The 86,608-nt window shown below is 67.8% G+C and carries 77 protein-coding genes and 7 pseudogenes (1 of these 84 running past the window's edge); 50 read left to right on the forward strand and 34 right to left on the reverse strand.

Annotated elements, in window-relative coordinates:
- The 7 genes from mtlA to FHR32_RS41770 all read right to left on the reverse strand — a co-directional run.
- Positions 1–722, reverse strand: partial view of a mannitol-specific PTS transporter subunit IIC gene (gene mtlA, locus FHR32_RS41740; protein ID WP_184760114.1) — the 5' portion only. The gene continues 382 nt to the left of window position 1, outside the view; 722 of the gene's 1,104 nt are visible here — the first part of the coding sequence; its start codon is at positions 720–722; its stop codon lies beyond the left edge, outside the window.
- A 12-nt stretch (positions 723–734) separates the two neighbouring features.
- Positions 735–1,664, reverse strand: coding sequence for a 1-phosphofructokinase (gene pfkB / locus FHR32_RS41745; protein ID WP_184760115.1), 930 nt, complete (start codon positions 1,662–1,664; stop codon positions 735–737).
- A complete protein-coding gene (locus tag FHR32_RS41750) occupies positions 1,661–2,422 on the reverse strand; it encodes a DeoR/GlpR family DNA-binding transcription regulator (RefSeq protein ID WP_184760116.1) in 762 nt (253 codons plus the stop codon). The genes pfkB and FHR32_RS41750 overlap by 4 nt, the downstream gene beginning before the upstream one ends.
- 616 nt (positions 2,423–3,038) lie before the next feature.
- A complete protein-coding gene (locus FHR32_RS41755; protein ID WP_184760117.1) occupies positions 3,039–3,590 on the reverse strand; it encodes a recombinase family protein in 552 nt (183 codons plus the stop codon).
- Between the two features lie 282 nt (positions 3,591–3,872).
- Positions 3,873–4,775: a fimbrial biogenesis chaperone gene (locus tag FHR32_RS41760; protein ID WP_184760118.1), complete on the reverse strand. Its 903-nt coding sequence runs from the start codon at positions 4,773–4,775 to the stop codon at positions 3,873–3,875.
- A gap of 66 nt (positions 4,776–4,841) precedes the next feature.
- Positions 4,842–5,327, reverse strand: a complete 486-nt coding sequence (locus tag FHR32_RS41765) for a hypothetical protein (protein WP_221466941.1) — start codon at positions 5,325–5,327, stop codon at positions 4,842–4,844.
- A 388-nt stretch (positions 5,328–5,715) separates the two neighbouring features.
- Positions 5,716–8,382 carry a Tn3 family transposase gene (locus FHR32_RS41770; protein WP_184760119.1) on the reverse strand — a complete coding sequence of 889 codons (2,667 nt, stop codon included), beginning with the start codon at positions 8,380–8,382 and terminating at the stop codon, positions 5,716–5,718.
- Between the two features lie 252 nt (positions 8,383–8,634).
- Between FHR32_RS41770 and FHR32_RS41775 the strand changes: the two genes are divergently transcribed.
- Together FHR32_RS41775 and FHR32_RS41780 are read left to right on the forward strand one after the other, a co-directional pair.
- Positions 8,635–9,183 (forward strand): hypothetical protein, encoded by a 549-nt coding sequence (locus FHR32_RS41775; protein ID WP_184753076.1) that lies wholly within the window; start codon positions 8,635–8,637, stop codon positions 9,181–9,183.
- Between the two features lie 188 nt (positions 9,184–9,371).
- Positions 9,372–10,151, forward strand: coding sequence for a transposase family protein (locus FHR32_RS41780; protein ID WP_184753075.1), 780 nt, complete (start codon positions 9,372–9,374; stop codon positions 10,149–10,151).
- A gap of 84 nt (positions 10,152–10,235) precedes the next feature.
- Here the strand turns inward: FHR32_RS41780 and FHR32_RS41785 are convergent, their stop codons facing one another.
- The gene (locus tag FHR32_RS41785) at positions 10,236–10,658 is read right to left on the reverse strand and encodes a hypothetical protein (protein WP_184760120.1); all 423 of its coding nucleotides are present in this window, start codon (positions 10,656–10,658) and stop codon (positions 10,236–10,238) included.
- Positions 10,659–11,243: 585 nt separating this feature from the next.
- Here FHR32_RS41785 and FHR32_RS41790 point away from each other — a divergent pair.
- From FHR32_RS41790 to FHR32_RS41800, 3 genes and pseudogenes are all read left to right on the forward strand, one after another.
- Positions 11,244–12,980, forward strand: a complete 1,737-nt coding sequence (locus FHR32_RS41790; protein ID WP_184760121.1) for an IS1634 family transposase — start codon at positions 11,244–11,246, stop codon at positions 12,978–12,980.
- Positions 12,981–13,363: 383 nt separating this feature from the next.
- Positions 13,364–13,804, forward strand: a complete 441-nt coding sequence (locus tag FHR32_RS41795) for a DUF732 domain-containing protein (protein ID WP_184760122.1) — start codon at positions 13,364–13,366, stop codon at positions 13,802–13,804.
- Positions 13,805–14,431: 627 nt separating this feature from the next.
- Positions 14,432–15,472, forward strand: a pseudogene (locus tag FHR32_RS41800) (IS701 family transposase); the annotation flags it as partial.
- 51 nt (positions 15,473–15,523) lie between these two features.
- Here the strand turns inward: FHR32_RS41800 and FHR32_RS41805 are convergent.
- The gene (locus FHR32_RS41805; protein WP_184752199.1) at positions 15,524–16,780 is read right to left on the reverse strand and encodes an IS256 family transposase; all 1,257 of its coding nucleotides are present in this window, start codon (positions 16,778–16,780) and stop codon (positions 15,524–15,526) included.
- Between the two features lie 36 nt (positions 16,781–16,816).
- On the opposite strand from FHR32_RS41805, the pseudogene FHR32_RS41810 reads away from it, so the two are divergent.
- Together FHR32_RS41810 and FHR32_RS41815 are read left to right on the forward strand one after the other, a co-directional pair.
- Positions 16,817–17,110: pseudogene (locus FHR32_RS41810) on the forward strand (transposase); the annotation flags it as partial.
- Positions 17,111–17,233: 123 nt separating this feature from the next.
- The gene (locus FHR32_RS41815; protein WP_184760123.1) at positions 17,234–17,758 is read left to right on the forward strand and encodes a glycosyltransferase; all 525 of its coding nucleotides are present in this window, start codon (positions 17,234–17,236) and stop codon (positions 17,756–17,758) included.
- 226 nt (positions 17,759–17,984) lie between these two features.
- On the opposite strand, the gene FHR32_RS41820 is transcribed toward FHR32_RS41815, so the two are convergent.
- Positions 17,985–18,977: a sensor histidine kinase gene (locus FHR32_RS41820; protein WP_246468756.1), complete on the reverse strand. Its 993-nt coding sequence runs from the start codon at positions 18,975–18,977 to the stop codon at positions 17,985–17,987.
- A gap of 336 nt (positions 18,978–19,313) precedes the next feature.
- A complete protein-coding gene (locus FHR32_RS41825) occupies positions 19,314–20,336 on the reverse strand; it encodes a tyrosine-type recombinase/integrase (protein ID WP_184760125.1) in 1,023 nt (340 codons plus the stop codon).
- Positions 20,337–20,394: 58 nt separating this feature from the next.
- Here FHR32_RS41825 and FHR32_RS41830 point away from each other — a divergent pair, with 58 nt between their 5' ends.
- Complete coding sequence (locus FHR32_RS41830; protein ID WP_184760126.1) at positions 20,395–20,697, forward strand: hypothetical protein; 303 nt, start codon at positions 20,395–20,397, stop codon at positions 20,695–20,697.
- A gap of 157 nt (positions 20,698–20,854) precedes the next feature.
- Positions 20,855–21,139, forward strand: a complete 285-nt coding sequence (locus tag FHR32_RS41835) for a DUF4158 domain-containing protein (RefSeq protein WP_312882944.1) — start codon at positions 20,855–20,857, stop codon at positions 21,137–21,139.
- A 40-nt stretch (positions 21,140–21,179) separates the two neighbouring features.
- On the opposite strand, the gene FHR32_RS41840 is transcribed toward FHR32_RS41835, so the two are convergent.
- Positions 21,180–22,109: a recombinase family protein gene (locus tag FHR32_RS41840; RefSeq protein WP_184760127.1), complete on the reverse strand. Its 930-nt coding sequence runs from the start codon at positions 22,107–22,109 to the stop codon at positions 21,180–21,182.
- 340 nt (positions 22,110–22,449) lie between these two features.
- Between FHR32_RS41840 and FHR32_RS41845 the strand changes: the two genes are divergently transcribed.
- Complete coding sequence (locus tag FHR32_RS41845) at positions 22,450–23,136, forward strand: nitroreductase (RefSeq protein ID WP_221466943.1); 687 nt, start codon at positions 22,450–22,452, stop codon at positions 23,134–23,136.
- A 386-nt stretch (positions 23,137–23,522) separates the two neighbouring features.
- Here the strand turns inward: FHR32_RS41845 and FHR32_RS41850 are convergent, their stop codons facing one another.
- Positions 23,523–26,573: a Tn3 family transposase gene (locus FHR32_RS41850; protein ID WP_184760128.1), complete on the reverse strand. Its 3,051-nt coding sequence runs from the start codon at positions 26,571–26,573 to the stop codon at positions 23,523–23,525.
- Between the two features lie 92 nt (positions 26,574–26,665).
- On the opposite strand from FHR32_RS41850, the gene FHR32_RS41855 reads away from it, so the two are divergent.
- The 3 genes from FHR32_RS41855 to FHR32_RS41865 all read left to right on the forward strand — a co-directional run bounded on the left by FHR32_RS41855 (position 26,666) and on the right by FHR32_RS41865 (position 29,847).
- Positions 26,666–27,187, forward strand: a complete 522-nt coding sequence (locus FHR32_RS41855; RefSeq protein ID WP_184760129.1) for a hypothetical protein — start codon at positions 26,666–26,668, stop codon at positions 27,185–27,187.
- A 450-nt stretch (positions 27,188–27,637) separates the two neighbouring features.
- Positions 27,638–29,035 carry an IS1380 family transposase gene (locus tag FHR32_RS41860; protein ID WP_184751892.1) on the forward strand — a complete coding sequence of 466 codons (1,398 nt, stop codon included), beginning with the start codon at positions 27,638–27,640 and terminating at the stop codon, positions 29,033–29,035.
- A 539-nt stretch (positions 29,036–29,574) separates the two neighbouring features.
- A complete protein-coding gene (locus tag FHR32_RS41865; RefSeq protein ID WP_184760130.1) occupies positions 29,575–29,847 on the forward strand; it encodes a hypothetical protein in 273 nt (90 codons plus the stop codon).
- An 11-nt stretch (positions 29,848–29,858) separates the two neighbouring features.
- On the opposite strand, the gene FHR32_RS41870 is transcribed toward FHR32_RS41865, so the two are convergent.
- Together FHR32_RS41870 and FHR32_RS41875 are read right to left on the reverse strand one after the other, a co-directional pair.
- Complete coding sequence (locus tag FHR32_RS41870; RefSeq protein ID WP_184760131.1) at positions 29,859–32,939, reverse strand: Tn3 family transposase; 3,081 nt, start codon at positions 32,937–32,939, stop codon at positions 29,859–29,861.
- Positions 32,940–33,103: 164 nt separating this feature from the next.
- The gene (locus FHR32_RS41875) at positions 33,104–33,241 is read right to left on the reverse strand and encodes a hypothetical protein (RefSeq protein ID WP_184760132.1); all 138 of its coding nucleotides are present in this window, start codon (positions 33,239–33,241) and stop codon (positions 33,104–33,106) included.
- A gap of 477 nt (positions 33,242–33,718) precedes the next feature.
- Here FHR32_RS41875 and FHR32_RS41880 point away from each other — a divergent pair, with 477 nt between their 5' ends.
- The 8 genes and pseudogenes from FHR32_RS41880 (at position 33,719) to FHR32_RS41915 (ending at position 39,496) form a co-directional block, all read left to right on the forward strand.
- A complete protein-coding gene (locus FHR32_RS41880; protein WP_312882951.1) occupies positions 33,719–34,267 on the forward strand; it encodes a Tn3 family transposase in 549 nt (182 codons plus the stop codon).
- A gap of 202 nt (positions 34,268–34,469) precedes the next feature.
- Positions 34,470–34,700: a helix-turn-helix domain-containing protein gene (locus tag FHR32_RS41885; RefSeq protein ID WP_184760134.1), complete on the forward strand. Its 231-nt coding sequence runs from the start codon at positions 34,470–34,472 to the stop codon at positions 34,698–34,700.
- A 2-nt stretch (positions 34,701–34,702) separates the two neighbouring features.
- Complete coding sequence (locus FHR32_RS41890) at positions 34,703–35,185, forward strand: Clp protease N-terminal domain-containing protein (protein WP_184760135.1); 483 nt, start codon at positions 34,703–34,705, stop codon at positions 35,183–35,185.
- A 247-nt stretch (positions 35,186–35,432) separates the two neighbouring features.
- Positions 35,433–36,362, forward strand: a complete 930-nt coding sequence (locus FHR32_RS41895) for an ABC transporter ATP-binding protein (protein WP_184760136.1) — start codon at positions 35,433–35,435, stop codon at positions 36,360–36,362.
- Positions 36,359–37,207: an ABC transporter permease gene (locus FHR32_RS41900; protein WP_184760137.1), complete on the forward strand. Its 849-nt coding sequence runs from the start codon at positions 36,359–36,361 to the stop codon at positions 37,205–37,207. Before FHR32_RS41895 ends, FHR32_RS41900 begins: the two co-directional genes overlap by 4 nt.
- A gap of 94 nt (positions 37,208–37,301) precedes the next feature.
- Positions 37,302–37,721, forward strand: a pseudogene (locus tag FHR32_RS41905) (cytochrome P450); the annotation flags it as partial.
- 258 nt (positions 37,722–37,979) lie between these two features.
- On the forward strand, positions 37,980–38,183 hold the full coding sequence (locus FHR32_RS41910; protein ID WP_221466946.1) for a hypothetical protein: 204 nt from the start codon (positions 37,980–37,982) through the stop codon (positions 38,181–38,183).
- 371 nt (positions 38,184–38,554) lie between these two features.
- Positions 38,555–39,496 carry a recombinase family protein gene (locus FHR32_RS41915; RefSeq protein WP_184760138.1) on the forward strand — a complete coding sequence of 314 codons (942 nt, stop codon included), beginning with the start codon at positions 38,555–38,557 and terminating at the stop codon, positions 39,494–39,496.
- Between the two features lie 18 nt (positions 39,497–39,514).
- On the opposite strand, the gene mihF is transcribed toward FHR32_RS41915, so the two are convergent.
- The 7 genes from mihF to fxlM all read right to left on the reverse strand — a co-directional run bounded on the left by mihF (position 39,515) and on the right by fxlM (position 46,336).
- A complete protein-coding gene (mihF, locus tag FHR32_RS41920) occupies positions 39,515–39,913 on the reverse strand; it encodes an integration host factor, actinobacterial type (RefSeq protein ID WP_246468726.1) in 399 nt (132 codons plus the stop codon).
- Positions 39,914–39,917: 4 nt separating this feature from the next.
- A complete protein-coding gene (istA, locus tag FHR32_RS41925; RefSeq protein WP_184760139.1) occupies positions 39,918–40,931 on the reverse strand; it encodes an IS21 family transposase in 1,014 nt (337 codons plus the stop codon).
- A 212-nt stretch (positions 40,932–41,143) separates the two neighbouring features.
- Positions 41,144–41,773, reverse strand: coding sequence for a hypothetical protein (locus FHR32_RS41930; RefSeq protein ID WP_376773312.1), 630 nt, complete (start codon positions 41,771–41,773; stop codon positions 41,144–41,146).
- Positions 41,774–41,805: 32 nt separating this feature from the next.
- Entirely contained in the window at positions 41,806–43,359 is a 1,554-nt protein-coding gene (locus FHR32_RS41935) for an ISL3 family transposase (RefSeq protein ID WP_221465387.1), read from the reverse strand.
- A 126-nt stretch (positions 43,360–43,485) separates the two neighbouring features.
- Positions 43,486–45,111, reverse strand: coding sequence for a lantibiotic dehydratase family protein (locus FHR32_RS41940; RefSeq protein ID WP_184760140.1), 1,626 nt, complete (start codon positions 45,109–45,111; stop codon positions 43,486–43,488).
- A 75-nt stretch (positions 45,112–45,186) separates the two neighbouring features.
- Complete coding sequence (locus FHR32_RS41945) at positions 45,187–45,378, reverse strand: FxLD family lanthipeptide (protein WP_184760141.1); 192 nt, start codon at positions 45,376–45,378, stop codon at positions 45,187–45,189.
- A gap of 58 nt (positions 45,379–45,436) precedes the next feature.
- Positions 45,437–46,336 carry a methyltransferase, FxLD system gene (gene fxlM, locus FHR32_RS41950; RefSeq protein ID WP_184760173.1) on the reverse strand — a complete coding sequence of 300 codons (900 nt, stop codon included), beginning with the start codon at positions 46,334–46,336 and terminating at the stop codon, positions 45,437–45,439.
- Between the two features lie 29 nt (positions 46,337–46,365).
- Between fxlM and FHR32_RS41955 the strand changes: the two genes are divergently transcribed.
- The 5 genes from FHR32_RS41955 (at position 46,366) to FHR32_RS41975 (ending at position 53,648) form a co-directional block, all read left to right on the forward strand.
- The gene (locus tag FHR32_RS41955) at positions 46,366–47,880 is read left to right on the forward strand and encodes a tyrosine-type recombinase/integrase (protein WP_221466947.1); all 1,515 of its coding nucleotides are present in this window, start codon (positions 46,366–46,368) and stop codon (positions 47,878–47,880) included.
- A complete protein-coding gene (locus tag FHR32_RS41960; protein ID WP_184760142.1) occupies positions 47,877–49,604 on the forward strand; it encodes a serine/threonine-protein kinase in 1,728 nt (575 codons plus the stop codon). Before FHR32_RS41955 ends, FHR32_RS41960 begins: the two co-directional genes overlap by 4 nt.
- Positions 49,601–51,082, forward strand: coding sequence for a site-specific integrase (locus FHR32_RS41965; RefSeq protein WP_184760143.1), 1,482 nt, complete (start codon positions 49,601–49,603; stop codon positions 51,080–51,082). Before FHR32_RS41960 ends, FHR32_RS41965 begins: the two co-directional genes overlap by 4 nt.
- 89 nt (positions 51,083–51,171) lie before the next feature.
- Entirely contained in the window at positions 51,172–52,641 is a 1,470-nt protein-coding gene (locus FHR32_RS41970; RefSeq protein WP_184760144.1) for a tyrosine-type recombinase/integrase, read from the forward strand.
- Positions 52,641–53,648 carry a hypothetical protein gene (locus FHR32_RS41975; protein ID WP_184760145.1) on the forward strand — a complete coding sequence of 336 codons (1,008 nt, stop codon included), beginning with the start codon at positions 52,641–52,643 and terminating at the stop codon, positions 53,646–53,648. Before FHR32_RS41970 ends, FHR32_RS41975 begins: the two co-directional genes overlap by 1 nt.
- A gap of 84 nt (positions 53,649–53,732) precedes the next feature.
- On the opposite strand, the gene FHR32_RS41980 is transcribed toward FHR32_RS41975, so the two are convergent.
- Positions 53,733–54,512 (reverse strand): transposase family protein, encoded by a 780-nt coding sequence (locus FHR32_RS41980; protein WP_184753075.1) that lies wholly within the window; start codon positions 54,510–54,512, stop codon positions 53,733–53,735.
- Between the two features lie 188 nt (positions 54,513–54,700).
- Entirely contained in the window at positions 54,701–55,249 is a 549-nt protein-coding gene (locus FHR32_RS41985) for a hypothetical protein (RefSeq protein WP_184753076.1), read from the reverse strand.
- Positions 55,250–55,579: 330 nt separating this feature from the next.
- Between FHR32_RS41985 and FHR32_RS41990 the strand changes: the two genes are divergently transcribed.
- Genes FHR32_RS41990 through FHR32_RS42000 form a run of 3 tightly spaced genes read left to right on the forward strand, consistent with a single transcriptional unit; the run spans position 55,580 to position 58,859 of the window.
- Positions 55,580–56,203, forward strand: a complete 624-nt coding sequence (locus FHR32_RS41990) for a hypothetical protein (RefSeq protein WP_221466948.1) — start codon at positions 55,580–55,582, stop codon at positions 56,201–56,203.
- Positions 56,200–58,398: a site-specific integrase gene (locus FHR32_RS41995; RefSeq protein ID WP_184760146.1), complete on the forward strand. Its 2,199-nt coding sequence runs from the start codon at positions 56,200–56,202 to the stop codon at positions 58,396–58,398. Before FHR32_RS41990 ends, FHR32_RS41995 begins: the two co-directional genes overlap by 4 nt.
- A gap of 2 nt (positions 58,399–58,400) precedes the next feature.
- Entirely contained in the window at positions 58,401–58,859 is a 459-nt protein-coding gene (locus FHR32_RS42000; protein ID WP_184760147.1) for a hypothetical protein, read from the forward strand.
- Positions 58,860–58,917: 58 nt separating this feature from the next.
- Here FHR32_RS42000 and FHR32_RS42005 read toward each other — a convergent pair whose 3' ends face one another.
- Entirely contained in the window at positions 58,918–59,619 is a 702-nt protein-coding gene (locus FHR32_RS42005; RefSeq protein ID WP_184760148.1) for a 2-phosphosulfolactate phosphatase, read from the reverse strand.
- Between the two features lie 42 nt (positions 59,620–59,661).
- On the opposite strand from FHR32_RS42005, the gene FHR32_RS42010 reads away from it, so the two are divergent.
- On the forward strand, positions 59,662–60,417 hold the full coding sequence (locus tag FHR32_RS42010) for a hypothetical protein (RefSeq protein WP_184760149.1): 756 nt from the start codon (positions 59,662–59,664) through the stop codon (positions 60,415–60,417).
- Positions 60,414–60,824 carry a hypothetical protein gene (locus FHR32_RS42015; protein ID WP_184760150.1) on the forward strand — a complete coding sequence of 137 codons (411 nt, stop codon included), beginning with the start codon at positions 60,414–60,416 and terminating at the stop codon, positions 60,822–60,824. Before FHR32_RS42010 ends, FHR32_RS42015 begins: the two co-directional genes overlap by 4 nt.
- Positions 60,825–60,993: 169 nt before the next feature.
- Here FHR32_RS42015 and FHR32_RS42020 read toward each other — a convergent pair whose 3' ends face one another.
- From FHR32_RS42020 to FHR32_RS42040, 5 genes are all read right to left on the reverse strand, one after another.
- Complete coding sequence (locus tag FHR32_RS42020; RefSeq protein WP_184760151.1) at positions 60,994–61,794, reverse strand: phosphotransferase enzyme family protein; 801 nt, start codon at positions 61,792–61,794, stop codon at positions 60,994–60,996.
- A gap of 183 nt (positions 61,795–61,977) precedes the next feature.
- Positions 61,978–62,286, reverse strand: a complete 309-nt coding sequence (locus FHR32_RS42025; protein ID WP_221466949.1) for a class I SAM-dependent methyltransferase — start codon at positions 62,284–62,286, stop codon at positions 61,978–61,980.
- 153 nt (positions 62,287–62,439) lie between these two features.
- Complete coding sequence (locus tag FHR32_RS42030) at positions 62,440–62,769, reverse strand: hypothetical protein (RefSeq protein WP_184760152.1); 330 nt, start codon at positions 62,767–62,769, stop codon at positions 62,440–62,442.
- Positions 62,766–63,131, reverse strand: coding sequence for a hypothetical protein (locus tag FHR32_RS42035; protein WP_184760153.1), 366 nt, complete (start codon positions 63,129–63,131; stop codon positions 62,766–62,768). The genes FHR32_RS42030 and FHR32_RS42035 overlap by 4 nt, the downstream gene beginning before the upstream one ends.
- A 201-nt stretch (positions 63,132–63,332) precedes the next feature.
- The gene (locus tag FHR32_RS42040) at positions 63,333–63,866 is read right to left on the reverse strand and encodes a hypothetical protein (RefSeq protein WP_184760154.1); all 534 of its coding nucleotides are present in this window, start codon (positions 63,864–63,866) and stop codon (positions 63,333–63,335) included.
- Positions 63,867–63,991: 125 nt separating this feature from the next.
- Between FHR32_RS42040 and FHR32_RS42045 the strand changes: the two genes are divergently transcribed.
- From FHR32_RS42045 to FHR32_RS45635, 11 genes and pseudogenes are all read left to right on the forward strand, one after another.
- Positions 63,992–65,407, forward strand: coding sequence for an NsdA family TPR-like regulatory protein (locus tag FHR32_RS42045; protein WP_184760155.1), 1,416 nt, complete (start codon positions 63,992–63,994; stop codon positions 65,405–65,407).
- A 26-nt stretch (positions 65,408–65,433) separates the two neighbouring features.
- On the forward strand, positions 65,434–65,913 hold the full coding sequence (locus FHR32_RS42050) for a TIGR00725 family protein (protein ID WP_184760156.1): 480 nt from the start codon (positions 65,434–65,436) through the stop codon (positions 65,911–65,913).
- A gap of 192 nt (positions 65,914–66,105) precedes the next feature.
- Positions 66,106–66,267 (forward strand): hypothetical protein, encoded by a 162-nt coding sequence (locus FHR32_RS42055; RefSeq protein ID WP_184760157.1) that lies wholly within the window; start codon positions 66,106–66,108, stop codon positions 66,265–66,267.
- Positions 66,268–66,640: 373 nt separating this feature from the next.
- Complete coding sequence (locus FHR32_RS42060) at positions 66,641–67,048, forward strand: helix-turn-helix domain-containing protein (RefSeq protein WP_184760158.1); 408 nt, start codon at positions 66,641–66,643, stop codon at positions 67,046–67,048.
- A 146-nt stretch (positions 67,049–67,194) separates the two neighbouring features.
- On the forward strand, positions 67,195–67,662 hold the full coding sequence (locus FHR32_RS42065) for a DUF4158 domain-containing protein (RefSeq protein WP_425584257.1): 468 nt from the start codon (positions 67,195–67,197) through the stop codon (positions 67,660–67,662).
- Between the two features lie 165 nt (positions 67,663–67,827).
- On the forward strand, positions 67,828–68,376 hold the full coding sequence (locus FHR32_RS42070) for a hypothetical protein (RefSeq protein WP_184753076.1): 549 nt from the start codon (positions 67,828–67,830) through the stop codon (positions 68,374–68,376).
- 188 nt (positions 68,377–68,564) lie between these two features.
- A complete protein-coding gene (locus tag FHR32_RS42075; protein WP_184753075.1) occupies positions 68,565–69,344 on the forward strand; it encodes a transposase family protein in 780 nt (259 codons plus the stop codon).
- A gap of 99 nt (positions 69,345–69,443) precedes the next feature.
- Positions 69,444–72,059, forward strand: a pseudogene (locus FHR32_RS42080) (Tn3 family transposase); the annotation flags it as partial.
- A gap of 59 nt (positions 72,060–72,118) precedes the next feature.
- Positions 72,119–73,297, forward strand: a complete 1,179-nt coding sequence (locus tag FHR32_RS42085; RefSeq protein ID WP_184760159.1) for a tyrosine-type recombinase/integrase — start codon at positions 72,119–72,121, stop codon at positions 73,295–73,297.
- Between the two features lie 114 nt (positions 73,298–73,411).
- The gene (locus tag FHR32_RS42090; protein WP_184760160.1) at positions 73,412–75,496 is read left to right on the forward strand and encodes a prolyl oligopeptidase family serine peptidase; all 2,085 of its coding nucleotides are present in this window, start codon (positions 73,412–73,414) and stop codon (positions 75,494–75,496) included.
- Positions 75,497–75,685: 189 nt separating this feature from the next.
- Positions 75,686–75,946 carry a hypothetical protein gene (locus tag FHR32_RS45635; protein WP_246468766.1) on the forward strand — a complete coding sequence of 87 codons (261 nt, stop codon included), beginning with the start codon at positions 75,686–75,688 and terminating at the stop codon, positions 75,944–75,946.
- A gap of 112 nt (positions 75,947–76,058) precedes the next feature.
- Here the strand turns inward: FHR32_RS45635 and FHR32_RS42100 are convergent, their stop codons facing one another.
- On the reverse strand, positions 76,059–77,039 hold the full coding sequence (locus tag FHR32_RS42100) for a tyrosine-type recombinase/integrase (RefSeq protein WP_246468731.1): 981 nt from the start codon (positions 77,037–77,039) through the stop codon (positions 76,059–76,061).
- A 349-nt stretch (positions 77,040–77,388) separates the two neighbouring features.
- On the opposite strand from FHR32_RS42100, the gene FHR32_RS42105 reads away from it, so the two are divergent.
- The 4 genes and pseudogenes from FHR32_RS42105 to FHR32_RS45640 form a co-directional block, all read left to right on the forward strand.
- A complete protein-coding gene (locus FHR32_RS42105; RefSeq protein ID WP_184760161.1) occupies positions 77,389–78,204 on the forward strand; it encodes an alpha/beta fold hydrolase in 816 nt (271 codons plus the stop codon).
- A gap of 247 nt (positions 78,205–78,451) precedes the next feature.
- Complete coding sequence (locus FHR32_RS42110) at positions 78,452–78,964, forward strand: IS3 family transposase (RefSeq protein ID WP_184760162.1); 513 nt, start codon at positions 78,452–78,454, stop codon at positions 78,962–78,964.
- A gap of 139 nt (positions 78,965–79,103) precedes the next feature.
- The gene (locus tag FHR32_RS42115; RefSeq protein ID WP_184760163.1) at positions 79,104–80,333 is read left to right on the forward strand and encodes an IS110 family RNA-guided transposase; all 1,230 of its coding nucleotides are present in this window, start codon (positions 79,104–79,106) and stop codon (positions 80,331–80,333) included.
- A 22-nt stretch (positions 80,334–80,355) separates the two neighbouring features.
- Positions 80,356–80,529: pseudogene (locus tag FHR32_RS45640) on the forward strand (DDE-type integrase/transposase/recombinase); the annotation flags it as partial.
- A 47-nt stretch (positions 80,530–80,576) separates the two neighbouring features.
- On the opposite strand, the gene FHR32_RS42120 reads toward FHR32_RS45640, so the two are convergent.
- On the reverse strand, positions 80,577–81,545 hold the full coding sequence (locus tag FHR32_RS42120) for a GlxA family transcriptional regulator (protein ID WP_312882949.1): 969 nt from the start codon (positions 81,543–81,545) through the stop codon (positions 80,577–80,579).
- A gap of 96 nt (positions 81,546–81,641) precedes the next feature.
- Here FHR32_RS42120 and FHR32_RS42125 point away from each other — a divergent pair, with 96 nt between their 5' ends.
- From FHR32_RS42125 to FHR32_RS42135, 3 genes are all read left to right on the forward strand, one after another.
- The gene (locus tag FHR32_RS42125) at positions 81,642–82,487 is read left to right on the forward strand and encodes a dienelactone hydrolase family protein (protein ID WP_184760165.1); all 846 of its coding nucleotides are present in this window, start codon (positions 81,642–81,644) and stop codon (positions 82,485–82,487) included.
- A 656-nt stretch (positions 82,488–83,143) separates the two neighbouring features.
- Positions 83,144–83,551, forward strand: a complete 408-nt coding sequence (locus FHR32_RS42130) for a transposase (RefSeq protein ID WP_184754033.1) — start codon at positions 83,144–83,146, stop codon at positions 83,549–83,551.
- Positions 83,552–83,670: 119 nt separating this feature from the next.
- Positions 83,671–84,150, forward strand: a complete 480-nt coding sequence (locus FHR32_RS42135) for a DDE-type integrase/transposase/recombinase (protein ID WP_184760166.1) — start codon at positions 83,671–83,673, stop codon at positions 84,148–84,150.
- Here the strand turns inward: FHR32_RS42135 and FHR32_RS42140 are convergent.
- Positions 84,119–84,391: pseudogene (locus FHR32_RS42140) on the reverse strand (transposase family protein); the annotation flags it as partial. The gene FHR32_RS42135 and the pseudogene FHR32_RS42140 sit on opposite strands and share 32 nt — an antisense overlap.
- Positions 84,392–84,613: 222 nt before the next feature.
- On the opposite strand from FHR32_RS42140, the gene FHR32_RS42145 reads away from it, so the two are divergent.
- Positions 84,614–85,918, forward strand: coding sequence for an ISAs1 family transposase (locus FHR32_RS42145; protein WP_184752030.1), 1,305 nt, complete (start codon positions 84,614–84,616; stop codon positions 85,916–85,918).
- Between the two features lie 55 nt (positions 85,919–85,973).
- Here the strand turns inward: FHR32_RS42145 and FHR32_RS42150 are convergent.
- Positions 85,974–86,537: pseudogene (locus FHR32_RS42150) on the reverse strand (transposase family protein); the annotation flags it as partial.
- Positions 86,538–86,608 lie beyond the last annotated feature (71 nt).

Genomic DNA, 86,608 nt, shown 5'->3' on the forward strand with positions numbered 1-86,608 from the left:
AGGCCGAGGCCGGGGCCGGGGTTCGACTCGATCATGAACAGGATCGACTTGGTCTCGGCCGCGGCCTCGGCGACACCGAGCGGGCCGAGCACGCCGTGGTTGATGGCGTTGTTCAGGAACAGCACCTTGGCGGGCTCGACCAGGATCGAGGCCAGCGGCAGCAGGCCGGTCTCGACCAGCCAGGCCACTCCGTCACCGGCGACCCGGGTCAGCGCCGCGACCACCGGGCCGATGCCCAGCAGGCCGGCGACAGCCATGGCGCCCGCCACGATGCCGGCGGTGAAGTTGTCGACCAGCATCTCGAAGCCGGCCTTGGTACGGTCCTGGACGAGGCCGTCGACGAGCTTGATGACGTAGGCGGCGAGCGGGCCGATGATCATCGCGCCGAGGAACATCGGGGTGGTGCCCTCGGGTGTCGTGGCGCCGACCACGACACCCATCGTGGCGACCGCGCCGACGACCGCGCCGCGCTGGCCATGGACCATGCGGCCGCCGGTGTAGCCGATCAGGACGGGCAGCAGGATGCTGATCATCGGGCCGACGAGCTTGGCGAGCGTCTCGTTCGGCAGCCATCCGGTGGGGATGAACAGCGCGGTGACGAGGCCCCAGGCGATGAACGCGCCGATGTTCGGCATGATCATGCCCGCTAAGTAGCCGCCGATGCGCTGGATGGTGGCTTTCACCCCGGTTCCTATAACCGGGGGGGTGTAGGTGTCAACCATGGGTGTGCTCCTCTAGCAAAGGGGGTGGAGAGGATCGGGGGGTCGGATGGTGACGGTGTCGTGGTTGATGTGTTCCGGGCCGGGCATGCGGCTGCCGGGGAGTGCGACCGCTGCCGCGCCCCAGGCCAGGCCAGCGGCCAGGGCCTCGGGTCCGTGTGCGCCGGCCGACAGGAAGCCGGCGAGCAGCGCGTCCCCCGCGCCGACCGAGCTGCGGGGTTCCGCGCGGGCGTTGCCGTACCAAATGCCGTCATGCTGGAGCAGGAGCGCACCGTCGGCACCGAGGCTGGCCAGGACGGTGCGCGCCCCCGAGGCGCGCATCTTCTCGGCCGCTTCGATGACATCGCCCAGGCAGGCCAGGCGCATCCCGGTGACCTCGGCCAGCTCCTCCCGGTTGGGCTTGACCAGGTCGGGGCCGGCTTTCAGGGCGGTCTGCAGCGCCGGGCCGCTGGTGTCGACCGCGACGCGCAGCCCTGAGGCGGCGAACGCGCGGCACATCGACGGGTAGACCTTGGCGGGCATGTCGAGTGGCAGGCTGCCGGACAGGACCACCCAGTCGGCCACGTGCGCGGCGCCCAGGACAGCCTGCGCGACCAGGGCGAGTTCGGAGCCGTCCAGCGGGGTGCCTGGTTCGTTGATCTTGGTGGTGGTGCCGTCGGGCTCGGCGAGGGTGATGTTGGAGCGGGTGCGGCCCTGGATCGAGACCGTGGCCATGTCCAGGCCCTCGGCGGTCAACAGGGCGATGAGCTGCTCGCCTTCGCTTCCCCCGTACGGCACGACGGCGCACGAGGCGATGCCGTTGGCCAGGAGCGCACGGGAGACGTTGACGCCCTTGCCCCCGGGATCCAGCCTGGCGGCGGCGGCCCTGATGAGGGCGCCGCGCTCAAGCTTGCCGATCTCGACGGTCCTGTCGAGGCTCGGGTTGAGGGTGACGGTGAGGATCACGCGCGGATCACCTCGGGTCCGGCGGCGGCCAGCCGAGCGGCCAGCGCGGGGTCGATGCCGGTGTCGGTGACGATGACGTCGATCTGCGCGAGCGTCCCGAATCTGGCCAGGTAGGTGCCAGTGAACTTGGTGTGGTCGGCGAGTAGCACGCTGCGCTCCGACGCCTCGATCATGGCCCGCTTGATGGCCGCCTCCGCCGGGTCGGGCGTGGTCAGCCCGTGCTCGACCGAGCAGCCGTTGGTCGCGATGAACGCGACGTCGGCGTGCAGGTGCCGCAGTGGTTGCAGGGCCAGGTCGTCGACCGAGGCGAGCGTCCTGCCGCGTACCCTGCCGCCGAGCATGATGACCGTCAGGTTCGGCCGCATCGCCAGCGCGGTGGCCAGTGGCGGGGAGTTGACGATCACCGTGAGCTCGCGGTCAGCGGGGAGCACGTGGACCAGGCGGCCGGTGGTGGTGCCGGCATCGATGATCACCGAGCCGTCGTCGGGGAACTCGGCGAGCGCGGCCTTCGCGATGCGTTCCTTCTCGCCGGTCATGACCTCGTCGCGGGCAGCCAGGCCTGGCTCGAAGCCGAGACGTTCGACCGGGATCGCTCCGCCGTGGACGCGGCGCAGGACTCCGGCTCGCTCCAGCACCGTCAGGTCTCGCCTGATGGTCTCTGTGGTCACTTCCAGCTCTTCCGCCAGCCGTACGACGTCGACACGTCCGGCTTCGCGGGCTCGTCGGAGGATCTCCTGCTGCCGTTCCTCGGCGTACATGATGTTTGTTTACCGCCGTTTCGTTTGGTTTACCCTTTGTTTAGACCAGATTTTAGTGGTGGTCAAGGGTATGCGGAAGCCAGGAGCACGTTCTAGGGAAACTGCTAGACCGTCGCCGAGCAGGGGGCGAGGAAGCGGGTGCTGATCCACTGGATGGCCGACCAGGGGCAGCGACACTCGCCGAATCCGCCGTAGACCTGTACGCCTTTCACCGGAAGATTGCACGTGGGTCCTGTCGATAGAAGCTCATGACCTCGCCGTCCCTCGCGCTTCCCTCGTTTACTCCGCAGTCGAGCAGACTCTGAGAGCCTGCCGACAAAGGATTTGGCCGCTGAGGCCGGGGCCAGGGATGCCCTGGTCGAGGCCATCTTCGAGTGATACGCCCGCGAACAGGAGCGGGCTCCTGATAGCTGAGGTGTTGTCTACGCAACTCGGCGGCCAGGAGCCCGTGGTTGGCGGATCACCGGGTGCCTGCTTGCAGTTCGGCCGGGCGGCGGGCGGCGCGCAGCTCGCGCAGGTTGGGGATGTGGTTGTAGAGGGGGTCCAGCCAAGGTGAGCCCAAAAGCCGCAATACAAGATCAACAACGTTGTGGCTCAGGCACGGACCTGTGTGACGTCAGGCCTTGGCGAGGTGGCGGTAGATGGTGGGGCGGGTGACGCCGAACTCGTCGGCGATCCGCTGGACGGTGTAGTCGCCGGAGTCGTACATCTCCCGGGCGAGGCGGACCTGGCGGGGGCCGAGCTTGGGTTTTTGTCCGCCGGTACGGCCCCGGGCGCGGGCGGCCTCCAGCCCGTCCATCGTGCGCTCCGACATCAGGGCGTGCTCGAACTCGGCGATCGCTCCGAGGATCTGGAAGAACATCCGGCCGACGGCGGTGGAGGTGTCGATGCCCTGGTCGAGGACGACGAGGCCGACCCCGCGGGCCTGGAGCTCCTTCGACAGCTCGATGAGGTTTTCCAGGGAGCGGCCGAGCCGGTCGAGTTTGGCGACCACGAGCTGGTCGCCCTCGCGTGCGACGAGGAGGGCCTTGTCGAGCTCGGGCCGGCGGGCGAGCTTCCCGGATGCCTTGTCGGTGAAGACCTGCTCGCAGCCGGCCGCACGCAGGGCGTCCTGCTGAGCTTCCGGATGCTGATCCCGGGTCGATACGCGCGCCACCCCGATTCTCATGATCGAAGTGTAACGCGAAAGGGGTTACGCGTTACATAGGCGCGTACGCGGCATGCGTTACAGAGGCGACCTGCGGGAACGCCATGTTGATCTTTGTGTAAAGCGAACGATCGTTTCCGTACTTGACGGCCCGTGACACGAGTCCGAGGCATGGCCTCGAAGCAGGGACCGAGACCGACGTCGCGCGGCATGACCATCGGGCAAGCCCGGCAGACCGCCGTGACCCGGTATCACACCTACCCGGCGAGAAGAGCGCCGCTTGGAGCTCGATAGCGGTGATGGTCAGGTTGGCAGCTGCGGTTCCCGCCGTTGGAGGGTGAATCGGGAGGCCATGAAGCGCCACATGAAGAACAGGGCGGCGATCGCCGCGGTGAGCCCGCCGACTGGATAGAGGGGAAAGCGGACGACGGTGGCCTCCAGCACGTGGGGAGGGAGACCTTTCTGAGGGATCGCTACCTTGATGTGGCAGATGCACGCCAGCGGCGGGTCGGCCCACTGCGTTGTCACGGTGCGGGTGGAGCCGCGAAGGACGGTGAAGTCGGGAAAGGCGATTTTGCGGCCGTCTGCCTCGGCGACGAGATTGTGATCGGGGCCGAAGAAGTCATGGTGAACGGTGCCGGTGTCTTTCACGACCGCGGTAAGGGTGATCGGGCCGCCGGCGCTGAATCCTGAGGTGCCCAGCTCGGTCAGGGTGACCGAGTCGACCGCGGATCCGGGCACCGTGACAAGCAGGGGCACAGCGACCCCTCGGTTGATCTGCACATGTTCGTGTTGCTCTTGCGAGGGCACCAGGGACAACAGCGCGACGTAGTGCTCTCCGGGTTCGGGCTGGGCAGGCATCGTGAGGCGGACCCTCACCTGCCGAACGGCGCCCGGATCGAGGCGGAAGTGGCGGGGAGTCATGCTCACCCAGTGCGCGGCGGAATACGGCGCGGTGGGCGGGTAGGTCAGCGATCCGTCGGGATGCTGCTCCAACGACGTCGCGGTCACGTCGACATCTGCTGTGATCCGCCCGGTGTTGACGACCTGGAAATGCTGGGTGCTGATGCTCTGGTGGGGGGACATGACCAGCCGTGTGGGGCTGACCTTGAGGGAGAACTCCGGGGCGGCCGGCGTGGGCGGCGGTGGGACCGTCAGTGCCAGGGCGGCGGGATTGGAGGTGGTAAGCAGCCAGGCGGTGCTCACCACCAGGGCAGCGACACGGCAGCACCGAATAGTGACCATTCCTTGTGCACGCACGGGTCAGGTGGCCTACAGCGTCGCGGCGATGTAGTCGAGGGTGGTGCGGTAGGTGTCTGGTTGTACGGCCGGGATGTTGACCATGTAGTCGTTGCTGAGGTTGTCTCCGCCCGGCGCGGACGGCGTGTGCTGGGTGTGGACATTCACCGCGGTGGTGTCAGACATCTGGAAGAACAGTGGTCCGCTGCCGGTCTCCCGCACATAGAGGTTGCCGATGGGAATGGTGTCGGAGTTTCCGGCCGAGCCGGTCAGCGTCGGTGTGGTCGCTTGCACCGTGACCTGGTAGCCGGCGGGGTTGTTCGTCGTCACAGTCATCGTGACCGCGCCGTTCAGGGTCGCAGTGGTGCCGGGGTCGCCTGTCAGGGTGAATGAGCCGGTCAGGTCGGACAGCGTGATAGATCCCGTTACCGAGACATTCGCGGTCGTACTGCCGGTGGAGGTATCAGCACGCGCGGGAACGGGGCCGACCGTGGCAAGCCCGAGGCCGACGACTGCCACGAGAACCCCGAGCAGCGGAGTCCGCCGCGATGACAAGGCCATACGGCCTGAACTGCTGTCCACAGAGAGCCCCCGAAAACGATCTCAGTGTTTGGTGACGATGCCCCGGATGGTTGCGGGGCCTTTGACTGGGGGGTTCCCGGTCGGCCGGGCGACGTTTCCGTTGTAGCAGGCTGGGGCGATCTTGTAACTGCGACATGCCGATCACCGTCACGGTCCTGCGATCGGGGTTTGTGAACCCGTGGCCACGAAGACTCGACAGGGGCACCTCCTTCTGGCGCTCATCGTCTGCGCGTGGTGAAACCACTGCCGCCTGAGGCGCCCTTCAGATCACAGTTGCCATCCGGCCGCAGAGAGCCGGCGACCTGCCGATAGCACCCGGCCGGCATCACGCGGCTTGCTCGGTGTCGGCTTCGTCGAGCTTGGTGAAGTCGACGTCCAGGTGGGGTTCATACGCCTCGGGCTCGGCATCGAGTTCGTGTGTGGCGTACTGGCCGAATCGGTTGATCGACTCCGTCAGGTACGGGGAGACCTGGGCCAGGTCCTCGGGCTCGATGATCCAGCCCTCCGCCTGCAGCTGGCGCACCACCTCGGCGATGTCCAGGGTGTTATGGAAGATCACCGCGTTGGTGAGCAGGGAGTTGAACTTCAGCGTCTTCTCCTGCTCGACGGGGTCGTTGTCGGCGATCACCCCGCGGTTGCCGAAGCGCAGCCATTCGGAAAAGCCGTTGTAGGCCTCGACCTTGTTGGTGGCCGCGGTGACCCGGCGGCGCATCGCCGGATCCGACAGGTAACGCAGTAGCTGCACCGTGCGGATCACCCGGCCCACCTCGCGGAAGGCGGTGTAGTGGGCGTTGCGCTTGGAGCCGGAGCGAAGCCGTCGCAGCAGCAGCGTGGAGGAGATAGCGCCCTCGCGCACCGAGACCGCCACCCGCATCAGGTCCTCGAAGTGGTTTTCGATCAGGTCCCAGTCGATGACGTTGGCGCCCGGCTCGCCGAACAAAGCGTCGATGTGGACATAGCTGCTCTGCTTGCCGGGCCGGTAGAAGTTCAAGTCCTTCCAGTTGCGGATCCGGGGCATCAGCTCAAAGCCCAGCAGATGGGCCAAGCTGAAAACGGGCAGGCTCTGGCCTTGGGTGTCGGCGTGGATGGTGGTGGGCTGCACCTCGGAGGCGTTCTTCAACAACCCCTCGATGATGTAGACCGCCTCCCACACCCCGCACGGGATGAAGTGCGTGAACAGCGCGATGTAGGTGTCGGCGATGTGGTGGTAGGCGATGCCACCGGGCTTGCCGTACCGCACAGAGGTCTCAGCCAGCAGGTTGTTCAGATAGGTGTCCATGTGGGTGCCGTCGGCCGCCACGGTCGTCCCATCCCCCCACGCCCGCGACAGATCAAGTTTGGCGTGCGCGTTGACGATGTCGGTGATGGCCTCGTTCAGCTTGGCGAGGGAAAAGTGCCGGTTGGCCGTCATCGACAGCTCATGGCCACTCACCCCGGCGATGTGACGGGCCGCCTCGTAGGAACCCATATTGGTGCCGTTGACGAAGGTAGTGATGACGTAGCGGCCGAAGGGATCCTTCAGCTTCGGATCGTTGCCGGACGCCGGACCGAAGCGGCGCCACCACTCGATCCAGTACGCGGTCCGGGCCAAAATCCCCAGCAGGGACCGCTCCGGCATCCGGGACCTGATCTCTTGCTCCAGTCTCTTGGCTGAGGGCCGCTGGACATCGGCTTTGCGCCGATTCAAGGCCGGCACGCCCGTCTCGGGGTCGATCAACAGGTCCTCGTTATCGGGGTAGCCCGCGTCGGCCTCCGCGGTGGCGGCGGTGAGCTTGCCGTGCAGCTGCGCACGGAAGGCCGCCGCGTCGAACGGCCGCGCATCTCCTGCCTCGCGCAGGCCGACCTCCACCAAGTAGGCCGGCAGCTTGGCCTGCACCACCTCCCACGACAGCAGCTGGGCGCTCCAGTCGGCATATTCCTCCGAGCCGACCACCGCCACATCGCCCGTCCGCAGCTCATCGGCCAGGCCCGCGAACACCATCGCCTCGAAGTGGCGCCGCACGAACATCCCGGGCCGGGTGCGCTCCCGGATGACCTTCTGCCAGTTCTGGGTGGCGAAGGAGACATCCACCGGACGGCCGTCCTCATCGACGTCCGGGATGAAATCCCGGGCCGTCTTGTGCCGGCGGGCGTGCTCCAGGGCCTCCAGCACCCGGCGGTCGGTGCTGGTCGCGGTCAGCTCCAGCACCGAGGTGAGGTCGAACATCACCGCGCGGTCCTTGCGCAACTGCTCATACAACAACACCTCCCAGTTGTCGCCGTGGTGCGCGGCAACCTTCTCGATCTGCTCGTACTGCTGGGTGAACCCGCCAAAGCCACCCACCGCGTCCTGCACCGCGCCCAAAGCACCCGCCTGCACCCGCAGGCCCCCGGCCAGCGCGAGGAACGCCGGCGACAGACGGCCATCGAAGCGCCGCAGCACCTCATCGGTACCCGCGTGCTCGTCCAGGCCCTCCAACGCCGTAAGCGCCGCCCGCGTCATCCGCGCCGCCCTGAGCTGGGCCGCATGGGCCGGCCCCTGCTCATCGACCTGCCGCAGCAGGGTGGCGTAGTTGCCGATCAACGCCTCCACCAGGCTCTGCTGATGCCTGCGGATCTCCTCCAGCTCATCCCTGGCCCGTTTGACCTTGATGGCGACGCGCTTGCAAAACATCGTGGCCAGCTCGTCTCGGGCCCGCATCCGCGCCTTGTGCGCCAGGCACGCCAGCACCGCCACGCACTTGGGCGGCGCGTAGTCCTTCAGCACCCCGGCATCGGCCGCGGCCGCCTCCCCAGCGAAGTCCGCGACCTTCCCCGTGGCCACCCCCTCCAGCCACACCCCGGTGTCGCCGAGGCTGTCCACCCACTCCAGATGGGCCGTCTGTTTACGGAAATGCGACCAGGTGGCGCGCTTGGCGGACTGCTTGAGCCGGTTGAACAACGTCTTATTGCCAGGCCCCACATCCACCACCTCCAGCAGCCCCAGCAGGCCGGTCCGCTCCTCCTGACTCATCCGGGCGCCGATACCCGCGTAGATCGCATCATTGAGCTAGTTCCATCCTGTCCTCGCAGGTCGGAGGGGGTGGCCTGGCGGTGTTGAGTGTGCTCTCTCCTGGTAGACGGCTGGGATCATGGGTCTCGATCGTCCGCCGGGGGCAAATGTGGATCTTCCGGCTTTCGTCTGCGCTGCCCGGCCTGGGGTCGTTATCGTCCGTGTCCTGGTGATCTCGCCAGGTAATCGTTGTCTTGTCGGCCGGGGGAAGCCATGTCGTCACCGCTGCTGGAGCGCATCACCATGCGCCTGGTCGCGCTGGGCACGCACGCCGATCGGTTGCGCGAGCAACTGGCCGAGACCGAAGACGAGATGGACCGGCTGCGTGTGGCCGAGCAGGTGGTCAAGGAACTCCTCGCCGACGATCCCGCCGAGCAGCTCAACGCACCCGGCGAGCCCGGCGGTGAGCCGACGCCGTTCTACCAGGTGATGCTCACCCCAGCCCAGGCAGCAGAGCAGGCCTCCCAGGGGATAGAGCTGCGCCCCATACCCGTACCCGTACCCGCGTCCGTGCCCGTGCCCGGCGGTTTGCTGATCCCGCACCGTCACCACGCTGCCGGCACTGATGAGCTGCCCGCCGACTACCAGGCGCTACTGGCCGCGGTACGCGCCGCCGACGGCCCCCTCATCTGCAAGGCGATCTGCGCCCAGCTCAGCCTTTCCACCGAATCGGGGCAGGTCGAAGGCGTGCGGGCCAAGCTGAACCGGCTGGCCGAGCGGGGCTGGCTGCGCAAGACCCCCAGCGGCGCGTTCGCCCCCTGACCTCGGGCAGCCCACTGCGCCCACTGCCGCTTCCCGCAGCCCCTGGCCAGGCCCTGCCCGGGTGAAACATCCCGAGCGTGTCCCCGGCGGGGGCCTGGCGGCGTGTGACCACAACCAAAACCACGACATCGACAACGTCGAAGGCTTCGACGTCCGCCGAAGACACGCCCTCGCCTGTCTACTCCTGCATGCTGCCGCTGTCCACCCAAACCCTCACCTTCCTGGCCGACCTGCTGCGCGCTCATCTCAAGACCATCGGCTCGCGCTGGCGGAAACTGCCCGCCGGGAAGATCGCCACCATCGTGCTGGCCGTCTTACGCCATGACCAGCGCCTGGCCGACATGGCCGGCGCCAACAACGTCTCGGCCTCCACCGTGCGACGCTGGATGCTGGAGACCGTCGAACTGCTCGCCGCCCGCGCACCCCGCCTGGACCGCGCCCTGAAGAAGATCGCCAAAGCCGGTGGTGAGGTCGTCCTGCTGGATGGCACCCTGATCCGCACCCGCCGCCGCACCGGAGCCGACAACCGCAGGAACTACTCGGGCAAGCACAAGGCCCACGGGCTGCTCGTGGTGGCGCTCACCGACACCCGCGGCAACCTGCTGTGGGTCTCCGCCGTCCGGCCTGGTCGCGCATCGGAGATCACCACCGCCCGGCACAACCGCCTCACCGCCCGCCTGCGCGAGGCCGGGCTGGGCGCTATCGCCGACCTCGGCTTCGTCGGCCTGGACGACGATGACGACAATCCGGTCATCATCACCGGCCGCAAAGCCACCCGCGGCAGGCCCCTCACCCCCGCGCAAAAGCAGGTCAACCGGCTCATCAGCGCCGAACGCGCCCCCGTCGAGCACGGCTTCGCCACGTTGAAGGCCTGGCGCATCCTCACCAAGCTCCGCCTGGACGCCATCCACGTCACCAAGCTGCTCCGCGCGCTGATGGTCCTGGCCATCACCGAACACACCCGCTGACCGATGATCACCCACCATGATCAGTACCCACCACCAGCCAGAGCATGCCCTCAACGGATCACACCAGGCCCCTGACCAGCAACTTCAAGTTGGAACGATCTCAATCCGGGCTGCCACTCCGACGCCGCCCAGCTTGCGCACCGCCTCGGTCGGCAGCGTCTCCACCTTGACCGTGCCGACATCTGCGCCGGAGTCCACCGCGCCCACCCGGACCGGCAGCTCCCCGGCCTGCACCAGCGCGGATTTCACCTCGACCTCGGCACTGCCCGGCTTGGGCCACACCGGATCCTTTCGTTTCACCACGGGCGCGCTTTCCTCCGCGCCCTTGCCGAGCTTGGGTTTCGGTACGGCACGCCCATCTACCGACGGCTCGGGATCCGATGTGGGAACGGCCGCGGCCGCTGGTTGAACCAGGCGTTCGGGAACCCCCATTCCGGAGATCAAAACCGCCATCACCACCCCGATCACCAGGGCAATTAATCGAAACCGCACGCGCCGAACCCGCATCCCGAACCCTTCTGTAGGCACGCTGACGCAGACCCCTGGCGAGGGGCCGCTTTACGTCAGAGAGCAGATAAAGAGCGAATAAAAGGGCAATCACCGTGGATGTTGATCGAGATGACAAGATCGGCCAACCCGCGGGAAAGTGTCTTACCGGTTACGCGGCGCAAGGATTTGCCGTGATGTCGCACCTTGCGGACCTTGTTAAGCCTGGTCAAGATCGAAGTCGTGAATGCGCGCTAACCGGACGAAATCCCGCAGATCCATGGATGTGACTTACCTCACATCGGAGGCGGAGGGCCTGTTTCACGAAGGCACTGACCAGAAGCGGCGGGCGCTTTCGGGTGAGTTCATCTTTGAACGAGCTGGCGAAAAGGTGGGGCGGGCTTTCGATCCCGGACGGACCTAGGAGCTGTTCGGAGTTCGGATCTAGCCCGGGTTCGACAGATCATCGGGCTTTCGGGGACATTATGGATCTGTACGTGCAGGTCACAGGCCGCACGGCTAGCGGAAACAACGAAATCGCCTAGTGACACGCTTTCGCTCTAAGACGGCTATTTACGCGGGGATATAGCGGTATCGTCTAGTGGCATGTACGTGAAGACTGCGACCCGGCGGACCAAGGATGGCCAGGAGATCCGCTACCTCCAACTGGCCCACAACGAGTGGGACGCCGACGCGCAGCGGTCCCGGACCAAGGTGCTGCACTCCTTCGGCCGCGCCGACCAGTTGGACCGGGCCGCGATCGAGCGGCTGGTCGTGTCGCTAGGCCGACTGCTCGATCCGGACCGTGCCGCAGTGTTGAGCGCCCCGGCGGGACTGGAATTCCTGGAGGCACGCCCGCTGGGCGGCACCCACATGCTCGACGGGCTGTGGCGACGGCTGGGCATCGACGCCACGATGAAGCGGCTGCTGGCCGGGCGGCGGATGGACGCCCGAGCCGAGCGGACGCTGTTCGCGCTGGTCGCCAACCGGGCGCTCGCGCCGTCGTCCAAGCCGGCCGCGACCGAGTGGATCAACTCCGACGTGCACATCGACGGCCTGACCGTCATCGACGAGCAGGCCTGCCACCGGGCAATGGACTGGCTGGCCGAGATCGAACCCGTCCTGGCCAAGGACGTGTACTTCCAGGTCACCGACCTGCTGAACCTCGAAGTCGACTTGATCTTCTTCGATACGACCAGCACGTATTTCGAGACCGATCAGGCCGATGAGCCCGTCGCTCGCGACGAGCGAGGCCGCCTCCTCGACCAGCCCGCCGGCCCGTCCGCCACCGGCGACGACAACCCAGACGGCGCCGGGGAGAAGGTGAAGCTGCGCGGGTTCCGCTCCTACGGCAAGAGCAAGGACTCACGGCCTGATCTCCCGCAGGTCGTGGTCGGCATGGCGGTGACCCGCGACGGCATTCCGGTGCGGGTCTGGTCCTGGCCGGGCGCTACCGGCGATTCGGCCCTCATCCGCCAGGTCCGCGACGACCTGCGCGAATGGACGCTGTCCAAGGTCATCTACGTGGCCGATCGAGGCTTCTCCTCCGCCACGAACCGCAAGGCTCTGATGCAAGGGGGCACCGGCTACATCATCGGCGAGAAGCTCCGCTCGGGCACCGCCGAGGCCAAGACGGCCCTGTCCCGGCAGGGCCGCTATGCCACCGTCGCCGACAACCTGCAGGTCAAAGAGGTGAAGATCGGATCGGCTGACCGCTTCATCATCTGCTATAACCCCGATCAGGCCGTCCGCGATGCCGCCGTCCGTGAGCAACTCATCTCCCAGCTGACCGAGATGATCGACGGCACCGACACCCTTAGCCGCACCAAACGAGCCGAGCTCGCCGGAGTCATCTCCACCAAGCCAGGCCTGCACCGTTTCCTACGCCAGACGCCCGGTGGACTACTCCGCGTCGACCGCGCGAAGATCGAACGCGAGACGAACCTGGACGGCAAGTACCTGCTGCGCTGCAGCGACCCCAGCCTGAGCCCCGAGGATGTCGCGCTTGGATACAAGCAACTCCTGCAGGTGGAACGAGGCTGGCGCGACATGAAATCGATCATCGACCTGCGGCCCGTCTACCACCGCCGCGAAGACCGCATCCGCGCCCATGTCCTGCTCTGCTGGCTCGCCCTGCTGCTGATCCGCGTCGCCGAGAACGCCACCGGCCAGACCTGGACCACGCTGCGCGCCGAACTGCAGCGCCTGCACGTCATCGCCTACACCGGCCCCTCGGGCACCTTCCGCCAGTCCACCGAGCTCACCAAGCCCCAGCGCGACCTGTTCATCGCCCTCGACGTCCCCGCGCCCAAGAAAATCCTCGATCTGGCCGTCGCCGACTGACCGCCGGCCCGAGTCCCGCCTCGCGACCACCTGCACGCCTAGTGACACGCCCTTCCGGCGCGTCCTAGGCGTTTCCGCTGTTCAGGCAGGCATTGATGCCCCTAGTAGAACAATCATCTGTCGAACCCGGGTCTAGGTGAGGCCCGGTGGCGGGCCCTGACGTGGGAAGTGCGAGAACGGTGGTCGACCGGGTGGGGTTCGGGCCGCTCCGATGATCCTTTTCGGGTGTTCACATAGGGCATTCCATATGAATCACTAAATATGGGGCGTATGGTGCGCAAATGCATCCTCCGCAACAGCCCCCGCAGCAGCCTCCCCCCATGGGTCCGCCACCCGGACGGCGGCCAGGCTCACCTCCGCCGCCCAGGAGGAGTGGCAAGGGCGTGGCGATCATCGCGGTCATCGCGGTGGTAGGCGTACTCGGCCTACTGGGCGGCCTGGCCGCCTTGCCAGGCGACGGTGCCGAGAGGCCCGTGGCGAAGCCAGCGGCTTCGGCTTCGACGCCGATGCCCGCGGAGGCGCTTCCCACGGTCGATGACGCCGAACCAAGCATGGAGCCGACGCCGACACCCGACCCGTCGGCGTCGGCACGCGAAGCCGTGTTCACGGCTTCGGTGAAGCAGCGGAAAGCGCTGAAGGACGCCGATTCCTACAAACTGGGGCGGCTCGGCTGGAACATATGCAAGGCGCTGGAGGAAGGAAAGGGCTTCGCCGAGGCTGCGGCCCTCGGTACCAGCGGGTTTGACCTGGATACGTCTGAGTACATAGCGAGGGTCGCCATCGTCAACCTTTGCCCACACCAGCGGGACAAAATTCCCGTCTAGGAGCTGTTCAGAGTTCGGATCATGTGGTTGAGGTGAGGAGCTTCAGCCACATGATCGAGCCTCGGAGGCAGAGCCCGGCCTCGTAGCTTTCCGGGGTTTGTCGTAGCGGGTAGCCAGACCGCGCCAGGTCTTGATCTTCTGGAAACAGCGTTCAAGGAGCAAGCCGCAGTGCACACATAGCCGAGAAGAGGGCGGGGAATGTCCCTGTCATAGGGGTTGATGCCCTGTTGGCACTGGTCGGAGCGGTCCGCCGATTGCGGGACGGACAGGGCGGGACGGGCGAGGGAGGTGGGTCTCGGTGACCGGAGGAGACACGGCTGTGCCCCCCAGTCCGGGGTCCCGGTAGTAATCGCGGAAAATCCAACGAATATGCCCCTGACCTGCTCTGATGTGAGGGCACCGCAGGCTGGTGTGCCGGTTGGTGGGTGCGGTGGGCCGGGCCGAGGATGCCGCTGGCCTTGCCCGAGGGCTCCACGTCGACGCTGGTCAGCGATATCCGTTGGATTTTCCGCGATTACTACCGGGACCCCTGGTCGGCCTGAGCTCATCGTTCATGGACCAGCGCATAGTAGGGCTTGGTTACCTCGGGTAGGGGACGGTATGTCACCTGTTTGGGGGTGAGGGAAGATGACCCCTCAAGAACTCGAGGCCGTGCGGGCGCGGCTGGAGACGTTTGCCGCTGAGATGTTCTCCGGTTTCGCCCGTGCTGATCAGCGGCGGTGGGGCGAGCGGTATGTGCGCGGCCTGCTGACCGATGGAGCGCGGAAATCGATGGAGCCGATGGCGGCCCGGCTGGGCGTGGATCGCCAAGGGCTGCAGCAGTTCTGCACCGATGCCCCCTGGGCGCATCAGCTGGTTTTGGCCGAGCTGGCCTGGCGGATGGATGCGGCGATCGGCCCGGTGGCATGGGTGGTCGATGATGTGTCCTTTGTCAAGGACGGCCAGGAGTCGCCGGGGGTGGCCGCGCAGTATTGCGGGGCGCTGGGCAAGACCGCGAACTGCCAGGTCGCGCCGAGCGTGCATCTGGTCACCGACGCCGCGTCGTGTCCGGTGAACTGGCGGTTGTTCGTGCCCGAGCAGTGGGATGCGGCCTCGCCGCGCACGGAGGATCCGGCCGCGGTGGCGGCACGCCGGCAGCGCTGCCGGATCCCCGCCGACGTCGGTCATGTGCCCAAGTGGCAGCTGGCGCTGGACATGATCGACGAGCTGGAGAGTTGGGGGCTGGATCCGCCGTTGGTGGTCGCCGATGAGGGCTACGGTCAAGACGGGGCCTTTCGCCTGGGCCTGACCGAGCGCGATATTCCCTACGTGGTGGGGGTGCGTTCCGATACCGCGCTGCTGGAGGCCGAGGCCTGCCGCAGCGTCGCGCCGTATGCGGGGACCGGGCGGCGGCCGGTGCCCCGCTACCGGCAGCGGCGCATCAGCGCCCGGCAGTTGGTGCTGGAGGGCGGGCGGCGCGCGCTGCACACAGTGCGGTGGCGGATGGGGTCCAAGGGGCCGTTGCGCTCGCGCTTTGCCGCGCTGCGGGTACGGCCGGCGGGCGTGCGGATCCGCCGCGCTTACGCGGGCGGGGAGTTGCCGGTGTGCTGGCTGCTGGCCGAATGGCCGCCCGGTGAGCCGGAGCCGGTCAAGTACTGGTTGTCCACGCTGGAGGCCGATGTTCCATTGGCCGCGTCCAGGGAGGTGGTGTTTGAGAAGGCCACCCGTAATCGGTGACTATTAGGAAGCAATCGCCTCAATAGTCACTTTAGCATCGTTTGTCTTATTTTTAGAATCGGGTGAATCGGTGTTCTTGCGACACTCGGCGAGGACCTCCAGCCCCATATAGCGGCGCTGTTCGGTCCACTCGTCGTTCTGCTCGGCCAGTACCGCGCCGACGAGCCGGACGATCGAGTCGCGGTTGGGGAAGATACCGACGACGTCGGTCCGCCTCCTGATCTCCTTGTTCAGGCGCTCCTGAGGGTTGTTGCTCCACGTCTGACGCCAGACGGCTTTGGGGAAGGCGGCGAAGGCCAAGATGTCCTCGCGGGCCTCGTCCAGATGCTCGGCCGCCTTCGGGTACTTGGCCTCCAGTACCTGCACGACATGACGATGCTGGGCATAGACCGACTCGGCGTCAGGCTGCTCGAAGATGGTGCGCAGCATGGTGGCCACCCATGGCTGGGCCGACTTCGGAACGCGCGTGATCAAGTTTCGCGCGTAGTGGGTTCGACACCTCTGCCAGGATGCGCCCGGCAAAGTGGAGGCGATCGCGTCGCGCAGCCCGGCGTGGCAGTCGGAGGTCACCATCAGCACGCCGGACAGGCCGCGGGCGACCAGGCCGCGCAGGAACGCCGGCCAACCCGCGCCGTCCTCGCTGGAGACGACGTCCAGGCCGAGGATCTCGCGCAGGCCGTCGGCGTTGACACCGGTGGCGACCAGGGCGTGCACGGTCACCGTCCGGCCGCCTTCGCGGACCTTCTGCGTGAGGGCATCGATCCAGACGAAGGTGTACGGGCCGGCGTCCAGCGGCCGGGACCGGAACTGCTCCACCATGCCGTCGAGTTCGGCGGCCATCGCCGAGACCTGCGACTTCGACAACGAGGTGATGCCCATCGCCTCGGCCAGCTTCTCCACCCGCCGCGTCGACACCCCGAGCAGGTAGGAAGTCGCCACCACCGAGGTGAGCGCCCGCTCGGCCCGGCGTCGCTTGTCCAGCAGGAAGTCCGGGAAGTAGGAGCCCTGTCGTAGCCGGGGCACGGCCAGTTCGATGCTCCCGGCCCGGGTGTCCCACGGCCGCGTACGGTAGCCGTTGCGGGTGTTGACCCGCTCGCTGCTGATCTCGCCGTAGCCGGCGCCGCACAGCTGCTCGACCTCGGCATCCATCATCCGCTGCGCGAACTCCCGGATCATCGTGCGCAGCAGGTCCGGACTCGCCGCGGCCAGGGTGTCTTCCAAGTACTCCCCGGCAGCGGGCACAATGTCATTGACGGCCACTTCGTCCCCTTCGTGTTGATATGAGCGAATCGAAGGATTACGGAGTGGCCGTCTCTTGTCACATGGATCTCACCCGTGCCAACGCCAGGCCTAGATCACCCGCACACCATCTCCCTGGACGTGAACGTTCCATTGCGGCGTCTGGTGGGTCTGGCGAAGATCCGCTGGCGCATCGAGCACGACTACCGTGAGCTGAAGACCGGCCTGGGCCTGGACCACTTCGAGGGTCGCACGTGGAGCGGTTGGCATCATCACGTCACCCTGGTCTCGGTCGCTCACGCGTTCTGCACCCTTGAAAGGCTCAACCCAAAAGCGCCGGCTGCGGCTTGAGCACCTACCGGGTCATCGCCGAGTTGCAGCTGCTTCTGGCCTGCTGGGCCGGTATCTGCCCCACCTGCCGCCGCGCGTTACCCAGACATGCCCAGCCCGTCCCCACCTAACCAAGCCCTAATAGTGCTCGAGCGCATCGCCGAAGCCCTCGGCACGCTGCCGGTGCGCGGGCTGCTGACCACCGGCCCGGCCGTGGACCCGGCGACGGTCCGCGCGCCCGGCAACGTCCTGGTCACCGCGGCCGCTCCGCACAGCATCGCGCTGCTCCACGCCGCGGTGACGATCACGCACGCCGGCCACGGGACGGCCGTCAAGTCCCTGGCGGCCGGGGTCCCCCTGGTCTGCGTGCCGCTCGGGCGAGACCAGCGCGAGGTGGCACGGCATGTCGAAGTCGCCGGCGCCGGGATCACAGTGAGCAAGAGCAGCTCACCCCGCACAATCGCCCGCGCGGTCGACCGAGTCCTGAACGACCCGTCCTACCGCCGCAAAGCGCAGCGACTGGCGGCCGAGATCGCCGCCGAGACGGCCACCGACCGAGCAGTCACCGAACTCGAGGCCCTCGCCGAACGAGCGACCGACAGGGCCGAGGGCGCCCTCGGGTGCGATACGGCCAAACCGTCCGGGCCATCACGGACGTTGTCGAGCTGACCCCGCACGCCAGCGGCCGCATCCCGCCAGGCCCATTCAATGTGGCTACGGATCCACGCCTCTACGCGGCGGTCCCGAGGTCGGCCGGTGGGGATGATCAGGCCCTTGCGGATCTCCTCGACGGATTCGCCGGACGCGCGGTGGGAGCATCTCCAGGTCGACCGGGGCGGGCGGCGGCGGCCTCGTGCAGCATGCCTGCCGTCGCGCTGCGGGACATCTTCACCCGCTACCTGCTGCCCGCCGCTAACGCGGCCGGCCGGGGGAAGCGTGCGACGAACCGTGCCCCGGATGGGCTGTCTTCGATGGTGAGGGTGCCACCATGGTCTTCGGCGATCTGCCGGGCGATCGGCAGGCCCAGGCCACTGCCGCCGGCGTCCTTGGCACGCGCGTCTTGCAGGCGGGCGAAGCGCTCGAAGATGACCTCCCGCTGCTCGCGCGGCACCCCGCTCCCGTCGTCGTAGACCTCCAGCACCGGCGCGTCGCCCCGGTGCTCGACGGTGACCATGACCGTGGAGCGGGCGTGGCGTTCGGCATTGTCCATGAGGTTGTGCAGCAGCCGGGTGAGACCGATCCGCTCTCCGTTGACCATCACGCCGCTACTGAACCTCCTGACCACCCTGACCTTGCTTTGCCGATGGTCGAGCTCGCCGTCCACCAGGACGGCGAGGTTGAGGAGGTCGTGTTGGCCGATGACGCCCGCGTCAAGTCGGGAGATCTCCAGCAGGTTGGTTACCAAGTCCTGCAGCCGCTCAACAGACTCCAGCAGCCTGTCGGCGGTGTCCACCCAGTCGATCTCCTCCCGCCGCATGAGCGCTTCCTCGATCTCGGTACGCATCGCCGCGAGCGGGTTGCGCAGGTCATGGGAGGTGTCCGAGGCGAACCTCAACTGCTCCTGGATCGCAGCCTGGGCCCGCTCCAACGTCTGGTTGGTGGTCTGCGCGAGCTCCTTGAACTCGTCATCATGGCTCGGCAGCGGAACCCGCTCGCTCAGATTGGAAGGCCGGATCGTGGCGAGTTTCCCACTGATGGCGCGAACCGGCTGCAGGGTCCTGCTCATCATCCAGTACGTCCCGAGCGCGGTGGCCGCGATCAGCAGGAGTGAACCACCGATGAGTCCAGCCAGTACGGCCGCGCTGCCGTAGAGCGGAGGCTGGGGAGCGGCCATCAACAGCAGCAGGGTGGCGGAGACGCAGACCAGCGCCATGACGGCGCTCGCCATGGTGGTCACACGGGTTTTGATGGAGCAGTGATGCCATGCTCTCAAGCTGATCATCCCGGAAACGCCCTGGATGTAGCTGTGACAGGTCTAGCTATCCAAACAGTAGATGAAGTTCCCTCTATTCCCACATGCGACCACCTCGATGACTCACGATGACGCGTCCGTCCTAAAGTCATCCAGCAGGTAATCGGCCCTTCATAGGGGGACCCCAACTGCTCCTCGGAGAACATCTTCTCTGACAACGCCACCGCCCCACGTGGGGTCCCCGTAGTACTCGCCGAAAATCGGGCGGATATGGCGCTGACCAGCGATGATCCGACCGGGCAGGCGGCACGATCACCGGGTGGTCATGCGGTCTGCGAGTTCGTCGGCGCTGGGTGTCCAGGTACCGCGCTGGGCCTCGATGCCGTCGAGTCGGCGCTGGGTGCCTTCTTTGCTGGGCTTGAGGTAGCGCTGGAGGGTGCGGCGGTCTTCGTGGCCGGAGAGGTTCATCAGGTCGGCTTCGGTGGCGCCGTCCTCGCCGGCGTGGGTGAGTCGGGAGTGGCGCAGGTCGTGCAGATTCCAGCCGTCGGTGGCGGCGCCGAGGTGGCGTTCGGCGGTGCGGTAGGTCATGCGTCGGCGGCGGCTGGCCGGGTCGACGTCACGTACGGGCGCGGTGCCGTCGTCAGGGGCGATGCGCGCGGACAGGAAGATCGGCCCGCGGGTGCGGCGGCCGAGGAGCTGGCCGAGCATCCGGGCGGTGCGGATGTCGTAGAGCAGCTCGTCGGCTTTGCCGCCTTTGCGGATGGTGCGTGCGCGGCGGTTGGCGCGGTCGAGGTCTTCGACGTTCAGGCGCAGGACTTCCTCGGCGCGGGCGGCGGTGGAGTAGAGCATCGCCCACAGCGTCCGGTCTTCCAGCGGGCGGCGTTTGTCGGCGATGAGCCGGTCGATCCGCTCGCGACTGCGGACGCGGGTGTCGTCCGGCCTGGGCTGGTGCTCTCGGTCCAGGCCGTGCAGTACCGCGGCCGGGTCGCCGATCCAGCCTTGGTCGTGGAAGTAGGCCAGGGCGGAGGCGACGGCAGCCCGCTTGGCGTTGAACGTCGACGGCGCCGCGCCGCCCCACGCGCCGCGGATGTTGGTGTGCAGCTGGTCTCGGCCGACGCGGGCGAGCTCGCCGAGGTGCACGATCCCGGTGAACGCGGTCGGCAGGGCCGAGGTGTAGGCGCGCACGGTCTCCGGCGAGGTGATTCGGCCGGACCGGCCGCGTCGGCCAGCGAGGTGGCGCAGGAACGAGGCGAGCGCCTCGGCGGTCGGCACCCCTCCCGGCGTCTCCGCGTTGTCACGGTCGGGCACGGCGGTGAGGTGCCGGTCTGTCGCCATCTGACCCGCTTCCCTGGTTTGTCAGATAACACGCGGGAAAGGTGCACGGCCCGCACGGGTGTTCCCGCAGGAGCCGATCCTGCCGTTGTCAGATAATACGGCATTATCTGACAAGCTTGGCGGATCGGCGAAGACGAGGACGACCGGGGCACGGACCTGCGGCTCCGTCGCCATCGCGATCGGCATGCTCACCGGCGCAGTTGTCGTCGGCGTCAACGGACAGCTGTGGCTGGCAGCGCTCCTCACCGGCCCCAGCCTCATCGCGCTGGCGAAGATCTTTGTTCTCCGCCGGTCGGATGCCACCGACATGAAGCAACTCCAAGCTCAGCGCGACGCTGTGACCGCGCCACCGCTGGTCTGAACCGTCGGTTAGGCGTCCTGGGGTCCCGGTAGTCCTATCGAAGAATCCAACACATATAGCTCTGAGCTGCGGTGATGCAGGGGTCAGCGTAGGGGCCTGAGATCGTTTCCGCTACGTTCTGTTCCGGTTTGTCCGGTCTAGAGCGTGGGGTGGTTCGGTGTCGGAGAAGATGTTCTCCCGCGAGCAGTTGGAGCAGTTGCGGTCGTTCCCGGATATCGGCCGCGATGAGTTGATCACGCACTTCACGTTGACGCCCGCAGATGTGGCGTTCGTGGATCCGGGACGGGGCCGAGGCCCGGCCGATCGGCTGGGGATGGCCGTGATGGTCGCGACGCTGCCGTGGCTTGGGTTTGTGCCCGATGAGGTGGGGTCGGCTCGGGGCATGACGAGCATCCGAACGAAAAGTCCCGTTAGCAGAGCGGAGTTGAGCGGCTTGTCGTGACTTTCCGTTCGAATGTGTCTCGCCGAAGGGTTTTCACAGGTCACGGCCTATGCAGCCGGGTGGCCTCGACGGCTGCGACGCGGGCGGCGTACACCCGGTGCGCCTTGCGCTCAGCCGGGCCGGCGCTGTCGGCGGCGGCAGCACTTTGCTCCAGCATGGCGCGGTGAAGTGCAAGCGGGGCCACCATGCGGACTGAATAGCCGGGGCCGCGGCGGATGTTCCGTCCTGAGACGAGGGCCAGGCAGACGACCTCGTCCCCAGTGATGCGCAGGAGATCGGCGAGTCGTCCGGGCACGTCGAGGACCACGTCCACTTGTGGGGCGAGCGCGTCGTCCAGCTCGCCGGGGCGGATTGGGGGCATGTCGAGCGGGCCGGACAGGTCGCGGGCGCCGGCGGCGTCGAGAACGCGGCGGATGGTCTTGGGGGCGACGCGGTGCTGCCGGGCCAGGGCCTTGACGGCGGCACCCTGGCGGTAGGCCGCCACGATGGCGGTCGCCGTGCTCGGGTCGAGGGCGGCGGGGCGGCCCAGGGTCTTGCCAGCCGCCTCGGCGGCAGCGACACCCTCGCGGGTGTTCTCGCTGATCATGTCGCGCTGGAACTCCAGCACGGCGGCGAGGACGGAGACCATCATCTTGGTTCCGGGGTCGTCGCTGGCCAGGTCGATACCGGACAGCAGGCCGGACTCGACGCGCAGGTGCAGGCCGCGGCGGATGAGCACCGGGCGCAGGGCGAGGATGTCGGCGACGGAGCGGAAGACGCGGGCGGCGTCGGCGATGCGGATGGTGTCGCCGACGGTGGCTTCGTGAAGCAGCTTGGTGAAGCCGGCGCGGTCCAGGGAGAGCTGGCGGCTGGAGGTGGCGGGGTCCTCGTAGGTGGGAGTGCCGGCGGCCAGCAGAGCGGCCAGGACGTGGCGCTGACGGGCGTCGGTCTGCTTGTCGGTGGAGTGGCGCAGGTAGATCCGGTCAACCATGTCGGCGTGGTGGCCTTCCCGGGGTGGCCGGGCGGTGCCCGGCAGGTGTCTACAGCCGATCCTAGGGGGGCGAAAAGGGGAGGCGTAACTTTCGACCGGATCCGATTGGATCGGCGCGCCGGTTCCGCTGGTGGACGGCGCGTTCCGATTGGATCCGCCCGTGGGGGCATAATCGACCGATTGCGCCCCCACGGGCGGATTGGCTCATGCTGGGATCGCGCGATGGACACCAGCCGAGTCGGCGCGGGCCCTCCGCTCCTCAACTGATCGTCTAGACACTGTCCAACGCCCGCCGATGCTCGGAGCTGACCGCTGACTACGGTGGAGGAGTTGATCGTCGTTGAGTGAAGGGCGCGAAGACGTGGATGTGTATGAGGCCGTGGACAGTCGCCGGGCTGTGCGGGCGTTCAGCGATGAGCCGGTGCCCAAGGAGATACTCGAACGAGTGCTGGCGACAGCGACGCGGGCTCCGTCGAGTGGGAATCTCCAGCCGTGGCATGTGTACGTCGTGACCGGCGAGCCCTTGGCCGAACTCAAAAGGCGCGCTACGGCCAGGGCTCGGGCGGGAGACCCGGGTGATGAGCGGGAGTATCCGATGTACCCGGCCGAACTGACCTCGCCGTATCTGGACCGCTTTTCCGCCGCAGCCGCCCAGCGGTACGAAGCCCTGGGAATCGAGCGTGACGACTCCGACAGGCCCAAGAAGATCGCCGCCTTGAACTCGGAGGCGTTCGGGGCGCCAGTCGTACTGTTCTGCTACCTCGACCGGACGATGGGGCCCGGACAGTGGGGGGACGCAGGGATGTACTTGCAGACGGTCATGCTGTTGCTGAGAGCGGAAGGGTTGCACAGTTGCCCCCAGGTGATGTGGACGATGTATCGCAAGACTGTCAGCCAGATGGTCGGCGCCGATGACGGGCTCGTACTGTTCTGCGGTGTCTCGGCGGGGTTCGAGAAGGAAGGCGTGCCACGGCTGCGTACGGGGCGGGCGGACATGATGGAGACAGTGAGCTTCATCGGGGTGTGATCGCCAGGGGGTAAAGATCCACAGGACCGGACCCTTGTAACGCGGTGCGAGGGGCGGGATGGGCGGGTTAGTCCTCGGCGTCCTCTTCGCCATCCGCCTCCGCCGGGTCGCGCAGGGGCCGAAGCACCCTGCCGGAGGCGCGGAAGCTGTAGCGGCCAAGCACGTTGAGGTTGACGTGCTTGAGCGGGGACAGCCGGCCGGTCGTCCTCGTAGGTGGTCGGCGCAGCCGCTCCAGCTCCGCATCCGCTAATCCTCCGGCACTGCGAGCAGCGCCACCAGGTCCGTCGGCAGCACGCCGTCCGCTCGGCGGGCGGCGTTGGCCACCGTGGCGTACATCCGCTTCTCCGCGACCGCCCGCTCATTTACCCCGCACCCTGCCTCAAGGTCTAGAGAATGTCGTCTTCCCAATCTGGCTCATCGGGGTTGCGGAGTTGCCGGACACCGGCGGGGCCGAGGTCGGGCTGGGCGAAGGAGTAGGTGCCGATCACGTTGATGTGCTGGCGGACGAAGGGCGATAGCCGCGCGACGTCTTCCTCAGCCAGTGGATAGGCCTCAGCCTTGAGCTGATCGAGGGCCCGGTCCATGTAGAAGGTGTTCCACAGCGTGACGCAGTTGAGCACCAGGCCGAGCGCGCCGAGCTGGTCTTCCATGCCCTTGTAATAGCGCTGGTACATCTCGCCCTTCCTGCCGTGGAAGATCTTCCCCGCCAGCGCATGTCGGGATTCTTGCAGGTTGCGCACACCCTTGATGTCACGCCGATAGGGCTCCTCCACGGCGTAGGTGAGGATATGGAGGGTCTTGAAGATCCGCCCGTAGTGGGCGATCGCCTCCCCGAGCGGGGTCGGGTTGCCGTCCCGCTGGATCATGCGCATCACGTCGTAGGCGCGGATCTCACCGGTGTAGATCGACACCACGACGCGCAGGATGTCGCTCCAATGCCGCTTGATCTTTTCCAGGTCGATCTTCCCGCGCGCGAACCGGGACAGGCTCCCGTAGTCGGCGTCCTGGATGCGCCAGCCTTTCTGATCGGGGATGTCGGCCAGCGCGGGCCGGTACTGCATGCCCAGCAGGTGGACCAGGCCGAACACGACGTCACTGTAAGATCCGGTGTCGGTCACCAGAACCTCAGGGCGCGGTCCGCCATCCCGCCGGAACGCCACATCGATCATGTGGAGCGAGTCACGCAGGGTCCCGGTGACGACCTTCGCGCCGAGCCCCACCCCACGGTCGTTGATCATGTTGAGCCACGTGACTCCGCGCGAGCGGCCGAAAAATTTCTTGTTCGGTCGAGTGTAGATCGAGGGCACTGGGACCACGAACCGCATCCCATCGATCGCCGCGACCAGCCCACCGCCGAGTGCCTGGGCGAAACCGATCTTGCCCTGCTCATCAATGAGCGGACCGTTGGCCAGAGTGTAGGTCTCCGCCGACAGGTAGTTCTGCACCACGTGCGATAACCGGCCGCGCTCCAACGCCGGCGTGCCCGCCTTCACCACCGGCGCGTACCCGATGTTCAGCGCTTGAGCCGTCAGGCAGGCCGCGACCGAGACGTGGAAGTCGGCCAGCTTACTCACCCCGCCGGCCACCGAGGTGAACGCGGCCTCGAACTCCGGAACCCGGCCCATCACCTCCAGCAGCAGCTCGGGCAGGTCCACCCGCGGCAACATCGCGAGGACTCGCTTGCGCAGGTCGATCAGGGACGGTGGCTCCGGAAGGGCGGCCAGCTTGGCCACGTGCAGCCGTCCCTCCGCATCCACGCTCACATCCACGCCGTCCTGCCCGGCCCGGCCCGCGACATCGTTGAGCGCCAGATGCAGCACCAGCGCGTGCTCGGCGAGCAACCGTCCGGGATCCTCGGGAAGCTGGAGGTCGACCAGCGCAGGACCCTTGGCCGCCTCCCACTTCGCACCGTCCAGAAGTTGCCCGCGTGGATCCCGCCAGCGCGCCGAGGCCTCGGCGTAGACGTCGCGGCGCTTGAGGTGCCGGTGGAACTGGGTCAGCACGCACATGGTGTAGGCGTTCTTGTCCACGGTGCTGCCGTTCGGCAAGCTTTTGAACACCAGCCGCTTCCAGGACCCGGTCACCAGCTCAGGGTCGATGTCGGCCTCGGTGACCTTCTTCTTGCGTCCGTCCAGCAGTCGGGGCAACTGCTTCATCGCCGCGAGCGCCCGCGCGCCCTCGGCGTTGGCACCGAATTCGATCACTGTGGTCAGCGTCTTGAGGAACCCCGACACGGTGGCGATCCGCGTGGCCAGCAGCGCCCGCATCTCACCGTCGGCATCGGCGGCGGGCGGCGGCACCATCTCCGTCACCGCCGCGACCGCCTCCCGCAGCTCCCTCCGGGGCACGATCGCGTCGATCGCCTCCCACACCTGATCCAACCGGAGTTCCTCGCCGTACTCGGTGACCTCCAGCAGGGTGTCCACCGCCGCGGCGAGCGTGGCCGAGTGCTTGGCCAATTTCGGATGCTGGCGTGCCCGCTCCTTGTCGGTCGCGGTCTCGGCCTTGCCGACCAGCTCGGTGGTGACCAGCAGATCCAGCATCTCCAGACAGTCGTCGACCGCCTTGCCCTCCAGATAGATCACCGTGGCCAGCAGCGTGGCGAGCTGGCGGGAGGGGCCATGGCGGCGCGGAGTGGTCGCCGTGGCCTGCATGCCGTACCGCGCCAGGTCGACCATCCGCCGGTGCGGCACCTCCGGCGGGAGCGGCATGGCCCCCAGCCTGACCCCGAGGATTTCCGAGGCGAGCTCCAGCGCCTTCTCCAGATTCCTGCCCGAGGGCGCCGCCGGGCCTTTGCGCCAGCGTTCCAGGTCCGAGGAGCGCCGGCCTTCGGGCACCTCCAACAGCATCTCCAGGATCATCCGCTGCCGCGGCGACAGCACCTCGCGCAGCGTGTCATAGAGCCGGTCGGTGGCCTCATCCCGCACCCGGGCGACCAGCCGGGCCAGCGTGGTCACGCCCGGGAGCAGCACCTTGTTGGTGCGCAGCCACGTCACGCCGTCATAGAAGATCGTCTTCTTTCCGTCGCCGGTATTCCACGCCCGCGCACTCGCCCACACGATGAAATCCGCCTCCGCCTGGGAGAACTCCTTCAACTCGTATGCCTTGCGGATCACTTCCTGGTGCTCGAACGGCGTGCTGCGCCGCTCGGTGTACTGGTTGATCTGCGAGACATCCTCGATCCCGAGTTGCTCGCCGAGGTACACCAGCACCTCGTCGGGCACGTCCAGCGGGTCGGTCAGAAAGCGCCCGAGGTAGCGGGCTGTCGTTAGCTGGAGGGCGAAGCCGAGGCGGGCGTGTGTCCCACGCCGTTCGGCGATCAGCGCCCGATCCGTGTCGTCCAGGTAGAAGAACCGCTCCAGCTCCGCCTGCGACGGAGCACCAGAGAAGTGGCCGTACGCGGCCGCCTCACCATCACTCAAGAACTCAACCGGCATAGACGCCGAAGGTAGGGCAGGCCCGGCAAGCAGGACGAGCGGAAGATCAAATAGTTAGCTGGGGCCACCCGCTAACGGGACTTTTCGTTCGGATGCTCGTCACGCCCCGGAGCCGACAGGCCGACGTCGCCGGCCCCAAGGAAACGCCCGAGCGGGCCGTCTACGACAGCGCGGTGTGGCGCCAGGCCGTCGCCCGGGTTGAGGCCGTCACCGCCCAGCTCGGCCAGAGCGCGCCCCAGGACGCGGCACTGTGGTCGAGCGCCGCCCGCCACACCGCCGGACTGATGGCCGGGCTGTCGGCCCGCCTGGAGAGCCAGAGCCCCGGCCCGATCACCGCGACGGCCGACCTGCTGGCGCGGGCCGCGCAAGCTCCGGCCCACCCCGATCGTCGCTTGGTGCGGCGCGGCGGCCTGGCCGATCTGCGCGGGGTGGCGATAGTGATCCGGCACGCCCCCGCTTCCCCGGAGGTGAAGCTGCTGCTGCTCGCCGTCGTGGCGCTGGCGCACGCGATCCGCCTGTGGCAACAGGCTGAGCGGCCGCGTCTGGCCGCCCAACTGGACACGGGCCTGGCTCGGGTGCGCACCGGCCGGCTCGGCCGCTTATCGGTCACGTGACCATTTTGCCCCGTCATGGCGGTCTGATCAGCGAAGGTCATTGTCACTGTCTTGGTGGTCCCGTCTCGCCCTGCTTCACATCAAAAGGACTCATACGTCTATGTCTCACAGCAGTCTGACAGAGAGGGGGGTGGACCGTCACGGGGCCGGGGCCGATAGCCACCAGCGCAACCAGCAGAACACGAAGGAACGAAAACCCAGAGCCACCCAGCGGAGATCGAACAATCACAGCAGAACAGGCAACCAGAGCAAAGAGCACAGAACGCAACTGAGACCACGGGACACGACAGAGAGAGAAAGCAAGACACAAGATCATGAATCAGTGCTAAGCCTGAATCCACCGAGCGTTATCAGGTGAGGGCTGGACCGTAGACATGACGATGCCCTCTGACCTGGCAGGATGGGAGTTCTCTACGCTTCCAGCCGCCGAATCAAGAGGGCACGTCGTAAGTGCGATTGTCTCACGCTCCCGCCCACACCCATGCGATCTTCGATGACCAGCACACGGTCGCCTACGCAGGCCTGCTGCCGGTGATGCGCCTGGCCGAGCGCTGTGACCTGGCCGGTCTGGCTCAGGAGCACGTGACCATCGCCGACCGACTCGGGGTGAATGCCCCGCTGAAAATCGGCTCGATCGTGGCCGGGATGATCGCCGGGGCCGACAGCATCGATGATCTGGACGTGCTGCGCCACGGCGGGATGGATAAGTTGTTTGCCGGGATCCGCGCCCCCTCCACGCTCGGGTCGTTTCTGCGCTGTCTGACGTGGGGCAACGTGCGGCAGATCGGGAAGGTCGGCCGCCGCCTGCTGGCCCGTCTGGCCGCGCACACACCGCTGCTGCCCGGCGTGGACGTGCTGGCGTTCCTCGATCTGGACTCGATGCAAAAACGGATTTACGGGCCGACCAAACAGGGCGCCGGGTTCGGGCACACCAAGATTCAAGGCAAGAGCCTGCGGGTCCGCGGTCTCAACGTGCTCGCCTCGGCCCTGTCCACCCCACTGGCCGCCCCGGTCATCACCGCCAGTCGGTTGCGCGGCGGCACCGCCAACTCCGCCCGCGGCGCAGACACCTTCGTGACCGAGTCGATCAATACGGCCCGGGAGGCCGGAGCCACCGGCATCCTGCTCTGCCGAGGCGATGCGGCCTACTACAGCGCCAAGGTCATCGGCGCCTGCCGGCGAGCCGATGTCCGGTTCTCCTTCACCGCGAAGATGGACCCCAAAATCAAGGCGGCGATCGCCGCGATCCCCCAGGGCGCCTGGACCCCGATCAGCTACCCCAACGCCATCTTGGACGAGGAATCCGGGCAGTGGATCTCCGATGCCGAGGTCGCCGAGACCCGCTACACCGCGTTCACCTCCAAGAAGGGGCAGGCCGTAACCGCCCGCCTGATCGTGCGCCGGGTCAAACGACTGGGTGAGCAGACCGACCCCGGCCACCACCCGTGCTATCGCTACCACGCCGTGTTCACCGACACTCCGTATGAGCTGATCCAGGCCGAAGGACAGCATCGTGATCACGCGATCATCGAGCAGATCTTCGCCGATCTGATCTCCGGGCCGCTGGCTCACCTGCCCTCCGGTAATTTCGCGGCCAACGCCGCCTGGCTGGCACTGGCCACGATCAGCCACAACCTGCTCCGCGCCGCCGGTTGCCTGTCCGGAGCCCGCTGCGCACGAGCACGTGGAGCCACTCTGCGCCGCCACCTCATCGCCGTACCCGCCCGCCTCGCCCGGCACGGGCGCGGCCATATCACCCTCCACCTGCCCGGCCACTGGCCCTGGCAGCCCGCCTGGATGAACCTCTTCGACGCGCTTCGCTCGCCACCGCTCGCCCGAGCCGCTTGATATCCCATCTCACAGGCACCACCCCGCCAGCACCTTGACGGCCTACCCAGCCACCGGCGACACCGCCACCGACCGCCCCGAACCGCATGACCCGGACAAGCCGCAGAACCCGCCAGCGGCGGCCCCATCACGCCCGAAAACAGGACTCCACCTGCCGAACACCGAGAGAAACGGCCCTCATGGAGGAATCGAACTTAGAAACGATCATTCAAAGACGCTCGGTGGATTCAGGCTCAGTCACCCTCCGCCACTTACATCAGACGAAGAGATCTTTCATTAGATGTAATCGCTTGCGCAAGTCCCCAGGTAGGAAGGGGTAGAGACCGGCCATGCTGGCGCCTCGATAGAGTGCAGTCTTCTCGTACTGGCCGGCCCACGTCTCACGTCAACCAGCAGGGACCGGACCATCACCCCTCGTAATGCACACTGATCTGTATTTCATTTGTTGAAATAGCGGTCGCTCGTAGGACAGGAACGGCGAGCCCGGGTTACTGTCACATCCGTTGACACCATGGGTTTGACCAGGCCATTCTTGCCCGGTGGCTGATTCCGATGGTGTGGCGTTCCTGCGGTCTGATGTTGAGCGGTTCTGCGGTGAGATCGCTGATCTGGCTCCGGCGATACGGCTGCGCCAGCTCGGTGAGCTGCGTGTGATGTTGGAGGCGGTGACCGCGGTAGCGACGACCGCGGCGATGGCGGACGCGCGGGCCGAGGGGTGGGGGCTGCGCCGGATCGGTCAGTATGCCGGGGTGTCGCACGAGCAGGTCCGCCGGATGCTCCTGGAGTCCCCAGAAGCTCCGGCGGAGGGGTAGCCGGTGGGCTCCTACTCGGTGGGTGGGGGCGTGCGCAGCGGCCGGAAGCCACCGCTCCGGAGGATCTCAGGCAATGAGAAATTGTAACGCCCGAGCATATTGAAATGCTCGGAGCCCAGAGGTGAGAGACGGGCGATGTCGGCTGTCGCGACTTGCTTCTTTCCCTCGGCCCGAATTTCTTCCAGGGCGCGGGCCGTGTAGATGGTGTTCCAGAGAATGCAGACGTTGGTCATGAAGCCGAGTGCGCCGAGCTGGTCTTCTTGGCCTTCTTTGTATTTCTGCCGGAGTTCGCCTTTTTGGCCGTGGAAGATTTTGCGGGCGAGGGTGTGGCGGGCTTCTTGCCGGTTGAGTTGTGTGTTGACACGGCGGCGTAGGAGTTCGTCGTCGAAGTAGGACGCGAGGTAGGTGGACCGGTCGAGTTTGCCGAGTTCCATCAGGGCCCTGCCGATGGGGGTGGGGGTGCCGCCGCCGGACAGGTAGCGGAACAGCTCGCTGGCCTTGACGGCCTCGGTACGCAGGGATCCAGCGACCCGCAGCAGCTCGTCCCACTGGTCGGCGATCAGGCCGGTGTTGACGCGGGCGCGGATCAGGTTGTCGAAGGCGCCGTAGAACGCGGTGGGGTCGGCGCGGTAGAGGGTGGCGCTGCCGACGTCGGCCAGGCGCGGGGAGAACTGCCATCCCAGGAGCCGGAAGATACCGAATGCTATTTCGGAGGCGCCGGAGGTGTCGGAGGCGATTTCGGTGGGCCGCAGCGACGTCTCCTGTTCCAGAAGGCCCTCTAGGATGTAGTACCAGTCCTTGGGCGTTCCGGGGATCACGATGCCGTGGAAGCCGGTGAATTGGTCGGAGGTGAAATTGTAGTAGGTGACACCCTTGGCGCGCTTTCCCTTACCAAAATATTTGGTGTTGGGTCCGGCGTTGATGGTTTTCACCGGGACGACGAAACGCAGCCCGTCGGCGGAGGCGAGTTCACCACCGCCCCACGCCTTGGCCAGTTCCTGCTGGGAGTGGTAGTCGACCAGGGCGGCGTTGGCGGCGGTGAGGGTCGCGGCGCGGATGTAGTTCTGCTCGACCCAGAACAGTCGGTCCAGGGCGAGCGCGGCGGTGCCCTCGGAGACCATGGGGCGCATGCCGACGTTCATGGACTGGGCGACCAGCACCGCGGCGATCGAGGTGATCATGTCTTCCTTGCGGGAGGGCACGTCACCGGACACGTGGGTGAACTGGTCCAGGCACCCGGTCCAGGAGTGCACCTCAAGGACCGCCTCGGACAGGTCCACGACCGGGATGCGGGCGTCGACGTCGGCGCGCAGCGCGGTGAGGGAGGCGGGCTCATCGAGTTTCTCCAGGCCGGTGAGCACCAGGCGGTCCTTGCCGGTGGAGTCGGTCTCGATGCGTACCCAGTCGTTGCGTACGTCGTCGTCGCCGGACAGGCCGGCGGCGAGTTGCTTGTAGGCGAAGTCCAGGGTGCTCGCCCACCGTTTCACATCGACGCCTGGCTGGGGTGACAGGCTCAGGTCACGGCAGATGTTCGGGCGTGCCTTCTCCCAGGCTTCCCCGGCCAGCAGGCCGGCGGTCGGGTCGCCCCACTTGCGCAGACCGGGCACGAACACCTCGTGGCGGCGCAACGACTCGCGGAGCCGTTCGACGGCGGCGAGGGTGTAGGCCTGCTTGTTGAACGTGCCGGCGTTCTCGCCGCGTTTGGGGAACACCCGCCGGTGCCAGGCCGAGGTGAGGAAACCGGCCGGAACCTCGTCGGGGGCGATGTCGCTGCGGCGCCGTTCGATGGCCTTGAGGAAGTCGATGGCCTCCAGCACCTCGTGGCCGGGCCGCACACCCTGGCCCTTGCCGTCCCCAGTGAGGTCAGCGGCGGCCCCGGCGTCGAAGTCGATGAGCTTGAGGAGTTTGGGCAGGAACCGGCGGACGGTGGCGTAGCGGTCCAGCAGTTCGGCGTGGAAGTCCTCGTCGGGTTCGCGGGCGATCTCGCCGATGGTGTCGGCGGCGGCGCCGATCGCGACCACGTCCATGACGTCCAGGGCCGCGCGGATGTCGCCGTCAGGGTCTTGGGCGACGGAGCGGATCTTCAACCAGACCTCGCGCAGTACGATCGCCGCGGTGTCCAGGTCCTTGATGGTCCGCAACCGCTGCTTGTTGGCCTTGAACGCCGAGGTGCGCAGCAGGTCACCGGTGACCAGGTCGAACACCTCGATGGCCTCGTCAGCCGAGACGGGTTCCATGGTCGCGGCGAACGCCACCAGCGTGGCCAGCTTGCGGTCCCCGACCAGGTCGGCGACGGCCTGGGCGCGGGCGGCCTTGGCGAAGCGGGCGATCGCGGCGATCCGACCCTGCGGCACCGCGGACAAATCCCAGGTGGAGGCGCCCAGCGCCCGCAGTTCGGTGTGGCGTTCCAGCGCCTTGACCACCCCACCGCCCGACACGTCGGTAGGGCTTTTGCGGAGCCGGTCCAGCTTGGACACCCGCCGGCCGTCCTCGACGACCACCAGGTCCTCCAGCCCGGCCTGCTGGTGGGGGCTGGGCGCGGCGGCCAGGATCTTGTACTGGCGCAGCGCGGCGCGTTCGCGCAGCGAGGCGATCATCCGTTCCAGAGTGGTGACCCCGGGCAGCAGAATCTTGGCCTGGTCCAGGCGGTGGGTGGCCAGGTCGAACAGCACGATCGGGCGTTCGTTGGTCGTCCACGCCCGCCGGTACACCCAGCACGCCAGGGAGAACCACTGCTCGGCCTCGAACGCGGTGTACCCGTAGTCCTCGCGGATCTGCTTCTGGTGATCCCACCGCGCCTTCTTCTCGCCGTACCCCTTCAGATCGCCGGCGGCCAAGCCGAGCTGCTCGGCGACGTAGTCCACGACTGCGGCCGGCACCATCTCGGGGTCGTCGAGGAAGGTGCCCAGGAACCGTGCGGTTCCGAGTTGGACCGCCCAGCCGAGCTGGTTGCGGGCACCGTTGGCGGCCATCGCCCGCCGCCGGGCAGCGGCGTCCAGGTGGAAGAACGCACCCAGCTGCGTGATATCGGGAACGGCGTTGAACTTGCCGTACCTGCTCCGCTGCTCCTCGGTGAGGAAGTTGGTCGGCACTGCGCCCCTCCGGGTCCCACCGCGCACCGGACCACGGCCGCGGCAACAGTCGGCGCCCCCACCCCGGGAAGGGATGAAGGCGCCTCGGATGTACCAGCGGGCACGCCGAACACCCAACATGACCGCTATCGGAGGAAGTGTGACAGTTGTGTGCGGTGCCCGTGTTAGTGACCCTCGCCGGCAGCGGAACGCCCGTTCTCAGCGGCGTAGCCGGGCGGGTCGTCGATCTCTTCATCGAGCGCGGTCAGGTCGTCCTTTGACAGGGCGGGCAGGTCCGGCTCGGGCCCGGTGGAGTCCCACACCTGTTTCGTAGAGTGTCGGGGCTGGACCTGCAACGGAACCAGAACGCACGATTAGCTCTGTTCATGCAGACATCCCATATCGTTCGTTGTCAAGCGGCGACGGATGATCCGCTTTGGTGTTCGACAACGGGCGTGTCTGCACCCTGATGCGACCAAGCGATTGCTTCGTCGTAGGGTGTGTCGGTCTTCAGGCAGCTGTGCAAGACCCCGACGAGCCGGTTGGAGACCTGGCGCAAGGCCGCGTAGTGGCCCAGTCCGCGGGCGCGCTGCTTGTCGTAGTAGGCCCCCGCCTGCGAGTCATGCGCCGTGAACGCGGCACCACCCTGGCTCAGCTGAGCGAGGCGACCGGGATCTCCGACACCCAGCTGTGGTGGATCGACACCGCGATGCTGGACGGCGGGCTGACGACCGGCAGTAGGGCCACGAACGGGTGGGGCCCGTTCAACACCCTGGGCCTGCGCCGAGTCTCTGCCCACCATCGTCCAGCATTGGGACGACATGGTGCGGGTGGCCGGCTCACTGTCCACCAACCAGGTCCGCGCCTACGACCTGATCAAGATGATGACCGCCGACGGCCGCCTGACCGGCCTGGGCAACGCCTTCGCCCACTACGGCCGCATCTTCAAGACGCTCCACCTGCTGCAGGTCGTCCACGTGGAGGACTACCGCAGGATGATCGGGGCGCAGCTGAACGTCGGCGAGTCCCGCCACACCCTGGCGCGCCGGGTGTTCTTCGGCAACCTCGGCCGGCTGACGCGCGGTTATGAACGCGGCATGGAGGACCAGGTGGGCGCGCTGGGCCTCGGGATCAACGCCATCACCTGGTGGAACAGTCTCTATATTGACGCGGCGGTCAAAAGGCTGGAGGCCGGCGGGCTGGGCATCGGCCCCGAGATCCGCTCCCGTCTTTCGCCGTTGCTGTTCGAGCACATCAATTTCCACGGTTTCTACCCGTTCAACCGTCCTGACCTGGATGGAGGGCTCCGCGAGCTGCGCGACCCCAACGCCGCCGACGAACAGGAGTAGCCCACCTGGGTGAGATATGCCAGGGCCTGGGCGAGATGGCCTCCCCTGCCGGGGCCTGGAACGCCGGTAAAGGAGAACTCTGAGGATCACAGGCTTCGACCCGGCGGCACAGCGTCTTGTTTGAGGATCTGGATGCTTGCGATCACTCGCGTTAAGCAACTCATGTTGACCAATCCCGAATTAGTCAACTAGAGTTGCTTGCATGTCCGGTGCTGAGACTCCCGTTCCTCAAGAGCCCGCTGATGCGCTGGCGGCTGTGGCGGCGTTGAGACGCCTGGCCGACCAGATAGAGGACGCCGCCGTCGAGCAGGCCATGCGAGGGGGCTGGAGCTGGCCGCAGGTCGCCGAGGCGCTCGGCGTGACGCGCCAAGCGGTCCACAAGAAGCACGCCAAGCGGCTCATCGCCGCCGGCGTCACGCTGAGGAGGCGCTGACGATGGCCGCCATCGACCACTACATCAACACGATCATCGACCAGGGAGCACACGAAGCCCACACCAACGGATCGGCGACGATCGAGGCACACCATCTCCTGCTGGCGATCGCCGCCGAGCGAGGAACCACCACCCATCAGGCCCTTACTTCGGCCGGGCTCGATCATCGAGCGATCCGCGACGCGCTGGACCGGGAGTTCGAGCACAGCCTGAGCGCGGCCGGAGTCTCTCGTGCCGCCTTCGACCTCCCGCAGCCGAGCAGCGCCCCCCAGCGTCCGTCGCAACTGGGGGCATCGGCCAAACTCGCGCTCGAACGAGGCTTCGCGTCCGTTGCCCGTAAGAAGGATCTGCGGCCGGCGCATCTGCTGCTCGGGATCTTGCAAGCCGAGGTCGGCACCGTGCCGCGCGCGCTCGCCCTGGCAGGTATCGACCAAGCCGATCTGAAGGCGCGCGTACAGCGGACGCTCACCAACGCGGGCGAGTAACCAACAGACGCGGCTGAGGCCGTTCCATTCCCCGAGGCCAGGCCCGCAATGGCCGCCCGCACAGCGATGCGCGGCGAGTCCCTCGAACGCGGGCCGCGATGCGTCGCGCGCTCGGCCAGCTCCAGCCGCGCCGAGCCTGACGGCGAAAACGCACCCCGGCAAGGTCCCGCGAGAACCCTCCCGGGCCCTTCACCACCACTCTCAGGCGCCCGCAACGCGAGGCGTGAACCACATGAAAGGCGAGACGATGACGACGAGCGAAGTCGTAGTCGATGTCGACGGCCTGCGCATGCGCTACGGCACGACCGACGTCCTGCGTGACGTGAACTTCCGCGCACACCAAGGAGAAGTGCTGTGCCTGCTCGGGCCGAACGGGGCGGGAAAGACCACCTCGATCGAGATCATGGAGGGTTTCCGGATGCGGTCGGCAGGCCGCGTCGAGGTGCTCGGCACCGATCCGGCGCACGGCGACGAGCCATGGCGGGCACGGGTTGGGATCGTCCTGCAGTCCTGGCGTGACCATGGCAAATGGCGGGTCCGTCAACTGCTGGAGCATCTCGGTTCGTATTACGCCGCCTACTCCACCGAGTCGATCAAACGGCCGTGGGACGCGAGTCAACTCGTCGCGGCGGTCGGCCTGACCGAGCAGGCGGACAAGAAGGTCAGGATGCTCTCCGGCGGGCAGCGGCGCCGGCTGGATGTGGCGATCGGCCTCGTGGGCCGCCCCGAACTGGTGTTCCTCGACGAGCCCACCGCCGGGCTCGACCCGGTGGCCCGGCGTGGTTTCCACGAACTCATCGAGGGCCTCACCGACGAGGGCGAGACCACGATCCTGCTCACCACCCATGATCTGAGCGAAGCCGAGAAACTCGCCGACCGCATCCTGGTCCTCGACGGGGGGCGGATCATCGCGGACGGCACAGCGGCGGAACTCGCACGGCAGATCGCCGGCCAAGACGAGGTGCGCTGGACTCGTGACGGACAGAGCTTCCGGCAGTCGACCACCGAGTCGACCCGGCTGGTTTTCGACTTGTTCAAGCAGCACGGCGAGGCGATCGAGAACCTCGAGGTCCGCCGGGCCTCGCTGGAGGACACCTATCTCTCCCTGGTGCACCAGGCCGAATCCGGCACGAACGAAGCAGCCGAGACGAACAAGGCGGAAGAGGTGGCCCGATGAATCCGACCGCGATGGCATGGCGTGCGGGCTGGTCCCGCGGTCTGATCGAGCTGCGGCAGTCGCTCACCAACGGCGGGGATCTGTTCAACCACTTCTTCTGGCCCGTGTTGATGTTGATCGCCGTGTTCTTCCTGCGAGAGGTGTCCTTCGGGCAGAGCGGATTCTCCCTCGGTACCCTGGTCTTGCCGAGCATCCTCGGGATGAACGCCGCGATGTCCATGGTCAGCATGAGCCAGCAGCTCACCGCCGACCGGGAGGACGGGACCCTGCTGCGTGCCAAGGCGACACCGAACGGAATGGTGGGCTACCTGCTCGGCAAGATCATCTCGGTGTCCGGCAGCCTGGTCGTCGACCTTGCGATCTTTCTGATTCCCGGCATGTTCATCATTTCCGGCCTTGCGATCGGCGACCCGGGCTCCTGGCTGACCCTGAGCTGGGTGCTGGCGCTGGGACTGGTGGCGACCCTGCCGATCGGCGCGGTGCTGGGATCGGTGTTCGTCAGCGTACGCAGCCAGGGACTGCTCACGCTGCCGATCCTCGGCATGATCGCGATCTCCGGAATCTTCTACCCGCTCACAGTGCTGCCGGAGTGGGTGCAATGGATCGCCCAGGCCTTCCCGATCTACTGGCTCGGCCTCGGCATGCGCTCGGCCCTGCTGCCCGATGGCGCGGTCGCCGTCGAGATCGGCGAATCCTGGCGGCACCTGGAAACCATCGGGGTGCTCGGGGCCTGGGCGGTGCTCGGCCTGCTCCTCGCGCCGATCGTACTGCGCCGGATGGCGCGCCGGGAGTCCGGTTCCAGCGTGGCCGAGCGCCGTGAGAAGGCCCTGCAGCGCATCGGGTAAGGCGAACCGACCCCCGTCCCGCGAAACACCCTCAATTCGAAATGAGTGGGACAGCAGTGCTGACGCTGCCCTCCCACGCCTGGAAGGAATCCCTATGTTCAACCCCCCTCCCACCGTGACAGGGCTGCCCATGACGCGCCCTGCCGGCTGTCCCTTCGATCCCCCCGAAGAGCTGACAGCGCTGCGCGAGCGGCAGCCGATCAGCCGGATGGCCTACCCCGACGGGCACACGGGCTGGCTGGCAACCAGCCACGCGCTGGTCCGCGCGATACTGGCCGACCCCCGTTTCAGCTCACGGCATGAGCTCATGCACAACCCGTTTCCCGGACCGGTCATCCCCGAGATACCTCCGGCGCCACCCGGTATGTTCATCGGGGTCGACCCGCCCGAGCACACCCGCTACCGGAAGCTGCTCACGGGCACGTTCACCGTTCGCCGGATGCGCCTGCTCACCGAGCGCGTCGAGCAGATCACCGCCGAGCATCTGGACGCCATGGAACGGCACGGGCCGCCGGCCGGTTCGCCCTGGACGAATGGGGCGCCTGGCTGCCGGAGTGCTTCTGGCCGATCTGGGGAGCCGCGCTGGCCACCGCCACCACCTCCTACCATCTGCACCGCAAGCATGATGCGCGCCGGGCACCTGTCGGCCACGCCCCTCCCACCCCCGTGACATCATCAGGACAATGAGCTGAGACGCGGCTGCGGCGTTCGGGTACTCCCGGCCTACTACGCCGCGGCCCAGGCCCTGGCCGACGGCGGGCTGGCCGCCCTGGTGGCGGCCAAGCCCGGCCCGAAGGGCGGCCACAAGCTCACCGAGGAGGTCTGCGCGTTCGCCGAGGCCCGGCTGGCGGCCGACCCGGCGCTGCGGGCCAAGGATCTGGTCGGCCCGATCGAGGAGAACTTCGGCGTGCGCGTGCACCCCCGCTCGATCGAGCGAGCGCTGGCCCGCTACCGGGAGCACTCCAAAAGCCGCTGATGACCTGCCCGCCCGCGAGGACCATCCCCGTCACCCGAAACCGACACTCCCCGGGCGAACAACTCAGCCGCCTCAAACCGCAACCGCTCGCGTTTGATGCGTTCCTCGGCGGTCAGACCGCCACCTTCCGGATACCTCATACCTCCGGCATAGCAAACACGCCGTCAGCCATCAGCACCCGCACCTCACCGTAACTTCCGCCCTTCAACCTCAGCAGCGCGGACCCCTGAGCAGCGCCGAAGGCTCTCACAAACGGTCGTTCACGAGAACCATCCACACCCGAGACGCATCGCGGCCATAATGCGTCTCGAAAGGCTGTCTCGAAAAGAAGCTCTCACAAACCGTTGTCGCACGAAAAGAGACTCATCGCCATGGCGCTCTACGGATACTGCCGCGTCTCGACCGCCGACCAGAACCCCGATCACCAGATCGACGCGCTCCTGCGCGCCGGGGTGGTACAGGAGAACATCTTCCTCGACCGGGCCAGCGGCGCCCGGGCCTCCCGGCCCGAGCTCGACCGCCTCATGGCAGCGCTGGGCGACGGCGACATGCTCAAGATCACCCGGCTGGACCGGCTGTCACGCTCGGTCCAGCACCTCATCAACCTCGGCGCCGACCTACGGACCCGCGGAGTCGGCCTGCACGTCATCGAGCAGGGCATCGACACCGAGACGATGGAGGGCCGCGCGATGTTCGGCATGCTGGCGGTCCTGGCCGAGCTGCAGCGCGAACTCATCGTCTCCAACACCAACGACGGCCTGGCCGCCGCCCGCGCCCGCGGCCGCGTCGGCGGCCGCCGCCCCAAACTCACCCAGCGCCAGCTCGACCAGGCCCAAAGCATGTACGACAGCGGCGACCACACCGTGGAGGAGATCGCCGCGACCTTCCACGTGTCCCGCCCCACCATGTACCGGCAGCTCACCTCCTTCCAGGAGGGCCGCGACTGCGTCCTGGTCGTCTACCGCAGCAGCCGCCGGCCCAAGACCGACGCCAGCAACCGCCGCCTGGGCGAGACCGGCCAGTCCGAGAAGATCCAGAAGGACACCGACCGCAAATGGTGGCCCATCGCCCCCGCCCGCCGGTCCAAGGTCAAAGCGATCGTCTACGTCGCCGACGGCACCGTGGCGCGGGTCCGCGCCGTCGACGGCAACCTCACCCGATGGCAGCACGACGACCGCGGCTACGCCGACGTCCCCGTCAGCCCACCCCTGACCGACCTGCAGATCGCCGAGCAACTCCCCACCTTGAGCATCCGGATCGGCGACCCGCGACCGCACGTGCGCGGCAAGCTCCGCGAGTACCTCATCCTGTGAACCCCGCGGCCCGGCAGATCAGTCAGCCAACGCCGTCAGAAGCCGGTCCCGCTGCTGCTCGGTCAGCCCGCCGACCCTGCGCCTCTCATCCACCCCGGACGTGGCCATCAACGCCGCGACCTTCGCCGGCCCGTACCCAGGGACCGCGCGAAGGACCTGAACCACGCGCGTCCTCTTCACGATGTCCTCGCCGCTACGACCAAACACCTCGGCCACGCTCGTCTTACCGGACTTCACCTCGGCGAGAAGCTCGATCCGGAACCTCCTCGCCTCGGCCGACCTCACCAAAGCGTTCGCCCGCTGCTCTGGAGTCATCGTCGGCAATGCCATCGAACTGCTCTCCCGTAGATAGATCGGCTGGTCACACGCCCTCCCGCCGTACACGCCGGCGGAGGCCACCGCACCATCATCGCGCACAGTGTCAACGGATGTGACAGTAACCCGGGCCCACCGTTCCTGTCCTACTCGGAGGCCAGAAATGATCGTCAGGCAGCGCGCGTAGCAGCGGCGCTTCGATCGCGAAGTCCTGGGCGATGGTGCGCAGCCGTGCTCCGATCCGGCGGCCGTCTTCGAGCTGCTCGAAGTGCTCGATGCGGGCGTTGAGCTCGGCCAGGCTGTCCACTTGCGGCACCGGCGACAGGTAGTTGCGACGAAAGTAGCCGATCTGGCCTTCCACCCCGCCCTTCTCATGAGCGCCCTCGATGCCGCGCTCGCAGTAGAAGGCCTCGCAGCGGTAGTGCGAGCGAAACAGCCGCCAGCGGGGGTTTTCCACCCGGAGCCGGCCGCGGAAGAGAACCTTCGTCACTGCCGCGGTCAGGTTGTCGTAGCGGATGTGCCGGGTCGGGGTGCCGCCCAGCCGGGTGAATGCCTCCACGTGCCCTTCCAGGAACGCCTCCTGGCCGCTGGTGGCGTAGATCTTGTGGATGGCCTTGCCGGAATACGACATGCGGTAGACGAACAGGTAGCACTTGGTCAGCACCCCGGCCAGGTTCACCCACAACTCGCCGAAGTCGACCTCGGCCTCCTCGCCGGGCGGATGGTTCTGGCGGATGAACACCTTGGCCGGTGCCCGGCCCTCCTCGATGCGGATCTCGGGTTTGCGCTTGGCGAGGTAGTCACGCACCGTGGAGTACGACAGCCCGGCCGCATCCTGCTCATCGAGCAGTCGGCGGTGGATCCGCTTGACGGTGTGACGCTGTTTGCGGGGCGCGTCCAGGTCGGCGCGCAACCACTCGTCGATTACCTTCTTGAACGGCTCCAACTGCGGAGATCGCCGTTTCGGTGTCTTACGCGGTGTTGGTTCGGGCTGCGTCAGTGCTTCGCGGACCAGTCGCCTGTGCACGCCGTACTTGCGGGCCAGTGCCCGAACGCCTAGGCCTTCACGCCACGAATCCCGGCGGATCTGGTCGAACAGCTCGACTTTGGTGAGCGCCACCAAGCCCCCTTGCCGCGGCGCGCGTGATCTAGCAGGTCGAGCCTGTCACCGCAACCCTAAAGGTGGGGCCATTTCAAGCCGACATGTCGGTCTGGGATCACACCACCGGCCCGAGGTGGGTCCAGCTCAAGCCGCCCAGGTGGGGCCGTTTCAAGGATCTGGCCCACATTTCGTGACGGGCACGGCTGCTAGCGGGCATACGCGTCGTGTTCTCAGCCGAGTGCGAGAGGGCCGTTGATTTCGAAGTTCTCGTCCAGAACGGTGACGAGGCGGTCGGCGGCCCGCGGGGTGGCCTCACTGGCCCATTTGTGGACGAGGCTCAGGAAGCCCTGCAGTCGCAGGTGCGCCGTGGCTAGGAGGGCGGGCAAGTCGTCGAGCTGGATCTCCACCTGCGTGGGAGAGGTCAGCGAGTGGGCATACGACTCCTGTCGGAGCCGAACGGCTCCGACAATGTATTCGAGATCAGTGCCGGGATCGTGCCCGAGCCAGATGTCCTTCTTGTAAAGGACATTGCGCCACTCCCGCCAGTTTTCCAGGCCGCAACAGCAGCCTGGCAAGATCTCGGCATTGGTGGTCGTGTCCCTGACACGCAACCCGCCCGGGGCAACTAGCGCTTCGGCTTCGACCAAGTGTCGGTCCAGCAGATGGTGGAGATCGCTGATCGGTTCCGTCGGGATGTCGCCGTAGCGGAAGATGACCGCCATCGCGGCGCCGACCTCGGCCGGGGTCATCTGGCCAGAAAGGGCAAGGATTCGGTCACTGGCCGGTTCGGCGACAGGCCAGCCGGTGAAGTCCGCCGTTCCGGAGGCCTCCAGGACGGCATCGATGAGGATCACGTCCACAATCATCCCGCCGCGGATCGGTCCGCTGCTCACTACCTGGCGGCGGTAAGCAAGACCCGCTTACGGAGGAGCGGTAGACCGGCACGGCCGAACATCTGCCGTTTGATCATTTTGATGTGGTTGACGCGGCCCTCGACGGGCCCGGAGTTCCAGCGCGTGGTCAGGCCGTTGGTGACGGCGTCCAGGTCGGCCTCGAGGCCGCCTGCGAAGGACGTGAGACCGGGCAGGTCATCGGCGCGGACGGCGGCGATCCAGGTCTGGAGATTGTGGCCGCGCAGTTCGGTGAGCATCTCGCCGAAGAGCCGGATGTGGCCGGCGGCGGCCCGCAGTTCGGGACAGTGTTCCAGGATCGGCTTGAGCCCTGTTTTGTCGTCCTCGGTCAGGCTCTCGGGGTGTCGGGTCAGCCAGCCGGTGACCTGCCGGACGGTGGGTGAAGGCGCGGCGATCAGGGCAGATTCGACACGGGCATGATGCTCGTCGAGGTAGTCACGCACGGTGGAGTAGCTGCCGTGGAAGCCGAGCGCGGTGATCTCGCGGTGGAGCTGTTTGGCGTTGGTGCAGCCGGCGTCCCAGCGCTGGTGGAGGTGGGGTTTGAACGGGTCGAGCTTGCTGGGACGAACGCCCTTCCATTTTCCGTCGACCAACTCCTGCCAGGTCACGGCGCGGGCATATCGCTGGACAGTGTGACGGCTCCACCCGAGCCGGCGAGCGATGCCACGCATGCCGTGGCCTTGTTCGATCAGGTCGTGGACCAGGGCGTGATGGCGGCGGGCCCGTTCGGCGAACCTCCCGGTGAGCTCCGCCTCCGGCGGATCCGAAGGAGGGGAGATCGGGATCTGCTCTGGGGGCTCGGGTTCGGGGGTGCGCAGGCAGTCTCGGTGCCGGGCCACGCAACGTTCGACGGCTTTGCCGAGGTTCTGCCAAAGGTGGAACCTGTCCGCGACCTGCGCCGCGTCCGGCGCCCCGGTGCGGGCGCCGTCGGCATAGGAGCCGGATCGGTCCCGGCAGATGATCTCGACACCGGGATGTTCGGCCAGCCAGTCCGCGAGAGGCTGGGCGTCCCTGCCCGGCAGCAGGTCCAGCGGTGCCCCGGTCTCGCAGTCGATCAACACGGTTCCGTAGATGTGGCCGCGCCGCAACGCGAAGTCGTCGACCCCGAGCACCCGTGGCGTCGTCACGACCGGGTCGGGCAATGCCATGACCAGCCGCAACATCGTCGACCGGCTCACGATCGCCCGCAGCCCGCATGCGAGGCGGGCACCAGCCCGTCCGGCCAGCGCGACCGCGATCTTCTCCAGCATCGACCTCAGCAGCGGCGTCCGCCGCCCGTATCGGATGGTGAGGCCCGCGACCTGCTCGGCGAATGTCCGCCGTTGGCAGGCCGTGTTGCCGCAGATCAGACGCCGCACCGACAGCACGATCTCCATCCGGCGATCGCCCATGGCCATGTCAGCCAGATGACGCTGGTATCGGCTGTGCACCTTCTCTGACAGGAACCCGCAGTCCGGGCACGGCATCGCCCCGGCCCTGGTCCGAGCCAGGATCTGTACGAGGGCGGTGGACTCAACGAGGCGTTCGAGCTCCACTCCGGCGAGGTGAGGGAGGAGGACGCCCAAATAATGATCTTCGCACCCGGAGCATCCTCGTCCATCGGGGCCAGGCTACGGATCAGTATCCATCACGAAATGTGGGCCAGATCCCGTTTCAAGTCGTCATAACCAGGGGAGCAATCGCGGGACGCGCACCACGTTCGTGGTGTGCGCGCGGCGAGGTGGAAAGGACAGTTGCACCGCTACCGCGTCCTGGTCGCCGGCCGCGTATGAGGCGGCCAGGAGCGCCTGGTCGACCTCGCCGAGCAGAGGGGCGAATCGTCCGGCCATGCTCGTGTAGAAGCGGGGTGCGGCGGTGACCTGCAGCTCGAACGCGCCGGCGTCGATCGCCACGGTGGAGGTGGCGTGCACCGCGATGCCGAGCTCGATGCGCTGCGGCGGCACGATGTCGGCGTGCTCGCCCACGGTCAACGCCTCGATGTCGGCCCCGGTCAGGTTGATGTCGGTGCCGTCGCGGGTGGCTTGCTGGATCAGCGCGAGGAGGATGGCGTCGCGTTCGGTCAGCATCCGCCATGCGGTCCGGGCGCGTGGCGCGCCGAGGTAGCCGCCGGGGTAGCCGAGCCCGGAGTCAGCGACCAACTCCCGCACCGGCACCAGGGCGCCGGGCCCGTAGCGGGTACGGAAACGGGCGTGGTAGTCGAGCCAGGCCGCCGTACCGAAGGGCTGGGTACTCAGGCGCAGCAGGACGCTCGCGGCGCGCGTAGCTTCCTCCAGCACCCGCTCGGGTACGGTGATTCGCCCGTTCAGCCGTACGTCAACGGCCAGCACGTGCCCGATACCGGGGGCAAGCCCGGTCATCTGCGTGGCGGCCGATGCCCGGATCTCCGCGGTCTGCGGGCCGCTGGTGTTGTGGCGGGCCAGTTGTTCGCTGATTGCATCCAATTGCTCCAGTACCGTCGCGGTGTCGGGCAGGTCCTTGGCCCCAGCGGCGCGCAGCGCACCGATCAGGTAGGTCAGAGGGTCAGCGGCCGTCGCCGGCGGGCACAGGCTCGTGATCAGGATGTGCTGGTCGACCAGATCGTGCAGCAGGTCACGGATCTTGTCCGGTGAGGCGGCCGGGAAAGAGCCGGCCAGTTGGTCGGCCAGCGCGTCGAACCGTATCGGCGAGGCGGCTGCGGCCAGCGCGGCCTGCACGGGCCGGGTGTGGCGTACGGAGATCTCTCGCAGCGGCCCGGGGGTTCGGGCGCCGACCTGTGCCCGCTCGGCCACGATGAAGCGTCCGTCGCGCACGATCCCGGCGCTGTCGGCCACCACCATCAGGTGCGGGCGTAGCCCTGGGTGTGATTCGAGTTGGTCGACCAGCATCAGCAGCCATTCGGCGTCCGCGCGCAACAGCGCGCGGTGCCCGGTGCCGATCTTCGCCGCTGCCGGTCCGATGGCGGCGGCGGTGACCCCGGCGAACATCCCGAAGGGTGTGGGCCGTCGCTGCCAGCGCATCAGGTAGGAGGCCGCGGACAAGATGGCGCGGCGCACATCCTTGGCGGGGGCCGGTTCGGTGCCGGGAGTGAGGAGCTGGTCGATGCGTGTGGCCAGGGCTGGGCTGGCCATCTGCAGCGCCTCGCGTACGTCACCGCGAGACCAGATTGTCGCCAGCCATGTGCGGCCTTCGGCCTGGATCGCGGCCGGGTCGGATATGTCCAGGTGTGTCGGCAACTCCAGGTCGCCGGGGTCTGTCGTGGCGCGCACCAGGACCAGGCCGGTGTGCTGGTAGCGCGGGGGTACGGTCATGCGATCCGCCTCCAATGGCAGGTCATGAACCGCGCCGCCAGCGCCCAAGGGTTTGGGCGCCGGCGGCAGGAGGGGTTAGGACGGGTCGTTGGTGCTGGTGCTGCACGCGGATCCGCTGCAGGTGCTGCCGCACCCGTCGCCGGTGCTACACATCATGGTCGCGAGCGGCGTGGTGGTCTCCACCACGCGCATGTCCAGCGCGAACTCGTCATCGGGCAGGGACAGGGTCTTGTCGAGGTCCAGGGCCCCGGGGGTCAGCAGGGACATCGGGTCACACTCCTTAATTGGGGGGGGTGGGTGTGGTGCGTCCTGATCTGCGAGTCGTTCAGCTCGTCGCAGGCCAGGAGATCGTGACCAGACCGTGGGTCTTGGCGAGGACCGCCGCACGGTCGGGTATCTGCGGGGTGGTGCCGGTCGGCCAGAAGGCGATCGTGGGGGCCGGGCCGCTCCGTGCGCGGCGGTCCCACGCCTGGATCTGTTCGACCATCGCGGTCGCGGCGTCCTCTCCGTGCGCTCCGTAGGCGCGCGCCCCGAATTCGACTCCGGCGCCTATCCGGCGCACCGCCAAATAGGCGAAGGAGTCGCCGCGCACGGCCGCGTAGGGGAACCACGTGCCCCGCTCGCGGGCCAGTTCGGTTCCCTCCTCGGCGGCGACCCTGCAGAATCCGGGCAGGAAACCGGCGAACCACAGGTGCAGGTCGGCGAACGAGACCCCGTTCTGGATCGTGATGCCGGACCACACCTCGGTGCGGCCGGTCGCCAGCGCAGCGTCGAGCAGGCTCGGGTTGTCTGGTGCCCCGTCGTCGAACTGCAGCTCGATGTGGTGGCCATCGGCGTCGGGGAGCCGGAAGATCCGGTCGGTGTGCTGCCCGTCGCCCTGCATCGCGACGAACCCGCATACCTCGGCGGAGGTGCTCACCAGGTGGTCCGCCTCGACCTGGAACGCGATCGAGCGGGTGACGCCGTTCATGCGCAGTGGCACGACGATCACGCCGTTCTTGGCCAGCTGGTTCAGCCAGGTCGGCGGGATGTCCCACGCGCCGACCGTCACGATGATCGCATCGAACAGTCCGAGGTTAGGCACACCGTGCTCGGCGTCGGCCAGGATGACCCTGACCCGGTTGCCGTACCCGGTGGCCTCCAGTGCGGCGCTGGCCCGGTCGGTCACGTCTTGGTCGATATCTTCTCTGTTAGATGTACGTGTCTTGGTGTATCTGAGAGGTATGTGACTGCGTGGGCTGGAAGGTTTATTGGGTGCCGGTTCGGCGCCTGGTAGTGCCGGAGCGTGTGCCGGTGCTGGCGGGCTGGGAGGACCTGGCGGAGCGGGAGGAGCGCACGGGGATCCACCCCGGAGATCCGATCATGCTGTCGCCGGATTGCCGGATCGATGAGCTGCTGAGCTTGTTTTTCTGCCGTTCCGCTTTCGCGCGGCTGGCGATGGGGACGAAGCGGAGTTACACCGATGATTACCGCCTGTTCTTCGACTTCCTGTGGGGCCGCGGAAAAGCATGGTCGGAGGCGACCGCGGATGACCTGTGGGACTTCGAGGACTGGAGGACCCGGTCTCCCCGCAACCCGGGCAGGGTCGGCGGGGCCCGCTGGAACCGGGGCCTGGCGGCGCTCACGCACCTGTACCGGTGGGCGGTCCGGCACGGCTATGTCGCGACGAACCCGATCGAGATGCGCGAACGGCTGGGCCAGTACGGGGAGGTGACCGAGACGCCGGCAGCGCAGGCGAAGAACGCCAGGGCGAGCAACGTGCACTGGATGACGCCGCGGATGTTCCGGCTCTGGGCAAATGTCGGCCTGCGCGGGCACACTGCGGAGGGCCTGGTCGCCGAGGGATGGACCGGGCGGCTGGAGGACCGCAACACGGCCTTCGCCGACCTGCTTTTCTGCTCCGGGCTGCGACTGGGCGAAGGGGCTTCGCTCCTCACGGTCGAGCTGCCGGCCACCGCGCTGGACGGCGGGAAGTTCTATCCGGCCCGGCTGGGGCGGGCGGTCACCAAGTCCAAGAAGGCCCGGACGTTCTACGTCTCGGCCCGGGTACTGGTCCAGATCGAAAGCTACCTGCAGGCGGGGCGGGCTGCCGCTATCCGGCGTGCGCAGGCCCGTGACCTTTACGGCACCCTGCCCGGCCTGAAGATCGTCACCAAGGTGACCGGCCACAGCAGGAAGGTGCTGCACTGGCACGACCAGCACGGGGCAGAAGGCCGTACCCCGCTGACCGACGCGGCCGCCGAGGAGCGGATGACCTTGTTCGCCCCGGGGCCGGCGGGACCAGAGCCGATGTGGGTCTGGCTGACCGAGGCCGGCCTGCCCTTCAGGCCCGCATCCTGGGAGAACGTCTTCCGGGGTGCGAGCCGCCGCTGCCGGGACGTCCTGGGCGGGGTGATGAGCGAGCCGCCGTTCGCGACCCCGCACTCGGCCCGGCACTCTTTCGCCCTCTACATGCTCGTGGTCCTGCACCATGTCATGGACCAGCGGCTGGGCCTGACCCCGGAGGAACGACGTGACTACCGACTGCTCTACGGCGATCCCTGGCGTATGGTCCAGGACCTTCTGGGCCACTCGGAGATCACCACGACGCGCGACCGCTACCTCGCTCCCGTCGCTGACCTGCAGCTGCGCTCGCTGCTGTCCGATCCTGATCCTGACCAGCCGGATGCCGCGGAGCGTTCCGATGACCGGGTGACATCGCTGCTGGCCCGGCTGGCCCGGGAGAGCGAGGGAATCCAGGACTTCCATGACGCGGTGATCTCGTCGTGAGCACCCGGGGGCGCCGGGCCGCCCAGCCGGCGGGGACGCATCGCCGGCCGGTCCCTCTTTCTCCTGGCGAGCTGGTGGTCGAGCACCGTGACCGGCAGGGCCTGGCCCGCAGCTACGACTTCGCGACGCTGCAGGCGGCTCCGGCGATGCAGCGGTCATGGGCGGTGCTGTTCGCGGATGCCTGCGCTTCGGGAGGGGGCTGGGATTCCCGGTCGACAAGCTCGGACAATTTCAAGAGGCTCGCCCGGTTCGCGTCGTTCTTGGCCGGGCAGGAAGAGCCGCCCGGGGATGTCGGCGAGCTGGCGCCTTCGCACTGGACAGCCTGGAAGGTCAGCCGCCCGGCGACGACCTACGGGTATGCCGACGTCACCAAGGTCGCCGCGTTCCTGCGCAAGGACCCCCGGCTGCGGCCAGACACCCGCGCCGCGATGGCCAAGCGCATCGCGGTGGCCAAGCCCCGGGAAGCCGCCTTCACCGAGGCTGAGTTCCTGGAGGCCAGGACGGCGGCCAGGAGGATGTTCCGCTCCGCGCACCGGCGGATCGCGGAGAACTCACAGGTGCTGGCAGCCTGGCGGGCCGGCACCCTGGAGCCGGGGTCCGGCCAGTGGCTGCTCGGAGAGGCCCTCGACGTACTCGCCCGGACGGGCGAGGTTCCCCTGGCCGCCGCCGGCAAGATGGTCTACCGCTACCGACGGCCGCTGGGCGGTGGGAGCATCCGGGCGGCCCGGGAGCGGCTGTTCCTGAACAAGACGGAGGTAGCGTCGCTCGCGGTGCTGCTGACAGCGGAGTTCGGGCTGAACGCGACCACCGTCAGCGAGATGCCCGCCCCGCGGGCGACTCCCGACTCCGGTGAGGGAGGCGCCCCTACATACCGGCTTGAGCTGGAAAAACGCCGTCGCGGCAGCGGCCGCCATTTCGAGACGCGCAACATCACCGACCTCGGTCCCGGCACTCCCGGGCGGCTCATCACGCAGGCTCTTGAGGCGACCGCCCTGGCGCGGTCCTTCGTCAGCGCCGCGGGCGGCCCGGACCGGCTGCTTACCTGGCGGCGGGGGCGGCTCCCGCATGCCGGGATCGAGACCATGGAACCCCTGGCCGGGCCGTTCGGGCTCGGGCTGGCCTCCCACTCCTATAAGGAATGGGCCGGCAAGGCACAGTTCGCCGGGGCCCCGATGCGGCGGATGCGCAAAACCGTCAACGTCCTGCACCGCCGCGAAGCCGGCCAGAACTCCCAGGACACGCACGACCGCGCCTACGTGGTGAACGAACCCCGGGCGCAGCAGGCCGCGGTCGCGGTGATCGCCCAGGGGGCGGCGGACGCGGCTGACGCAGCCCGCCGCACCGTCGTCGCGAAGCTCGCCGAGACCCGGCGCGCGGACGACCAGGAGACGGCCACAGCCGACTGCGGCGGCTTTCACAGCAGCCCGTTCAGTCCCGGCGGCATGGCCTGCGGCGCTTCGTTCCTGCTCTGCCTCGCCTGCCCCAACGCCCGGGTCACCCCGGCGCACCATCCCCGGCTGGCCGTCCTGCACCAGGCGCTGGACTCCCTCAATGGCATCCTCGACCCCGGCACCTGGGAGGAGGACTGGGGCGATTCCCACGCCCGGCTCGCCGACCTCCGCCAGCGGCTGGGCGAGCCGGCCTGGCAGGCCGCCGCCGGCAAGGCCACCGCGAGCGACCGCGACATCATCAACGACCTGCTGAACGGAAACTACGACCTATGACCACCCTGGCCGACACCCGGCCGTCCTGGCCCGGCCCCGACACCCCGGTGATCAGCCCCGGCCGAGTCCAGGACCATACCCGGTGCAACGCCCGCTACAGCGACCCGGCCTGGCCCCTGGGCCCGCTCTCAGGCAACCCGAGTGCCGCCAAGAACACCATTCACTGGATGGGGTTCCCGGCCGCCTTCCGCGACGAGCTGCGGTATCTCACCTGGCTGCTGATCAACGAGTCCGTCCCCGACACGTTCCTGCTCCGCCAGGCCGGGTCCTTCCGGGCCAGGCTCGGTGCCGCGGCCATCTACGGCACCGCCCTGGTCTGGAAGGACTTCGCCCGCTGGCTGGGCGAACGCGGCCGCACCTCGTTGGGCGCCTGCACGGAGCGGGACTACCGCGACTACACGGCCCGGATGAGCCGGCAGGGAGACAGCCGCGACAAGGCCGTGCTGAGGCTCAACGCCCTGAGCCGGCTCTGGGTGTTCGACTTCGCCGCCGAGTACACGCTTGGCATCGCCGAACCGCCCTGGCACCAGGAGGGCGCCGACGATTTCCTGCCTGCCGCGACTCCCCGGGGAGAGAACGCCACCGACCCGATCACCCCGGCCACAATGGGGCCGCTGCTCACCTGGGCCCTGCGGATGACCGAAGAGCATGCGCAGGACATCCTCACGGCCTGGGAACTCAAGCGCAGCATGGCCGCACGGGCCGCTTCCGCCGTCGCGACGCCAGCCACGAGGGTCTCTCTTCTCGCCTACCTGGCCGATATCGCCGAGCACGGCCGCCCGCTGCCGTCCGTGTCAAGGAAAGGCGGCACGGAAGTCGCCGTCACCTACGTCAGCGCCCTCACCGGCGCTTCGCCGGGCCAGGTCTACGCCGTGACGAAGGAACCCCGCTGGCGTGACTACCTGCTTCGCCACCCCGGCTCCTGCCCGCTGCCGATGACGATCACCGCGACGATCGACGGCAGCCCCTGGACGAGCGCCATCGACTTCGCCGACACCGCCACCTTGATGAAGCACCTGGTCGCCGCCCTGTTCATCGTGCTGAGCTACCTCACGGGAATGCGTCCGGGAGAGGTTCTCGGGCTGCGCGTCGGCTGCTGCCCCGATCCGGAATCCGGCCGTCACCTGATCCACGGGCACGTTTTCAAGACCGCCCGCGACGAGGACGGCAACCACCTGTCCCAGGGGCAGCTCCGGGAAGTCCCGTGGGTCGCGATCCCGCCAGTCGTGAACGCCATCCGGGTCCTGGAGCAGATTACGCCCGACGGCCTGCTCTTCGCCTCGGCAGCCCACGACTTCAACGCCCGCCGCAACCACGTGGGGACGCCGTCGGCACCGGTCATGGGCCGCAGGATCGAGCACTTCGTCACCTGGGCCAACGCCCTGGCGGCTGACCATGACCGCCTCCACGAGATCATCCCCGACGATCCGCACGGGGCCCTGGGAACCGCGCGCTTCAGGCGGATTCTCTCCGCTTAGTTGTGGTGTTGCGATTCGGGTTGCATGGGCTGGTGGGGGCGGGTTTCTGGCTTGCCGAGGACTGTGTTGTGTTTCTATGGTCAGCCTCCATGATCTTGAATTTCTTCTCGTCTCGGGGCTGGGAGTCCTGGGACATCGAGCGTCGGCCGTTGATCCCCGAGCGGATGCCGGTGTTGATCGATGACGACCTTGCCTTCGAGGCCGGGCCCGGGGCACCTCGGCCTGCGACGGTGGTGAACGGGTGGCTTCGGGAGTTGCCCGCCAGCGGGTGTCCGGCATCGAGCTCGTGGGAGAGCTACGCGCGGGCGGTCAAGGCGTGGATGGAGTTCCTGGCCGAGCACGGCGTCGCCTTGTTCGACTCTCGGGTCCAGTTGAAGTACGCGCTCGGCAAGTACGCGGAGTACCGGGCGGCAGGGCCGGTAAAGGAACGGTTCGCGGCGACCACGTGGGGTCAGCACATGAGTGTGCTGTCGCTGTTCTACCGGTGGGCGATCGCGGAGGGCTATGCGGAGGCCGAACCGTTCACCTACCGGACGGCGCGGGCGCTGTTCGCGGGGACGGGCCGGGAGGTGCGGGTGAACCTGGCGGTGCGCCGGACACCCAAGCCCCACGTGACGATCAAGTATCTGGAGCCAGACTTCACGCAGCTGTTTCTCAACGGTCTGCGCGGGCTGGCACCTGACGGGACCGAAGACCGCTACCGGGGCCGTGAGCTGGCCCGCAACGCAGCGGTCGGCGAGCTCGCTCTGGCCACCGGGCTGCGCCTGCAGGAATTCTCCTACCTGCTGGCCTATGAGATCCCGGCGCTGCCAGCCAAGCCGACCGAGGTGCCGATCCCGTTCCCGGTGCCGTCCGGGGCGACCAAGGGCCGAAAGTTCCGCACCACCTGGATCTCTTATGCGGCTCTGGCCGCAGTGCATCAGTACCTGGAGCTGGACAGGCCGGCGACCACGGACGGGACGGCCTGGCTGCCGCCACCGCGGTGGGGTGAGCCGCTGCTGGTGACCGAACCCGATGAGAGAGGCGGGCGGATCAGCTGCCGGTGGGAGACGCTCACTCCCTCTGAACGGCGTCGGCTGGTCGGCCCAGACGGCGGGTCGTGTGTGCTGGCGGTGAAGAACGGGGGCGGTCCGTTCACCGCCTGGGCGTCGGTGTTCGAGCGGACCTCGGATCGGATCCGGACGCGTTTCGAGCCACGGTTCCCCCACGTCCATCCGCACCGGCTGCGCCATTCCTTTTCGATGCGAACCCTGGAATACCTGGTCAACGGGCATTACCGTCAGGCGGCCCGGCTGGTGAGAGCAACCAACTTCGGCACTGGCCCAGACGCTGCGTTGGCGTTCTACCTGTCCAAAGCCGACCCGCTGCTGGTGTTGCGGGACCTCCTCGGCCACGCATCCGTGTTGACCACGGAAAAGTACCTGCGGCGCCTCGACACCACGAGGATCTTCCGTGAGGCCTATGAACAGGCCGGGATCGCCGACGGGCTGCTCGCTGACGCGGACGCTGAGCGCGAGGCGGACACGGAGTTCGCTGGCGATGCGGCTGGGGTGAGCTGATGCCCGCCACGGTCCTGCAGGACCCGTTGGGAATCTGGTGCGTGTTCAGCGACGGCAGCACCGCACGGTTCGACCTGGCGGGGCTGCCCTGCCCCGAGCTGGTCGGTGATCTTCTGGCGGGGCTGGCCGAGCTGGTCCATCCCCATGGCAGCATCGACGCTGCTGGCTCGGTCGACCTGTGTCTTCCGCCGATCCGCAACCTTGTGAAAGGGCTTGCGTCGTCGGGGTTCACCGGCGGCGCCGCGCAGCTACGGCGCGGGATGCTGACCGAGTACTGGATGGCCACCCGGGTGTTCCGCTGGGAGGGGTTCCTCCGACGGATGCTGAAGGGGTTCGACTCGGTGACCGGCCGACTTGATCCCGGAGTCCGGGAGTTGCTGGCCGGCCGTGCCTACAGCCCAGCCCCGCACCGGCAGCCCCTGCCGCCGTATTCAGAGACCGAATGGGAGCTGCTCACCAGGACCTGCACGGAGATCGTCGATGAGTCCTACGCCGAGCATCGGCAGGCGCTAACCGCCTCCGACCACGGGAAGGCCCCGACGGTCGAGGACTGGAGCAGCGACAACCTGGCGTGGTTGCTGGCCAGGCTCGGACCCGTCGGAACGCCCGGGGTCGCTGAGCACCTGGGCTGCTCACTCAACGCGGTGCAAAAACGCGGCGGTGTTCCCGCGGCGAGTGCCCGGTTGTTCCCGCACTTGAGTGAGGTCATCGCCTATCGGCTGTTGTTCGGCATCTACTCCGGGATCGTGCCCGATGGCATCGATGACCTGGTGGTCGATGACATCGACTGGGCCGGGGACACCACCATCTTGTTGTCCTACGTCAAGGGCCGGACCGCTGCCGAGAGCCTCAACCTGCCGAAAAGAGCGGTACGGCTGCTGGAGCAGTGGTTGGCCCACTCCTCGTTGCTGCGCAGCCACGCCGATCCGCAAGTCGCAGGTCAGCTGTGGTTGTGGCTCACCCGGCCGGGCACGTCGGCGGTGCTGAGTGAGATCGTTCCAACTTGAAGTTGCTGGTCAGGGGCCTGGTGTGATCCGTTGAGGGCATGCTCTGGCTGGTGGTGGGTACTGATCATGGTGGGTGATCATCGGTCAGCGGGTGTGTTCGGTGATGGCCAGGACCATCAGCGCGCGGAGCAGCTTGGTGACGTGGATGGCGTCCAGGCGGAGCTTGGTGAGGATGCGCCAGGCCTTCAACGTGGCGAAGCCGTGCTCGACGGGGGCGCGTTCGGCGCTGATGAGCCGGTTGACCTGCTTTTGCGCGGGGGTGAGGGGCCTGCCGCGGGTGGCTTTGCGGCCGGTGATGATGACCGGATTGTCGTCATCGTCGTCCAGGCCGACGAAGCCGAGGTCGGCGATAGCGCCCAGCCCGGCCTCGCGCAGGCGGGCGGTGAGGCGGTTGTGCCGGGCGGTGGTGATCTCCGATGCGCGACCAGGCCGGACGGCGGAGACCCACAGCAGGTTGCCGCGGGTGTCGGTGAGCGCCACCACGAGCAGCCCGTGGGCCTTGTGCTTGCCCGAGTAGTTCCTGCGGTTGTCGGCTCCGGTGCGGCGGCGGGTGCGGATCAGGGTGCCATCCAGCAGGACGACCTCACCACCGGCTTTGGCGATCTTCTTCAGGGCGCGGTCCAGGCGGGGTGCGCGGGCGGCGAGCAGTTCGACGGTCTCCAGCATCCAGCGTCGCACGGTGGAGGCCGAGACGTTGTTGGCGCCGGCCATGTCGGCCAGGCGCTGGTCATGGCGTAAGACGGCCAGCACGATGGTGGCGATCTTCCCGGCGGGCAGTTTCCGCCAGCGCGAGCCGATGGTCTTGAGATGAGCGCGCAGCAGGTCGGCCAGGAAGGTGAGGGTTTGGGTGGACAGCGGCAGCATGCAGGAGTAGACAGGCGAGGGCGTGTCTTCGGCGGACGTCGAAGCCTTCGACGTTGTCGATGTCGTGGTTTTGGTTGTGGTCACACGCCGCCAGGCCCCCGCCGGGGACACGCTCGGGATGTTTCACCCGGGCAGGGCCTGGCCAGGGGCTGCGGGAAGCGGCAGTGGGCGCAGTGGGCCGCCCGAGGTCAGGGGGCGAACGCGCCGCTGGGGGTCTTGCGCAGCCAGCCCCGCTCGGCCAGCCGGTTCAGCTTGGCCCGCACGCCTTCGACCTGCCCCGATTCGGTGGAAAGGCTGAGCTGGGCGCAGATCGCCTTGCAGATGAGGGGGCCGTCGGCGGCGCGTACCGCGGCCAGTAGCGCCTGGTAGTCGGCGGGCAGCTCATCAGTGCCGGCAGCGTGGTGACGGTGCGGGATCAGCAAACCGCCGGGCACGGGCACGGACGCGGGTACGGGTACGGGTATGGGGCGCAGCTCTATCCCCTGGGAGGCCTGCTCTGCTGCCTGGGCTGGGGTGAGCATCACCTGGTAGAACGGCGTCGGCTCACCGCCGGGCTCGCCGGGTGCGTTGAGCTGCTCGGCGGGATCGTCGGCGAGGAGTTCCTTGACCACCTGCTCGGCCACACGCAGCCGGTCCATCTCGTCTTCGGTCTCGGCCAGTTGCTCGCGCAACCGATCGGCGTGCGTGCCCAGCGCGACCAGGCGCATGGTGATGCGCTCCAGCAGCGGTGACGACATGGCTTCCCCCGGCCGACAAGACAACGATTACCTGGCGAGATCACCAGGACACGGACGATAACGACCCCAGGCCGGGCAGCGCAGACGAAAGCCGGAAGATCCACATTTGCCCCCGGCGGACGATCGAGACCCATGATCCCAGCCGTCTACCAGGAGAGAGCACACTCAACACCGCCAGGCCACCCCCTCCGACCTGCGAGGACAGGATGGAACTAGCTCAGTGGGCCGATCAGCCGCAATTCCGTCAAAGCCTGGGCGGTTCAGCGTTCTTTGACCGGTGACGACGGGACACCGTTGAAGATCCACCGAGCACGGATCCGCACCACTCACGTGGCGACGCGCGACCGCAGGGCCTGGACCGGTCAGGGCCGGGCGACCATCGACCCGAACCACAGCCCGCAGGTCGAAAGCGATCACTATCTGACCGCGACGACCCCGTCCCAGCAACGGGCGGTGGAGGCCACCATCGAGGACGCCCAGCATGACCTGCTGCGCCGGGCTCACCCGCCGACCGTCATCACCGACGAGGACGCCGCGGCCTTGGCCCGGGACTACCCGCAGCTGATCGCCGATCTCGAGCTGGACGACACCGTGATCGCCGAACTGGTCGGCGGGGAACGTGATGTGTTCACCGCCGCCTGCGCCGACCAACTGTCCGGGCTGCACGGGCCGAAGGGCAAACCGTGTCCAGCCCGGCCCTGGGTGTGTCTGCTCTGCCCGCTCGCGGTGTTTGCGCCCCGGCACGCCTCCAACCTGCTGCGGCTCAGGGTTTTCTTCTCCCGGCAGTGGCAGCAGATGCCCGCCGCCCACTTCATGGCCGTGTTCGGGCCGTACTCCCAGCGGATCGGTGAGGTCCTGGACCGATTCGACCCGGTGCTCCTGGCGGCCGCGGCCGCGAGCGTCGGCGGCTGTGACGAGGAGCTGCCGCTGCGGCCCGAGGAGGCCACGCGATGACCGCGATTAGTGTGTTCGCCGCCCCGTCGGGAGCTGCCGGTTCGGTATTCGCCAGCGCCGATGTCTGCCGGGAGGCCGGTCTCAACCTGCCCGAGGGAGTACGACGTCCGCTCTTTGAGGACGACCTGTGGGACCTCGCCGAGGTTGTCGGCCTCCCGATCTCCCTCGCGCTTCAGCACCGGCGGTTCAACTTCGCGCTCATCCACGACCGGCGATGGCGGCTGGTCGCCAAAGAGCTGATTATGGCGTTGCTCGCCCCGGGGCACGAGGCGGTGGCGTCACTACCGCGGGCCTACCGGGCGACACACCACGTCAGCACCTGCCACGGCCGGCTCGCTGAACTGATCCGGTTCGCCAAATGGCTCACCGGCCACGGCGTGACCAGCCTGCAGGACCTGAGCAGCGACGACTGCGACGCCTACCTCGCTCATCGCCGCTACCAGCGCGATCAGGACGACGTCATGGTCGGTGAACGAGGGTCGGGAACCCGGCGGCTGGCCGCTCTGATCGTGACCGACCTGCTGAACTACCGAGAACTGTTCACCGCTGATCGCGTCCCGGCAGATCTACGTCCGTGGGGCGGCGCGACACCGTCGGCGATCGCCGAGGACACCTCCGGGAACGGGCAGAACAAGACCCCGCCCGCCAACAACGAGGTGCTCCAGCCGATGCTGGCCGCAGCCTTGCACCTGGTGAACATCATCGGCCCGCAGGTCGTGGTCCTGGCCGGGCAAGTGCGCGCCGCCGACCAGGAATGGTCGGCCAGGAGCGAGGGCCTCAAGTCCCCGTCCCGGGTTCCTCTCGCTGAGATCACAGAAGTGCTGGCCGGCTACGAACGCGCGGGGCGGCCGCTCCCGGAGATGCAGGACCGCCACGTCCAGGACCGGATCAAGGCCGGTTGGTCGGCGAACGACCCGCTGGCCCCGATCGCGTTGAGCGTCCTGATCCGCCAAGCCGGGTTCCGCCAGTTCCACACCGCTTGGCTGCCGCACCTGCGCGCCCCCGTCGAAGCAACACTCAAAGTGGTCGGGTCCGCGAGGCCCTTCGGTTGGGATACGGCGGTCGTCGACCGCGCCGATGACCAGGGGGCGGTGCCCTGGACGCTGCCGCTGCACAAGGAACAGGCAAGCGCCCTCGCCTACATCGTCCGGACCGCCTGCATCCTCGTGCTGGCGGCGACCACCGGGATGCGCGCGAGCGAGCTCATGGAACTGAAAGTCGGTTGCCGCCGCCCGCCCGAGCAGTACGCCCCCGGCCTGGTTCGCTACCGGCTGGCCAGCAAACTCATCAAGGGCCAGCCGCTCGGCGGCACCCACGATGAATGGGTCGTGATCGATGCCGCCTACCAGGCCGTCGCGCTCGCCGAGCAACTCCACAACGACCCAAGCGAAGGAGCACACCTGTTCGGCCGGTTCCACTTCGGCTCCCGCTACCAGGGATTCCGTCAGTGGGTGAACAACCCGGCAGGGCAGCGCCTGGGACTCAGCCCGATTCCCGAAGACCGACTGAACATGAGGATGCTCCGGCGGCGACTGGCCATAGAACTCGCCTACCGACCGGGAGGTCTGCTTGCAGCGAAGATCCACCTACGCCACGTCAGCACCGCGACTACTGAGGGTTACGCATCGCGTCCGGGTGGAGCCCAAGCCGAGCTACTCGCCGAGGTCAGCGACCACGAACAAGAACGCAACCTGGCGCTGGTGCTGGAGGAGTTCCGAAACTACCAAGCCGGGATCCTGCCCGCAGGGCCAGGCGCACGAGACCTCACCGAGTTCTTCGCCCACGTCGATGCCGAACTCGCCCCCGATGCGGCCCAGGCCGTCGGGGCGCCACGGGTCCAGGCCAGCGACCGAGACGTCCTGAACCTGCTGACCAAGCGGGCCAGGACCCTCCACCTGGGCGCAGCCAACTACTGCTGGTTCGTCGACCCCGCCCGGGCTCTATGCCTGAAGCTCGCTGGCACCCCGCACGCCGACAAACCGCTCGCAGGAATGTGCGACTCAGCCCGCTGCCCGCAAGCCACCCACCACCCCTGCCACCGGCCCGTCTGGGCCGACCACACCGACCGGACCAAGACCTTCCTCGGCGGCCTCGGCGCGACCCGCAAGACCGAGAGAACCCGTCTCCAAATCGAATACGACCGGTCCGCGCGCGTGCTGGCCGAGATCGACGCAGCCACCACCACCAGAAAGTAGACATGCGACTCACCGCTGAACAACGTCAACAGAACGAAACCAAGATCCGAGCCGCCATGGACAAGATCCTGCGCGGTGACATCCCACCCGGCGGAAAATCCGACATCAAGACCCTCGCCCGCGAAGCGGGCGTCGATCGCACCGCCTTCTACGGCACCCGCCCCTACGTTCACCTCCGCACCGAGTTCGAGCGGCGCCTCCAGGCACTGCAAGACGCCGGCGAAATCCCCGACCCCCGCGAGGCCCAGATCGCCCGGCTCAAGGCAGAGAACACCAAGCTCAAGGAACGGCTGACCCAGGCCGCGCAAGAGGTCGATCAGCTCACGGACTTCCGCACCCAGGCCCTGGCCCGGCTCGCCGCACAGCACGAGGAGATCATCCGGCTCCGCGAAGCCGCCGCAACAACTCGGGTCAGCCGCCTGCCGCCGCCCCGAACCACCGCCATCGGGACATGCAGTTGATACCGCATACCCGACAGGGTGCTCGCTCTCGCATGCTGAACGTAGACCTCACCAGCGATCAGACCGGGTCCTCGTCAGTCAGCGAAGGCATCGCGCGTGGACGCAGGACCATGAGCGAGCCTTCCAAGGTCGCCACCATGGCAAAGGGAAACCGGTCGACCTCAAGACAGAGCGCAACGTCATCAGGATGGACCCCTTGACGCACCCCCTCCGCCAGTTCGGCGGCGGCGCGCGACTCCGCAGCGCGGCGGAGGAACTCAGCAGCATCCGTCCCAGCCTCGGTGGCCCTCCGAGCGATGTATTGAGCGCACGCCAGATCTTCATCGGCCTGCCCATCGTCGCCAGTGACCACGAACGTGACACTGTCACTCTTGCGCGTCCGCAAGAGCCGAGCTGTTGCCTCCGCCACCACGAAGCTGGCGCACAGCACCAGCGGCGCCTCCTTGACCGCAAGGGCGCCGACCGTCCCTGCCGTGGTTTTCTGCACAACGGTCCGTCCGCCAAGGTCGATAGACCGCAGCAGGCCCGGCGAGTTGACGGCGTCGAACCCGGGCGCGGGCGGACCGTCTTTGAGCGCCACCCAATCCGGGTGGCGAGCCTTGAGCGCCAGGGCTTCGTCCAGCGACTCAGCAAGAACGATCTTTTCCGCCCCCTGGGCAAAGGCCCAGGCAGCCACGGTGAAAGCACGCATGACGTCGACGACGACCGCCACGGACGGGGCTTCGACCAGATCAGCGATACCAAGGAAACGAGTGTCCATTCCGGTCATGATCGCGCATGCCCGACCCGAGGCACCCAGAGAGTGATACGCGTCACATCGACGGCCTCGGAACGCAACACCTCCGGCTGCCTGCGTCGCGAAAGCAGTCCGCAACGACACACCTGCTCAATCGCCACACGGGGTCACCCGCACACGGCCTCTGCGGACACAAGGCGGACCCTGGCCTGGCACATCGCCCGCCGTCCCGGCGGGCTGGTCGCCCTGGCCATCCAGTACGGGCACCTGCGTACCGCGATGAGCGGCCACTACGCTTCCCGCGGCCGTGACGGGATCCATGAGCTGCTCGACATCGAGACCGCCCGCGCAACCGCCGACACCCTCACCGCCCTCAACGAGGATCTCGCCGCCGGCGGCGCCGTCTCCGGCCCCGCCGCCCGCCGGGTGATCAACGCCGCGGCGCAGGCCCCTGATTTCACGGGAGCGATCATCACGGCCAGGGACGCACGCAACCTGCTCGGCAACCCCGCCCTTGCCGTCCACGACAACCCCGGCGGCCTTCTGCTCTGCGTCTATGACCCGCACAAGGCACTATGCCGACGCGAAGGACAGCAGGACACACCGAGCCTGGACCGCTGTGTTGCCACCTGCGCCAACATCTCGCGCACGGACCGGCATGCCGACCTGCTGATCCGCAAGGCCGAGCTCCTGGAAAAGCAGGCCGGCGGCCTGGCACCCGAACCGCTGGCCGAACGGCTCCGGGCACGGGCCGGCATCCTCCGCGCGCACGCCGAGCAGCACCACCAGACCCGCATGACTACACAGGAGAACTCCCGATGACCGCGCTGGACGAACGTGACCGCATCCGCGCCGCCATGGACCGCATCCTGGCGGGAACGCCTCAGCACTCCAGCGGCGCGCTGACGGTCGTCGCGCTCGCCCAGGAGGCCCAGGTCCCGCGCAACGCGCTCACCCAGCGGCACGTTGACCTCAAGAACGCCTTCTACGACGAAATCAGGAGCCGGAAGGCCGTCCCCGAAAGCGAGCTGAGGCTCGGGCGGCGGCTCGCCAGGCTCAGCAAACTGCGGGACGCGGAGGCCGAAGAACTCAGGCAACTCAAGATCGACAACGAAGCGCTCGTCGGGGCCCTCCACCAAGCCCAGATGGAGAACCGGAAACTCCGGGAGGAACTGGCGGCTCCAGGCCCGCGGCTCCGGGCGATCCCAGGCCACCCGCGCCCGGAATAGACGGCGAACCGGCATGCAGCCGCCACCGTGAGCGGCTGCATGCACCTGACGCGATCGTCGGCGGCAGGTCAAGAGGCCTCCGACTGCACCACGCGGACTGCCCGGTAGGCGCGGTCCTGTCATCATGGTTCGAGCACGACGAGTGGCTCTTGTGTCTCAGGTGCACTGTCTATGCCCAGCCGAAATGCTTCATGACGGCTTCAATGCCGCTCTGCAGTTGGTTCTGTTCGGCGTTAGTCAGCGGAGCCTGGTCGCAGTATGCTCCGACGAACGCTTCCCGGACGGGCTGGCTTGTCGGTCCCCAGTCGTGGAAGCGGGTTCCGAGCAGGGCTGTCGCCTTGGCGAGGTCCGACACCCTTGAGCGGTAGGTCACCTCCTCGAAGTCGAGGACGGCCGTGATGCTCGTGCCGTCATGAAGGACGTTGGCGGACCGGAAGTCATTGTGAACGAGCCGCTCATGCCGGGCCGACGGGCCGCTGCCGATGCGGTGGGGGTAGGCGGCCATCGCGTCGTGGAGCGTCGCCAGCATGCGGCCAGCCTCGGTGACTTGCGCTGGATCTTCTACATCGAGGAGATCGCCGTCGATGACGGGAATGACGCCGAGCGAAACGTTGTCCAGCTCTACTCGAAGGCGACCATCTCGTGCCGGAATCGGAGCAGCAACAGGAATGCCGCGGTGGTGAAGCCACATGGTGAGGGTCGTCGTATCGGCCAGGCGCTGGAATAGCTTCGAGGCGACGGACCATTTCGCGATGAGGCGCCTGTCATCGGCCGTGATCCACGCCAGCAGGTTTCCGCCGCTGATGACCAGGCGATCGCAGTCATCAACCGTGATGGTCCAGGTGTCCCAGAGGGTGTCACCCATCCAGTCGGCCGCGGAAACAGCATCGGCGAAGCCGAAGCGCTGGCTTAGAGCTTCTTCGGGGTCAGCTGACTCCCACAGCATGCTGAGCTGAGGCGTGATCTTCATGGTCTAGTAGACCACCACATTGGGTCGCGCCGTCTGGTTCTGTTCGGGAGAACCGGTCCGCACACGGCACTAGGCCGCGAGGACTGATAGTCAGAAGTTCAACACGCTGGACTTGACAGAGAAGATGTCCACGCTGACCACGCGCCCACCTGAGCCGACGATCTCGGCCAGGAGCGCGGCATTTTAGCCGCCTGAACCGTACTCGAGCACATTCATGCCTGGCCTGATCTTGGCCTGTTCGATCATCCGGGCTTGGAGGAACGGTGCGCTGGTCGAGGAGATCAGCACCCCATGCTCGTCCGTCTTGATCGCCACCGACTCGTCGGCGTTGTAGGCAACCTCCATCGGGGTGCCGGCCGGGACGAACTCGTGCCGTGGCACCGCGCGGAACGCAGCCTCAACCTGGGCTGATGTGATGTGCCCGGCGGAGACGAGCTCGTCCGCGAGCTGGTCGCGCAGCTCGGCGGTGTGGTCAGCAGTCGCTCTTGTCACAGGTAATCCCTCTCTGGGTGTACGGAGTCGATCACTGGGGGAAGCTCAGTGAGGCGCTCAGCCTGGCACTTTCTCCGGGGATCTCTCCCCGTTGGCGCGCAGGGGGTGAGACGTGGCGGCACGCTGAGGCGCGCTCCACGTGCCGCCGCGGGTTCATGAGGTCGCCGTGACCGGCTTGGGCCCGGCGTAGAGCTGCTGGGCGAGCTGAAGGGCGACGCGCTGGAGCTCCTCGACGGCGGCGTGCTCGGCGGGCTCTTCCTGGAACTGCTTCCCCCAGCAGTAGGTTGTGCCGGCCGGGTCGGTCCAGACGGTCAGCCCTGTGGGGATCACCAGGCGGGGCACGCCCTCGTCGTAGGACATCGCCGGATAGATCCGGTGGACGTGCAGTTCCAACCGCAGAGCCTGGAGCGCCTCGACGGCGGCCGACCGGGTGATCTTCGCCTGCAAGTGGTCCCCACCGGGTGTGCCGTAAAACGGGATCACGGCTGCCTCCATTGTGGTCGACGCGTCCTCGCGGGCCGGGCGCCGGCGCCCGGCCGGTAAGGCGAATGGAACCGCGGGGCGCGTGCCAGGGCCATCTGAGGCGGACGGTGGTCGGCCGGTGTCGGGGCGGGCGGGCTGGTCGCGGCCAGGGGCGGCAGGGTCTCGGGCCGGGCGAGCACCATGTGCTGCCACAGCTCGGCGGCGCTGCGGCCCTGCACCACGACGCATCGGTTGGGGTCGCTGCACTCCCACGCCTCCAGGCGTTGCCAGTAGGAGCTCCAGCGCACCAGCCAGGTCGGGGCCAGGGCCTGCACCTGCGCCGCGGCTTCTACAGCAGCGGCGTCCGGGCCGTGGTAGCTCATGGTTGACTCCTTCGTGCGTGAGGGTGTGGTCTCGGGATGTCCCACCCGCGGCGGCGCGGGGCCAGGGACATCCCGAGATCACATGGGAGGGCAGACCCTTCGGTGACTCCGCGAACATCTGGTGTGTGGGGCGGAGCCACGGCGGGGGCGCAGGTCTGCCGAAGGCTTGGGGTGGGGGGGCTCGCCATGAGCGCCAGGAGGTCACTGGGGGTCCACATGATGCCCCCGAGTGGCCGAAGCGAGTAGATCATCGGCCAGTAGCGGACCCCTGAGGATCGTGCTCACCACGGGTTGGGTGCGGAGTTGCTCGTACTGGTCGGCCAGTCGTGCGGCGGCGCGCGCCGGCCGTCTGGCGCATGTCCACAACGGTCTGCCGCGCGGCGTCTCTGAGCCGGGGACGACCCACCGGTATCGGTGGCCGTCCGCACGGACGACCAGGCCGACCCAGACGGAGATCAGCGCCTCCCCCTTCAGAAGGAAGGGCTGCACATCAACGATGATGCCGTGGCCACGGCCCAGCGCCGCGGCGAGGCTCAAAGCCATCTGGACAGCGGGAGGCAGATCGATGGTGTCAGGCTGGAACTCCCCCGAGAATGCGGAGTCAAGAGATGGCGCCGCAGCTTGCGCCTTCGGCCTGTACGCTGCAGCCGACCGTGGAACAGCTGTGCGCAGCACCTCGACGGCCAGCATCCCTGCGGGGATCACTTCCAGGTCGAACGTCTCATCGAGAGCCACGGTTGCGCCTCCGTATGTGATCGGCCCTGCCTTGCGCTGACCACCTACACCGTGACCGTGCAGAGGGTGACAGCACGACGACATACGGGTGTCATCTTCCGACGCTTGCGCGACATACTGTGCTGATGTCATGGCGCTCCAGCCGAATCTCGGCGTTACTGGAGAAGTGCGCGGCCGGTGGTGCCGCTCCTCCGAGGAGAAACGAAATGGGCCATCCCACGCTGCTCGCGTTGCTGGCGGCGCAACGCCACTGGACCTCGGCTGACGCCGTTGCCGCCTTCGGCGAGGTGGCTCAGAGCATGGGAAGCACGTACATAGTCAGCGAACGGCAGTGGGAACGCTGGTGCGCCGCCAAAGTCAAGGGCCTTCCTCGGCCATTGTGCTGCCGCATCTTGGAGAACCTGTTCGAGCGTCCCGTCCGTGATCTGTTCGCACCTCCGCCGCTCATGACTCCCCTGCCACCCCGGGGAGCTCCCACTGAAGGTGATCGCGCATACTGGAGAGAACCGTACGAATCCGGACCCCACGCGGGTTCCGCAGTCATCGACGAGGAGATAGTTACGGTCGCTGACGACTCGGCCCAGTTCACCCGCCGTATTCGCCGGGTGGACGAGCGCGCCCTTGACCAGTTCGACGCCGACGTGAGCCAGCTCGCGGTGGACTATCTGCGCCGCCCGCCGTACTTCGCGTTCCGCCGCGTCGCCGAGCTGCGCAACGAGGTATTCGCTGTGCTGGACAGCCGTCACCCACTTGACCAGGAACGGCGCCTCTACCTTGTGGCGGGCAAGCTGTGCGCGCTGCTTGCTCACATCAGCGCCGACCTCGACCACCCGCACGAGGCAGAAACACACGTCCGTACTGCCCTTGTGTGCGCCGAACTGGTCGAAGACGACAGCCTGCGCAGCTATGCCCGGTGGGTGCAGTCCAACGTCGCCTACTGGAGAGGCGACTACCGCCGCGCCGCCGACATCGCCCGCACAGCGCGTGAGGCCGCCACAACTGGATCAGACCTGCTGCGGTTGGTAAGCCAGGAAACCCGTGCCATAGCGGCGATGCGGGATCGTTCCGCGTTCGCTCAGGTCGTCGCAACCGCCATTGACGTCCGGGAAAACGCGGAGCCCACCGACGAGCCGGGCGTATTCCGCTTCAGCCCCGGGAAGGCCGCGTACTACGTGAGCGAGGCGTATCACGCGATGGGCAGTCCCGCGGACCTGCAGCTCGCCCAGCAGCAGGCACGGGAGTCGGTTCATCTGCTGTCCGCCGATCCCGACGACCAGGGGCCAAGCCTGCTTGCCGCCGCGACCCTCGACTTGGTGGCAGCACAGTTGACCGCCGGTGAATTGGACGGCGCCGCCGAGTCGCTTCGCGGTGTGCTCGACACCCGGCCGGAGTTGCGGACAGTCCCGGTCGTGCAGCGGGTCCGACGTATCGACCAGCAGTTGGCCCTTACCAAGGGCACGTCGCTCATCCTCGACCTGCGCGAGCAGACCGCGTTGTTCATCGCCCATCCTGCGGCCACCCCAGAGATCCCTGGCCGGTAGTTACTGCCTGCTGGCAGGATCTCCCCGTGACGATTCAGGTATCAGTATGCGGTCCGCGTGACTGCACAAGCGAAGACGAGTCCAACGCCCGCGAGGTCGGCCGACTGCTGGCGGAGCGCGGCGCGGTGGTGATCTGCGGTGGTTACACAGGGGTCATGGCCGCGGTGTCGGCCGGCGCCCGGGCGGCGGGTGGGACGGTGGTGGGCATTCTGTCCCGAGCGGACAGGGAGTACGCCAACCCAGACCTCTCCATCGTGATCCCGACTGGCGCTGGGGAGGCGCGAAACAACATCATCGTCAACTCGGGCGACGCCGTGATCGTCATCGGCGGATCGTGGGGCACGTTGTCCGAGCTGGCGCTCGCGATGCGCCGTGGGCGTGCTCCCGTGGTCCAGCTCGGTGGCTGGCAGCTCCTCGACCGTGAGGGGCGCCCCCTTGCCGGTGTCAGGCACGCTTCGTCTGCGGAGGAGGCTCTGGCGGTTACCGGGCTCTGGCCTGACCACTGACCTCTCCGGATCCCACTCGCCGGCCCTAACCTCCGGCAAGATTTTTTGCGCCGCGCTGCCACAAGAGCGGATCTATGATTCATAGATCCGGTATAACTTGCTGCCATGAGTGGGAACAGACGCGGACCAGACCCGAAGTGGGGGCCGATGGCGCCACCGCACCCCGTGCGCTTCCCGGAGGAACTTGCAGCCATGGTGAAAGCGGCTGCAAGGGCCCGGCACTGCTCGGTGAACGAGCTCGTCGTCACAGCCCTTGCCCGTGAGCTCGGCTACGACCTCAACGCGAAACCACCGCGGGTGTCCGAGCAAAAGCCCATCCCGCTCATCGACGAGCAGAGTCACGCCGCCGCATAGGCCACCAGGCCGACGCGGGGCGAAAGGAGACAGTCAGCCCCAGTAAGAACGGGCGACACCCGTAAAAACAAGCAGGGCCCTCGCGCAACTTCTTGGCGGTTGCGGCGCGAGGACCCTTCCAAACCCCGGCCCGGCGCGTGTCGGCTGGCGCTTCTGCGTGCCTGGCCGGTCCTAAAGGTCTGAGGCCATGTTAGACGATGGATCCTCGGGTCGGCCACCCACGCCCGAAAACAGCTTGTTCGGCGTGTCCCGACCCGTCTTCGCCGTTACCGCTACGACATACAGCGTTACGGTCGTTACCCGCCTCGACCCGGACGCGGTGATCCCTGATCACCTCGTCCGGGCGCCGTCGCGGCCGTTTTGGATGCGCGTCGTGCAGGAGCACCCTGACGCGGGTGGCCGGCGTGCGGACTGGTGGCAGCGCACGATGGCCGTGGTGTGGCAACTCGCCACGCGCACCGGCCCCGACCGGGTCACCTCCCCCAAGCTGGGCGCGACCTGGGCCGTGCTCGCCGAGGCGGCCGGGGTGTCACGGTCCACGCTCGCCGACCGGCTGCGCTGGCTACGGGAGTGTGGGCTCCTGGTCGTGCTCACCACCGGCTCCACGGCCCGCTACCGGCGCGGCACCATGTGCGGGCTCGCGGACGACGGGCTCGGCAACCTGGCCGCGGAGTACATCCTCACCCTGCCCGCCGAGGTGCTCGCCGCCCTGGACGACGCCGAGCTGCAGCAGGTGTTCCCCCTCGATGGGGGGCAGACCAAGTACGCCGGAAAGGGCTAATAGGGCTGGTCAGAGGTCACGACAGCAGCTGAGGTGTCACCATTTGCGTTGATTTGGTTGCAGTCCGATGAACTGTGCGGTGCGTTGTGATCATCTGTCGCTATGGTGTGCGGGTTCTGGAAGTGATCAGCAGGAAGGGCTCGCCGGTGACGTCGATCGAGCGGACCGCCTACCCGCAGTTCAAGCGCCTGACCTCGGCGCGGGTGCTGCACGTGTTCTTCACCCCGACGGCCGAGGAGACCGACTGGGCTCAGGAACTGGCCAGGAGTCCGCAGGCGCTGTTCGCGCTGGTGCTGGCGCTGAAGTGCTTTCAGAAGATGGCGCGGTTTCCCTCCCCGGAGGAGATCCCGCAGGTCGTCGTCGACCACGTGCGGCGCTGCCTGGGCCTGGCCGACGATGTCGAGCCCGACCACGGGGCCGCCAGCACAGCCAAATGGCACCGTAAGAAGATCCGGGCCCGTCAGGGCGTGGTCTACGACCAGCCCCGGGCCCGGGTGATCGCCGCCGAGGCCATGAGCAAGGCGGCGCTGGCCAAGAACAACCCGCCGGATCTGATCAATGAGCTAGTTCCATCCTGTCCTCGCAGGTCGGAGGGGGTGGCCTGGCGGTGTTGAGTGTGCTCTCTCCTGGTAGACGGCTGGGATCATGGGTCTCGATCGTCCGCCGGGGGCAAATGTGGATCTTCCGGCTTTCGTCTGCGCTGCCCGGCCTGGGGTCGTTATCGTCCGTGTCCTGGTGATCTCGCCAGGTAATCGTTGTCTTGTCGGCCGGGGGAAGCCATGTCGTCACCGCTGCTGGAGCGCATCACCATGCGCCTGGTCGCGCTGGGCACGCACGCCGATCGGTTGCGCGAGCAACTGGCCGAGACCGAAGACGAGATGGACCGGCTGCGTGTGGCCGAGCAGGTGGTCAAGGAACTCCTCGCCGACGATCCCGCCGAGCAGCTCAACGCACCCGGCGAGCCCGGCGGTGAGCCGACGCCGTTCTACCAGGTGATGCTCACCCCAGCCCAGGCAGCAGAGCAGGCCTCCCAGGGGATAGAGCTGCGCCCCATACCCGTACCCGTACCCGCGTCCGTGCCCGTGCCCGGCGGTTTGCTGATCCCGCACCGTCACCACGCTGCCGGCACTGATGAGCTGCCCGCCGACTACCAGGCGCTACTGGCCGCGGTACGCGCCGCCGACGGCCCCCTCATCTGCAAGGCGATCTGCGCCCAGCTCAGCCTTTCCACCGAATCGGGGCAGGTCGAAGGCGTGCGGGCCAAGCTGAACCGGCTGGCCGAGCGGGGCTGGCTGCGCAAGACCCCCAGCGGCGCGTTCGCCCCCTGACCTCGGGCGGCCCACTGCGCCCACTGCCGCTTCCCGCAGCCCCTGGCCAGGCCCTGCCCGGGTGAAACATCCCGAGCGTGTCCCCGGCGGGGGCCTGGCGGCGTGTGACCACAACCAAAACCACGACATCGACAACGTCGAAGGCTTCGACGTCCGCCGAAGACACGCCCTCGCCTGTCTACTCCTGCATGCTGCCGCTGTCCACCCAAACCCTCACCTTCCTGGCCGACCTGCTGCGCGCTCATCTCAAGACCATCGGCTCGCGCTGGCGGAAACTGCCCGCCGGGAAGATCGCCACCATCGTGCTGGCCGTCTTACGCCATGACCAGCGCCTGGCCGACATGGCCGGCGCCAACAACGTCTCGGCCTCCACCGTGCGACGCTGGATGCTGGAGACCGTCGAACTGCTCGCCGCCCGCGCACCCCGCCTGGACCGCGCCCTGAAGAAGATCGCCAAAGCCGGTGGTGAGGTCGTCCTGCTGGATGGCACCCTGATCCGCACCCGCCGCCGCACCGGAGCCGACAACCGCAGGAACTACTCGGGCAAGCACAAGGCCCACGGGCTGCTCGTGGTGGCGCTCACCGACACCCGCGGCAACCTGCTGTGGGTCTCCGCCGTCCGGCCTGGTCGCGCATCGGAGATCACCACCGCCCGGCACAACCGCCTCACCGCCCGCCTGCGCGAGGCCGGGCTGGGCGCTATCGCCGACCTCGGCTTCGTCGGCCTGGACGACGATGACGACAATCCGGTCATCATCACCGGCCGCAAAGCCACCCGCGGCAGGCCCCTCACCCCCGCGCAAAAGCAGGTCAACCGGCTCATCAGCGCCGAACGCGCCCCCGTCGAGCACGGCTTCGCCACGTTGAAGGCCTGGCGCATCCTCACCAAGCTCCGCCTGGACGCCATCCACGTCACCAAGCTGCTCCGCGCGCTGATGGTCCTGGCCATCACCGAACACACCCGCTGACCGATGATCACCCACCATGATCAGTACCCACCACCAGCCAGAGCATGCCCTCAACGGATCACACCAGGCCCCTGACCAGCAACTTCAAGTTGGAACGATCTCAATGTGGCGCTGGAGCGGCTGATCGAGGAGTCGCTGGAGTTGCCGGGCTTCACCACGCTGGATGAGATGGCCGCCCGGATCCGGGCGCGGGTCAACGCCGAGATCTTCGCCCGCATCTGCGAGCGTATGGGAGGCGATGGCCGAGAGCGCATCGGGGCTCTGCTGACCGCGGTCGGTCCGGATGGACGGACGTTGTTCAACCGGCTGAAGAAGCCGGCGCAGCGGGCGAGCTGGTCGCGGTTTCGCAAGCAGGCCGAGTACCTGGACGAGATCGACGCCCTGGGGGATACGGGGGCGTGGCTGGAGGGCATCGCGCCGTCGAAGATCGCTGATTTCGCCGGGGAGGCCGACGCCCAAGACGCCGACACCCTGTCGCGCTATGACCCGGTCAAGCAACTGGCGTTGCTGGCGTGCCTGCTGCACACCGCGCGGATGCGGGCCCGCGACGACCTGGCCGAGATGCTGTGCAAGCGGGTGGCGGGCAACCTGAGAAGGGCCCGGGCGGCGCTGGAGGACATCCGCGAGCGCCAGCGCACGGTCAGTGAGAAGCTGATCGGCACCTACCGCACCGTGCTGGAGCACCTGGACCCCGACGGCCCCGGGGCCGGGCGCGGGGCGGAGCGGGCGGTGGCCGCGGTGCAGCAGGCGGGCGGGTTCACCTCGCAGCTGGCCGACATCGAGTCGGTGGCGGCCTTCCACGGCGACAACTACGAGGTGCTGGTGCACCGGTTCTTCGCAAAAGACCGCCCCGTCATGTTCGACCTGGTGGCGAAGCTGGAGTTCAAGGCCACCTCGCAAGATGACTCGGTGCTGGTGGCGCTGGAGCACGCGCGGGTTCATGAAGGGCTGCGGCGCGACTTCATCCCGTTGCCGCCGCCGATCGCCGGCAGCGGCGATCCGGAGTCGGGGATCATGTTCGGGTCCGGCAACTGGCGGCGTGCCGTCACCGACCGGCACCAGCCGGGCATGGTGGCGCGCCGGCATTTCGAGGCGATGGTCTTCACCTACCTGGCCGAGGAGCTGCGCACCGGCGACATTGCGGTGGTCGGAGGAGGCGAGTACGCCGACTGGAGCGCCAACCTGCTGCCCTGGGAGCAGTGCGAGCCGCTGCTGGAGGGTTTCTGCGCCCAGGTCGGGCTGCCGGACACGGCGGCCGGGTTCGTCGCCCAGCTGCGCGGGGCGCATCTGGCCGCGGCCGCGCGCCTGGACGCCGAGTACGAGGACAACACCGACCTGGTGATCGCCGAGGACGGCACCCCGACCGTCAAGCGCCGCCGGGGCAAGGAGACACTGAAGGCCGCCGAGAACTTGGAGGCGGCGATCGAGCGGCGCATGCCCGAGCGCTCGCTGCTGGGAATCGTGGCGCGGACCGCGCACTGGCTGGGCTGGCACCACCACTTCGGGCCGGCGTCGGGATCGGATCCGAAGATCAAAGAGGCGTTGTTCCGGTATGCGCTGGCGATCTTCACCGGTGGGATCAACCTGGGCCCGTACGAGGCGGCCAAGCACCTGACCGGGGTCTCGGCCCGGGAGCTGTCGATGGTCCGCAACCGGCACATCACCATCGTCAAGCTGAACGCCGCCATCGCGTCGGTGGTCAACGCCTTCGCCGAGCTGGATGTGGTCAAGGCATGGGGGGACGGGACCACGGTGGCGGCCGACGGCACGCACGTGGAGACCTACATCGACAACCTGCTGGCCGAGACTTCGATCCGCTACGGAGGAGTGGGCGGCATCGCCTACCACTACGTCGCCGACACCTACGTGGCGTTGTTCTCCCGGTTCATCCCGTGCGGGGTGTGGGAGGCGGTGCACCTGATCGAGGGCCTTTTGGCCAACGAGTCCGACGTCCAGCCCTCCGTGGTACATGCGGATACGCAAGGCCAGTCGTTCCCGGTGTTCGCGCTGGCGACCTTGTTCGGGTTCGACCTGATGCCGCGGATCCGCAACTTCAAAGATCTGATCTTCTTCCGCGCCGACTCCCGGTTGACCTACCCGCACATCGACGCCCTGTTCGGCGACCGCGGCCGCAATGTGGTCGACTGGGAGCTGATCGAACGGCACTGGCGGGATCTGATGCAGGTGGCCATCTCCATCAGCGCCAACCGGCTGAGCTCGGCCACGCTGATGCGGCGGCTGCGTTCCAACTCCCGCAAGAACCGCATCTACAAGGCCTTCCGGGAGGTCGGCCGCAGCGTGCGCACCGTCGCCCTGCTGCGGTATCTCGCAGATCCAGGCTTGCGCGCCCGGGTGACGGCGGCGACCAACAAGGTCGAGACCTACAACGGTTTTTCCCAGTGGCTCGGGTTCGGCAACAACGGGGTGATCGCCCACAACGACCCCGACGAGCAGGAAAAGCTGATCAAGATGAACACCCTGCTGGCGAACCTGGTGATCTTCCACAACGCCCTGGACCTGATGGACGTGGTGCGCGCTCTGGTCGCTGAGGGCTGGCCCATCACCGCCGATGAGCTCGGGGCGATCTCGCCGTACCTGCGTGCCCACATCCGCCGTTTCGGCGCCTATGCCACCGACGAGATCGGCCAGGAGCCGGCGGCGTTCAACCCCGAGCTCAAGGAGATCGACTTCGATGCGGTCGGCCTGGCCGCTTGACGAGGTGATCGAGCCGATTCACTTCAGGAAATAGCCCTTCCGTGAAGTAACCTGGCTTCATGCCCTCCCCGACGCCCAGCTCGGCCGCTTCGGCCGCGGGGCCGGATCGCCGCAAAATCACTTCACGAAAGGTGATCGGCCTGCCGGTGGGACTCGATCCGGCCGAGGACGATCTCGGGGTGTGGATCGAGCACTACCTCGATCTCGCGGTGCGCGGAGTGCGCTCGGCCGAGGTGACCGGCAAGATCAGCCGCCATCTGGAGCGGCTGCGTGCCTGGATCACCACCGGGCTCGGGCACGCGCGCGTCTCGGCGATCACCGCCCGCGAGATGACCGCCTGGCGCGATCACCTGGCCGCCGCCGGGCGGCACGCGAAAGACGGCAGCGCGGCCGCCATGGCACCGGCGACCGTCAACAACCACCTCGCCCACGCCTCGGCGCTGTTCTCCTGGATCAGCGCCCACGCCCCGGCCGCCCTGCTGCCCAGCGGGGACCCGACCAAGCGCGTCGAGCCGCTGCGCCTGCCCGCCCCTGAGGTCCGCGCCCTGTCCGGCGCCCAGGTCCGCACCGTCAAGAACGTGCTGGACCGGCTGGAATCCTTCCACCAGCTGACCGGCCGCCGCCACCGCCGCCACCGCGGCGACCGCTCGACCGCCACGCACCGCCACGCCCGGCCGCTGCGCGACCGCGCCATTGTGCACACCCTGCTCGGCACCGGACTGCGCCGCGCCGAGATCGCCGGCCTGGACCTGGCCCAGCTACAGCCGCGCGATCCCGAGCACCTACGACAGGCCAAGAAGGCCAAGCTGACCGGGGTCCGCGGCAAGGGCCGCACCAGCCGCAGCGTCTTCCTCGGCCGCGACGCCCGCACCGCGCTGGCCGACTACCTCGAAGGCGAACGCGACGGCGACGCCACCGACGACTCCACCGCGCTGTTTTTGGCGGCCTCCTCCATCGCCGCCCGCCGACCCGACGGACGGCTGTCGCCGCGCTCGATCAACACCATCGTCGGCGAGATCGGCGCCATCTGCGACCTGCAGGTCGCAGGAGCCGACCGGCAGCTCGGCACGCTGCGCCCGCACGACCTGCGCCACACCTTCGCCTACCAGCTCTCCCAAGCCTCCGGCCACAATCGCGCCGAGCTGGAACGACGCCTGGGGCACTCAAGCGACCGCTACCTCAGGATCTACACCAACCCGCCCGACGACATCGCCGCTGCCTACGTTGAGGACTTCTGACCAGCCACGTCACGCGGGCCTTCGGCTGAGATCATTATGCCCTCTGACTTGCAGGTTGCGTCTTTGACGCTTACTTGGTCTGCCCCCGGATCTCCGACATATGATCATGCGCATATGAGCGACATCACCGAACCCTCGATCGCCCGGGTGGACGTCGTGCGCGAGACCCTCCACGGCGTCACGCTCGAGGACCCCTACCGGTGGATGGAAACCGAAGGCGAGGAGTTCCACCACTGGCTGGACGGCCAGGCCCGGCACGCCCGCGAGCACCTGGACGCCCTGCCGCACCGCTCCGGCCTGCTGACCCGGATCCGCGAACTGGGCAGTGCGCTCACGCGGTACTTCGGCCTCGCGATGGCAGCCGACAGGGTCTTCGCCCTGGTACGCGAGCCGGACGCCCGCGTGCCGGTGCTGACGGTGACCGAGGCCGACGGAGCGAGCAGGGTCCTGTTCGACCCCGGCACGGTGCCCGGCGACGGGCACCACGCCATCGACTGGTACGTGCCCTCCCCCGACGGCCGCCACGTCGCCTGCGCCGTCTCCGCCTCCGGGTCGGAGGACAGCTCCATCCACGTGATCGACGCCGACTCCGGCGCCCTCCGGGAGACGATCCCGCCCACGACGCGCTTCGCCTTCCTGAGCTGGCTGGAGGACGGCCGGTCGTTCGTCTATCACCGCTACGCAGAGCAGCACCTGTTGGACAGCCGCTCCTTCCTGCATCGGCTGGGCGCCGACCCGGCGCAGGATGCGGTGGTGCTGGCGCGCGGCCTCAACCCCCATGTCGAGCTGACCCCGCGGGACCGGCCTTTCCTGGTGGTGCCGCCGCACGGCGAGTGGATGCTGGCGATCGTCTCCCACGGCGCGCTCAGCCCCTGGCCCTGGACCGGCGAGCAGCTGAGCGACTGCACGCTGTACGTGGCGCCGCGCACCGGGCTGGCCGACCCGGCCGCCTGCCCGTGGCGGCTGGTCGCGGGCGTGGCCGACGGCGTGACCGCCTTCGCCACCAGCCACGACACCCTCTACCTGGTCACCCACCGGGACGCGCCGCGCTCCCGCGTGCTGGCCGTTCCGCTCGCCGCACCCGACCTGTCCCGAGCCCGGGTCATCGTGCCCGCGGGTGAGCGGGCGGTGGAGTCGGTGCGGGTGGTGGGCGACCGGCTGCTGGTGCGCGAACTCGACGGCGGCGTCAGCCGGATGCGGCACGTGCCCCTGTCCGGCGGCGAGCCCGCCGACCTCCCGATGCCGGTGGACGGCGCCATCCTGGAGTGGACCACCCACTCGACGCGGCCCGAAGCCCTGCTCCTGGTGGCCGGCTGGACCGACGCGCCACGGCTCTACCGCTACGACGGCCACTTTCTCCAGGACACCGGGCTGGCGCCCCGCTCACCGGTGGACTTCGGCGACGTGCACGCCCGCACCCTGTACGCGCCCGCGCAGGACGGGACGCCGATCCCGCTCACCGTCATCCACCACAAGGACCTGGAGCTGGACGGCGACAACCCGGCCGTGCTCACCGGCTACGGCTCCCACGGGTTCATCGACCTGCCGGAGTTCCGTCCCGAGATGCTCGCCTGGTACGAGCGTGGCGGCGTCTACGCCGTCGCGCACCTGCGCGGCGGCGGCACCTACGGCCGCGAATGGCACGAGGCCGGGCGCGGCGAGCGCAAGGAGGCCACCATCACGGACTTCATCGACTGCGCCGAGCATCTCATCGCCCTCGGCTACACCCGTCCGGGACGGCTGGCCGGCGAGGGCGTCAGCAGCGGCGGCATCCCCACCGGCGGCGCGCTGGTGCGCCGCCCCGATCTGTGGGCGGCCATGGCGATGCACGTGCCGACGGTGAACACCACGCGCAACGAGTTCACCGACAGCGGGCCGGTCAACGTGCCGGAGTTCGGCAGCGTCACCACCGAGGAGGGCCTGCGCGCCCTGCTGATCATCGACGCCTACCTGCGGGTCCGGGACGGCGTGCCGTACCCGGCGGTGCTGCTGACCACCGGCCTGCGCGACGCGCGGGTGCCGCCGTGGCAGCCGGCGAAGCTGGCCGCTCGCCTGCAGGCGGCCACGGCCTCCGGCCGGCCGGTGCTGATGCGCGTCGAGGAGCGCGGCTGGCACGGCGCCGGCTCGACCAGCGACCAGGAGCAGGCACTGCTCGCCGATGTGCTGGCCTTCATCCTGCACGCGTCCGACGGGTCATGATGACGACAGACATGTCGGGTACGGCACACGCACGCGCCCTCAGCCACCTCACAGCCCGGTCGATCCCGGCCTGCGTGTGACGCTCAACCTCCATCCCGACCGCCTGGTGGGCGAGCTGGCGATCCTCGACAGGCTGGCAAGGACGGCGTCTACCTGTCCCAGTTCGTCACCGGGACCGGCAACGGCGGCCTGACCGCCCATCCCGGCGGGGACAGGTGGCGCTGGGAGAGCCGCATCTTCGCGCGGGCGCCTACGACGAGGCGCCCGCGCGACAAGGTTGAGCAGACCGTCACCGCGTGGGTGGCGGCGCGCCGTCACGACGTCGTCTACCGCGGCAAAGCCGTCAAAGGGTCGTGGTGGCGGGCGCTCGCGACCAGAATCGAAGCGCACACCGATGAAGGGTCGGTAGACGACGGGCTGAAGCCCCCCGCGCGCTGGGGGTCCCGGTAGCAATGAAGAAATTTCCAACGAAGTAGCTTCTGACCTGCGGTAACCCCGGACTCTTTGGCTAAGGTCTCGATTCGCTTACGGTGCGGATCATGAGCGACGACGACCCTTGAGTTCAGCGGGGGCGTCGGCGTTGGGTGGGGTCGGCTTCAGCGGTTACGCGGGCGGAGGTCTCTTCACTGAGCCGCACGTAGCGGCCGAGGCTGGCCAGATGCTGGTGGCGGCTCTTGGCCTGCAGCTCCGGCGCGGTGCGGCCGGCTTGGGCCAGATGCTGGAGTGCGCTGTGGCGGAGCTGGTGCAGCGTCCAGCCCTGCCGGTGCGGGTCGAGTTGGGCCGAGGCGGTCTTGAACAGGTATTCGGCGCGCGGGTAGGACAGCCGCCCGCGCCCGGTGGCCGGGTCGATGTCGGCGGCCGCGGGCGTGCGCGGTCCGGATGCGGGGGCGCGCCGGTCGGCCAGGAACACCGGTCCCGTGGTACGGCCGGCCAACAGGCGGGGCAGCAGCCTGGCGGTGGGGGTGGCCCAGTGCACATACTCGATGGCGCCGCCCTTGGAGACGACGCGGGCGCGGCGGAATTCCAGGTCGAGGTCCTCGACGTTGAGGGTGAGGATTTCCTCGGCGCGGGCGGCCGTGTCGTAGAGGAGCCTCCACAGCAGTCGTTCCCGCAGGGCGTGCGCGGGGTCGGTGAAGAGCGTCTCCAGCCGGGCGCGCGGAATGGCACGGTCGCCGCGGCGGGCGGGCTTGCGGCGCTCCAGGCGCCGGGCCGGGTTGGTGGCCAGCAGCTCGTGACGCTGGGCCCAGGTGGTGAAGGAACACAGGGCGGACAGGTGCCGGTTCCAGGTGGCAGCGGCTGCGGCTGCGGCTTTCCAGCGGTCCATCACCGCGGCGTAATGCTCGGGGGCCAGGGCTGCGACGGGATGTGCCGGGCCGGTCACGGCGGTCAGCCGGGCGAGGGTCTCGGCGTAGCCGGCGCGGGTAGTGGCTGCGGTGATGGAGGCGAGGAAGCGCTCGACCGCGGCCATCGTCGTCATGCCGCTCGTCGCGCCGACCGCGGTAGGGGCCGGGTCGGGCTGGCCGGGGAAGGCCACGACGGACATGGGCACCCTCTGCCAGGCGATGTGACACATAACGTGGTCGAGTCGCTCGCGCGGCGGCGGACGCCGAGCTGGGCTGACACGACCCGACGAAGACCGGTGTGACAGATAATGCAAGTTCTGTGTCACACTTGCTGCGCCGACCTACCATGATCATCATCGGATCCCGGCTGCTGTGCACACGCTGCCGTGGCCGAAGTTCTTGCCCGATGACATCTGGTCGGTGCCACAAGCTGCGGTGCTGCGGTTGGCCAACCAGTTGGCGGTGTTTCCCTGCCGTGCTGGATGGGCGGCGGGCGCAGACCCAGAGCGATCATTAAAACTCAAGCCCGCCCAAGGGAGGATCCGGTCGATGACGTTCACGACGGAGAAGTACGCGACTGTCCGCGGGCTGCGTCTGGCCTGGCTGGGTGCGGGCGGGGACCGCCCGTCCGGGGACGGGGTGGTGCTGGCGCTGCACGGGCATTTCGGGCGGGCGCGCATGTTCGCGTCCCTGGCTGGCGCGCTGGGCCCGCGCCACCGCGTGATCGCCCTGGAGCAGCGCGGGCACGGGCACTCCGCCCGCGGCGATGGCGACTTCGGTCCGGATGCGTACGTGGCCGATGCCGCCGCGTTCCTGCGCGGTCTCGGCCTGGGGCCGGTGGTCGTGCTGGGCCACTCCATGGGCGGCGTGGTCGCGTTCCGGCTGGCCGCCCGGTACCCAGAGCTGGTCAGGGCGCTGGTCGTGGAGGAGGGCGGGGCGTTCAACCGCCCGCCTGACGTGCCGCACCCCGTGTTGGACGTGAGTGGGTGGCCGCGCCGCGCCGCCACCCTGGACGAGTTGCGCCGTGCCATCGAGGCGCTCGGCATCCCCGACGCCGGCTACTTCCTGGAGAGCGCTGTCGAGCACCGCGACGGCTGGGGGCTGCTGTTCGACTACGACGACATGATGGCCTCGCAGCGGGCGCTCGTCGGCGACTGGTGGGCGGACTGGCTCGGCTCGGACTGCCCGGCACTGCTTATCCACGGGCTGGACAGCTTCGTCTTGCCTACCGCCCTGGCCAGGCAGATGGCCGCGCGCCGGCCCGGCACCGTGCTACGCGAGTTCGCGGGCTGCGGCCACTGGGTGCACGACGACGATCCCGTGAGGTTCGCCTATACCGTCCGCGAGTTCCTGGACGGCCTGTGAGGTGCGTTCAGGTGGAGGGAGTGGACCTGTAACGATGGCTACTCCGTGCACGGGTCATTCTTACGCCGCCTCTTCCAGGGGGTGCCACCGGAATACGGCAGATTCGGGCCGCCGAGCCTCTGAACTGTGACGTTGTAAGCCCAGCCGCCCGTCGTCCGGAAACGTACACATTCTCGGACGACGGGCTCACCTACGCGAATGCCGTCCGAAAATCTACGTCCAAGAAGCCCCTGCCGCTCGACGGCCCATGCCAGCCGTATTCCGGTGGCACCCCAAGTACGAGCTGATCGAGGCGGAGAAGGCCAACCACGCGATCGCCCGGATGTGCTCCTGGCTGAAGGTGTCGCGCTCGGGCTACTACGAGTGGCGCGAGCGGCCGGCCTCGGCCACCGCGCAACGCCGGGCACTGCTGGTCCGGCTGGTGGCGGAGATCTTCGCCGACTCACACGAAACGTACGGCTACCGGCGGGTGCACGCCGCGCTGCTGCGCCGTGGCGAGCATTGCTCGGCCGAGTTGGTGCGCGCCCTGATGCGCGAGCAGGGTCTGACCCCGGCCCAGGTGCGGGCCTTTCGGCCGATCACCACCGTGCAGGGCGCCTTTCGCGGTATCCCCGACCTGGTTAGACGCGATTTCACCGCCGAGCGGCCCGGCACCAAGCTGGTCGGCGACATCACCTCATGGGAGAGCCACAGGGGATCGGGCAGGGTGCAGGTCGAGCTGTCGGCGGGTGACCACTCAGACATCACCGACTTTGTTTGAAGTCTTCATGTAGACGGTGGCCCCGCCGGCTGCTGGGTCTGCAGCCAGCTGGTGAGGTGTCGCGCCGCGAGCGCTATCCATGAGGGTGCTGCGCAGGCCCTGTGCTCGAACATCGGTCACATCACTTGAGGAGGGCCTGTTGCGCATCACCTGCGGGATCGACTGGTCGGAGCGACACCACGACATCGCGTTGCTCAACGCCGACGCTGCGATCGTGACCAGAGCCAGGATCGGTGACGACCTGGCCGGCTTTCGGCGATTGACTGAACTACTCGCCGAACACGCTGGGCCTGACGGGCCCACCTCCATCGAGATCGCCATTGAAACAGACAAGGGTCTGCTGGTCGCGGCCCTGGTGGCGGCCGGGTTCACCCTGTTTGCGATCAACCCCAGGGCGGTGGCCCGGTATCGGGAACGGCACGGGCAGGCCGGCGGTAAATCCGACCCTGGCGACGCCGCGGTCCTGGCCGACATCTTGCGCACCGACCGTCATCGGCACCGGCCGTTGCCCGCCGACACTAATCTCGCCCGCGGGGTGAAGGCGGTCGCTCGCCAGCATCAGGAAGCCATCTGGGCGCGGCAACAGACGGTGAACCGGCTGCGCTCGCTGCTGCGCGAGTTCTACCCGGCCGCGCTGGCGGCGTTTCCGATCCTGACCCAGCGTGCGGCATTGACGGTGCTGCGGGCCGCGCCCACGCCGCAAGCCGCGGCGAGGTTGACACCCAGCCGGATGGGGACGCTTTTGCGCAGGGCCGGGCGGCGTATCGATTCAGGGCTGCCGGAGCGTCTGTCGACTCAACTGCGCCAAGAGCAGCTGCGTCAGCCCGCCGAAGTGGAGCAGGCCTTCGGAGTTGCCGCCGCCGGCCTCATCGACGTCATCGTCGCCATGACCGGCGCCATTGACGCGCTGCAAGAGCAGCTCACCGGCCTGTTCACCCGCCATGACCAGGCTCAGATCGTCACCAGCATGCCAGGCCTGGGCACTGTGCTCGGCGCGCGAGTCCTGGGCGAACTCGGTGATGACCGCAGCCGCTTCACCGACATCGCCGGGCTGCGCGGCTTCGCGGGTACCGCTCCCATCACCCGCGCATCAGGCAAGACGAAGATCGTCTCAGCCCGGTATATCCGCAACCAGCGCCTGGCCGACGCCTGCCACTGGTGGGCCTTCGCCGCGATCACTAAATCGGCCGGCGCCCGAGTTCACTACGACCAGCGGCGAGCCGCCGGAGACACCCATAACGGCGCCCTGCGCAACCTGGCCAACAAGCTGCTGGCCAAGCTCTGGCACTGCCTGCACAACGGCGTGCTCTACGACGAAGCCACCGCTTGGCCCACACCTAGGGAAAAGATTGAATCAGCCGCCGCTTGACATCTCACCCACGTGAGGTGTCTACATCCCCACATGGGAGGGCTTCCTCTACTTGGCGACCGTGATCGACTGCCACAGCAAGGCGGTCATCGGCTGGGCGATGGCCGACCACTATCGCACCGAGCTGATCAAGGACGCGATCCGGATGGCGGCCGCCACCGGCCTGCTCCAACCGGACGCGGTCTTCCACTCTGAGGTGCTCCAAAGGTTCCGGACAGGCCGGTGCTCTGGCCATCAGAGTGATCAGTCAACACGACGGAAGGCCGCGCGGTAGTCCCTCGGGCGTCGTCCGGTGTGCTTGGCGAAGAGGGCAGCGAACGTGCTGGGGTCCTGGTATCCGACCGCGGCGGAGATGCCAGCGACGGTTCGGTTCGTGGTCTCAAGGAGGTGGCGGGCGCGACGGACACGCGACGACTGCAGGTACTCCAGCGGGCTCTGGCCGGTTTCGTCCGCGAAGCGCCGCAGCAGCGTCCGAGTGCTGACCTTGAACGTGTCTGACAAAGCGGCGAGGTCGTATCGGGCGGCAAGGTTTTGGTCGAGCCGTCGCATGACCTTGTGGGAGAACTCGTTTCCGGGCTGCGGAAGAAATTGCGCGTCAACGTATGGAGTCTGGGACGATCGCGCATCGTCGACGAGCGCCACCCGTGCGGTTGTCCGTGCCACGCTGGCACCGCTGTGTTGGCGGATCAGATCCAGCGCGAAGTCGTACATGGCACTGAAGGCCGCCGTTGTCGTCACCCCTGTGTCGGTGACGACCAGACGCTCAGGTCGGACGTCAGCGTCCGGACAGCGTCGAGCCAGTTCGTCCGCGAGGAGCCAGGCCGTCGTAGCACGGCGTCGGTTGAGGAGTCCAGCCTCGGCGAGCAGGAACGCACCGACACAGATCGAGACGACGACAGTGCCCGCAGCAGCGTGTGAGCGGATCGCCGCAATTTCAGGAGCGAGGGGTGCGAGCTTCGCGTCCACGTCGAGGCCCGGCACGAGCTCGAACCCTGGCACGACAAGGACGTCTACCTCGCGCAGCGGTGAGACGTCCAACGCCGCACCACCCGATGCGGCGACACGACGACGAGGCGAAACGATCGACACCTCGTATCCGGAGCTGTCCGGTCCGGCAACGTGCGTGGCCATCGTCAAGAGATCGGGTACGCCGAACACCTCGGACGCGAAGCAGCCTGGATAGGCCAGGACACCAACCCGCAGCGCGCTCACGCTCGCCTCCTCATCGCCGACTTCTGGCGAGATTACCCGCATACATGGCGATCTGGCCTCTCACCTTGTGCTGGGGCAACGGTCCACGCTGTCACCATGAGCGCTGCCAGTGGAGGACTTGACGACATGATCACGGATTTCTCCCGCCGACTCGTGGATGTGGAGGGGGTGGTGAAGACGGTGTACGCCGCGGGTTCCGGGCCGGCCGTCGTGTTGATGCCGGAGATGCCCGGCATCAGTCCTGACGTCCTTCGACTGGCGCGGTGGGTGCGGGATTCGGGCTTCACCGTCTATGTCCCCTCACTTTTCGGGATCGATGGTGCCTATCCCACGGCCGAGGGCGGTATGGAGGTTTTCCGCCGCGCGTGTGTCAGTGCCGAGTTCCGCGCGTTCGCCGGGGGCGGCACCAGCCCGGTCACGGCATGGCTACGTGGGCTCGCGCGCCAAGCCCATGCCGAATGCAGCGGTCCGGGAGTCGGCGCGATCGGACTGTGCTTCACCGGCAACTTCGCTCTCACGATGGCGCTTGAGCCGGCTGTCATCGCGCCAGTGGTCAACCACCCGTCGCTGCCGCTGGACGACCCTGCCGGACTCGAGATCAGCGACGAGGACGCACGCGCGGTCCGAGACCGCATCGCGCGCGACGGACTGAAGGTTCTTGCCTACCGCTTCGACGACGACCGCTGGTGCACCGGCCAGCGCTTCGCCGCCTACCAGGCGCTCCTCGGCGACGCCTTCGACGGCCGTGTTCTTCCGGGCAGTTCCGCGAACACCAGCCCGCCACCGTTCTTCGGCGACGTGGTCGGGACCCCCCACAGCGTTGTCACCGCCCACCTCGTCGACGAGGACGGACATCCCACGCTGAAGGCCAGGGACGAGATCATCGCCTTCCTGACCGACCGCTTGAGCCCGTTCGAACATTCCGAGACGACATCCGACTGAGCGGCACAACGGTCGCCGGCGCAATCGGCGATCAGATCCGGGCATCGTGTCCGGCGCAGACTGTCGGCCTGGGCGTGGATGTCCGAGGTCTCACGAGTGGGTCGGGACCGAAATGACGAACCGGAAGATCGTTCGCCGGTGCAAAGGTGATCGCTCCCGACTGCTTGAGCGGAGGCCGGGGCATGTGCGCGGGGGCGTGTGCGCTCTTGGGCGTGACCGGGTCGCCGCGCCCGCCACACCCTCCGCACGGCCGTGTTGCGGTGAAGGACGGGAGACAGCCAGGCGTCCTTCGGGCGGTGCAGGGCTCGGACGGCGTGATGCGGGAAACGATCATGGCTTTGGCGGGAAGCGATCTTCCGAACCTCTCATGCGTCCCAGGCCAGCCCTACTCGTGAACACCCGGACCCCGCAACAAGTCCAGGACGAGTATCTGAACCAGCAGTCCGCAGCGTGAATTAACCGTAGAGCAGCTGTCCGGAATCTCTGGAGCACCTCAGGGCGCGCTGGCGGACACTTCTGGGAGTCCCTCTCTGTCAGACTGCTGTGAGACATAGACGTATGAGTCATTTTGATGTGAAGCAGGGCGAGACGGGACCACCAAGACAGTGACAATGACCTTCGCTGATCAGACCGCCATGACGGGGCAAAATGGTCACGTGACCGATAAGCGGCCGAGCCGGCCGGTGCGCCGGACGTTCACCGCGGCCTACAAGACGCGGATCCTCGCGGCCTACGACGCGCTGCCCGAGGGCAGCCCCGAACGCGGTGCCCTGCTGCGCACCGAGAAGCTGTACCACTCGCATATCGAGCACTGGCGCAAGCAGCAAGACAACGGAACCCTGGCCGCGTCGACCGGTAAACCGAAGAAGGACGCCGAATCGGAGGAGTTGGCCCGGCTGCGGGCCGAGAACAAGAAGCTCAAGGCGGACGCGGCCAAACTCGCGGCGCGAAACGACAAACTCGCCGGTGAACTCGGAAAGACCAGGACAGCGCTGGACATCGCGGGAAAAGCATTCGCGCTGCTGGAGAACATCTCAAGCAGCGCGGACTCCGACGAGAGCTGAACCAGGCCCTCGATGAGTATTTCCCCGGCCTGGAAGCCGCCGTCGGCACGCAGCACGCGTGCCGGATCCTCGGGAGATCCCGCGCCGGCGTGTATCGGAAACGCCATCCCCGGCCGCGCGTGGCGCGTGAGCGCACGCCGTTTCATCATCCGGCCGAGTTGTCGCAGGAAGAACGCGCGCACGTGCTGGCGGTGCTGGACTCGCCCCGGTTCGTCGACCGGTCCCCGGGCCAGGTGTGGGCGATCCTGCTGGATGAGGGCACCTACCTGTGCTCGCAGGCCACCATGTACCGGCTCCTTCGCGAACGCGGCTCCTCCGGCGAGCGCCGCGCCCAGGCCGTCCATCCGGCGAAGAAGAAACCCGAACTGGAAGCCGACGGGCCGAACCAGGTGTGGTCCTGGGATATCACGAAACTGAAAGGACCTTCGCGCGGCGTCTACTATCTCCTGTACGTCATCATCGATATCTTCTCCCGTAAAACCGTCTGGTGGGAGATCTGGCCGACGGAAACAGGAACCCTTGCCAGAGAGTTCATCGAGCACGCCATTGAGGTGATCTCAGCGACTTTCATTTCAAGTAGCCGTGTTCGAAATGGGTGAGAACGAGCGCGGCTTTGACGATGTCGCCGATTCTGCTGGGGCTGGCGGTGATGCGCTGGAGGGTGCGCCAGCGTTGTGTGAGCAGGGCGAAGCCTCGTTCTCCCAGGCAGCGCAGGGCGCGCAGGAGTGCGTTGCGGGTGCGGGTGTCGAGGTCGAGGGGCCGGCCGTCGGAGGGTTGTTTGACCGGGGTGAGAATGCCGATGCCGGCGCCGTCGTAGCCGGAGTCGGCCAAGGTGGGCAGCACGGCCCCGGCATGTTGAGGATTTGATCGGGTTTGATTCTTTGCGTGTGACCGGTGCCGACCTTCGCGGCCGGTAATCTCTGCCCCAATCCGGGCATGAGAGGGGGCACGACTCCCCAAGATCGGGGTTCTCACACCAACCGATCTCCAGGGGGAATCGTGCCCGCTGCCGCCCTATCATCGCCGACCAGCCCCGCCCGAGGTGCCGGCTTGGGTCATGACGTGCCATCCGGTCGTGGTGGTGAGGGCGGGCTGAGGGCGCGATTCCGGGTTATCTGTGACAAACGGGCCGTCTACAACACGCTGCATTCCCTGGAGTCGATTTTGGCGGTGGCCGCGTTCGGTACGGCGACGGTGGGAGGGGACACGGTGACCGCGATCAGCCACTGGGCCGATGATGCCCCGCAGGAGATCTTGGCCGGGCTGGGGTGCAGGCGCGATCCGTTCACCGGTCGGCACTATCCGCCCAGCGAACGCACCCTGCGCCGGGTCCTGGCCCAGACCGACGGGGACGAGCTGGACCGGCAGACCTGCTCCTACCTGGCCGGCGGCCACGACGTCCGCGATCTGTCGGCACCGGGCCACGGGGAACGGGCCGGAGAGCGGGACGGGGGCGATGGCCGGGAAATTCCCGCCGAGCTCCGCGTCGGTCAGGGCTGTGAGCGTGAGGGGCGCCGGGCCGCTCAGCGGACGCGGGAGCGTCCTCGGCCTGCGGGGATGCTGGAGGCAGGCGCGGCTGACGGCAAGACCGTGCGCGGCGCGGGCCATGGGCAGGCGAGCGCACCGCAACTGCTGTCGTTGCTGCATCACCGCCGTGGCGTGGTGCTGGGTCAGCGGCAGATCGCCGACAAAACCAACGAGGTGCCCGAGCTCGCGCCCCTGCTGGCCGACGCCTTGTGCGGCAGCGACGTGGCCGTTATCACCGCGGATGCGTTGCACACCGCCCGCGAAAGCGCCCGGCAGATCAGCGAGGACTTCGGCTGCTACTACGTGCTTGTCCTCAAGGAGAACCAGCCCAGTCTCCTGGCCGCGGCCCAGGCCCGGCTCGCCCCTGGAACGGATGCAGACCACGAGCGGGCCGGCACCGGGCACACCGAGGCCGACCGAGGCCACGGCCGCATCGAAAGCCGCACCATCCGCACCGCGCTCGCCATCGGTCTGGACTTCCCGCACGCCGCACAGCTCTTCCGGATCGTGCGACACGTCGCCGACCTGGACGGCCACGGCACCAGCAAAGAGGTGGCCTACGGGATCACCAACGCGCCCCCGGACGTGGCCGGTCCCGCGCATCTGAGCACCTACGTTCGCCAGCACTGGAGCGTGGAAAATTCCGAGCACTACGTCCGAGATCGCACCTTCCACGAGGACGACTGCCAGGCCAGAACCGGACAGCTGCCTCACGTCCTGGCCACCCTACGCAACCTGGTCATCAGTACGTTTCGTCAACGCGGTCATGTCAACATCGCGCACGCCCGCAGGCATTACACCCACGTCCCACAACGACTCCTCACGCTGTTCACCCTGTGAACGCGGTATCAATCGGACCAGCCACACTCAAATCCTCAACATGCCGGGGCCGTGAGGTGGGCAGCCCGTCGGCGGCGGCCTTGTACAACGCTCCCAGGACGTGTGCGCGGGCGGCGGTCAGGTCGTGAACCGATCCGGGTTCGACCTCGGACACCCACAGCGGCAGGCCGCAGGGCGCGGACAGGGCCTGGATGTTGCCGCCGTGGTGGTGGGCCTTTCCGGAGTACCACAGGTCGATGGGTTCGCCTTTGACGCTGATGGTCTTCTCCCGGCAGCGGTCGGTGGCGATGACGGTGCCGTCCAGGATCAGGTGGGTGAGGCCCTCGTCGACAGCGCGTTGCAAGGCGTGGTGCAGGTCGGGTGCCTGGTCGGCCAGGACGTCGATGACCTCGTCGATGTAGCGGTAGGCGGTGGCGCGGGAGATGCCGTGGTCGCGGCCGAGGGCGGCCCGGTCGGTGCGGTCGCGGAACCAGCGCAATCCCATCACCGCCTGCTCAAAACAGGTCAGAGCCCTGGAACCCGAACGGGTGCCCAGTCGGCGGCGTTCGGCCGCCAGCAGCAGGGAGAGATGGCAAACCAGTTCCCGAGGGACGTCGAGCGTGGCACGATAGGTGATCACGTGGGGCTTTCTGGGCTGAAGAAGACTTGTGGTGAGACCTCTTCTACCGAAAGCTCCACGCCTATTTCAGG

It is taken from the genome of Streptosporangium album (genome assembly GCF_014203795.1).
In the GTDB taxonomy this organism is placed as follows: Bacteria; Actinomycetota; Actinomycetes; order Streptosporangiales; family Streptosporangiaceae; genus Streptosporangium; species Streptosporangium album.

What these genes read in the sequence shown, in the direction of transcription:
- FHR32_RS41825 (WP_184760125.1), bottom strand. Translation starts at nt 20,336, where the DNA reads ATGGCGACAGACCGGCACCTCACCGCCGTGCCCGACCGTGACAACGCG.
- FHR32_RS42075 (WP_184753075.1), top strand. Translation starts at nt 68,565, where the DNA reads ATGCTGCCGCTGTCCACCCAAACCCTCACCTTCCTGGCCGACCTGCTG.
- FHR32_RS41775 (WP_184753076.1), top strand. Translation starts at nt 8,635, where the DNA reads ATGTCGTCACCGCTGCTGGAGCGCATCACCATGCGCCTGGTCGCGCTG.
- FHR32_RS41755 (WP_184760117.1), bottom strand. Translation starts at nt 3,590, where the DNA reads ATGAGAATCGGGGTGGCGCGCGTATCGACCCGGGATCAGCATCCGGAA.
- FHR32_RS41840 (WP_184760127.1), bottom strand. Translation starts at nt 22,109, where the DNA reads ATGGTTGACCGGATCTACCTGCGCCACTCCACCGACAAGCAGACCGAC.
- FHR32_RS41770 (WP_184760119.1), bottom strand. Translation starts at nt 8,382, where the DNA reads ATGAGTCAGGAGGAGCGGACCGGCCTGCTGGGGCTGCTGGAGGTGGTG.
- FHR32_RS41915 (WP_184760138.1), top strand. Translation starts at nt 38,555, where the DNA reads ATGGCGCTCTACGGATACTGCCGCGTCTCGACCGCCGACCAGAACCCC.
- FHR32_RS41855 (WP_184760129.1), top strand. Translation starts at nt 26,666, where the DNA reads ATGCTCGTCACGCCCCGGAGCCGACAGGCCGACGTCGCCGGCCCCAAG.
- FHR32_RS42090 (WP_184760160.1), top strand. Translation starts at nt 73,412, where the DNA reads ATGAGCGACATCACCGAACCCTCGATCGCCCGGGTGGACGTCGTGCGC.
- FHR32_RS41900 (WP_184760137.1), top strand. Translation starts at nt 36,359, where the DNA reads ATGAATCCGACCGCGATGGCATGGCGTGCGGGCTGGTCCCGCGGTCTG.
- FHR32_RS42105 (WP_184760161.1), top strand. Translation starts at nt 77,389, where the DNA reads ATGACGTTCACGACGGAGAAGTACGCGACTGTCCGCGGGCTGCGTCTG.
- FHR32_RS41980 (WP_184753075.1), bottom strand. Translation starts at nt 54,512, where the DNA reads ATGCTGCCGCTGTCCACCCAAACCCTCACCTTCCTGGCCGACCTGCTG.
- FHR32_RS42015 (WP_184760150.1), top strand. Translation starts at nt 60,414, where the DNA reads ATGACCGCGCTGGACGAACGTGACCGCATCCGCGCCGCCATGGACCGC.
- FHR32_RS42070 (WP_184753076.1), top strand. Translation starts at nt 67,828, where the DNA reads ATGTCGTCACCGCTGCTGGAGCGCATCACCATGCGCCTGGTCGCGCTG.
- FHR32_RS42020 (WP_184760151.1), bottom strand. Translation starts at nt 61,794, where the DNA reads ATGAAGATCACGCCTCAGCTCAGCATGCTGTGGGAGTCAGCTGACCCC.
- FHR32_RS41975 (WP_184760145.1), top strand. Translation starts at nt 52,641, where the DNA reads ATGCCCGCCACGGTCCTGCAGGACCCGTTGGGAATCTGGTGCGTGTTC.
- FHR32_RS42000 (WP_184760147.1), top strand. Translation starts at nt 58,401, where the DNA reads ATGCGACTCACCGCTGAACAACGTCAACAGAACGAAACCAAGATCCGA.
- FHR32_RS41780 (WP_184753075.1), top strand. Translation starts at nt 9,372, where the DNA reads ATGCTGCCGCTGTCCACCCAAACCCTCACCTTCCTGGCCGACCTGCTG.
- FHR32_RS41965 (WP_184760143.1), top strand. Translation starts at nt 49,601, where the DNA reads ATGACCACCCTGGCCGACACCCGGCCGTCCTGGCCCGGCCCCGACACC.
- FHR32_RS41970 (WP_184760144.1), top strand. Translation starts at nt 51,172, where the DNA reads ATGATCTTGAATTTCTTCTCGTCTCGGGGCTGGGAGTCCTGGGACATC.
- FHR32_RS41940 (WP_184760140.1), bottom strand. Translation starts at nt 45,111, where the DNA reads ATGACCGTACCCCCGCGCTACCAGCACACCGGCCTGGTCCTGGTGCGC.
- FHR32_RS42005 (WP_184760148.1), bottom strand. Translation starts at nt 59,619, where the DNA reads ATGGACACTCGTTTCCTTGGTATCGCTGATCTGGTCGAAGCCCCGTCC.
- FHR32_RS41945 (WP_184760141.1), bottom strand. Translation starts at nt 45,378, where the DNA reads ATGTCCCTGCTGACCCCCGGGGCCCTGGACCTCGACAAGACCCTGTCC.
- FHR32_RS41750 (WP_184760116.1), bottom strand. Translation starts at nt 2,422, where the DNA reads ATGTACGCCGAGGAACGGCAGCAGGAGATCCTCCGACGAGCCCGCGAA.
- FHR32_RS41995 (WP_184760146.1), top strand. Translation starts at nt 56,200, where the DNA reads ATGACCGCGATTAGTGTGTTCGCCGCCCCGTCGGGAGCTGCCGGTTCG.
- FHR32_RS41890 (WP_184760135.1), top strand. Translation starts at nt 34,703, where the DNA reads ATGGCCGCCATCGACCACTACATCAACACGATCATCGACCAGGGAGCA.
- FHR32_RS42100 (WP_246468731.1), bottom strand. Translation starts at nt 77,039, where the DNA reads ATGTCCGTCGTGGCCTTCCCCGGCCAGCCCGACCCGGCCCCTACCGCG.
- FHR32_RS41785 (WP_184760120.1), bottom strand. Translation starts at nt 10,658, where the DNA reads ATGCGGGTTCGGCGCGTGCGGTTTCGATTAATTGCCCTGGTGATCGGG.
- FHR32_RS42085 (WP_184760159.1), top strand. Translation starts at nt 72,119, where the DNA reads ATGCCCTCCCCGACGCCCAGCTCGGCCGCTTCGGCCGCGGGGCCGGAT.
- FHR32_RS41820 (WP_246468756.1), bottom strand. Translation starts at nt 18,977, where the DNA reads ATGGCGAGCGCCGTCATGGCGCTGGTCTGCGTCTCCGCCACCCTGCTG.
- FHR32_RS42055 (WP_184760157.1), top strand. Translation starts at nt 66,106, where the DNA reads ATGGTGAAAGCGGCTGCAAGGGCCCGGCACTGCTCGGTGAACGAGCTC.
- FHR32_RS42045 (WP_184760155.1), top strand. Translation starts at nt 63,992, where the DNA reads ATGTCATGGCGCTCCAGCCGAATCTCGGCGTTACTGGAGAAGTGCGCG.
- FHR32_RS42110 (WP_184760162.1), top strand. Translation starts at nt 78,452, where the DNA reads ATGCCAGCCGTATTCCGGTGGCACCCCAAGTACGAGCTGATCGAGGCG.
- FHR32_RS41850 (WP_184760128.1), bottom strand. Translation starts at nt 26,573, where the DNA reads ATGCCGGTTGAGTTCTTGAGTGATGGTGAGGCGGCCGCGTACGGCCAC.
- FHR32_RS41885 (WP_184760134.1), top strand. Translation starts at nt 34,470, where the DNA reads ATGTCCGGTGCTGAGACTCCCGTTCCTCAAGAGCCCGCTGATGCGCTG.
- FHR32_RS41985 (WP_184753076.1), bottom strand. Translation starts at nt 55,249, where the DNA reads ATGTCGTCACCGCTGCTGGAGCGCATCACCATGCGCCTGGTCGCGCTG.
- FHR32_RS41790 (WP_184760121.1), top strand. Translation starts at nt 11,244, where the DNA reads ATGTACGTGAAGACTGCGACCCGGCGGACCAAGGATGGCCAGGAGATC.
- FHR32_RS42035 (WP_184760153.1), bottom strand. Translation starts at nt 63,131, where the DNA reads ATGAGCTACCACGGCCCGGACGCCGCTGCTGTAGAAGCCGCGGCGCAG.
- FHR32_RS41895 (WP_184760136.1), top strand. Translation starts at nt 35,433, where the DNA reads ATGACGACGAGCGAAGTCGTAGTCGATGTCGACGGCCTGCGCATGCGC.
- FHR32_RS42125 (WP_184760165.1), top strand. Translation starts at nt 81,642, where the DNA reads ATGAGCGCTGCCAGTGGAGGACTTGACGACATGATCACGGATTTCTCC.